This window comes from Frigidibacter sp. MR17.24 (assembly GCF_037095655.1).
In the GTDB taxonomy this organism is placed as follows: domain Bacteria; phylum Pseudomonadota; class Alphaproteobacteria; order Rhodobacterales; family Rhodobacteraceae; genus Frigidibacter.
The window spans coordinates 1-109,349 of record NZ_JBAWKE010000012.1 but is presented as its reverse complement, the minus strand read 5'-3'; the positions used below and the strand labels follow the sequence as shown (position 1 = coordinate 109,349).

General features: G+C 69.4%; 95 protein-coding genes and 5 pseudogenes. 49 read left to right on the top strand and 51 right to left on the bottom strand.

Annotated features, from left to right (window positions below):
- Window positions 1-83: 83 nt before the first annotated feature.
- Both V8J39_RS21845 and V8J39_RS21840 read left to right on the top strand, forming a co-directional pair.
- Window positions 84-275 (top strand): annotated as a pseudogene (locus V8J39_RS21845) (IS5/IS1182 family transposase); the annotation flags it as partial.
- A 406-nt stretch (window positions 276-681) separates the two neighbouring features.
- A complete protein-coding gene (locus V8J39_RS21840) occupies window positions 682-2,754 on the top strand; it encodes a methyl-accepting chemotaxis protein (protein ID WP_336463092.1) in 2,073 nt (690 codons plus the stop codon).
- A gap of 162 nt (window positions 2,755-2,916) precedes the next feature.
- Here the strand turns inward: V8J39_RS21840 and V8J39_RS21835 are convergent.
- From V8J39_RS21835 to V8J39_RS21815, 5 genes and pseudogenes are all read right to left on the bottom strand, one after another.
- A pseudogene (locus V8J39_RS21835) lies at window positions 2,917-3,473 on the bottom strand (hypothetical protein).
- A gap of 50 nt (window positions 3,474-3,523) precedes the next feature.
- Window positions 3,524-4,028, bottom strand: a pseudogene (locus V8J39_RS21830) (transposase); the annotation flags it as partial.
- Between the two features lie 239 nt (window positions 4,029-4,267).
- A complete protein-coding gene (locus tag V8J39_RS21825) occupies window positions 4,268-5,038 on the bottom strand; it encodes an HpcH/HpaI aldolase family protein (protein ID WP_336463091.1) in 771 nt (256 codons plus the stop codon).
- 22 nt (window positions 5,039-5,060) lie between these two features.
- A complete protein-coding gene (gene bktB, locus V8J39_RS21820) occupies window positions 5,061-6,248 on the bottom strand; it encodes a beta-ketothiolase BktB (RefSeq protein WP_336463090.1) in 1,188 nt (395 codons plus the stop codon).
- Window positions 6,249-6,252: 4 nt separating this feature from the next.
- On the bottom strand, window positions 6,253-7,176 hold the full coding sequence (locus V8J39_RS21815; RefSeq protein WP_336463089.1) for a DUF6282 family protein: 924 nt from the start codon (window positions 7,174-7,176) through the stop codon (window positions 6,253-6,255).
- A gap of 230 nt (window positions 7,177-7,406) precedes the next feature.
- On the opposite strand from V8J39_RS21815, the gene V8J39_RS21810 reads away from it, so the two are divergent.
- From V8J39_RS21810 to V8J39_RS21790, 5 genes are all read left to right on the top strand, one after another.
- Window positions 7,407-8,201, top strand: coding sequence for an IclR family transcriptional regulator (locus V8J39_RS21810; RefSeq protein WP_336463088.1), 795 nt, complete (start codon window positions 7,407-7,409; stop codon window positions 8,199-8,201).
- A gap of 269 nt (window positions 8,202-8,470) precedes the next feature.
- Entirely contained in the window at window positions 8,471-9,382 is a 912-nt protein-coding gene (locus tag V8J39_RS21805) for a hypothetical protein (RefSeq protein WP_336463087.1), read from the top strand.
- An 86-nt stretch (window positions 9,383-9,468) separates the two neighbouring features.
- Window positions 9,469-10,470 (top strand): TRAP transporter substrate-binding protein, encoded by a 1,002-nt coding sequence (locus V8J39_RS21800; RefSeq protein ID WP_336463086.1) that lies wholly within the window; start codon window positions 9,469-9,471, stop codon window positions 10,468-10,470.
- Window positions 10,471-10,591: 121 nt separating this feature from the next.
- Window positions 10,592-11,113 (top strand): TRAP transporter small permease, encoded by a 522-nt coding sequence (locus tag V8J39_RS21795; RefSeq protein ID WP_336463085.1) that lies wholly within the window; start codon window positions 10,592-10,594, stop codon window positions 11,111-11,113.
- Entirely contained in the window at window positions 11,113-12,384 is a 1,272-nt protein-coding gene (locus tag V8J39_RS21790) for a TRAP transporter large permease (RefSeq protein WP_336463084.1), read from the top strand. The genes V8J39_RS21795 and V8J39_RS21790 overlap by 1 nt, the downstream gene beginning before the upstream one ends.
- A 301-nt stretch (window positions 12,385-12,685) precedes the next feature.
- Here V8J39_RS21790 and V8J39_RS23595 read toward each other — a convergent pair.
- The 4 genes and pseudogenes from V8J39_RS23595 to V8J39_RS21770 form a co-directional block, all read right to left on the bottom strand.
- Window positions 12,686-12,955, bottom strand: a pseudogene (locus tag V8J39_RS23595) (transposase); the annotation flags it as partial.
- A gap of 167 nt (window positions 12,956-13,122) precedes the next feature.
- Window positions 13,123-13,788 carry a GntR family transcriptional regulator gene (locus tag V8J39_RS21780; RefSeq protein WP_336463083.1) on the bottom strand — a complete coding sequence of 222 codons (666 nt, stop codon included), beginning with the start codon at window positions 13,786-13,788 and terminating at the stop codon, window positions 13,123-13,125.
- A gap of 99 nt (window positions 13,789-13,887) precedes the next feature.
- Complete coding sequence (locus V8J39_RS21775; protein WP_336463082.1) at window positions 13,888-14,874, bottom strand: NADPH:quinone reductase; 987 nt, start codon at window positions 14,872-14,874, stop codon at window positions 13,888-13,890.
- Window positions 14,874-16,040 (bottom strand): M20 family metallopeptidase, encoded by a 1,167-nt coding sequence (locus V8J39_RS21770; RefSeq protein ID WP_336463081.1) that lies wholly within the window; start codon window positions 16,038-16,040, stop codon window positions 14,874-14,876. Before V8J39_RS21770 ends, V8J39_RS21775 begins: the two co-directional genes overlap by 1 nt.
- A gap of 173 nt (window positions 16,041-16,213) precedes the next feature.
- Here V8J39_RS21770 and V8J39_RS21765 point away from each other — a divergent pair, with 173 nt between their 5' ends.
- The 16 genes from V8J39_RS21765 to V8J39_RS21690 all read left to right on the top strand — a co-directional run bounded on the left by V8J39_RS21765 (window position 16,214) and on the right by V8J39_RS21690 (window position 37,793).
- Window positions 16,214-17,941 carry a M28 family peptidase gene (locus V8J39_RS21765; RefSeq protein WP_336463080.1) on the top strand — a complete coding sequence of 576 codons (1,728 nt, stop codon included), beginning with the start codon at window positions 16,214-16,216 and terminating at the stop codon, window positions 17,939-17,941.
- Window positions 17,942-18,003: 62 nt separating this feature from the next.
- A complete protein-coding gene (locus tag V8J39_RS21760) occupies window positions 18,004-19,614 on the top strand; it encodes an ABC transporter substrate-binding protein (RefSeq protein WP_336463079.1) in 1,611 nt (536 codons plus the stop codon).
- Window positions 19,615-19,645: 31 nt separating this feature from the next.
- Window positions 19,646-20,656, top strand: coding sequence for an ABC transporter permease (locus V8J39_RS21755; RefSeq protein ID WP_336463078.1), 1,011 nt, complete (start codon window positions 19,646-19,648; stop codon window positions 20,654-20,656).
- Between the two features lie 3 nt (window positions 20,657-20,659).
- Window positions 20,660-21,499: an ABC transporter permease gene (locus tag V8J39_RS21750; protein ID WP_336463077.1), complete on the top strand. Its 840-nt coding sequence runs from the start codon at window positions 20,660-20,662 to the stop codon at window positions 21,497-21,499.
- Window positions 21,499-22,338, top strand: coding sequence for an ABC transporter ATP-binding protein (locus V8J39_RS21745; RefSeq protein ID WP_336463076.1), 840 nt, complete (start codon window positions 21,499-21,501; stop codon window positions 22,336-22,338). Before V8J39_RS21750 ends, V8J39_RS21745 begins: the two co-directional genes overlap by 1 nt.
- Window positions 22,335-23,159: an ABC transporter ATP-binding protein gene (locus V8J39_RS21740; protein WP_336463075.1), complete on the top strand. Its 825-nt coding sequence runs from the start codon at window positions 22,335-22,337 to the stop codon at window positions 23,157-23,159. The genes V8J39_RS21745 and V8J39_RS21740 overlap by 4 nt, the downstream gene beginning before the upstream one ends.
- Window positions 23,160-23,209: 50 nt before the next feature.
- A complete protein-coding gene (locus V8J39_RS21735; protein ID WP_336463074.1) occupies window positions 23,210-25,018 on the top strand; it encodes a hydantoinase B/oxoprolinase family protein in 1,809 nt (602 codons plus the stop codon).
- Window positions 24,999-27,044, top strand: a complete 2,046-nt coding sequence (locus tag V8J39_RS21730; protein ID WP_336463094.1) for a hydantoinase/oxoprolinase family protein — start codon at window positions 24,999-25,001, stop codon at window positions 27,042-27,044. The genes V8J39_RS21735 and V8J39_RS21730 overlap by 20 nt, the downstream gene beginning before the upstream one ends.
- On the top strand, window positions 27,041-28,438 hold the full coding sequence (locus tag V8J39_RS21725; RefSeq protein ID WP_336463073.1) for a M20/M25/M40 family metallo-hydrolase: 1,398 nt from the start codon (window positions 27,041-27,043) through the stop codon (window positions 28,436-28,438). Before V8J39_RS21730 ends, V8J39_RS21725 begins: the two co-directional genes overlap by 4 nt.
- A 1,255-nt stretch (window positions 28,439-29,693) precedes the next feature.
- Window positions 29,694-31,124, top strand: a complete 1,431-nt coding sequence (locus V8J39_RS21720; RefSeq protein WP_336463072.1) for an amidohydrolase — start codon at window positions 29,694-29,696, stop codon at window positions 31,122-31,124.
- 92 nt (window positions 31,125-31,216) lie between these two features.
- Entirely contained in the window at window positions 31,217-32,818 is a 1,602-nt protein-coding gene (locus tag V8J39_RS21715) for an ABC transporter substrate-binding protein (RefSeq protein WP_336463071.1), read from the top strand.
- Window positions 32,815-33,897 carry an ABC transporter permease gene (locus tag V8J39_RS21710; RefSeq protein WP_336463070.1) on the top strand — a complete coding sequence of 361 codons (1,083 nt, stop codon included), beginning with the start codon at window positions 32,815-32,817 and terminating at the stop codon, window positions 33,895-33,897. The genes V8J39_RS21715 and V8J39_RS21710 overlap by 4 nt, the downstream gene beginning before the upstream one ends.
- A gap of 7 nt (window positions 33,898-33,904) precedes the next feature.
- Window positions 33,905-34,795 (top strand): ABC transporter permease, encoded by an 891-nt coding sequence (locus tag V8J39_RS21705; RefSeq protein WP_336463069.1) that lies wholly within the window; start codon window positions 33,905-33,907, stop codon window positions 34,793-34,795.
- A complete protein-coding gene (locus V8J39_RS21700; RefSeq protein ID WP_336463068.1) occupies window positions 34,788-35,645 on the top strand; it encodes an ABC transporter ATP-binding protein in 858 nt (285 codons plus the stop codon). The genes V8J39_RS21705 and V8J39_RS21700 overlap by 8 nt, the downstream gene beginning before the upstream one ends.
- Window positions 35,642-36,403, top strand: a complete 762-nt coding sequence (locus V8J39_RS21695; RefSeq protein WP_336463067.1) for an ABC transporter ATP-binding protein — start codon at window positions 35,642-35,644, stop codon at window positions 36,401-36,403. Before V8J39_RS21700 ends, V8J39_RS21695 begins: the two co-directional genes overlap by 4 nt.
- A gap of 22 nt (window positions 36,404-36,425) precedes the next feature.
- Window positions 36,426-37,793, top strand: a complete 1,368-nt coding sequence (locus tag V8J39_RS21690; RefSeq protein ID WP_336463066.1) for an MmgE/PrpD family protein — start codon at window positions 36,426-36,428, stop codon at window positions 37,791-37,793.
- On the opposite strand, the gene V8J39_RS21685 is transcribed toward V8J39_RS21690, so the two are convergent.
- From V8J39_RS21685 to V8J39_RS21665, 5 genes are all read right to left on the bottom strand, one after another.
- Entirely contained in the window at window positions 37,781-38,728 is a 948-nt protein-coding gene (locus V8J39_RS21685) for a LysR family transcriptional regulator (RefSeq protein WP_336463065.1), read from the bottom strand. The genes V8J39_RS21690 and V8J39_RS21685 overlap by 13 nt on opposite strands.
- 112 nt (window positions 38,729-38,840) lie before the next feature.
- Window positions 38,841-40,346, bottom strand: coding sequence for a serine hydrolase domain-containing protein (locus V8J39_RS21680; RefSeq protein ID WP_336463064.1), 1,506 nt, complete (start codon window positions 40,344-40,346; stop codon window positions 38,841-38,843).
- The gene (locus V8J39_RS21675; protein ID WP_336463063.1) at window positions 40,343-41,311 is read right to left on the bottom strand and encodes a serine hydrolase domain-containing protein; all 969 of its coding nucleotides are present in this window, start codon (window positions 41,309-41,311) and stop codon (window positions 40,343-40,345) included. Before V8J39_RS21675 ends, V8J39_RS21680 begins: the two co-directional genes overlap by 4 nt.
- A gap of 51 nt (window positions 41,312-41,362) precedes the next feature.
- Window positions 41,363-42,949: an ABC transporter substrate-binding protein gene (locus V8J39_RS21670; protein WP_336463062.1), complete on the bottom strand. Its 1,587-nt coding sequence runs from the start codon at window positions 42,947-42,949 to the stop codon at window positions 41,363-41,365.
- Between the two features lie 19 nt (window positions 42,950-42,968).
- Window positions 42,969-44,804: a S9 family peptidase gene (locus V8J39_RS21665; protein WP_336463061.1), complete on the bottom strand. Its 1,836-nt coding sequence runs from the start codon at window positions 44,802-44,804 to the stop codon at window positions 42,969-42,971.
- Between the two features lie 591 nt (window positions 44,805-45,395).
- On the opposite strand from V8J39_RS21665, the gene V8J39_RS21660 reads away from it, so the two are divergent.
- Window positions 45,396-45,611 (top strand): hypothetical protein, encoded by a 216-nt coding sequence (locus V8J39_RS21660; RefSeq protein WP_336463060.1) that lies wholly within the window; start codon window positions 45,396-45,398, stop codon window positions 45,609-45,611.
- 16 nt (window positions 45,612-45,627) lie between these two features.
- Here the strand turns inward: V8J39_RS21660 and V8J39_RS21655 are convergent, their stop codons facing one another.
- Window positions 45,628-46,188, bottom strand: coding sequence for a response regulator (locus V8J39_RS21655; protein ID WP_336463059.1), 561 nt, complete (start codon window positions 46,186-46,188; stop codon window positions 45,628-45,630).
- A gap of 247 nt (window positions 46,189-46,435) precedes the next feature.
- On the opposite strand from V8J39_RS21655, the gene V8J39_RS21650 reads away from it, so the two are divergent.
- The 8 genes from V8J39_RS21650 to V8J39_RS21615 all read left to right on the top strand — a co-directional run bounded on the left by V8J39_RS21650 (window position 46,436) and on the right by V8J39_RS21615 (window position 54,586).
- A complete protein-coding gene (locus tag V8J39_RS21650) occupies window positions 46,436-46,564 on the top strand; it encodes a hypothetical protein (protein WP_336463058.1) in 129 nt (42 codons plus the stop codon).
- Entirely contained in the window at window positions 46,528-48,528 is a 2,001-nt protein-coding gene (locus tag V8J39_RS21645) for a catalase (protein ID WP_336463093.1), read from the top strand. The genes V8J39_RS21650 and V8J39_RS21645 overlap by 37 nt, the downstream gene beginning before the upstream one ends.
- Before the next feature lie 63 nt (window positions 48,529-48,591).
- Entirely contained in the window at window positions 48,592-49,080 is a 489-nt protein-coding gene (locus tag V8J39_RS21640; protein ID WP_336463057.1) for an MgtC/SapB family protein, read from the top strand.
- Window positions 49,081-49,612: 532 nt separating this feature from the next.
- Window positions 49,613-50,386 (top strand): formate/nitrite transporter family protein, encoded by a 774-nt coding sequence (locus tag V8J39_RS21635; protein ID WP_336463056.1) that lies wholly within the window; start codon window positions 49,613-49,615, stop codon window positions 50,384-50,386.
- Window positions 50,387-50,465: 79 nt separating this feature from the next.
- The gene (locus V8J39_RS21630; protein ID WP_336463055.1) at window positions 50,466-52,091 is read left to right on the top strand and encodes an alpha-glucosidase; all 1,626 of its coding nucleotides are present in this window, start codon (window positions 50,466-50,468) and stop codon (window positions 52,089-52,091) included.
- Window positions 52,058-53,767 (top strand): alpha-amylase family glycosyl hydrolase, encoded by a 1,710-nt coding sequence (locus tag V8J39_RS21625; RefSeq protein WP_336463054.1) that lies wholly within the window; start codon window positions 52,058-52,060, stop codon window positions 53,765-53,767. The genes V8J39_RS21630 and V8J39_RS21625 overlap by 34 nt, the downstream gene beginning before the upstream one ends.
- 107 nt (window positions 53,768-53,874) lie before the next feature.
- Complete coding sequence (locus tag V8J39_RS21620; protein WP_336463053.1) at window positions 53,875-54,117, top strand: hypothetical protein; 243 nt, start codon at window positions 53,875-53,877, stop codon at window positions 54,115-54,117.
- Window positions 54,118-54,391: 274 nt separating this feature from the next.
- Window positions 54,392-54,586, top strand: coding sequence for a hypothetical protein (locus tag V8J39_RS21615; RefSeq protein WP_336463052.1), 195 nt, complete (start codon window positions 54,392-54,394; stop codon window positions 54,584-54,586).
- 39 nt (window positions 54,587-54,625) lie between these two features.
- Here the strand turns inward: V8J39_RS21615 and V8J39_RS21610 are convergent, their stop codons facing one another.
- The 3 genes from V8J39_RS21610 to V8J39_RS21600 all read right to left on the bottom strand — a co-directional run bounded on the left by V8J39_RS21610 (window position 54,626) and on the right by V8J39_RS21600 (window position 61,286).
- A complete protein-coding gene (locus V8J39_RS21610; protein WP_336463051.1) occupies window positions 54,626-58,465 on the bottom strand; it encodes a chemotaxis protein CheB in 3,840 nt (1,279 codons plus the stop codon).
- A 95-nt stretch (window positions 58,466-58,560) separates the two neighbouring features.
- A complete protein-coding gene (locus V8J39_RS21605) occupies window positions 58,561-60,858 on the bottom strand; it encodes a pyrroloquinoline quinone-dependent dehydrogenase (RefSeq protein ID WP_336463050.1) in 2,298 nt (765 codons plus the stop codon).
- Between the two features lie 17 nt (window positions 60,859-60,875).
- On the bottom strand, window positions 60,876-61,286 hold the full coding sequence (locus V8J39_RS21600; protein WP_336463049.1) for a glucose dehydrogenase: 411 nt from the start codon (window positions 61,284-61,286) through the stop codon (window positions 60,876-60,878).
- Window positions 61,287-61,524: 238 nt separating this feature from the next.
- On the opposite strand from V8J39_RS21600, the gene V8J39_RS21595 reads away from it, so the two are divergent.
- A complete protein-coding gene (locus tag V8J39_RS21595; RefSeq protein ID WP_336463048.1) occupies window positions 61,525-62,049 on the top strand; it encodes a sigma-70 family RNA polymerase sigma factor in 525 nt (174 codons plus the stop codon).
- Window positions 62,050-62,196: 147 nt separating this feature from the next.
- Here the strand turns inward: V8J39_RS21595 and V8J39_RS21590 are convergent, their stop codons facing one another.
- From V8J39_RS21590 to V8J39_RS21570, 5 genes are read right to left on the bottom strand one after another with little or no spacing between them, the layout of a single operon-like run.
- A complete protein-coding gene (locus tag V8J39_RS21590; RefSeq protein WP_336463047.1) occupies window positions 62,197-62,445 on the bottom strand; it encodes a helix-turn-helix domain-containing protein in 249 nt (82 codons plus the stop codon).
- Between the two features lie 22 nt (window positions 62,446-62,467).
- A complete protein-coding gene (locus V8J39_RS21585) occupies window positions 62,468-62,626 on the bottom strand; it encodes a hypothetical protein (RefSeq protein WP_336463046.1) in 159 nt (52 codons plus the stop codon).
- A 47-nt stretch (window positions 62,627-62,673) separates the two neighbouring features.
- Window positions 62,674-62,868: a hypothetical protein gene (locus tag V8J39_RS21580; RefSeq protein WP_336463045.1), complete on the bottom strand. Its 195-nt coding sequence runs from the start codon at window positions 62,866-62,868 to the stop codon at window positions 62,674-62,676.
- 3 nt (window positions 62,869-62,871) lie between these two features.
- Window positions 62,872-63,204 (bottom strand): hypothetical protein, encoded by a 333-nt coding sequence (locus V8J39_RS21575; RefSeq protein ID WP_336463044.1) that lies wholly within the window; start codon window positions 63,202-63,204, stop codon window positions 62,872-62,874.
- Complete coding sequence (locus V8J39_RS21570; RefSeq protein ID WP_336463043.1) at window positions 63,197-63,433, bottom strand: hypothetical protein; 237 nt, start codon at window positions 63,431-63,433, stop codon at window positions 63,197-63,199. Before V8J39_RS21570 ends, V8J39_RS21575 begins: the two co-directional genes overlap by 8 nt.
- A 120-nt stretch (window positions 63,434-63,553) precedes the next feature.
- On the opposite strand from V8J39_RS21570, the gene V8J39_RS21565 reads away from it, so the two are divergent.
- Window positions 63,554-64,135 carry a hypothetical protein gene (locus V8J39_RS21565; protein ID WP_336463042.1) on the top strand — a complete coding sequence of 194 codons (582 nt, stop codon included), beginning with the start codon at window positions 63,554-63,556 and terminating at the stop codon, window positions 64,133-64,135.
- On the top strand, window positions 64,132-65,172 hold the full coding sequence (locus V8J39_RS21560; protein ID WP_336463041.1) for a sodium:calcium antiporter: 1,041 nt from the start codon (window positions 64,132-64,134) through the stop codon (window positions 65,170-65,172). Before V8J39_RS21565 ends, V8J39_RS21560 begins: the two co-directional genes overlap by 4 nt.
- 4 nt (window positions 65,173-65,176) lie before the next feature.
- Here V8J39_RS21560 and V8J39_RS21555 read toward each other — a convergent pair whose 3' ends face one another.
- Window positions 65,177-65,530, bottom strand: a complete 354-nt coding sequence (locus tag V8J39_RS21555) for a hypothetical protein (RefSeq protein ID WP_336463040.1) — start codon at window positions 65,528-65,530, stop codon at window positions 65,177-65,179.
- Window positions 65,531-65,625: 95 nt separating this feature from the next.
- Here V8J39_RS21555 and V8J39_RS21550 point away from each other — a divergent pair, with 95 nt between their 5' ends.
- The 4 genes from V8J39_RS21550 to V8J39_RS21535 all read left to right on the top strand — a co-directional run bounded on the left by V8J39_RS21550 (window position 65,626) and on the right by V8J39_RS21535 (window position 67,651).
- Entirely contained in the window at window positions 65,626-65,814 is a 189-nt protein-coding gene (locus V8J39_RS21550) for a DUF3008 family protein (protein WP_336463039.1), read from the top strand.
- Window positions 65,815-65,974: 160 nt separating this feature from the next.
- Window positions 65,975-66,541: a hypothetical protein gene (locus V8J39_RS21545; RefSeq protein WP_336463038.1), complete on the top strand. Its 567-nt coding sequence runs from the start codon at window positions 65,975-65,977 to the stop codon at window positions 66,539-66,541.
- Complete coding sequence (locus V8J39_RS21540; protein ID WP_336463037.1) at window positions 66,538-66,945, top strand: phage holin family protein; 408 nt, start codon at window positions 66,538-66,540, stop codon at window positions 66,943-66,945. Before V8J39_RS21545 ends, V8J39_RS21540 begins: the two co-directional genes overlap by 4 nt.
- Window position 66,946: 1 nt before the next feature.
- Window positions 66,947-67,651 carry a DUF3618 domain-containing protein gene (locus tag V8J39_RS21535; protein ID WP_336463036.1) on the top strand — a complete coding sequence of 235 codons (705 nt, stop codon included), beginning with the start codon at window positions 66,947-66,949 and terminating at the stop codon, window positions 67,649-67,651.
- A gap of 256 nt (window positions 67,652-67,907) precedes the next feature.
- On the opposite strand, the gene V8J39_RS21530 is transcribed toward V8J39_RS21535, so the two are convergent.
- Window positions 67,908-69,077 (bottom strand): zinc-dependent alcohol dehydrogenase, encoded by a 1,170-nt coding sequence (locus tag V8J39_RS21530; RefSeq protein ID WP_336463035.1) that lies wholly within the window; start codon window positions 69,075-69,077, stop codon window positions 67,908-67,910.
- A 1-nt stretch (window position 69,078) separates the two neighbouring features.
- Entirely contained in the window at window positions 69,079-69,807 is a 729-nt protein-coding gene (locus V8J39_RS21525) for an SRPBCC family protein (protein WP_336463034.1), read from the bottom strand.
- Between the two features lie 161 nt (window positions 69,808-69,968).
- On the opposite strand from V8J39_RS21525, the gene V8J39_RS21520 reads away from it, so the two are divergent.
- Entirely contained in the window at window positions 69,969-70,595 is a 627-nt protein-coding gene (locus tag V8J39_RS21520; RefSeq protein WP_336463033.1) for a hypothetical protein, read from the top strand.
- Between the two features lie 104 nt (window positions 70,596-70,699).
- Window positions 70,700-71,569, top strand: a complete 870-nt coding sequence (locus V8J39_RS21515) for a DUF305 domain-containing protein (protein ID WP_336463032.1) — start codon at window positions 70,700-70,702, stop codon at window positions 71,567-71,569.
- 498 nt (window positions 71,570-72,067) lie between these two features.
- Here the strand turns inward: V8J39_RS21515 and V8J39_RS21510 are convergent, their stop codons facing one another.
- Genes V8J39_RS21510 through V8J39_RS21485 form a run of 6 tightly spaced genes read right to left on the bottom strand, consistent with a single transcriptional unit; the run spans window position 72,068 to window position 79,039 of the window.
- Window positions 72,068-73,657 carry a gamma-glutamyltransferase family protein gene (locus tag V8J39_RS21510; RefSeq protein WP_336463031.1) on the bottom strand — a complete coding sequence of 530 codons (1,590 nt, stop codon included), beginning with the start codon at window positions 73,655-73,657 and terminating at the stop codon, window positions 72,068-72,070.
- Window positions 73,650-74,618, bottom strand: a complete 969-nt coding sequence (locus tag V8J39_RS21505; RefSeq protein WP_336463030.1) for an ABC transporter ATP-binding protein — start codon at window positions 74,616-74,618, stop codon at window positions 73,650-73,652. The genes V8J39_RS21510 and V8J39_RS21505 overlap by 8 nt, the downstream gene beginning before the upstream one ends.
- Window positions 74,615-75,619 carry an ABC transporter ATP-binding protein gene (locus V8J39_RS21500; RefSeq protein ID WP_336463029.1) on the bottom strand — a complete coding sequence of 335 codons (1,005 nt, stop codon included), beginning with the start codon at window positions 75,617-75,619 and terminating at the stop codon, window positions 74,615-74,617. The genes V8J39_RS21505 and V8J39_RS21500 overlap by 4 nt, the downstream gene beginning before the upstream one ends.
- Window positions 75,616-76,479, bottom strand: a complete 864-nt coding sequence (locus V8J39_RS21495) for an ABC transporter permease (RefSeq protein ID WP_336463028.1) — start codon at window positions 76,477-76,479, stop codon at window positions 75,616-75,618. Before V8J39_RS21495 ends, V8J39_RS21500 begins: the two co-directional genes overlap by 4 nt.
- Window positions 76,476-77,426 carry an ABC transporter permease gene (locus V8J39_RS21490; protein ID WP_336463027.1) on the bottom strand — a complete coding sequence of 317 codons (951 nt, stop codon included), beginning with the start codon at window positions 77,424-77,426 and terminating at the stop codon, window positions 76,476-76,478. The genes V8J39_RS21495 and V8J39_RS21490 overlap by 4 nt, the downstream gene beginning before the upstream one ends.
- A complete protein-coding gene (locus V8J39_RS21485) occupies window positions 77,426-79,039 on the bottom strand; it encodes an ABC transporter substrate-binding protein (RefSeq protein WP_336463026.1) in 1,614 nt (537 codons plus the stop codon). Before V8J39_RS21485 ends, V8J39_RS21490 begins: the two co-directional genes overlap by 1 nt.
- A 131-nt stretch (window positions 79,040-79,170) precedes the next feature.
- On the opposite strand from V8J39_RS21485, the gene V8J39_RS21480 reads away from it, so the two are divergent.
- A complete protein-coding gene (locus V8J39_RS21480) occupies window positions 79,171-79,833 on the top strand; it encodes a GntR family transcriptional regulator (RefSeq protein WP_336463025.1) in 663 nt (220 codons plus the stop codon).
- Between the two features lie 21 nt (window positions 79,834-79,854).
- On the opposite strand, the gene V8J39_RS21475 is transcribed toward V8J39_RS21480, so the two are convergent.
- The 3 genes from V8J39_RS21475 to V8J39_RS21465 all read right to left on the bottom strand — a co-directional run bounded on the left by V8J39_RS21475 (window position 79,855) and on the right by V8J39_RS21465 (window position 83,780).
- Window positions 79,855-80,580, bottom strand: a complete 726-nt coding sequence (locus V8J39_RS21475; protein WP_336463024.1) for a sulfite exporter TauE/SafE family protein — start codon at window positions 80,578-80,580, stop codon at window positions 79,855-79,857.
- Window positions 80,580-82,070 (bottom strand): aldehyde dehydrogenase family protein, encoded by a 1,491-nt coding sequence (locus tag V8J39_RS21470; RefSeq protein ID WP_336463023.1) that lies wholly within the window; start codon window positions 82,068-82,070, stop codon window positions 80,580-80,582. Before V8J39_RS21470 ends, V8J39_RS21475 begins: the two co-directional genes overlap by 1 nt.
- Before the next feature lie 192 nt (window positions 82,071-82,262).
- The gene (locus tag V8J39_RS21465) at window positions 82,263-83,780 is read right to left on the bottom strand and encodes an aminotransferase-like domain-containing protein (protein ID WP_336463022.1); all 1,518 of its coding nucleotides are present in this window, start codon (window positions 83,778-83,780) and stop codon (window positions 82,263-82,265) included.
- A gap of 51 nt (window positions 83,781-83,831) precedes the next feature.
- Here V8J39_RS21465 and V8J39_RS21460 point away from each other — a divergent pair, with 51 nt between their 5' ends.
- From V8J39_RS21460 to V8J39_RS21445, 4 genes are all read left to right on the top strand, one after another.
- Window positions 83,832-84,215, top strand: coding sequence for a hypothetical protein (locus tag V8J39_RS21460; protein ID WP_336463021.1), 384 nt, complete (start codon window positions 83,832-83,834; stop codon window positions 84,213-84,215).
- 77 nt (window positions 84,216-84,292) lie between these two features.
- The gene (locus tag V8J39_RS21455; RefSeq protein WP_336463020.1) at window positions 84,293-84,934 is read left to right on the top strand and encodes a GntR family transcriptional regulator; all 642 of its coding nucleotides are present in this window, start codon (window positions 84,293-84,295) and stop codon (window positions 84,932-84,934) included.
- Window positions 84,935-85,029: 95 nt separating this feature from the next.
- Window positions 85,030-86,337 carry an LLM class flavin-dependent oxidoreductase gene (locus tag V8J39_RS21450; RefSeq protein WP_336463019.1) on the top strand — a complete coding sequence of 436 codons (1,308 nt, stop codon included), beginning with the start codon at window positions 85,030-85,032 and terminating at the stop codon, window positions 86,335-86,337.
- Between the two features lie 26 nt (window positions 86,338-86,363).
- Entirely contained in the window at window positions 86,364-87,152 is a 789-nt protein-coding gene (locus V8J39_RS21445; RefSeq protein ID WP_336463018.1) for a class II aldolase/adducin family protein, read from the top strand.
- A gap of 58 nt (window positions 87,153-87,210) precedes the next feature.
- Here the strand turns inward: V8J39_RS21445 and V8J39_RS21440 are convergent, their stop codons facing one another.
- Window positions 87,211-87,732: a flavin reductase gene (locus V8J39_RS21440; RefSeq protein WP_336463017.1), complete on the bottom strand. Its 522-nt coding sequence runs from the start codon at window positions 87,730-87,732 to the stop codon at window positions 87,211-87,213.
- Between the two features lie 128 nt (window positions 87,733-87,860).
- Here V8J39_RS21440 and V8J39_RS21435 point away from each other — a divergent pair, with 128 nt between their 5' ends.
- Complete coding sequence (locus tag V8J39_RS21435; protein ID WP_336463016.1) at window positions 87,861-89,351, top strand: 4-hydroxyphenylacetate 3-hydroxylase family protein; 1,491 nt, start codon at window positions 87,861-87,863, stop codon at window positions 89,349-89,351.
- A 2-nt stretch (window positions 89,352-89,353) separates the two neighbouring features.
- Complete coding sequence (locus V8J39_RS21430; protein WP_336463015.1) at window positions 89,354-90,574, top strand: M20/M25/M40 family metallo-hydrolase; 1,221 nt, start codon at window positions 89,354-89,356, stop codon at window positions 90,572-90,574.
- A gap of 72 nt (window positions 90,575-90,646) precedes the next feature.
- Here the strand turns inward: V8J39_RS21430 and V8J39_RS21425 are convergent, their stop codons facing one another.
- The 15 genes from V8J39_RS21425 to V8J39_RS21355 all read right to left on the bottom strand — a co-directional run bounded on the left by V8J39_RS21425 (window position 90,647) and on the right by V8J39_RS21355 (window position 106,730).
- Entirely contained in the window at window positions 90,647-91,291 is a 645-nt protein-coding gene (locus tag V8J39_RS21425; RefSeq protein ID WP_336463014.1) for a DUF1028 domain-containing protein, read from the bottom strand.
- 4 nt (window positions 91,292-91,295) lie between these two features.
- Entirely contained in the window at window positions 91,296-92,093 is a 798-nt protein-coding gene (locus tag V8J39_RS21420; RefSeq protein ID WP_336463013.1) for an ABC transporter permease, read from the bottom strand.
- The gene (locus tag V8J39_RS21415) at window positions 92,090-92,947 is read right to left on the bottom strand and encodes an ABC transporter permease (protein WP_336463012.1); all 858 of its coding nucleotides are present in this window, start codon (window positions 92,945-92,947) and stop codon (window positions 92,090-92,092) included. Before V8J39_RS21415 ends, V8J39_RS21420 begins: the two co-directional genes overlap by 4 nt.
- Window positions 92,944-93,930: an ABC transporter ATP-binding protein gene (locus V8J39_RS21410; RefSeq protein WP_336463011.1), complete on the bottom strand. Its 987-nt coding sequence runs from the start codon at window positions 93,928-93,930 to the stop codon at window positions 92,944-92,946. The genes V8J39_RS21415 and V8J39_RS21410 overlap by 4 nt, the downstream gene beginning before the upstream one ends.
- 112 nt (window positions 93,931-94,042) lie before the next feature.
- The gene (locus V8J39_RS21405; protein WP_336463010.1) at window positions 94,043-95,059 is read right to left on the bottom strand and encodes an extracellular solute-binding protein; all 1,017 of its coding nucleotides are present in this window, start codon (window positions 95,057-95,059) and stop codon (window positions 94,043-94,045) included.
- A 444-nt stretch (window positions 95,060-95,503) separates the two neighbouring features.
- A complete protein-coding gene (locus V8J39_RS21400) occupies window positions 95,504-97,210 on the bottom strand; it encodes a dihydroxy-acid dehydratase (RefSeq protein WP_336463009.1) in 1,707 nt (568 codons plus the stop codon).
- Between the two features lie 12 nt (window positions 97,211-97,222).
- Window positions 97,223-98,668 (bottom strand): NAD-dependent succinate-semialdehyde dehydrogenase, encoded by a 1,446-nt coding sequence (locus tag V8J39_RS21395; RefSeq protein WP_336463008.1) that lies wholly within the window; start codon window positions 98,666-98,668, stop codon window positions 97,223-97,225.
- A 13-nt stretch (window positions 98,669-98,681) separates the two neighbouring features.
- Window positions 98,682-99,224, bottom strand: a complete 543-nt coding sequence (locus V8J39_RS21390) for a TRAP transporter small permease (RefSeq protein WP_336463007.1) — start codon at window positions 99,222-99,224, stop codon at window positions 98,682-98,684.
- Window positions 99,225-99,226: 2 nt separating this feature from the next.
- The gene (locus V8J39_RS21385) at window positions 99,227-100,513 is read right to left on the bottom strand and encodes a TRAP transporter large permease (protein ID WP_336463006.1); all 1,287 of its coding nucleotides are present in this window, start codon (window positions 100,511-100,513) and stop codon (window positions 99,227-99,229) included.
- Between the two features lie 69 nt (window positions 100,514-100,582).
- Complete coding sequence (locus V8J39_RS21380; protein WP_336463005.1) at window positions 100,583-101,605, bottom strand: TRAP transporter substrate-binding protein; 1,023 nt, start codon at window positions 101,603-101,605, stop codon at window positions 100,583-100,585.
- A gap of 107 nt (window positions 101,606-101,712) precedes the next feature.
- Window positions 101,713-102,528, bottom strand: coding sequence for a sugar phosphate isomerase/epimerase family protein (locus tag V8J39_RS21375; RefSeq protein ID WP_336463004.1), 816 nt, complete (start codon window positions 102,526-102,528; stop codon window positions 101,713-101,715).
- A 64-nt stretch (window positions 102,529-102,592) separates the two neighbouring features.
- Complete coding sequence (locus tag V8J39_RS21370) at window positions 102,593-103,036, bottom strand: GlcG/HbpS family heme-binding protein (protein WP_336463003.1); 444 nt, start codon at window positions 103,034-103,036, stop codon at window positions 102,593-102,595.
- Window position 103,037: 1 nt separating this feature from the next.
- Window positions 103,038-103,931 carry an NAD(P)-dependent oxidoreductase gene (locus V8J39_RS21365; RefSeq protein ID WP_336463002.1) on the bottom strand — a complete coding sequence of 298 codons (894 nt, stop codon included), beginning with the start codon at window positions 103,929-103,931 and terminating at the stop codon, window positions 103,038-103,040.
- A gap of 82 nt (window positions 103,932-104,013) precedes the next feature.
- On the bottom strand, window positions 104,014-105,918 hold the full coding sequence (locus V8J39_RS21360) for a thiamine pyrophosphate-dependent enzyme (RefSeq protein ID WP_336463001.1): 1,905 nt from the start codon (window positions 105,916-105,918) through the stop codon (window positions 104,014-104,016).
- On the bottom strand, window positions 105,915-106,730 hold the full coding sequence (locus tag V8J39_RS21355) for an IclR family transcriptional regulator (RefSeq protein WP_336463000.1): 816 nt from the start codon (window positions 106,728-106,730) through the stop codon (window positions 105,915-105,917). Before V8J39_RS21355 ends, V8J39_RS21360 begins: the two co-directional genes overlap by 4 nt.
- A gap of 455 nt (window positions 106,731-107,185) precedes the next feature.
- Here V8J39_RS21355 and V8J39_RS21350 point away from each other — a divergent pair.
- A pseudogene (locus tag V8J39_RS21350) lies at window positions 107,186-109,349 on the top strand (hypothetical protein); the annotation flags it as partial.

The following is a 109,349-nucleotide window of genomic DNA, read 5'->3' as shown; positions in this document are numbered from 1 at the left end:
TTGCGACGCGCTACGACAGATGCCCGAAGGTCTTCCTCTCGGCCATCGCTCTCGCCGCAACCGTCCTCTTCTGGCTATGAGTCCTGAGCCTAGAGGAGCGCGTCCCGGCACGGCATCCGCTGCGCAGGATCCGGTCTGTCGTTACGAACGCGCTTCGTTCGCTGGATGGCGCGTTCGATCGACGTAATGTGAGGGAAGGCAGCCCCTCGATCGCCCCGGAACAGTTGATCTGGGCCAGCCTGCAGCAGATCCTCAACTCGATCCGGTCCGAGCGGCCGCATTAGCGCAACAACGCCCTCGTGATGAAGCAAACTCTAGTTTAGATCGATAGACGTTGCCGAGGGCAGGTCATCGGGGCGAACTGTTGCGGCACCTCCGCGCGCCTGACCCGAGCCAGCGATGCCTAGTCCGGTCCCGCTTGGCCACAAACCCGGCATGGCCCGGAAGGGATGAGAATGATAACGCCTCCCGCGACCAGGCGATCCGCGGACAGGAGATAGTGGCGATGCGCACCGCTTTAGCCAGCCGTAAAGCCTTATCCGTCTTTGTTGCAGGAGATGTCTCCGAACCGATGAAGGTGCGACGGTGTTTCCGAAATTCAGGCTGCGACACGGAAAGAGACCCTCACCCCACCCCGCGGACTGGTTCGCAGCCGTCGAACGGAACTACATCTGTTGCAAGTTGACCCTCGACCGGAAGATCGTCGAGGCCAACGACCAGTTCCTGGCCGCCGCAGGCTATTCCCGCGAGGAACTCAAGGGCATGGATTACATGCTGCTCGTGCGCCCTCAGGACCAGAAGGACGTCGACTATCAGAAGGTCTGGGCGGATCTGGCCAAGGGCCAGAGCACGCAATTCATTCGCCCGCGGCTCAACAAGGCCGGTGAGGAGCGGTGGTTCGATGTCAGCTACCTGCCGGTGCTGGAGGCCGGCGGCAAACCCCACCAGGTCCTGGTCGTCGCCAGCGACATCACGGCGATGCATCTGCGCCGACGCGACAACCGATCCAAGGTGGACGCGCTGTCGCGCACCATGGCTGTGATCGAATTCGACCTCAAGGGGACCATTCTGGCGGCCAACAGCCATTTCCTCGACGCCACCGGTTATCGCCTCGATGAAATCGTCGGCAAGCATCATCGAATGTTCATGCCGCCGGGCGAAGCGGATCGCCCGGACTACGCAAAGTTCTGGAATGACCTCGGCGCCGGCGCCTCTTTCAGCGGCCAGGTCCGGCGCAGGACCAAGTCTGGCGAGATCTGCTGGCTCGAGGCGACCTATGAAACGCTGCTCGACCCCGAGGGCTGTCCCTTCAAGGTTGTCAAATACGCTTTCGACATCACCGCCAACAAGAACCGCGAGGCCGAATGCGACGCGAAGCTCGCGTCGATCGAGATGGTCCAGGCGGTGATCGAGTTCGACGCGCAAGGCAAGATCCTGCGGGCCAACGACCGGTTCTGCCAGACAATGGGCTATTCCGAGGCCGAGATCCTGGGCAAGCAGCATGTGATGTTCGTCGACGAGGCCTACGCCAGAAGTCCGGATTACGCGAAATTCTGGGAGGATCTGCGCGCCGGGGTGCCGCAGGCCCGCGAGTTCAAGCGCATCGGCAAGAACGGCAGGGTGGTGTTCATCGAGGCCAGCTACAATCCGATCCGCGACGCCTCCGGACGTGTCGTGAAGGTCGTGAAGTTCGCGGTCGACACCACGATCTTCCAGACCGCCCTGACCGAGGTCGGTGCGGCGCTCGATCGGGTCTCGCAGGGCGATCTGCGGGCAGAGATCACGACGGATCTCGGGCCGCTGGAAAAGCTGCGCATCGCCTTCAACGGCACGATCAGCAAACTGCGCGACATCATCGGCTCCGTCGCGGCGAATGCCTCCGATCTGGGCCAGGAAGCCCAGGCGATCGCCGCCGGCAGCACCGAACTTTCGCGCCGCACCGAGATGCAGGCGGCCACCCTCGAACAGAGTGCGGCGGCGCTGGAGGAACTGAGCGGCTCGATCTCGGGCACCACCGAGCTCACGCATTCGGCGCGTGCCGAGATCGAGGAGACGGCCCGCGAGGCGAAGACCTCGGCCGAGATCGTGGACCAGACCGTGCAGGCAATGACTGCCATCGCCGAGGCGTCGCGGCAGATCTCGTCGATCGCCGGCGTGATCGACGACATCGCCTTCCAGACGAACCTTCTGGCACTGAACGCGGGGGTCGAGGCTGCGCGCGCGGGCGAGGCCGGTCGCGGCTTCGCGGTTGTCGCCTCCGAAGTCCGGGCCCTGGCACAGAACTCGGCCGGGGCGGCGCGTGAGATCAGCGGGCTTCTGGTCGCCTCGGAGAAGCGGGTGGCCGAAGGCGTGACGATGGTCAATCGCGCGGGCGGCGCGCTCCAGAACATCATGCAACGGGTCGACAGCGTGACCGGAAAGATGGAGGCGATCTCTTCCGCGGCGTCCGAACAGGCCAATGGCGTGAAGGAGATGAACAACGCCGTCGCGGATCTGGACCGTACCACTCAGCAGAATGCCGCCATGGCCGAAGAGACGAATGCCGCGATCCTCACGCTCAACCAGCGCGTCGAAGAGGTGTTGCAGGAGGTGGCGTTCTTCGACGGCGCGCAGGGTCAGCCGCAGCCGTCCCGCGACAATGCATCCATGTTCGTCCGCCAGACCGGGGCACAGGCGTTGCGCCTTGATCGGAAGCGGAGTGTCGAGGCATCCCTTGACCATGAGCGGGCTCGAGGGTCTCGGATAGCTAATTGAAAACGAATGCGTACCCGTCAGTAGTAAGTGGTTCACTCTGCGAGGTTCGCCTTGGCGCGCGCAGCGAGCCTCGCGCACGTCGCAACCAGCTACTCGACGTCGTTGACCGGCTGTATTGCGCTAATTGCCTGAGGGCAGATCTCCCCCTTTCCCGCTCTGTGTTCAGCCCACAGCGGTGATGTCGGTGGCGCCAAGTGTGTAGTGTCTGTTCATGCTAGCGATGCGGATCTGGATCTCTGCGGTGTGTCGATCCGGGGCAGGGGAGACGATGCGTTCGGCGCAGGGCCTGGGGCGATTCATTTGCGCCTCGACCCGAATTCGCACGTGGTGGCCGACCCACCGCTTCCGGTTCTTGATGCCACTGCTGTCTACCAGCAGGTTCAAGGGGGCTCAGGTGCGGCGGTAGAAGATCCGCACCGCAATCCGAGCCCAGCTGGCAAACCCTGCCGTGGCGGCAGGCCGAGCGATACCTTCAGCGTGAGGCAAGTTCAGATCGCTCGCGTCGGGAAAGCAGTCCCCCGAACTGTTTTCCGCTCCCCGCAGTCAGAGAAGGTCTCGGGATGACCAGGATTACCCGTCTTGGCTGCGAGCCAGGTCATCGTCGGTGCGTACCAGATCGAGAACGACCCGCGGCGGCGCAGAGCGGCATTGTCGTCGGACCGTGTCGTCGCGCGATGGCGAAGGAAGACTGCATCGGCATGGCCTAGGCTAACGCTCAAACCCCACGACCTGAATGCGCCTCAGCACTAAGTGCGACAATGCCCGACGGATGGTTCCACGGATGCACCTGGACATTGCGCAGGCAGAGGAAGCAAAGCCCAAAGCTCCTGCGCGCTCGCGTCAGGCCCACCGGCAGGTGCGCGATCGTCTCGGTCTCTTCGTCGCGCTTCGGGCTGTAGCGAAAGCGGGTCTCGCTGACGCCGAAGCCGCGACAGGATGGGACCATGTCCGCCATTGGTCGAAGGAATATGGTCAAATGCGATGCTGACCCCTCGTGTCGCCACAGCCTTCACGGCCACTTTGCGGCTTTGAGCCGGCTGCGCTACGTTTCCTCCAAGGTTTCCTTCAGCAGGTCGGCCTGCATGCTGAGATCCGCGAACATGCACTTCAGCCGGCGGTTCTCGTCCTAGAGCGCCTTCATCTGGCTCAACATCGAAGCGTCCATGCCGCAATACCTGGATCGCCACTTGTCAAAACTGGCCGTGCTGACCCCGTGCTCGCGGCACAGCTCGGGCACGGCCTCCGCCACTCTCGGTCGGACGCAGCACCGCCATGATCTGCGCCTCAGTGAAACGGCTCTTTTCTTCATCCAAGTCTCCGCGGCTTGCGACGCGAGAACCTTCTACGATCAAAGCCGCTGAAGCGCGGGCATGATTACCCGTCGCGCTGACGACTGGAGCACGAGCTGCGACAGCTCTTGCCAAGCAGCGGCCGTGGTGGCCAGCCCGTGCGGCGGCGGGGCGATGGCGGCTCGTCATCGCCCGGCCCAGGTCCGGTTGTACGGGCTGCGCCGTCACGCCGTCGTGGCAGAACCCGCGTGCGCCACGGCCGCAAGCCGCGCCGCCCCTTGCCGCAGCAGCGACTGATCCGACCCGCAGACGAAGACGGTAACCCCCTTGGCGTGCCACGGGGCGACCTGCTCGGCGGACCCGACGAACAGTCCGACAGCCTTTCCCGCCGCCGTCGCCGCCGCGATGATCCGCTCGATCTCTGCGTCCAGCGCGGCCGAGGGGAACGCTACGCCCATGGATTGCGACAGATCCGCGGGACCGATGAACAGCATGTCGACATCGGCGATCGCCGCGATCGCGTCCAGATGCTCCAGCGCCTCGACATCCTCGATCTGCACGACGGCGAGGCTGCGCGCATCGCTGGCGGTACGGTAGTCAGCGATGGTCATCCCGCCGTAATTGCCCGCCCGCGGCGAGGGCGAAAGGCCGCGCTTGCCACGGGCGAACCGCACCGCGTCGCACACGGCCTCTGCCGCGTCTGCACTGACGACATGCGGAACCATCACCCCGTCCAACCCGAGATCCAGAAGCGGGGCGATCCAGTCCGTGCCGCTGCCCCATCGCCGCGAGATCAGCGGCAGCCCCGCGGCCCTGCCGGCCAGTGCCAGGATGTCCATCTGACCGATGTCGATCGGCGCATGCTCCTGATCGATCACCACGAAGTCGAGGCTGGCATGGCCGAGGATCTCGACCACCTGCGGCGCGGGTGTCTTGAGAAAGCAGCCGACCAGCAGTTCGCCTGCCAGCACGCGCTGGCGCAGGGTCTTCGTCATGTCCGTTCTCCCCTTCAGACCGTCAGGCCATGGCCTCGATCACCAGGGCGATCCCCTGGCCGCCGCCGATGCACATCGTCACCAACCCATAGCGTCCACCCGTGCGCCGCAACTCGTACAATGCCTTGACGGCAAGGATGGCCCCGGTCGCGCCCAGCGGATGACCAAGGGCGATCGCGCCGCCGTTCGGGTTCACCCGCGCCGGGTCCAGCCCCAGCAACCGGTTGACCGCGATGGCCTGCGCCGCGAAGGCCTCGTTCGACTCCACGACATCGATCTGCCCGAGGGCGAGCCCCGCCCGCGCAAGCGCGAGCGGCACAGCCTCGACGGGCCCCAGCCCCATCACCTCTGGCGGAACCCCCGCGACGGCCCAGGACAGAAGTCGCCCGAGCGGGGTCGCGCCTCGTTCTTCGACCGCCTCCGCGCTGGCCAGCACCAGTGCCGCCGCACCGTCGTTGATCCCGCTGGCGTTGCCGGCGGTGACGGTCCCGTCCCGACGAAACACCGGGCGCAGCGCCGACAGCTGTTCGACGGTGGTGCCCGGGCGGGGATATTCGTCCTCGCTCACGAACTGCTCGCCCTGCCGGCTCTCGATCTTCACGGGCACGATCTGCTCGCGGAACCGCCCCTCGGCCAGCGCGCGCCCGGCACGGGCCTGGCTTTCCGCCGCGAACGCATCCTGGTCCTCCCGCTCGATCGCATGACGCTCGGCGACGGTCTCGGCCGTGATCCCCATTGCACCACACCCGAAAGGATCGGTCAGCGCCCCGGTCAGCCAGTCGACCAGCAGCGCGTCGCCCATTTTCCGGCCGGTGCGGACTTGCGGGGCGGTGAAGGGGGCGCGGCTCATCGACTCGGCCCCGAAGGCCAGAGACATGCGGCTTTCCCCGGCGCGGATCATCGTCGCGGCGGTCGCGATGGCCTGCGCGCCCGAGCCGCACAGGCGGTTGAGCGTCAACCCCTGCGAACTGGCCGGCAGCCCCGCGTCGATCGCCACCGCGCGCGCCAGATACATGTCGCGCGGGCAGGTGGGGATGACGTTGCCGGCCACGGCATTGTCGATATCCGCGGCGGCGACGCCCGCGCGCGCGATCGCCTCGGCCGCGGCGATCCTGCCCAGCACATCGGGACCGAACCCCGCCAGCGCCCCGCCGAAACTGCCGATCGGCGTCCGCGCCGCCCCGAGAATGTAGACGTCGGTCGTGCCCATCGCGTCAGTCCTCAAGGCCGATGACCGCTGCCGCGTTGCCCGCCACCATGGATCTGATCGCCGCGGCGCCATACCCGAGCCCGAGGCAGTCGCCGACCGCCTGCCGGAAGCCCTGCAGCGGTGTCAGCGTTCCGACCTGCCCGAGGTCCGAGCACAGGATCGTGCGTTCCGGCCCCACCAGGTCGATGAACGCCCCGAGTTCTTCCGTCGAGCGGTTCCGGAACTTCGACCCTTCAAGGAAGAAGGCCAGCGAATGCTCGACATAGGCCCCCATGTTCGCGATCTCGAGCGTGTCGTCGAACGTGGCGCCGACGATGTCCTCGGGATGGGTGAAGATCAGCCGCTCGACCCCGCGCCGCTTCGCCTCGGCGAAGACCACCTTGGTCTCCGAGACGTGGATGTGGCCGGATGCCAGCGCCAGCCCCGTCGAGGCGCAGACATCGAGGATGTCGAGAAGTTCGGGCCGCAGCCGCCCCTGTTCATCCGCCAGGGGGACGGCCGAGGCCGGTCTGATCTTCTGGGTGGATGCGGGATGCTGCCAGCCCGAGCTTTTTTCCCATTTCAGATGGTTCTCGGCCGCCAGCGTCGGCAGCCAGACGATCTTGCCCCCCATCGCCGCGGTATGTTCGACGGCATAGGGATTGAGACCGCCCACGACGTTGTTGAGCACGATCCCCGAGTAGACGCGGGTCGCAAGATCCGGATTGTGCGCCCTGATGAGTTCGGCGCAGGTCACGCCCGAATAGTCGTGGTCCTTGGTCACGACCGCCGCAAATCCCGCCTGCGACAGATCCCGTGCCAGATCGAGATGGTCGAGCGCGCGCGGCGCGATCGACGGGCCGGAGTGGACATGCGGATCGACCGCTCCCTGCAGGATCTCGGCGATCTGCGCCGGATCGGGGCGGTTCATCGTGTCGGCGGCTGTCATATCCTGTCCTCCCAGACGATCAGGGCGATCCCAGGACGGCTGCCGGATGGCGGGTCAGGGAAATCACCTCTTGTCCCGATCAGCGGAACCATGTTCTGATTATTTGTGACGCCCGGCGGGAGTCAAGCCACTCGTCGCGGGTTTCGGCCTCGCTCGCCGCGCTCGGCCGCGGTTGCACGAGGAATGCGAGCCGCTGTATGCGTCGATCACCATGAAGGAGGCGCGATCGAATGGCCGAAGACGACAGGAAGATCGCCGAAGGTCTGCAATCGGTAACCTTGACGATGCAGATCGTGGAACATGTCGCCCGCACGGGACGCGGCGTCGGGGTCACCAGCCTCGCCACGGCGCTCGGCACGTCCAAGAGCCGGATCCACCGCCACCTTCAGACGCTCGTGCAGCAGGGCTACGTGTTCCAGCACGAGGATTCGGAGCGCTACGAGATCGGTCATCGCCTGGTGTCGCTGGGGCAGGCCGTGCTTGAGAACACGGGCCTGATCCACGCGGCGCATGATCCGTTGCTGGAGCTGCGCGACCGGGTCGGGCGCTCGGCGGTCGCGGCGCAGATGACGCCGGACGGCATGCTGGTGATCGACACGGTGCCCGGCCCCTCGCTGATCGAGATCGGGGTGCGGGTCGGCTCGCTGCTGTCATTCCACGGCTCGGCCCAGGGCAAGGTCGCCAGTGCCTTCTCCTCCGACGCGTTCCGCCAGCGGGTGCTTTCGGGCAGGCTCACGGCCTTCACCGACGCGACGGTCACCGACCCGGTGCAGCTTGGCCGCGAGTTCACGGCCATTCGCGCGTCCGGCTGGGCGGTGGCCCCCAATCAGGCCGCCTTCGGACTGAACACCCTGGCCTGTCCGGTCATCGACGGCTCGGGCGCCGTTTGCGGCACCTGCGGCGTGGTCGAGTTGACCCAGGTGATGGGCGAGGTGCCTGATCCGGCGCATGTCGAGGCGGTCCTCGACACCGGCCGCAAGATCTCGATCCGCATGGGCTATTCGGGCATCTACCCGCCGGCCTGACCGGTCATCGCCATCCATCCCCGCATCGTCGACACGGGCCCGGAACACGGGCCCGCGATGTCACGCATGTCCGTGAAGCCCGTGTCGCGCCGCTTCACGGGAAGCGTCTTGACAGCTTGGGCGAGACGCCCGTATGTTCCGTTTGTAGAAACCGTGTGCCGCTGAACGGGACGAATATCGGCGGCGCGGTGGAGTGCACCGCAGGTCCTGCCGCGAGGAGGCGGGACGAGGAGGGCGAACGGCGCAGGCCGTTCGAGGGAGGTTCGACCATGTACGACAAGACAGACCCGCGCGCGGCGCTGGCAGCTGCGAAACCGGGCGACATGCTATCGCGCACTGGCCTCGTGGCCGAACCGCAGGCGGCCCAGTTTCAGGGCACCGCCCCGCAAATCGTCGATGATGCCGGCGAAAGCTGGCTCCATCGGGGCCACAACTTTCTGGTCGCCTACAGCCAGGCCGTGCCGGGCGGCCGTTTCGAACGGATCGGTCAAGTCGACGAATATGCCGTCCTGCTGCCGGAGGCGGGCGCGCGGATCACCTGGGAGGGCACCGTCGCCGAGGTCCCGGGCTTCTCGCTTGCCTTTGTCCCGCCCGGCGACAGCAGTGTCGAGATGCCCGGGGGGGGGACCCTTGTCCGCATCTTCTCCACGCGGAGTGCCGACCTCGCGGCCCTGTGCGGCAATGCCGGCGGCTACGCCGTGGCGCGCGACCACATCCCGCCGTTCGCACCCTGGCCCGACCCGCCGGAAGGCTGGAAGCTGCGCAGCTACTCGCTGGATGTCGCGCCCGAGCCGGGCCGGTTCGGACGCATCTTCCGCTGCACGACCTTGATGATCAACATTCTGGACCCGTTCGAGGGGCCGCGCGATCCGGCGAAGATGTCGCCCCACCATCACGACGATTTCGAGCAGGGATCGCTCGCGCTCAGCGGGGACTTCACCCATTATCTCCGGTGGAGCTGGACCAGCGACATGTCCGACTGGCGGCCCGATGCCGCGCTGGAGATGCCCGCGCCCTCGATGCTCGTGATCCCGCCGCCGGTGATCCACACGACGCGGGCGACGGGGCCCGGGAGCAACCTTCTGATCGACATTTTCGGACCCCCGCGTGAAGACTTCTCGGCCAAGGCGGGATGGGTGCTGAATGCGGAGGACTACCCCGTCCCCTCGCCGAAGGGTTGAGATCGGCGACCGGGAATGTCGGTGTGGCGTGACGGTCGGGGGGACCGGCGACACCGACCCACCTTGTTTTCTGGGAGGAGAACCCAATGACCATCAGCAGACGCCTTCTTCTGCAATCCGGCGCGGCCGCCGGCATCATGCTCGCGACGCCCTGGGTGGCGCGGGCTTCCGGGCGGACCCTGCGGTTCGCCCATGCCGCGAACGAGGTGCATCCGGGCCACAAGATGTCCACCAGCTTCGCCGAGGCTCTGGAAGAGCTGATGCCCGGCGCCTTCAACGTCCAGATCTTCCCCAACCGGCAGCTTGGCGATGACAAGCAGCTGCTCGAGGGGGCGGTCGCGGGAATGATGGACCTGGTCAGCGTCTCGGGGGTGCTGGTGCCGCTGGTGACCGGCCGTCAGGGCATGAATGCCTGGCAGATGCCGTTCCTGGTGCGCGACTACGACCATTTCGGCGAACTTGCCCTGGGCGAGATCGGACAGAAGATCCTCGACGATCTTGCGCCCGCGGGGCTGAAGGGGCTGGCGACCGCCGACACGGGGCAGCGGAACTTCCTGTCGACCAAGAGCACCGCCACCAATGTCGCGGCCTTCGCGGGCCTCAAGACCCGGATCGTCCCGGTGCCGCTTCACCAGCAGATCTGGGAAGCGATGGGCACCGCGCCTGTCGGCATGCCTTATGGCGAGGTCTACGGGGCGCTGGAAACCGGTGTCATCGATGCCGTCGAGATCAACGTCTCGTCCATGCTGGGTGAAAACCTCTGGGAGGTCGGCAAGCACTTCACGCTGACGGGCCACTATCCGTGGCACATGGCGACGCTGATGTCGCAACGCAGCTGGGACGCGCTCAACGACGAGGAGAAGGCCGCCGTCACCGAAGCCGGCCGCCGCTCGGTCACGGCAACCCTGGACTATGCCAAGACCCAGGACCTCGAAGGGCGCGAAACGCTCAAGGGCAAGGGCGTCGAGATCGTGCAGCTCGAGGATCTGACCGAGATGAAGGCACGGGTCGCGGCGCTGACCGAAACCTGGACGGAGAAGGACCCGCTCATTGCCGAGATGGTCCGTGCCGTGGCCCAGCAGGGCTGACCAGCCCGCTCCCTGACGTCGCCCCTGCAGATGAACCTCGGGGGCTTCCACGACCCATGAGGCACATCGAATGCAGTCCACTGGCCGAGTTCTCTCCGGTCTCGTCCGCGCCTATCTGAGCATGCTCCGCCTGCTGGCCGGGCTGAGCATGCTTCTGATCGTCGGCATCATGCTCGTGCAGGTCTTCTTCCGCTACGCGCTTGGCGGCAGCCTGATCTGGGCCGAGGAGCTGTGCCGCTACCTGCTGATCTGGCAGACCTTTCTCGTCCTCGGGCTGACCTATTCCCGGGGCGAGTTCGTCGCGCTCGATTTTCTGCCCGGCGCGCTGAATGCCCGGTGGCGCTGGATCCTGCGCGCGGTGATGGCGGTGCCGATCCTGGGCTTCCTCGGGGTGATGGCGTGGTATGGCTACGACTTCGCCTCGCGCTTCGATCGGCAGACGATCCCGGCGCTCGACTTCATCTGGACCGCCATCGCCGGCAAGACGCTCGGGCTGTCGATCCGCTGGGTCTACATTTCGGTGACCGTCGGGCTGGGCCTTCTGGGCATCCACGTCATCGCCGACCTTCTGACGACCTTCCGCGGCCAATGTCTCGACAACCGCGCCACACCGACCCGCGACGCCGTCGATCAGGGGGCATGATGACCAGCTTCTTTCTTCTTTTCGCGGGGTTTCTGGCCTCGGGCGTCCCGATCGCGCTTGCGCTGGGCATCGCGGGCACCGCCTATCTCTATGCCTCGGGCAACGGCATGATGGCGCTGATGCTGCCGCAACGGATGATCGCCGGCGTCGATCAGTTCGTGCTCCTGACCATCCCGCTCTTCCTTCTCGCCGGCGCACTGATGAACGTCGGCGGCGTGACCGACCGCATCGTCACCTTCGCGCGCGCGATGGTCGGCCACCGGAGAGGGGGGATGTCCTCGGTGTCGATCCTCTCCTCGGGCTTTTTCGCCGGCATCTCCGGCAGCGCCACGGCAGAGGCATCGGCGCTCGGCTCGATCCTGATCCCGTCCATGGCGCGCCAGGGGATGCCGCCGGCCTACGCGGCCGCCCTGATCGCGGTAAGCTCGATCATGGGACCGATCATCCCGCCCTCGATCACGATGATCATCTACGGCGTCCTGTCCGGCGCCTCGATCGGGCAATTGTTCCTGGCCGGCGTGCTGCCCGGCATCGCCATCGCCTGCGGCCTGCTGCTGTACGCAAGCTGGCGCGCGCGCCGAGACGGCTTTCCCGTGACCGACAGGATGTCCGCGCGCGAGCGGTTGGTGCAGACCCGGCGCACCCTGCCGGCGCTGATCCTTCCCGCGATCATCCTCGTGGGCATCAAGGCCGGCATCTTCACTCCGACAGAGGCCGCGGCGGTCGCGGTCGGTTACGCGCTGATCATCGGTCTTTTGTATCGCGACCTGACGCCGACCCGGATCTGGGAGGCGATGATCGCCACCGCCCTGGTCTCGAGCTCGATCATGTTCATCACCGCGATGGCCTCGATCGTGAGCTTCGTGTTCACGCTGGAACAGGTGCCGACCATGATCGCCGAGGGCATGCTGAGCATCACCGACAATCCATGGATGATCCTGCTGCTGCTCAACCTGTTCCTCCTGATCCTCGGCATGTTCCTCGAACCGATCTCGATCCTGATCCTCACCATGCCGATCCTGTTGAAATTCCAGGCGCTGATCGGCATGGACCCGGTGCAGTTCGGCATGGTCGTGGTTCTCAACACCGTGATCGGCATGGCGACACCGCCGGTGGGCATCCTGCTGTTCATCACCTCGGCGATTTCCGGGGAGCCGGTCACACGCGTCATCCGCGAGGCCGTGCCCCTGATCGCGATCTGTCTGGCCGTGCTTGCGCTGGTGGCACTGGTCCCGCAGCTTTCGCTGGCGATCCCGGGCCTGATGCAATGAACGCGACGGCCGCGCGCGGGCCCGGGAACGACCGGCACGGGCCTGCGCGTCGCGTTGGTGCGCTGATTGTCTGAATGCCGATCTGCTCCTTTCCCGTTCTGCGCTCAGGCCCATGGCAGTGATCTCGGCGTCGCCGAGGGTGTCGTATCGGTTCATAATGGCGATGCGCTCGCCGAGGGCCTTGAGCCTCGACCCGACTTCGGACGTGGTGGCCGACCGAACGTTTCCAGTTGGCTCGTCCCAAGCGCCGCGTTTCGTGCAGGGTGTCGTTTCCGGCGCGCACGGCCGGGCGATCCTCTTAGTCCGGCACGGGCCAGTCCAGCCCCGCCATCCCGATCAAGCTGGCAACCAGCCCGTTCGCCAGAGGCAGGCCGACCAACACCTTCAGCGTCAGGCAAGTCTGAATCGCGCCTTCGGAGAAGGTCTCAGCATGACCGCGTCCGCCCGTCGTGGCTGCGAGCCAAGTCATCGCCGGGTCGAACCGGATCAAGAGCGACCCGTGGCGGCGCAGAGCCGCATTGTCGTCTGACCAGTTCGTCGCGCGATAACGGGGCGAGGAAGGCTTCGGCATGGACCGAAGCTGAGACTCACATCCACAACGTGAATCCGTCTCACCAATAAGTGCAGCAACGCCAAGGCGGCCGTTCCGGAGAGCAGGTCACCGCCAGTAGACCAAGCGGATCGCATGGGTGTGGCGCAGGCTGCGGACAGTTCGATCGCCCAGGTGCCGCATCTGGATCAGAGCAGTTGTTCGAGCGCCGCACGCCCGGCGTTCTTGACGTAGACCGTCGTCGCCTGCGCGGCTTTTTCCGCATCGCGATCCGTGATCGCTTGCACGATCTCGGCGATCTCGCCCATGCTCTCTTCGATCCGTCCCGCCTTCGAAACCGACTTGACCCTCAGCGCGCTGATCCGCGCGCCAAGGTAATTCAGCAGATCGAGCGTGATCTCCAGCCCTGCGACGCGGCCCATGTGATTGCTCATCTCGACCATCAGCGTCACCAAAGGCAGGACGTCGTCGCATTTCGCCGCGGCCTGGATCCGCAGATGGATCGCCTTGAGGTCGGCGATGTCCTGATCCGTCGCGGCACGGGTGAAGGCCTCGGCGATCCGGCTTTCGAACACGGCCCGCATCTCATAGATCTCGCGCGCCTGTGCCAGCGTCAGGCGCGAGACGACGGGGCCGCGGCGCGGCTCGACATCGACCAGTCGTTCAGCTTCAAGTTGTCGGATCACCTCGCGCACCGAGGCCCGACTGATGCCGAGTGCTTCGCACAGCTCGCGCTCGATCAGCCGGGTGCCCGCCGCGATCTCGCCCGAGATGATGGCTTTGCGCAGGTTGTCGAAGGCCTGCTGGCGCACCAGGACGGGCGGGCCGACTGTGTTCAATGCCTTGATGCTCATGCCCTGTCCGCTCCGCGTCTTGCGCCCGTGGCTCGGGGCGTGACTTGCCGTGTCAAACCGTATCGGTGGAAATTTCGCAAGGTTTCCCTCTGGCGGCGGCTAGTCGAGGACAAAGATGATCTTGCCCTTTGCCGTCCCGCTTTCAAGCAGGCTGTGGCCTTCGGCAATCTCTGACAGGGGCAGCGCATGTCCGATCGACGGCTGCAGCCCGCCAGCCGCCAGCCGGGCGGAAACGATGGCCGCCGCGGCCCGGCTGGCCTCGGGGGACAGGAGCGTCGCCTGCACGAACTGCAACACGGCCCCCTTCAGCGCAAAGTCGTAATAGGGCAGAACCGGCGTGCGGTTCGAGGTGGCGGAATAGGCCGCGATGCGGCCGCCGATCGCGATGCAGGCGGCGTCGATCGCGACATTCGCGCCGAAATCCACATCGACGATCAGATCCGCACCATGGCCGCCGGTGATCCGCGCCACTTCGGCTGCGATGTCGCAGGCGTGCCGGTCGAGGATGTGGTGGGCACCAAGCGCCGTTAGGTCACCGGCGCGCGCCGGAGTGCCATGCGTGGCGATCACGCGCGCCCCGGACCAGACCGCGATGTCGACCGCCGCGCGGCCGACGGCGCCAAGCCCGCCGTGGATCAGGACCCAGCGATCGGCCACGGGTCCGCCCGACAGGACGGCGTGGGCGGCGGTGATCGCCGGAACGCCAAGCGCTGCGGCCTGTTCGAAACTGCAGGTCGCAGGCAGGGGAATGGTGAATTGGGCGGGGACAGAGACGTAATCGGCGGCTGTGCCCCCGATCCGGCCATGGCCCGCGCCGAAGACCATCACCCGCTGACCGATGGCGCGCCCGGTCACGTCGGGGCCGAGGCCCGCGATGTCCCCCGCGCCGTCGCTGTGCGGGATCTGGCCGCCGGCGCGCACCGCGCCGCCCAGCCAGCCGGAGCGGCGCTTGGTGTCATGCGGGTTCAGGCCCGAAGTGCGCAGGCGCACCAGAACCTCGCCGCGTTCGGGGCTTGGTCTGGGGCGATCTTCGGCCCGCAGCACATCCGCCGCGGCACCGAAGGTATGATAGACATGGGCGCGCATCACGCGTCGGGGCCCTCGGCAAGGCGCAGGATCGAAAGCGCCAGCGCCTGCGCGCGGGGCAGGAAGGTCGTCAGTTCCAGATATTCCTCGTCGCTGTGCGCGCGCCCGCCAACCGGGCCGGTGGCGCAGATCGTGGGGACCCCGAGCGCCGCGGTGATGCCGCTGTCGGCGCAAGAGCGGGTGAATTCGCCGGTCAGCGTCAGGCCGGCTTGCGCGGCGGCACCGGTGTAGAGCGCCAGCACCGTGTCCTGTTCCGGGGTCGTGACCACGGGCAGGAATTCCCCGATGATCTCGACCGTGCAGGTGGTGTCTTCGACACTGATTTCGGCTGCGACGGCCATGATCTTGGCGATCAGCCCGTCGCGGTCGGCGGGATTGCCATAGCGCAGGTCGATCTCGCAGGCCGCCACGGGGGCCACGGTGTTGACCGACAGCCCGCCCGAAACCAGTCCCACGTTCACCGACACGTCCGGATCCTTGGTGGTCAGCGCCGTCCAGGCCTCGATCTTGCGCGCAAGCGCAAGGATGGCGCTGCGGCCGTATTCATAATCGAGGCCGGCATGGGCGGCGCGGCCGGTGAAGGCCGCGCGGAAGAAGATGCCGCCGCGCCGGCCGGTGACGACATTGCCGCTGACCCGGCCCGGTTCGGCGTTGAACACGGCGCGGGCACCCCGCGCGGCGGCTTCGATGGCGGGGCGGCTGGCCGGGGTGCCGATCTCTTCGTCCCCGGTCACCAGCATGACGAGCGGCGGATGCGGCAGGCCGAGTTTCGCGAACGCAGTCATCACCAGCGCGTTCATCGCGAGGCCCGCCTTCATGTCGGCGACGCCGGGTCCGTAGGCGCGGCCATCCTTCACCGTATAGGGCCGGACCTTGGCTTCGCCCGTCTTGAACACGGTGTCGCGATGGCCCATCAGCAGCAGATGCGCGCCATTCGTCGTACCGGGCAGGCGGGCGGTGAAGGCGTCGCCGGCCGTGTCCAGCGCCTCGCGGCCGGTCTGGATGCCCTGTGCCGCGACAAAGCCCATGATCGCCTCGCCCACGGCATCGACGCCGGCCTTGTCGTAGGACCCGCTGTCGATATTGACGATGCGTTCCAGCAGGTCGATGGCTTCACCTTCATGCTCTGCCAGATAATTCATCATCCGCGCTTCATCTGCGTTCATTCCGATTTTCCCTGCTTGGCCGTGGTGTCCGCCCTGTCGATGCCATTCCGACAGAGCTTGACAGGGGCTTCAAGTGTTTGATGAGCTGTTAATCAGACTGTCTGACAAAAATACGGAGCCTGCCGTCGATGTCCCCGAAAGTTCCGGCAAGTGCTGAAAATATCCGCAAAGATGTGGAAGCCATCACCACCACGATCCCGTCGCGCGCCGCGGGGTCCGAAAACGGGCGGCGGATGGCCGAATACAGCCGCGACGCGCTGATCCGCGTCGGTGTGGCGGGGGCCGAGGTTCAGGACCTGCCCGCCATCGTCAGTTTCCCGGACCATGCCGATTTCATCGTGCGCGGGGCACAGGACCTGCGGGTGCAGGCCAACACCCTGGGCCACAGCCTGCAAACCCTGCCCGAGGGCATCGAGGGCGAACTGGTCTATGTCGGCTCGGGCGCCTTCGCCGATTACGAGGGCAAGGATGTTCGCGGCAAGATCATCCTGACCGAACTCTCCTATGCGCCTGCGCGCCATGAAAAGCAGCGGATCGCGGCGCTGATGGGGGCGGCAGGGGCGGTCATGATGAACTGGGGCCATCCGGAAAACGAGGCGGTGCCCTTCGGTTCGGTGAAGCCCGCCTGGGGCACGCCCACGCCCGACACGTTCCGCGATGAGATGCCGACGATCCCCTGCATCGGGATCTCGCGCGTGGCGGGGCTGAAGCTGAAGGACGATTGCGCGGCGGGCCCGGTGCAGGTCTGGTTCCGCACCCATGTCGAGAACGGCTGGCGCCCGGTGCAGATCACCGTGGGCGAGGTGAAGGCGCCCGAGGCAAGTCCCGAGTTCGAGGATTTCGTGCTGGTCGGCGGGCATCAGGACAGCTGGCCCGGCGCGCAGGCCACCGACAATGCCGCAGGCTCGGCCTGCACGATCGAGCTGGCGCGGATCGTGGCGGAAAGCCGCGCCGACCTGCGTCGCGGCGCGGTCTTCGGCTTCTGGACCGCGCATGAGACGGGGACCATGGCGGGGTCCGCGTGGTTCGCGGACCGGAACTGGGACCGGCTTCGGGAAAACGCCGTGGCCTATCTTCAGATCGACCAGCCCGCCTGCGTGAACACCCTGGGCCATTGGGCGACGGCGTCGAATGCCGAACTGCGCAAGTTCCACAGCCGGATCGAGGCGCAGCATCTGAAGGGCATCCCCGCGGTCTGGGAACGGGCGGTGAAGAACGGCGATTCCTCGTTCTTCGGGCTCGGGATCCCGATGTTCCACGGCGAAGGCACCATTTCCGAGGAAGAGATGGCGCGGACGGCGATGGCGAGCCTCGGCTGGTGGCACCATTCGGTGCATAACACGATGGACAAGCTCGACTGGGACTGGATGCAGGTCCATGTCGACATCTACGCCGCCTGGCTGATCGAACTTCTGACCGCTCCGGTGCTGCCCTTCAGCCATGTCGAGGTCGCGCGCCAGATCATCGAGCGGCTGGAACAGCTGGCCGCGCCCGGCGCTGCGGTGGGGCTGGACGGGGCGCTGAGCAAGGCGCGGCAGTTCGCGGCGGCGGCCGAACGGCTGGACGTGCTGGCCGATCGGGTCCGCGTAGGCTTCGACGCGGGGCAGGGCGACGAGGATGCGGCGCGGCTGGTCAACCGGGCGTTCAAGCGGCTGAGCCGCCTGCTGGTGCCGCTGCAGAGCACGGTCAAGGGCACCTATGGCCAGGACCCCTACGGCTACACGCCGCAGACCACGATGATCCCCTGTCTCTATGACATCCCGCACCTTGCCACCCTGCCCGAGGCAGAGGAGCGCTGGATGCTGGAGACCGCGCTGCGCCGCGCCCGCAACCGGGTTGCGGACACGATGACCGATTCCATCGCCCTGATCGACGATCTGCATCGTCAGATGGGGCGCTGACCAGACGGCGGATCAACCGCCGCAGATGACAGACCAAACCAACAACAGGGAAAGCTGGACTGATGACGAAGATCCTTTCGCAAAGCTTGCGCAACCGCCTGCTTGCCGGTGCCGCGAGCGTCGCCCTTGCCACTGCCGCCGTCTTCGGCGTGACCACCGGCGCGGCCAGCGCCACCGAAATGGTCTGGGCCGACACGCTGCCCTCGGGCCTGGATCCGCATGTCGTCTTCGACGTGCCGATGCAGATGTACATGCTCAATGTCTACGACAACCTGTATCGCTACCAAGGCAACCCGCCGGTGCTGGAGCCTTGGCTGGCCACCGGCCATGAGGTGTCGGACGACGGTTTGACCTGGAAGTTCAAGCTGCGCGAGGGCGTCAAATTCCACGACGGCTCGGATCTGACCGCCGAGGATGTGGTCTACAGCTTCCAGCGCGTTCTGGGCCTGAAGCGCGGCCCGGCCTCGGCCTTCCTGACCTATCTGAAGCCCGAGAACGTCACCGCGCCCGATCCGCTGACCGTGCAGTTCAAGCTCGACACGCCCTATGCGCCGTTCCTGTCGGCGATGCCGCTGGTGTCGATCCTGAATGCCGATGTGGTGAAATCGCACGAGGTGAATGGCGACTGGGGTTCGGCCTGGCTCTCGTCGAACGAGGCAGGCTCGGGCGCCTACACCTTCGACGCCGCGACTTACGTCCCGCAGGACACGGTGGATATGGCCCGCTTTGCCGACCACTTCCGCGGCTGGGCCGACAATGCAGCCCCGATCGACACGGTCCATGCGCGGTTCATCAAGGAAAACAGCACCCGCATCCTCGCCCTGCTGAACGGCGAAGTGCAGGCGACCGACAGCTATCTGCCCTCCGATCAGGTCGAGCGGGTGGAAAGCGCCGAGGGCACCCATGTCGCGACCGACGAGTCGATGCGCGTCATGGTGATCCGCATGAACAACGCCAAGCCGCCGTTCGACAACGCGAATTTCCGGCGCTGCCTGAGCTATGCGTTCAACTATGACGGCTTCATCGATGTCATCATGCAGGGCCATGCCAAGCGCAATCCCGGCCCGATCCCGGCCACGCTCTGGGGCTCGCCCGCCGATCTGAAGGGCTACACCTACGATCTGGACAAGGCCAAAGCCGCCTGCGATCTGGCGAAATCCGAAGGCGCGCCCATCGACCGCAAGGTGGAGATCCACACCCAGTCCGAGCTTGACCTGACGCTGCAGGCCGCGCAGGTGCTGCAGGCCGAAGCCATGGGTCTGGGCCTGAACATCGAGATCGTGCCGGACACCTGGGCGAACCTGACCGGGTCGATGGGGTCGAAGGACACCACGCCCGACATGTGGATCCATTGGGTGTCGACCTATTTCGTCGACCCGGAAAACTGGATCGGCCAGATGTACGACTCGCAGTTCCATGGCACCTGGAAGGCGTCGTCCTGGTACACGAATGCCAAGGTCGACGAGCTTCTGCGCAAGGCGCGCACCAGCACCGATCAGGCGGCGCGGCAGGCGGATTACGAAGACGCCAGCCGGATCGTCGTGGACGAGGCCGCCGACATCTGGATCTACAACACGATCCAGATGCGGGGCATGTCGGACAAGGTGAAGGGCTACAACTTCTCGCCCGTCGGCTCCGGGGCAGAGTTCCGCACCCTGTCGCTGACCGACTGAGCCGGCCCCTGAACAAAGCGAAGACGTTCCGATGATCCTGTTCCTGATCCGCAGGCTTTTGCTGGTCATCCCCGTTCTGCTGGGGCTGCTCCTGCTGACCTTCGTGATGATCCGCATGGTGCCGACCGATCCCGCGGCGGCCCTGGCCGGTGAAAACGCCACCGCCGCGCAGATCGCCGCGATCCGGACCGACCTTGGTCTGGACCGGCCGGTGGTCCTGCAGTTCCTGTCCTATCTGGGACAGGTGCTGCAGGGGGATTTCGGCGTCTCGCTTTATTCGAACCGCGCGATCGGGGCGGATATCCTGCAGCGCCTGCCGGCGACGCTGGAGCTGACGTTCGTCGCCCTGATCTTCGCGGCGGTCGGCGGCATCGCGATCGGTACTGCCGCGGCGGTCTGGCACAACAGCTGGTTCGACCACCTGATCCGTCTGGTGACGGTGGCCGGGCTGGCGATGGCCAGCTTCTGGCTGGCCATCATGCTGCAGTTCGTCTTTTCGATGGACCTTGGCTGGCTGCCCCTGCGTGGGCGGCTGCCGACGGGCATGACGCCGCCGATGGCGATCACCGGGCTTTATACAGTGGATTCGATCCTGACGCTGAACGGCACCACGCTCTGGGCCAGCCTGCGGCATCTGGCGCTGCCCGGCGCGACGCTGGCGTTCGGCGGGCTTGCGACGGTGGCGCGCTTCACCCGGTCGTCGCTGCTCGAGACATTGCAGAACGACTACATCACCTATGAACGCGCTGTGGGCTTTCCGCGCTGGCGGATCGTGCTGCCCTACGCGCTGCGCAATTCGCTGGTCTCGCCGCTCAACCAGATCGGCCTGCTGTTCGGCGGCTTCATCTCCGGCGCGGTGGTGGTCGAGGCGATCTTCGACTGGCCGGGCCTTGGCTCGTATCTCGTCGGCGCGATCCTGACCGCCGATTTCAACGCGACGCTCGCCGTGACGCTGGTCGTCGGCGTGATCTACGCGCTCGTCAATATCGCGGTCGATCTGGTGCAGGGCCTGATCGACCCGCGCATCGGCAAGGACCTGTAACCGATGCTCGTTCTGAAAAAGCTTCTTCGCGACATCCCGGCCGTTCTGGGCCTTGTCATCATCCTGACCGTGGCCCTGCTCGCGATCTTCGCCTGGCAGATCGCGCCGCATCCCGAACAGATCTACGGCACCAACATCCTGCGCCGCCTGCGCCCGCCGAGCGCGGATCACTGGATGGGCACCGACGCGCTGGGGCGCGACATCTTTTCGCGCGTGATCCTTGGCGCACGGTCGGCGCTGATCATCGCCCTGGGCGTCGTCGGCCTGTCGATGCTGATCGGCGTGCCGCTGGGCCTTTATGCGGGCTACAGCCGCGGCTTCGGGTCGAGCGCGGTGATGCGGCTGGCCGATCTGTTCCTGGCCGTGCCGCAGCTGATCCTTGCGCTGGCCGTCGCGCAGCTGCTGTCGCGGGGGCTGGAAAGCGCGATGATCGCGCTGTCGCTGACCTATTGGCCGTTCTTCACCCGCACCGCCTATTCCGAAACCCTGCGCATCCGGTCGTCGCTGTTCGTCGAGGCGCTGGAGGGGCTGGGCGCAAGCCCGCTGCGGATCGTGGCGCTGCATATCCTGCCCAACATCGCCGCCCCGCTGATCGTGCGCGCCACGATCGGGATGGGGTTCATGATCCTGACCGCCGCGACGCTCGGCTTCCTTGGCATCGGTGCCACGCCGCCCTCGCCGGAATGGGGGCTGATGGTCGCCGAAAGCCGCCAGTACCTGCCGCAAAGCTGGTGGTATGCGGCCTTCCCGGGCTTCGCGATCCTGCTCACGGTGCTGGGCTTCAACCTGCTTGGTGACGGTCTGCGCGATCTGGTCGATCCCAAGCTGCGGAGGTCGCGCTGATGGCTGGTCCCATTCTCGAAGTTCAGGACCTGCGGCTGTCGGTTCCGGGCGAACAGGGTCGGGTGGAGATCCTGAAGGGTGTCGATCTGTCCCTGAACCGGGGCGAGGTTCTGGGCGTGGCCGGGGAATCCGGTTGCGGCAAGTCGACCCTCATCAAGGCGATCCTCGGGATCAGCCCGCGCAGGTCGCGCATCGACACGGGGCGCATCCTGCTCGACGGGCAGGATCTGCTGACACCCGAGGGCGCGAAACTGCGCCGCAGCTTCGGCTTCATCCCGCAGGACCCCTGGCTGGCGATGAACCCCCTGTTCCGCATCGGCACCCAGATGATGGAGATCCTGCGCTGGAACGGCCTGCCCGGCGAGGAACCGCGCCCGATCCGCTGGCGCGACCGCGCCCGGTACCGCGCCCATCTGGTCAGCTTGCTGAAGGCGGTTCACCTGCCCGATCCCGAAGGCGCGCTCGATCGCTATCCGCATCAATTCTCGGGCGGGCAGCGCCAGCGCATCCTGATCGCCGCCGCCCTGGCCTCGCGCCCGCGGGTGCTGCTGGCGGATGAACCGACGACGGCGCTGGATGTGACCACGCAGTTGGAGATCCTGAAGCTTTTGCAGGATCTCGCAGAGGAATTCGACACGTCGATGCTGTTCGTCACCCATGACTTCGGCGTCATTTCGCAGCTGTGCGACCGGGTGACGGTGATGCTGGCCGGGCAGGTGGTCGAGACCGGCGAAACCCGCCAGATCATCGACGCCCCGCGCGAGGCCTATACGGCAAAGCTGATCGACGCCCATCCCGACCGCGGCGGGTTCTGCTTCTTCGAGGGGGCGCAGGCATGAGCAGGTTCATTCTCGAGACGCTGGATCTGGTGACGGAATTCACGGCGCCGAAGCGCCTCTTGCAAAAGCCGCGCCCCGGCGTGCGGGCGGTCGATGGCGTCAGCCTGCAGGTGCGCAAGGGCGAGGTGCTGGGGATCGTGGGCGAAAGCGGATCGGGCAAGTCGACGCTGGCGAAGACGATCCTCGGGCTGTACAGACCGACCTCCGGTTCGATCCTTGTCGATGGCGCGGAAACCCCGTGGCGCAGCCGCCGTCAGGTCCGCCGCGCGCGCGGCGCGATCCAGTATGTCCATCAGGATCCCGGCGCGGCGCTGGACCCGTGGTGGAGCATCGGGCGCACGCTGGACGAGGCGCTGGTGATCCACGGCAACCGTGACGGGGCCGAGCGCACCAGGCTCATCGACCGGATGCTGGAAGCGGTGGGGCTGACGCCGGCGTTCCGCAACCGCTATCCGCATGAGCTGTCGGGGGGTCAGCAGCGCCGGATCGGCATCGCGCGGACGCTGATCCTGAGACCGCGGATCGTCATTCTGGACGAGCCGACCTCGGGCCTCGACATGTCGGTGCAGAAGACGGTGCTGACGCTGGTCCATGGCATCCGGCAGGAATTCGATCTGACCTATCTGTTCGTCAGCCATGACCTGTCGGTGGTGCGCAACCTGTGCGACCGCGTGGCGATCATGCAGCGCGGCCGGGTGGTCGAAACCGGCGAGACGGCCGCGATCTTTGCCGACCCGCAGCACGATTACACCCGCACCCTGCTGGCCGCGGCGCCGACGCTGCAGTCGGGCCGGCTGAAGGGCGCGAAAGCGGCGGTCTGAACGCGGGCCGCAGGCGCCCGCGTGCGCGTTCCAAACCCTGGGGAGATGACGTGAGTATCGAGACGAAACCGCCGGTCGCCTCTTGCGATCCAGTCACGCTGGAAATCATCCGCGGCGCCATCGGGGCCGCGCAGACCGAGATGGAGGCGCTGATCGAGCGTACGGCGATTTCGGCCTTCATCCGCGAAAAGAAGGACTTCTACACCGCGCTCTTCGATGCCGATGGCGTCATGGCCGTCGGCTCGCTGGTGCCGATCTTCGGGGACATCACCGGCCCGGTGTTCAAGGTCTTCCCGAAGGACACGATGTGCGATGGCGACGTCTACTGGTACAACGACTGCTACGCCTCGCAAGGCGCGGTCTCGCATTCCAACGACCAGGTTCTTCTGGCCCCGGTCTTCCATGACGGCAGCTTGGTCGCCTTCGTGATGAGCTGGGCGCATTTCGCCGATATCGGCGGCCTGCATCCCGGTTCGATCAGCCCGCAGACGACCGAGATCTATCAGGAAGGGATCATCATCCCGCCGACCAAGCTGATCGACCGTGGCGTCACCAACGAGGCGACGCTGTCGATCTTCCACCGCAACTCGCGCTTCCCCGATCAGAGCGTGGGCGACATGAGCGCGCTTCTGGCCTCGGTGCGGCTGGGGGCGGTGCGGATGGACGAGATCTTCGGGCGCTTCGGTGCGCCGGTGGTCGGCGATGCGCTGGCGCAGCTGCTGGCCCGGACGCGGGCGCATGTGCGGACGAAGATGGCCGAGACCTTCGCTTATGGCACCCACAGCTTCACCGATGCGATCGACAGCGACGGGCATGGCGCGGACACGGTGAAACTGCGCCTGTCGCTGACGCGCGAAGCGGTGCCCGGCGGCGAGGATCGTTTCATCTTCGACGCCCGCGCCTCGGACGACCAGACCCGCGGTCCGGTGAACCTGCTGCTGAACCCGGCGGTGCCGGGAATGGCGCTTGGCATGTTCTACCTCGGCGACGGCAGCGGCCATGTCTGCAACGCGGGCGGACCCCAGTCGATGGACGAGGTGCTGTTGCGCCCCGGTTCGGTTCTGCAACCGCTCGAACCTGCCGCGCTCGGGATGCGCGGTCTGACGATGATGCGCTTCCTTGCCGCGATGAACGGGCTGGTGAATGTCGCGGGCGGCACGGCGCCCGCCGCGCATTCGGCCTATGTCGTGGCGATGCTGCGCGGGACGTTCACCAATGATCAGGGGCAGCCGGAACGCTTCCTGCTCGCCGATGGCCTGGGCGTGGGCTACGGCGCGCGCGACCATGCGGACGGGATCGACGCGGTCTATTTCGTGGCGCAGGAGAACTATCCGGTCGAATTCCTCGAAACCTCCTATCCCGTGCGGCTGAAGAGATACGCGATCGCCGAGGACAGCGGGGGGCCGGGGCGGCAGCGTGGCGGAACCGGCATCGTACGGGAATATGAGATCCTGGCCGACGAGGCGCGGCTGTCGATCCGCATCGACACGGTGAAGAATCCGCCCTGGGGCACGGCTGGCGGCATGAGCGGCGGCAGCGGGGCGGCCGTGGTCAATCCGGGAACCCCCGACGAGCGTCTGCTGCCGGGCCTGTCGGATGGCAACCTGCTGCGCAAGGGGGATCTCTTGCGCATCACCACCGGCGGCGGCGGCGGTTACGGCCATCCGTTCGACCGCGCCGAGGCGGATGTGCTGGAAGACGTGCTCGGCGGCTTCGTCAGCCGGGAGAGTGCCGCACGGGACTATGGCGTGATCCTGTCGGGCAACCGCGTCGACGCGGATGCCACCGCAACGCGCCGGGCGGATCGCCCTGCCACCAAGGCCTTCCACCGCAAGGATTATGTCGATGCCATCCTCTGACCAGTCGCTTGCCGTCGCCGTCGATATCGGCGGGACGTTCACCGATGTGGCGCTGATCGACCAGACCACCGGCCAAACCTGGCGGGCGAAGACGCCGAGCGTGCCCTCCGACCCCTCCATCGCCTTCATGAATGGCATCCGCCTTGCGCTGGAGCAGATCGGTGAAACGCCCGCGGCGCTCGACCGGGTGCTGCATGGCACGACCGTCGCGACCAACATGATCCTCGAACACAAGGGCGCGCGGACGGCGCTGGTGACGACCAAGGGCTTCCGCCACGTGCTGGCGATCGGTCGGCAGGACATTCCGCGCAAGGAGAACCTCTATACCTGGGTAAAGCCCGCCCGGCCTGTCCCGGCGTCGCGGATCGTCGAGGTGACCGAGCGGGTCGGCGCAGGCGGCGTGGTGCTGGAACCGCTCGACGAAGCCAGTGTTCGCGCGGCGGGCGAAGCCTTGCGTGACATGGAGGTCGAGGCGGTCGCGGTCTGTCTGATCCACGCCTTCGCGGCCCCCGCGCACGAGATCCGCGTGGCGGAGATCCTGCGCGAGATGCTGCCCGGTGTCGCCGTCACCGCGTCGTGCGAGGTTCAGCCGGTGGTGCGCGAATACGAACGCTCGCTGACGACGGTCCTGAACGCCTCGGTCATGCCCGGCGTCACGACCTACATCGGACGGCTGGAGGACCGGCTGGGCGCGGATGGCGTGACCGTGCCGCTGATGCTGATGCAGTCGAACGGCGGCGTGGCGAGTGCCGCGACGATCCGGCGGGCACCGGCGCTCACGGCGCTGTCGGGGCCCGCGGCAGGTGTCGTCGGCGCGAAAGCGGTCGCGGCGGCCTGCGGGATCACCGATCTGATCACGGTCGATATCGGCGGGACGAGCGCCGACATCTGCCTGATCAAGGACGGCCAGATCGGTCTGACGCAGACGGGTCATGTCGGGGACTGGCCGCTGTCGTTGCCGATGGTCGACATGGTCACGATCGGCGCGGGTGGCGGCTCCATCGCCTGCGTGTCGGACGGAACGCTGAGCGTCGGCCCGCAAAGCGCGGGGGCGCGGCCCGGTCCGGCAGCCTATGGCCATGGTGGCACGCAGGCGACGGTGACGGACGCCCACGTCGTGCTGGGACACCTGCCCAAACGCCTGCTGGGCGGGCGCATGGCGCTGGACCGCGATGCGGCGCTGGCGGTGGTGCAGGGCGGGGTGGCCGGACCGCTGCAGCTTGACCCGATAACGGCCGCGCGGGGCATTCTGGCGATTGCCGACAACCACATGGTCGGCGCGGTGCGCGTGATCTCGGTCGAGCGCGGCCATGATCCACGCGACTTCACGCTGGTGCCCTTCGGCGGCGCGGGGCCGTTGCACGGCTGCGCGCTTGCGGAGCTGCTGGGCATCCGGCAGGTGCTGATCCCGCCCGCGCCGGGGGTGTTGTGCGCCGACGGCCTGCTCTCGGCCGATCTGCGGGCCGAATTCAGCCGGACGCTGCCGAAGGCGGGCGCGCTGGCGGCCGTCGATACCGCCCCGCTAATCGATGAGCTGACCGGGCAGGCGGAAAGCTGGCTGGCTGCCGAAGCTGTCGCCGCCGACCGCCGTCAGGTACAGATCGTGGCGCTGTTGCGCTATCTGGGGCAGGGCGGCGAAATCGCGGTGCCCTGGGCCGGCGAAGCGGCTGCGACCGAGGCGGCCTTTGTCGCCGCCCACCGTGCCCTCTACGGCTTCTCGCTCTCGGTCCCGGTCGAGTTGGTGACGCTGCGCGCCGAAGCCGTGGGCCGCGCGCATCGCCCGGATGCCGCGCCGTTGACCGCAGGTGGCGAGATCTCGCCTTACGACCAGACCCCGGTCAGCTTCGCCTCTGGCGAGGTTCGGGTCCCGGTGATCGACCGCGCGAGCCTCGGGGCCGGTGCGGGCTTCGAAGGCCCCGCGATCCTGACCCAGCTCGACACCACCACCGTCGTCCCACCCGGCTGGCGCGGTGACATGCATGCCTCGGGCGCGCTGCTTCTGACGCGGATGGAGGACCACGAATGACCCATCGCCGTCACCCGGCGCTCGACCCGGTCTATGCCCATATCGCGGCGAACGAGGATGCCTTCGTCGAGCGGCTGGTGGACTATGTCCGCCGCCCCTCGATCAGCGCGCAGAACAAGGGCATCGCCGAGGTGGCGGCGCTGCTGGTGAGCATGCTGGAAACGCTGGGGATGGAGGCGGAAGCCATCGCGACCGAGGGCCATCCGATGGTGCTGGGCCGCCTGGGCACGGATCCGGAAAAGCCCAACGTTCTCTTTTATGGCCATTATGACGTGCAGCCGCCCGAGCCGCTCGAGGCCTGGCACAGTCCGCCGTTCGAGCCGACGATCCGCGATGGCCGCATCTACGCGCGCGGCGTCGGCGACAACAAGGGCCAGCATTTCGCTCAGCTGCTCGCGATCGAAAGCTGGCTCGCCGTTCACGGCGATCTGCCGATCAACCTCCTGTTCCTGCTTGAGGGCGAGGAAGAGGTCGGCAGCCCGCACATCGCGGATTTCGTCGGCACCCACGCCGAACGGCTGATGGCCGATCTGGTCGTCACCTCGGACGGGCCGATGCATATCTCGGGCCAACCGCTGATCGTCTTCGGCGTTCGCGGGATGGTCAGCTTCGATCTGGAGGTGACAACCGCCAGCCGTGATGCCCATTCGGGGAACTACGGTGGCGTGATGCCCAACGCGGTCTGGAAGCTTGTGCATCTCTTGTCGACGATGAAGACGCCGGAAGGTGAAATCATGATCGAGGGCCTGCATGACGCGATCATCCCGCCGACCGCCTTGGAACGGCAGGCGGCGGCGGACCTGCCTGCCGATGTCGCGGATGTCATGGCCGACATGGGCTTGCGCGAGCTCGACGCGCCGCGGGACCGCCCCTTCAACGACCGGCTGATGTTCCATCCGACGCTGACCATCAACGGTCTGCACGGCGGCTATTCCGGCCCAGGGTCGAAGGCTGTCCTCCCCAGCGCGGCCATCGCCAAATGCGACATTCGGCTGGTCGAAGCGATGACGCCCGAAGACGTGCTCGACAAGGTCGAAGCGCATGTCGCCCGCCACGCGCCCGATGTCCGTGTGGTCCGCCGCGCCGGCATGTTGCCGTCGAAGACCGCGATGGATCAGCCCTTCGCCGCAGCGCTGGTGGCGGCGGTGACGGATGCGCACGGCCGTCCGCCTCTCCTGTATCCGGCGCTTGGTGGCAGCTTGCCGGATTACGTCTTCACCAAGATCCTTGGCGTGCCTGCCTTCGTGGTGCCCTATGCCAATGCCGACGAGGCGAACCACGCCCCGAATGAGAACCTGAAGATCCACTGTTTTCATGACGGAATTCGTACCGGGGCAGCGATGATCGCGCGGCTGGGCGATCTTGCAGCCGGGCACGGCGCCCGGCGCGACTGATGCAGTCTCAGGACCCATAGAGCAGTTCGGCCCCTCGTGACCCGCGGTGCCGCGAGGAGGCGGGTATGGGCGAGCATCCTGTTCCGGCAGACAAAGACACAAACGGAGCGCCTTTTGCCCCTCGCCCCGAAGAGGCGCTTCCCGGGTGGCATCGTCTTCATCGATCGCAACGGCTTGAGGTGGCGGGGTGCGTCTTCGGAGGAGGGGCCACCAAGTTGAAGCGGACGGTCGCCCCGGTGGCGCCGCGCAAGCACCTGACAGCCTCGCCATTGTGCCCGGACCAATGGCGCCTCAATGGCGCGATAGGCGGACCAGTTCGTCGCGCTAGCGAGCGGGCTTCGGCTTGCTCATGCGGCTCGTGCAAGAGCATGGACTCCCGGTGTGAACCCGTCATGGCAGAGAGTTCTGCAACACCGCCGCTTCCCCCGTCGGTTAGGTGCGGATGTCGATAGGCGGTCGCGTGGCTATGGTCGCTGACGACATCGACGGCACTGAACGAGGCGCTGCGCACATCCCCTGACCACCCGGGCCTGCGGCCTCCGACTAAGTATTGTTTTCAAAGAAAAAGTAGCAGCCGGGCCGCGTGATCTCCGCTGTAATCGCGACAGCCTTCGCCCGGCCGGACCACGCAGCGGCCACTGCCCGGGGCGTCTGGTGCCCGGACCAGATGCGACGCTGCCGAAGCCCGCCACGCTCATGGGCCGGCGTCTGACCGGCGCGATCCTGACGGGGCAGACCCAAGTATGGACCGTCCAGCGCGGCCTTCAGAGCGCGAGGAGATCTAAGACCGCAGGACCAGACCGATCTCACCCTTGGCGGTGCCGAGCTACGCAGGCGAGGCGCTGGTGGTGACCTCCCGGTGCACGCCGTCGCTGGCGGTGGCCATCGGGTGTCTCGGCTGGGTCGGGGGCCGGCTTCGGGCGGGTGGGGGCCACGTGGGTCGGGCGAACCGGAGAGGCCCGAACCGAACGGAAGCTTCGATCCCCAAACCGATGATGGAGCCCCTCGCCCCCATGGAGAAGAGCGGCGATGCGGACCGGGGCGCGGCGCCACGCCGGGGCATCGCGCGGCGCCCCGTATTTGTGCAGCACCGCCCGCGGCAAGCCTTCCGCCCGGGCGGCGGCAGACTGATCACCGTGAAAGTCCCTGATGTGATTGTCTATTCCCTATCCGACTTGTTCTAGATCCGATTGTCATTGGACAGCGAACCGGATGCCGAACCACCGTTTGTGAAAGCAACGTGAAGGGCACCACGATGAAGAATTCGGATCCGATCTGGGAACATGTCGAGACGCACCGCGAGGACCTGATCGGTCTGTCGGACCGCGTCTGGGGGATGCCGGAGCTGCTGTATGGCGAATACCGCTCCTGCGCCGAGCATGCCGCCATGCTGAACGACAAGGGCTTCCGCGTCACGCAAGAGGTCGCGGGCATCCCGACCGCGGTGATGGGCGAGGCGGGCGAAGGCGGCCCGGTGATCGCGATCCTCGGCGAATATGATGCGTTGCCGGGGCTGAGCCAGGTTGCGGGCATCGCCGAGCCGATGCCTGCCGAGGCCGGTGGCGCGGGGCATGGCTGCGGCCACAACCTGCTGGGGTCGGCCGCCCTGCTGGCGGCCTGCGCGCTCAAGGACTGGCTGGCCGCGACCGGCACGCCCGGCCGCGTGCGCTATTACGGCTGCCCCGCCGAAGAGGGCGGCGCCGCCAAGGCCTTCATGGTGCGCGACGGGGCGTTCGACGATGTCGATGCCGCGATCACCTGGCACCCCGCGACCATGACCAAGGTCGACGAGGCGCAGAGCCTTGCCAACACCCGGATGGACTTCACCTTCACCGGCCGCGCGAGCCATGCCGCCGCCGCGCCGCACCTGGGCCGCTCGGCGCTGGATGCGGCCGAGCTGATGAACTCGGGCGTGAACTACCTGCGCGAACACGTGCCGCAGGAAAGCCGGATCCATTACGCCTATCTCGATGCGGGCGGCACCGCGCCGAACGTCGTGCAGGCGCGCACCAAGGTGCGCTACGCGATCCGCTCGACCTCGCTCGCCGGCATGCTCGCGCTGAACGAGCGGGTGAAGCTGGTGGCGCAGGGTGCCGCGATGATGACCGAAACCAAGGTCGACATCTCGATCATGTCGGCGGTCTCGAACATGCTGGGCAACACGCCGCTCGAAGAGGCGATGCAGAAGGCGATGGACGAGCTGGGCGGCGTCGATTTCGACGAGGCCGACCGCGCCTATGCCGCGAAGATCCAGGAGACGCTGACGGCCGAGGACATCGCCGCGACCTACCGCGCCAACGGCTACGAGATCCGCGAGAACGAGCCCCTGTGCGACTACGTCGTCCCGCGCGAGATGCAGGGCGTGAAGATGATGGGCTCGACCGACGTGGCGGACGTGTCGTGGAAGGTGCCGCTGGTGCAGGCGCGCGTGGCCACCGTGGCGATCGGCACGCCGGGCCACAGCTGGCAGATCACCGCGCAGGGCAAGGCGCCCGCGGCGCACAAGGGCATGACCTATGCCGCCAAGGTGATGGGCGTCGTCGGGCGGATGCTGCTGACCGACGAGACGCTGATGGCCCGCGCCAAGAAGGACCATGCCGACCGGCTGGCCCGCGAACCCTATGTCTGCCCGATCCCCACGGACGTGCAGCCCCCGCTCGTCCCGCGCCCCGTCGCGGCCGAGTGACCCCGGCGGCGGAACCGCCGCCGTGCCACGCATAACCACCGAAGGGCGGGGACAACCCGCCCCCCTCCTCCTCACCAACAGGGAAAACCCGAATGACCCTTCGCACCCGGCTTCTGGCCGGCGTGGCCTGCCTTGCCGCAGGTTCCGCCGCGCTCTCCGCCCAGGCCGCCACCCCCGACAACACGCTTGTCATGGCCTGGAACATCGACGCCATCTCGACCTTCGACCCCGCCCAGATCGGCGAGGTCGTGACATCCGAGCTGGTCAGCAACATCTGCGACTCGCTCGTCGAATTCGCGCAGGACGAGGAATCCCGCGTCGTGCCCGCCTTCGCCAAAAGCTGGGACGTCAGCGATGACAAGCTGACGCTGACCTTCCACCTGACCGAAGGCGCGACCTTCCCCTCGGGCAACCCGGTCACCGCCGCCGACACGGTCTGGTCGCTGAAGCGCGTGCTGTCGCTGGGCTTCGGCAATGCCGCGGCGCTGACCGAATACGGCTTCTCGACAGAGAACATGGACGAGCTGATCCTTGCCCCCGACGACAAGACGGTCGTGCTGAAGTTCGACAAGGTCTATCCGACGAACCTGCTTTTGCAGGCGATCGGCGCCTACCGGGTCGCGGCCACGCTCGACAGCAAGACGATCATGGCCAACGAGAAGGACGGCGATTTCGGCAATGCCTACCTGAACGCGCGCACCGAATGCGTCGGCCCCTACCGGCTGGTGCAATGGAACCAGGGCGAAGGCATCGTGCTGCAGGCCAACGAGGGCTATTACGGCGAGGCGCCCGCGATCCCGCGCATCCTGATCCGCCACGTCGCCGAAACCGGCACCCAGCGGCTGCTCGTCGAACAGGGTGACGTCGACATTGCCCGCGACCTGACGCCCGACGACCTGACCGAGCTTGCGGCCACGGACGGCATCTCGATCAAGTCGGCGCTGAAGCCGCAGCTGATCTTCCAGACGATGAACGTCCTGCGCCCGCCCTTCGACAATCCGAAGGTGCGCGAGGCGATGAAATACCTGGTCGACTACCAGGGCCTTGGCGACACGGTGATGCAGTACCTGGGCAAGCCCTGGAACAGCTTCGCGCAGTCGGGCGCCTGGGGCGCGCTGGAAGGCGCCGAGGGCCAGCCCTTCAGCCTCGATCTTGAAAAGGCCAAGGCGCTGCTGACCGAGGCGGGCTATCCCGACGGGTTCGAATCCACGCTGCTCATCGGGTCGCTGCCCTGGTCCTCGCCGCTGGGCCAGCACCTGCAGCAGAACGCCGCCAAGATCGGCGTCAAGCTGAACATCGAGCAGATGGCCAACGCCCAGCTCTTCGCCCGGGCGCGCGCCCGCGACTTCGACTCGATCATCATGGCCTGGCAGACCTCGATCCCCGATGCCCATGGCAACGCCTCGCGCCTGGTGATGAACCCCGACAATTCGGACGAGGCGAAGCTGACCCAGTATCCGTCCTGGCGGGCGGGCTATCAGGATCTTGCGCTGAACGAGAAGGTGCTGGCCGCCGCGACGGAAACCGATGACGAGAAGCGCCGCGCGATCTATCGCGACATGCAGGTCGAATGGATGAAGACCGGCGAGATGGCGGTGATGTTCCAAAGCTACAACGTGGCCGCGGTGCGTGACACGGTGAAGAACTGGACCTGGAACGGGTTCCGCACCTACTATTCGGAGGCAAGCAAATGACAGACGCCGCGACCCTGGTCGGTGCGACGCCTCGGCGGCGCAGACGTGGCCGCCGCAAGGGCGCCCTCTCGCCCAAGGTCGCGGCGGTGCTCGCGCGGGCGGGATCGGTGCTGGTCACCCTTCTCGGCCTCGCGGGGCTGACCTTCATGATCGGGCGGCTTCTGCCGCTCGATCCGGTGCTGGCGGTGCTGGGCGACAATGCCACGCCCGAGGCCTACCGGGCGATGACGATCCAGCTGGGCCTCGACAAGCCGCTGATCGTGCAGTTCGGCAACTACCTGCTGGATCTCGCCCGGCTCGATTTCGGCAATTCGCTGCTGTCGGGGCGCCCGGTGGTGGACGAGATCGCCCGCGTCTTCCCCGCCACGCTGGAACTCGCGACGGTCGCCATGGTGATCGGCACCGGGATCGGCGTGCCGCTGGGCGTGGTGGCGGCGGTCTACCGCAACAGCTGGATCGACCACACCGCCCGCATCCTGTCGCTGATCGGCTATTCGGCGCCGAACTTCTGGCTGGGGCTGATGGGGCTGGTGCTGTTCTACGCGACGCTGGGCTGGGTCGGGGGACCGGGGCGGCTCGACTTCATCTACGAATTCGACCTGACGCCCGTGACCGGCTTCTTCCTGCTCGACGCGCTGATGTCCGGCAATCTCGAGGTCTTCGGCAATGTCTTCAGCCACATCATCCTTCCCGCCTCGATCCTGGCACTGTCGTCGCTGGCCTATATCAGCCGCATGACCCGGTCGTTCATGATCGAGCAGCTGGAACAGGAATACGTCGTCACCGCCCGCGCCAAGGGCCTTGGCCTCTGGCGCATCGTCTGGCTGCACGTGTTCCGCAACGTGGCGGTGCAGGTGATCACGGTCGTCGCGCTGTCCTATGCCTTCCTGCTGGAAGGCGCGGTGCTGACCGAAACCGTCTTCGCCTGGCCGGGCTTCGGCCGTTACATGACCAATGCCCTTCTTTCGGCCGACATGAACTCGGTGGTCGGATGCACGCTGCTGATCGGGGTGATCTTCGTCGCCCTGAACCTGATCTGCGACATCCTCTACCGCATCCTCGACCCCCGCACGCGGTGAGGCTTCCATGACCGACATCACCCCGGCCGCCCTTGGCCCCCGCACCCCCGCCGAGGCGCGCCTGCAGCAACTGCGCATTACCGCGCTGAAACTGCGCCGCAACGCCTCGGCCATGATCGGGCTCGTCATCCTGCTGGTGATCTTCGCGGGCGCCATCTTCGCCCCGCTCTTCGCCACCCATGACATCTTCGCCCAGGACCTCGGCAACCGCCTGGCGCTGCCCTCGGCCGACCACTGGTTCGGCACCGACGAACTGGGCCGCGACATCTATTCGCGCCTGCTCTACGGCGGGCGGATCACGCTCTACATCGCCTGCCTCACCGCCGTCATCTCGGCCCCGATCGGGCTGGTGGTGGGCATGCTGTCGGGCTGGTACGGCGGCTGGCTCGACATGGTGCTGATGCGCGTGACCGAGATCTTCCTGGCCTTCCCCTCGCTGATCCTGGCGCTGGCCTTCGTCGCGGCGCTTGGCCCCAGCATCGAGAACGCGATCATCGCGATCTCGCTCACCGCCTGGCCGCCGATCGCGCGGCTGGCGCGGGCCGAGACGATGATGGTGCGCCGCTCGGACTACATCGCCGCCGTGCGGCTGCAGGGCGCAAGCTCGTGGCAGATCATGGTCGGACATATCGCGCCGATGTGCGTGCCCTCGGTCATCGCGCGGGTCACGCTGAACATGGCCTCGATCATCCTGTCGGCCGCGGGCCTCGGCTTCCTCGGCCTCGGCGCGCAGCCGCCGAGCCCCGAGTGGGGGGCGATGCTGTCCTCGGCCCGCCAGTTCATCCTGTCGAACGGTCATGTCGCGGCGGCGCCCGGCCTCGCGATCCTCATGACCTCCATCGCCTTCAACCTCGTGGGCGACGGCCTGCGCGACGTGCTGGATCCCCGCAATGACTGATCCCGTCCTTTCCGTCAGAAACCTCAACATCCACTTCCACGGCGCCACGCGCACCACCCACGCGGTGCGCGGTGTCAGCTTCGATCTCGGCCATGAAAAGCTGGGCATCGTCGGCGAAAGCGGGTCGGGCAAAAGCCAGACCGGCCGCGCGATCATGAAGCTCTCGGCGCCCTCGGCCCGCGTCACGGCCGATGCGCTGCGCTTCGGGGCGACCGACCTGATGGCCGCCTCCGAAAAGCAGATGCGCACCATCCGCGGCCGCGACATCGCGATGATCCTGCAGGACCCGAAATTCAGCCTCAATCCGCTGATGAAGGTCGGCAAGCAGATCGCCGAGGCCTACCGCATCCACCACAGGGTCAGCGCGGCCGAGGCGCGCCAGAAGGCGCTCGCCATGCTGGAAAGCGTCCACATCCGCAACCCCGAGCGGGTCTATGAGATCCTGCCGCACGAGGTGTCGGGCGGCATGGGCCAGCGGATCATGATCGCGATGATGCTGATCCCGGAACCCAAGCTGATCATCGCGGACGAGCCGACCTCGGCCCTCGACGTGACGGTGCGCCGGCAGGTGCTGGCGGTGCTCGACGAGCTTGTGGAGCGTACCGGGGCCAGCCTGATCTTCATCAGCCACGACCTGAACCTGGTGGCCGATTTCTGCGACCGGGTGCTGGTGATGTATGCGGGGCGCGTGCTGGAGGATCTGCCCGCCCGCGACCTCGGCCGCGCTCAGCACCCCTATACCCGCGCGCTTCTCGACAGCCTGCCCCGGCTCGACGATCCGCGGGCGGAACTGGCGGTGATGCAGCGCCAGGACAGCTGGCGCACCGCGCCGATCGGAGGCCAGGCATGAGCGACATCATCCTCGAGGCGCGCGACCTGACGATCGAATTCGGCGAGGGCGCGACCGCCGTCACCGCGGTCGACGGGGCCGCCTTCAAGATCCGCCGGGGGGAATCCTTCGGCCTGATCGGCGAGTCGGGCTGCGGCAAGTCCACGATCCTGCGCGCGGTCGCGGGTCTCAATCCCGAGTATGATGGCGATCTGCTGTTCGACGGGGTCGAGCTGCCAGACACCCGCCGGCGCGAACATTACCGCGCCATGCAGATGGTGTTCCAGGACCCCTACGGCTCGCTTCATCCGCGCAAGATGGTGCAGAGCGTGCTGGCCGAACCCGTCCGCCGGATGGGCCTTGGCGACGAACAGCGCCGCATCGACGAGGTGCTGCGAAACGTTGGCCTCGGCCCCGAATTCCGCTTCCGCTACCCGCACGAATGCTCGGGCGGCCAGCGCCAGCGCATCGCCATCGCCCGCGCGCTGATCGTGGAGCCCAAGATGCTGCTGCTGGACGAACCCACCTCGGCGCTCGACGTGTCGGTGCAGGCGGAAATCCTGAACCTGCTCGCGCGCCTGCGCCGCGAGCTGGGGCTGAGCTATCTGATGGTCAGCCACGACATCGCCGTCGTCGCCCACATGTGCGACCGCGTCGCCATCATGCGCCACGGCCGCATCCTTGAAGAGGTCGGCGCGCAGGACGTGCGCGCGGGCCGCGTGAGCGAGGACTACACCCGCGACTTCCTGGCCGCATCGGCCCCCGCCATCACCGCCTGACCCCCCTTTCCCCGAGGACTCCATGACTGTTCTGGCCCAGATCGCCGCCCGTGTGAGCGGCGCATGCCCCGTCACGCCCGACGACCGCCGCGCCGCGATCGACGCGATCATCGACACGCTCGCCTGCATGGTCGCAGGCCGCGACGACGGTGCCACCCAGGCCGTGCTGGCCGCCCGCACGCCGTCGCCCGGCGTCTGCGACGCCGCGACCGGGCAGCGCACCACCGTGGCCGAAGCTGCGCTGATCAACGGCGTCGCGGCCCATGCGCTCGACTTCGACGACAACTTCGGCCCCGGCATGAGCCATGCCTCCGCCGTCATGGTGCCGGCGCTGATCGCCGTGGGACAGCAGGCCGGTGCCACGGGCCGCGCGCTGGTCGACGCCTATCTCGCCGGGCTCGAGGCGCAGGCGCTGGCGGGGCAGGGGGTGCGGCCGCATCACTACACCGCCGGCTGGCACGGCACCTCGACCGTGGCGCCCATCGGCTCGGCGGCGGGGGCGGCGCTGATCGCCGGGCTCGATCCCGAGGGGATCGCCCAGGCGATGTCGCTTGCGACCTCGACGGCCTGCGGGCCGAAGGGGCAGTTCGGCACCTCGGCCAAGCCGTTCCACGCGGGCGTCGCCGCGCGCAACGCGGCCGAGGCCGCGCTGTTCGCCGGGGCGGGCCTGCGCGGTCGGGCCGACATCCTCGAACGGCCGCAGGGCTTCGGCGATCTTTTCGGTGCGGGCGTTCCGGCGGCCTGGGACATCGACCCCGCCGCGCCGCATGTCATCGGGGTCGAGGGGCTGTCGCCCAAGCTGCATCCCTGCTGCGGATCGACCCACAACGGCATCGACATGGTTCACGACCTGCGCCACGCCCATGGCTTCGGCCCCGAGGACGTGGAGAGCATCACCATCGCCGTCGCCCTCGCCAACTACCGCAACCTCGCCTATGGCGACCCGCAGGACGAGATGGAGGCGCGCTTCTCGATGCAGTACTGCATCGCGCGCGCGATGTATCAGGACGTGCTGTCGCTGCAGGATTTCACGCCCGAAGCGGTGACCGATCCGGTGATCCGTGCCTTCCTGCCGAAAGTCGAGATGGTGCTGCTGTCCGAAGAGGAACAGCAGGCCGCGCTGAAGGCGCCGCACCGGGCGACGATCGTGCTGAAGGACGGTCGCCGCTTCGAGGCGATGCGCGACTTCGCGCGCGGCACGATCCGCGACCCGCTGCACGCGGCGCAGAAGCGCGCGAAATTCGTCGATTGCCTTGGTGGCGGCGACGCCGCCGGCGCGATCTATGACCGGCTCTGCGCGATGGACGAGCTGCCCGACCTGTCGCTGATCGGCGCGGTGATCGCGCGCGGCGCGCGGGCGCTCGAGGACCGGGTGCTTCAGCCGGCGTGATGCAGCGCGCGGAGGCCGGCATCGCGCCCGGCCTCCGCCTCGGCCATGCCGGCGGCGGCCGCCCAGAACCGTTCGGTCACCGGGCGGCAGGACCGGCGATGGCGGAAAAGGCGGATTTCCAGGTCGAGCGCCCAGTCCGGCCCCGCCGCCGGCACCAGTTCGCCCGAGGCGAGGTCGTCGGCGGCCAGGGAATGCGGCACCCAGGCCACGCCGCAGCCGACCTTGGCCAGCGATTGCAGCCCCAGGCTCATCGCATTGGTCGCCGCGACGTTCAGCGCCATCGGCCGTTCGGCCAGCAGCGGCGCCAGCGCCTGGGCAAAGAACGACGACTGGCCGTAGCTGAGGAACCGCACCACGCCCCCTGTATCCAGCCGGTGCAGCGCCGAGCCGTCGCGATCGGGCGCCGAGACCGGAACCAGCCGGTCATGGCCCATGTGCAGCGTGTCATAGCCCGAACTGTCGAGCCCGTTGGCCACGGAGGGGTGGACATAGGTCAACAGCACGTCGGTCTCGCCATTGCGGAACTGGCGCAGCGTCTGCGCATAGGCCGCGCTCGACCCGTTGTTTTCCACCATCAGCGGGCCCAGCTCGGCCTCGGCATGGCGGCGCAGCTGCGGCAGGAAGGTCACGCGCAGTGTGTGCAGCGCGCCGATGCGGATCGAATTGCGCGCAGGCGTCGCAAAGGCGCGGATGCCCGCGCGCATGCCCTGGAAGGTGCTGACCAGCTCGCGCGCCTGCGGCACCATCGCCGCGCCCTCGGGCGTCAGCTCGATCGGGTAGGACGAGCGGTCGACCAGCGTCGCGCCGACCCAGTGTTCAAGCGTGCGGATGCGCTTGGACAGCGTCGACTGGGTGATGTTGCGCACCTCGGCCGCGCGCGAGAAATTCCGCGTGTCGTTCAGACACAGAAAATCCTCGAGAAGCTTGAGTTCCATCGGCGACCTCATTGCTGCAGCCTGCCGATATCAGCGCGATCGGGGGCCGGCGGTCAACCGCAGCCCGCTTCCTCTTTGGTCGTGAATTGTGCAACTGCCCAGGGTTTGGTCATCAGCCCGGGCCGGGGGCGGCATCCTGACCCAGCGGCGAATACTCCGCGACCCGGGCGCGTGCCAGCGACAGCTCGATCCGGTCGGCGGCCGTCCGGCGCAGGCAGATGCGCCGCCCCATCGCGCGAAACAGCCACCGGCCCCCGCCAAGCGGCTCCAGCGCGGATTGCCGCCGGTTGGGGCCGCGCCCCCAGGTCACCGCGCCGTCGCGCAGGGTGATCACGTGGCCGTCGCTGTGCCACACCCCCTCGGGGATCGCGTCCGCGCAGGGGCGAACCGGGCGCAGGCGACAGGCGAGATAGCCGATCTCGCCCACAAGGTCCGCGCCGTCCTGGCGCAGGCGGGTGACCGGCCGGCCCGGTCGGGCCGAGGCCCAGCCATCCGCGTCCGCGAACAGCGGTTCTTCGGCGTCGCGCAGCACGATCGAGGCGTCGCGGACCTCGGCCCAGAGGTTGCCCTCGCCGACATAAAGCCCGGGCGCGGCCCAGCCGGTCGCCGGGCGCATCGGTGCCTCAAGGCCCAGCGCGGCGCACAGGACACGCCGCGCCATGCCCTCGGCATCGGCATCGTCGCGGTTGCTCAGCACGACGACGCCCGCGCGCAGCTCGGGCGCCAGAAGGAAGGCCGCGCGATAGCCCGATTGCGACCCGCCATGCCCGATCAGCACCCGCCCTGCGACTGCGGTGCGCCGCAGGCCCAGCCCATAGTCGGTGGGACGGCCGTCGCGCAGCACCGCCGGGGCGGCCTGCAGGGCGAAGCTGTCGCGGGTCATCAGGTCGGCCAGCCAGCCCGACAGGTCGCGCGCGGACCCTGCCAGCGACCCTGCCGCCGACAGGTGCATGCCCTGCGCGCCATTCCGCCAGCCGGCCGGATCGGGCACATGCCCCGGCGCCAGCCCCGGCACCGGGTCGGACCAGAACTGCGCCGCGCGCATCCCCAGCCCCAGCCGCGCGGAAATCGCCGCGACGGCCGCGTCGAAGCGCATCCCGCGCGCCTCCAGCGCGGCCTCGGCCAGCCGGTAGCCGGCATTCGAATAGGCGACCTCGGTCCCCGGCTCGGCATTCAGCCGCGGCAGCGCCGCCGACCATCGCAAGAGGTCGTCCGCGCGCGTGACCTCGTCGGCCGACAGGCCCGCCAGCGTCAGCATCTCGCGCGTGTCGGGCAGCCCGCCCTGCATCGACAGCGCCTGGCGCACCGTCACCGCCCCCGGCACCGGATGCATGTCGAGCACCGCGCCGAGCGCCGTGTCGAGCGGCAGCAGACCGGACTCGATCAGCACATTGGCGAAGACATGCTTCGTCATCGAGGCCCAGCGCAGCACGCTGCCCGCCGACAGCGCCGCGCCGCCCGGCGCCTCGTGCCCCGCCGCCTGCGCGAAGGCCTCGCCCGCCGGTCCGAAGCCGAGGATCACGGCCCCCGGCCCCGCGCCGTCCCAGATCGCCAGCGCGCGCGCGGCCGCCTCCCGTGCCGCCTGCCAGTCCGGCGCGCGGTCGATGGCCCCGGTCATGCGGAGGCCGCGAAGATCGCGCGCAGCAGCCGGCCGAACCCGTGCTTGCTGATCGCGCGGCCCTTGATGTCGGTGTCGACCCGGTGGACGATCACCATGTCGCGCTCCGGCACGACGAGGCAGTAATGCCCGCCCGCGCCCACTGCCGCATAGCTGCCCCGCGGCGTCACGCAGCCCGGCGCGAAGACGCCGTCGCGTTCCAGCCACCACATGTAGCCATAGGCGCCGCGCGCCCCGGCATGGGAATAGGGCATCACGTTCTCGGCCGCCCATCCCTCGGGCAGGACCTGCACCCCGCCCCAGCGCCCCGCCTGCAGGAACAGCTGCCCGAACCGCGCCAGATCGCGCGAGGACATGCGGAACGGATAGGCGTCGTGCCGGCTTTCGGCGAAGCTTTCGGTCCAGGCGTCGGTGGCGAGGTCGAAATCCTCCATCCCCACCGGCGCGGCGATGCGCCGGGCGAAGGCCTCGGCCACCGACAGGCCGGTCGCCTGCACGAAGATCGTGCCCAGCGCGTTGAAATCCCAGTTGTTGTAGCACCAGAACGTGCCCGGCCCGTGCGAATGGCGCTTTTCCTTGATCGACTTCATCCAGGCGGTTTCATAGCCCGCCGGGTGATAGATCCCGGACCGCGCGGTCAGCAGGTCGTAGACCAGCGCCTTGCGCTCGACCTCTGACAGGCCCTCGACATCGTCGATCCCCAGATCCTCGAGCGTGGCGTCGAGCGCGATGGTGCCGGCCTCGACATCCTCGCCCATCATCGCGGCCAGGAACGACTTGCGGATCGAATGGCACAGGTACTTGTGCGCAATGTCGCCCCAGCTGTGCACGATCCGCCCGCCCTGCACGATCAGCAGGCAGTCGGTTTCCTGCGCGGCGCAGAGCGCGTCGACACGCGACATGTCCCAGTCGCAGGCGGCGGTGGCCCAGGGGGCGGCGGCGGCGGTGTCGGTCATGGTCAGCATCGGGGATCCTCGGAAGGGAAGGACGCGGCCCCGCGGGGCCGCGTTCGGTCATCACTTGGCGGCGGCGTCGTAATAGGTGCGGAAGCCGTTCCACGACCAGGTCGTCAGCGCATCGGTCACCGCCGCGGCCTCCGAGGTCTGCATGATGTAGGCCTGCGGGCCCTCCTGCATCACGTCGCGCTGCAGCTGGTGATACATCTCGGCCCGCTTGGCCGGATCGCGTTCGAAGAGGGCGGCATCGATGCGCGCGTTCATGTCCGCATCATAATAGCCCGACCGCCAGCTGGGATACTGGCCCAGGCCCGCCTCGGCGGTGTTGTCGGGGTTCGCGACGTGGCGCGAGGCCATGCCATGGGCATCGGGGACCGAGGTCTTGAAGCCCAGCATCGCCGCCTGGAAATCGCGCGCGCGGGTCTTGGCGAACAGCTGCGAATTGGCCATCCGCTCGATCTTGAAGGTGATGCCCACCTTCGACGCGGCCTCCTGGATCGTCTGGGCGATCGGGTCGGCATAGGGATGCGAGCCGAGGATCAGCGGCACGGTGAAGCCGTCGGGATAGCCCGCTTCGGTCAGCAGCGCCTTGGCCTTGTCGATGTCGAGGCGGAAGGGCTGGCCCTCGTCCTTGTCGAGCGCGCCGAAGGCGCCCAGCTGCACGAAGCTCGCGCGCGGCACGCCGATGCCCTTCATCACCGTGTTCTCCATCCCCTGGTAATCGATCAGGTAGCGCATCGCGAGGCGCACCTTCGGATTGTCGAAGGGCGGCATGGCGTTGTTCATCGCCATGTAGAAGAGCGAGGGCTTCAGCGCGCGCTCGACCCTGAGCCCCTCGGTGCCCTCGACGGCCGTCAGGTCGTCGGGATTGAGGTTGCGCGCGACGTCGATGTCGCCCTGTTCCAGCATCAGCCGCTGGGTGCCCGGTTCGGCCACGTGGCGGATCATCACGCGCGACAGCTTCGGCGCCGGCCCGTTGTAGTTCTCGGACGCCTCGAGCATCACCACCTCGCCCGCGTTCCACCGCGCCAGCGTGTAGGGGCCGACGCAGGCGGTGCGGTTGGCGAGATAGGCGTTGCCCATGTCGTCGCCCTTGGCATTCGCCTCGATCTCGGCGCGGTTGAGCATGACCGACACGCGGTTGGCCGCGACCGAGCCCATGACCAGGTTCAGCGGATAGGGCCGGTCGAGCGTCAGCACCACGGTGCTGTCGTCGGGCGCGGTGATGCGGTCGGCGGCATTGTCCTTGGTGAAGCCGAAATCGGTCAGCTGCGCGGCATTGCCATAGCCCAGGCCCAGCACCCGCTGCATGCCCCAGACCAGGTCACCCGCGCTGCCCGGCGTGCCGTCAGGATAGACGATGCCGTCCTTGAGGTGGAAGGTCACCGTCAGCCCGTCTTCGGACACGTCCCAGCTTTCGGCCAGCGAGGGCAGGAAATTCGCCTCGTCCTCGGGGTCGAAATCGACCAGCGCGTCGCAGGTGTTCATCAGGATCTCGTCGGTCACCACCTCGGCCACCTGCGCGGGGTCGAAGGTGCTGATCGCGTCGATGTTGTAGGCCATGACCAGCGCCGAGGCCGGCGTCTCGGCCAGGGCAAGCCCGGGGATCAGCGCGGCCAGCGGCAACGCGCAGAGGGTCTTTCTCATCTCACTCTCCTGTCGGTTCTTATAGATTGTCCTGCAGCCAGTCGGCGATCCTGCCGAAGACTGTCAGCCGGTTCGCCATCCGCACGAAGCCGTGGCCCTCGTGGTCGATGCGCAGCATCTCGACCGGGTGCCCGCGCCCGCGCAGCCGGGCGAAGACCTGTTCACCCTGTTCCATCGGCACGCGCGGATCGTCGGTCGCATGCACGATCAGCATCGGCGCCGTGACGCGGTCCAGCCGGTGGACGGGCGAGACCTCGGCCAGGAAGGCGGCATCGGTGACCGGGTCGCCGTATTCCGCGGCCCGCAGCGCCGCGCGCCAGGGGCCCGTCGTCTGCATCAGCGTGGTGAAATTGGCGACCCCGTAGATGTCGATGCCCGCGGCCCAGAGATCGGGCGCCTCGGTGACCGCGGCCAGCACCATGAACCCGCCATAGGACTGGCCCATGACCCCGATCCGGGTCGCGTCCACGTCGGGGCGCGCCGCGAAGGCGCGGCCCAGCGCGTTCAGGTCCGCGACGCTGTCCATGCGCCGTTCGACATCGTCGGCCTCGTGGAACGCACGGCCATAGCCGGTCGATCCGCGCACGTTCGGCGCGACAACCATGATGCCGGCCGAGGTGTAGTGATGGATGTCGGCGCGGAAGGTCGGGCGCCACTGCGCCTCGGGCCCGCCATGCACGATGAACAGCACCGGCCAGCCCGCGGCGGGTTGCGGGCCGGTCGGGGCATAGACGAAATGCGCGATCTCGCGCCCGTCGAAGCTGGGCAGGCGGGCCACCACCGGCGCGGGCCTGTCCGTCAGTTCGACCCCGGCTTTCGGTGCGTTCGACAGGTTGGCGAACCCCGCCCCGCCGGCATCGCAGCGCCAGATGTCGGCAGGGCGGTCCGCGCCCTCGATCGTCATCAGAAGCGCGCCGTCCGGCGCATAGCGCAGCGACTGCACGACACCGGGCGCCGGCAGATCGACCGGGCGCAGCGCGCCCCCTGCCAGATCACCGAGGCAGAGGCGCGAGAAGCCCTCGTCATTGGTCACCACCGCGAGGTCGGTCTGGTTGGGATGCAGCGCCCAGAGGTCGACATCCTGCCCCTCGACCGCGACGAGCGGCGTCACCGCTTCGGTCGCAAGGTCCAGCAGCTGCAGCGCGTGAAACTCCCGCCCGCGGTCGCAGACCAGGTGGATCGCCCCGCCATCCTTGCGGAATTTCGCCGAAACATAGCGCGTGCGCCCGGTCTCGGGCGCCAGATCGCGCAGCGTGCCGCTCGCCAGGTCGACAAGCCCGAGGCTCTGGCGATTGCTGCCGTTGAAGGAATCGCGCACCAGCAGCGCGGTGCCGTCGGGGCTGTAGGCAAGCGCCTCCTGAAAACCGCGGCCTTGCAGCAGGCAGCGCGTCTCGCCGGTGGCCACGACCATCTCGAACAGGTCCATGACGCGGGCGTCGCGGGGATTGGCGGCATAGGCGATCCGGGTGCCACAGGGCGACCAGCTGCCCCAGACATGCACCACGCCCGGCGCATGGGTCAGGGGCCGTGGCGTGCCCGACGCCTCGGGGACAAGCCAGAACTGATACCGTTCGTCCCCGCCGCAGTCGGTGGTGAACAGCAGGTCGCGGCCCTTGGGCGCGAAGGCGATCTGCACCACCCGTTCCGCCAGATCGGTGACCTTCCAGGCGCTGCCGCCCGCTGCCGCCCGCAGCCACAGCTGCGGCAGGCCCGAGGCGTTCTCGATGCTCGCGATCAGCGCCCCGTCGGGCGAGACCGCCTCGGACCGGGCCTCGCGCATCCGGATCAGGCCGTCCATCGGCAGGACCCGGAGATCGGCGGCGTGCGGGGAGGGGTTCGGAAGGCTGTGGTTCATCTGACGTCCGGCTTGCATCGGTTCCGGGGCGAAGCTTGGAAGCAACGGCGGACGGGGTCCAACGACTTTGGCGACCAGCCTATTCCGATATCGAATGGGTTCGGCCGTGCCGGCCCGCCCGTGGCGAAGCGCTCAGGCGCCGGGGGCCTGCAACGACGCCGCCAGTCAAGTCGCCTCGTCGATCAAGGGCCTGTCCACCATGGCGCGCCGGCCGAGGGCTGAAGGCGCCGAAAACCTGCCGCGGCGGGTCGGTGCCTGACGCCGGCATGGTAATCCCGAACGACGGGTCTGACGCAAGATCCCCCCGGGATCGACGAGGAACGCTGAAAATCCGCGCCCCCGACGACCTCTGCGGGGCCTTCCGGCGATGATGGAGTGGATACCGTCGCCGGGACGACGATGCCCTGTGTGCAGGTGCCGGCAGCGGCGCCCACTGGCGCCGGACGTCGATCGACAGCTCGCCAAGCGCCAATTCCGCATCGCGATCATGAACGGCTCTGCCGCCCCCGGCATTCGCGGTAGGATCGGGGGGCGGAAGCCGATAGGATGACGCCGCGTCCGCGCGGACGTGCAACCGGAGACCAGACGCCCATGGCGGATGACGACGCGAAAAAGCCCGATGAGAAAATGCCGGGCACCGGGCCTGCGGCCGTCGCGGGCGACGTGCCGGAGATGCCGGCCGCGCCCGAGCGGATGATCGAGCTGGCGCGCAGGCTTCAGGAACGGCTGGGCGAGCATCTGTCGGGCGCCACGCCGACGGCCATGACGCCGGGCGATCGCGGCACCAAGCCGCCCCGGCTGCACTAGGCCGCGATCGCGGTGCTCAGTTGAGAAGGCGGGTGCCGCGCCGCCGGTGCTCGGCCCGCAACAGCCGGGCAAGCCAGATCGCCACCGGTTCGGACCTGTCGCGCTCGGCGGCCAGACGGATCGCGCGCTCCAGCGTCGCCTCGACCAGCCGGTCGGCGGCGGTGCCGTCGCTCAACAGGCGCCGCGCCTCGGCGCGCAGCAATGGCAGCGCCGCCAGCGGATCGGAGGGGGAGGGCGGCAGCGGCCGCCCGGCCTGCCGCTCCAGGTCGCTCAGCAGGCGCTGCGCGGCCGTGGGCTTGGCAAACAGCGGGATCTCGCTGAACCGGATCGGCATCGCATCGCGTGCGCCGGTGTAGAACAGCAAGGGCACGCGGCGCGCCATCAGCCGCTCGGCCAGCGCGAACGAGGTGCCCTGCCGCAGCCGGATGTCGAGGATCGCGCCGCCGGCCTCGTCGGCCGCGGCCAGCGCATCGCCATGGGTGCGGAACGGGCCGATGATCTCGGCCCCGAGCCGCCCCAGTTCGGCGCTGAGGCCGGTGGCGAGGATGTAGTCGTCTTCCACCAGAAGGATCCGCACGTCCACCTCCCCTAAGGATTCTGCTTCCCCGAAGTCTAGGCCGCGCATGGGGGCGGGAGGAACCGCCAACACGCGCGGGCTTCGCAAATCGGGCCGGCGTGGCCGGCTGCCCCGGCCGCCCGTCAGGCAAGGCCCGCGAAAGGCTGCGCATTCGCACCCTCGCCGCATCGGCGGATTTCAGCCCGCCCGCCGCGGGAACATGCGCGGGCCACCCCTGTTCGAGGGGGCTCAAAAAAGGGAGCCACCGATGAGCGATGACGGCCACACCCCCGCAAGCGCGCACAGCCAGACCGGAACCGAGACGACGGACCATCCCGCCGAGACCGGCCGGGAGGAGAGCTGCACCAGCGCCCCGGGCGCGGCGGCGCGCGCCTGACGACGGCGCACGGCGCACCGATCGCCGACGACCAGAACAGCCTCAGGGCCGGGGCCCGCGGTCCGGTCCTGATGGAGGATTTCGCGCTGCGCGAGAAGCTGTTCCACTTCGACCACGAGCGCATCCCCGAACGTGTCGTCCATGCCCGCGGCTTCGGCGCGCACGGCTACCTCGAGGTGACCGAGGCGATCCCCGAGCTGACCTCGGCCGCGATCTTCCAGACGGCGGGCACGAAGGTCGAGGCCTTCGTGCGCTTCTCGACCGTCGCGGGCAACAAGGGGTCGGCCGACCTCGCCCGCGACGTGCGCGGCTTCGCGGTCAAGCTCTACACGCCCGAGGGCAACTGGGACATCGTCGGCAACAACATCCCCGTCTTCTTCATCCAGGACGCGATCAAGTTCCCCGACCTGATCCACGCCGCGAAAGAGGCGCCCGACCGCGGCTTTCCGCAGGCGCAGACCGCGCATGACAACTTCTGGGACTTCATCTCGCTGATGCCGGAAGCGATGCACATGGTGATGTGGATCATGTCCGACCGCGCGATCCCGCGGTCGTTCCGCTTCATGGAAGGCTTCGGCGTCCACAGCTTCCGCGTGGTGAACGCCGAGGGGAGATCGCATTACGTCAAGTTCCACTGGAAGCCGAAGCTGGGCCTGCAATCGGTGGTCTGGGACGAGGCGGTGCGGATCATGGGCGCCGATCCCGACTTTCACCGCCGCGACCTGTGGCAGGCGATCCGGACGGGCGCCTTCCCGGAACGGGAGCTGGGGGTGCAGGTCTTCGACGACGACTTCGCCGACTGCTTCGACTTCGACATCCTCGACGCGACGAGGATCATCCCCGAAGAGCTGGTGCCGGTGCGCCGGATCGGCCGCCTGGTGCTCGATCGCTGCGTCGACAATGCCTTCGCCGAGACGGAGCAGGTCGCCTTCTGTACCCAGAACATCGTCCCCGGCATCGACTTCACCAACGATCCGCTGCTGCAGGGGCGCAACTTCAGCTATCTCGACACGCAGGTGAAGCGCCTCGGCGGCCCGAACTTCACCCATATCCCGGTCAACGCCCCGCGCTGCCCGTTCCACCATTTCCAGCAGGACGGCCACATGGCGATGCGCGCGCCGAAGGGACGCGCCAACTACGAGCCGAACGGCTGGGCCGAGGGCGGGCCGCGCGCCGCCGCCGACGGCTTCCGCTCGCATCCCGAGCGCGTCGAGGGCGAGAAACGCCGCACCATCCGCCCCGAACGCTTCGCCGATCACTACAGCCAGGCGCGGCAGTTCTACGTCAGCCAGACCAAGGTGGAGCAGACCCACATCGTGGCTGCACTGGTCTTCGAACTGTCGAAGGTCGAGACGCCGGCGATCCGCACGCGGATGCTGGCGCACCTGCCCAACATCGACGCCGGTCTCGCGGAAAAGGTGGCCGACGGGCTGGGCATGGACCTGCCCCCGGCCGCCGTGCCCGCCCGCGCGCCCATCGACCTGCCGCCCTCGGACGCGCTGTCGATCCTGAAGAACGGGCCGGGCCGGTTCGAGGGGCGCAAGCTCGGCCTGCTGGTCAGCGACGGCGCACCGGCGGGGATGGTCGCGGCGGTGAACGAGGCGGGCGGGCTGGTCGAGGTCGTGGCGGCGCGGATCGGGGGCGTGACCCTTTCGGACGGCAGCCGCCTCGCGGCGGATCAGAAGATCGACGGCGCGCCCTCGGCGCTTTACGACGCGGTGGCGCTGGTCCTGTCCGACGAAGGCGCCGACAGCCTCTGCGCGATGCACCCGGCCCGGATCTTCTGCGCCGAGGCGGTGGCGCATCAGAAATTCGTCGCTCTGGCCGGCGGGGCGGGGCAACTCCTGAAAGCCGCGGGCCTTGGGGCAGACCTGCCGGGTGTCGTGACGCTCGATGCGCCGCAGGGCGCCGGCGATTTCATCGCCCGCTGCGGCGCGCTGCGGGCCTGGGCGCGCGGCGGCTGAGCCCGCGGCGGCCGGCAGGGAACGCGCGCCGGGCGGCGGCGTTTGGCAACGATGGATCTGGTCATGTCGGAGCTTTCGGTCTCGTTCGCGGCCACCCCGCCCGGGGTGGCGCTTCTGCGCATCGTGCTGGCCATCGTGCTGGGCGGCGCGATCGGGTTCGAGCGGGAGCTGCGCGACAAGGCGGCGGGCCTTCGGACCCATGTGCTGATCGCAGCGGCAAGCTGCCTGTTCGCACTCATCGCGCTCGAACTGATCGCGGCGGCCGACACGCGCGGCGGCGCGGCGGACGAACGCATCGACATCCTGCGCCTGATCGAGGCGGTGACGGCGGGCGTCGCCTTCCTGGCCGCCGGCTCGATCATCACCGCGGGCGGGCGGGTGCGGGGGCTGACCACCGGGGCGGGCATGTGGATGGCCGGGGCGGTGGGGCTTGCCTGCGGCGTCGGGCTCGCGGGCCTCGGCGCGATCGCCGCCGTGACGACGATCGTGGTGCTGTGGGCCTTCAAGCTGGTCGCCGACCGGCTCGAGGCGGGGGACCGGCATGACGGGTGAGCCGCGCCTTCATCCCCGCCCGGCGCGGGAACATCCGCCGGGCCTGCCTGTTCGGGGCACTTCCCCTGACAGCGAGGCACACCGTGACCACAGGCCCCGACAAGACCCCGCCCCGACCGGGTCCCCGACACCATTCCGAGCCGCCCGCGGGCCAGGCCGCCGGGCAGCCGCCCGGGCCCGCGGCGGCCAAGACCGATCCCGGTCGCAGCGGTTGGCGCGTCAAGCGCGCGGATGCGGACGGGCCGCTGACCCCCGAGGAGAAGGTGCTTGATGAACAGGACAGGGCAAGACGACGACGCGAACGGCGGCAGGCCCGATGAGCGGCCCGATGAGCGGACCCCCGACCCCGCGTCGGCGGCCCCGGCGCCCGGGATCCGGCAGGACCAGCCCGGCGACGGGCTCGAGGAGCTGGAGACGCGCCTGCCCTCGACCTCGGCCGCCGTGCACGAGGTCATCCGCCGCGACGGCGACAAGGAGCTGAACCGCGAGGCGATGGCGNCTGGAGACGCGCCTGCCCTCGACCTCGGCCGCCGTGCACGAGGTCATCCGCCGCGACGGCGACAAGGAGCTGAACCGCGAGGCGATGGCGCTTCTGTGGTCGGCCGTCGCGGGCGGGATCACGATGAGCACCTCGTTCATGGCCCGCGGCATCCTGCGCGCGAACCTGCCCGAGACCGACTTCGGCTTCCTGTTCGAGGCGATGGGCTACACGGCGGGCTTCCTCTTCGTCATCGCCGCGAACCAGCAGCTTTTCACCGAGAACACGGTGACGGCGGTGCTGCCGTTCATGACCCGCCCCGACCGGCGCAACCTGGTGCGGCTGCTGCGGCTTTGGGGCGTGGTCCTTGCCGGCAACACGCTGGGCAGCCTGATCGCCGCGGCGGTCTTCGCCTTCATGCCGGTCTTCCCGCCCGACGTGGGCGAGGCCTTCGTCGAGATCGGCCACCACCTTGTCGAGAAGCCCGCGCTGCAGATGCTGGGCGGGGGCATCATCTCGGGCTGGCTGATCGCGACGATGGTCTGGGCGATCTATGCCACCAGCCAGGCCAAGCTCGCGATCATCTTCCTGGCCACCTATCTCATCGCGATCGGCGACTTCCCCCATGTCATCGTCGGCACGGTCGAGGTCCTGTACCTGGTCTTCCTGGGCGAGCTGTCGCTGGCCGGGGCGATCCTGCGCTTCTGGCTGCCGGTGCTGGCGGGCAACGTCATCGGCGGCACGCTGATCTTCGCGCTGATCAGCCATGCGCAGGTGCGCGCAGATCACGACAGCGGCACGGTCGAGGACGCGACGGCGGGGCACTGAGCCGACATCCGCCGCCGCCGGGAACATTCGGCCCCCTGCGCCATTCAGCCCCCCGGACACGGCAAGGCACAGGAACCCCATGGCATTCGAACCCGCCCCCGACGACTGGTGGAAGGGCGCGGTGATCTACCAGATCTACCCGCGCAGCTATCTCGACACGACCGGCAACGGCATCGGCGACCTTCGGGGCATCGCCGAACGGCTTGATCACGTGGCCTCGCTCGGCGTGGACGCGATCTGGATCTCGCCGTTCGTGAAATCGCCGATGAAGGACTTCGGCTACGACGTCGCGGACTATCTCGCCGTCGATCCGCTGTTCGGCGACCTGCAGGATTTTCGCGATCTGCTCGCGGGTGCGCATGACCGCGGCCTGAAGGTCATCATGGACCAGGTGCTGTCGCATACCTCGGACCAGCACGCCTGGTTCCTGGAAAGCCGCGAGGGGCGGGGAAACGCCAGGGCCGACTGGTACGTCTGGGCCGACCCCAAGCCAGACGGCGGCCCGCCCAACAACTGGCTGTCGGTCTTCGGCGGCTCGTCCTGGCAGTGGGAGCCGCGGCGCAGCCAGTACTACCTGCACAACTTCCTGCGCGAGCAGCCCGACCTGAACTATCACTGCCCCGCGGTGCAGCAGGCGGTGCTGGACACCTGCCGCTTCTGGCTCGACATGGGGGTCGACGGCTTCCGGCTCGACGTCTGCACCTTCTACGTCCACGACGCCGAGCTGCGCGACAATCCCCCGAACCCCTCGATCCCCGAGGGCGAGGCCTTCGAGTTCAATCCCTATTCGCGCCAGCTTCACATCCACGACATCGTCCGCCCCGAGACGGTGAGCTTCCTCGAACGGCTCCGGGCGCTTTGCGACGGCTACGGCGGTCGCGCGCTTCTGGGCGAACTGAACCAGTCCGAGGCGGTGCGCGTGCACCGCGAATACACCGCCGTGAAGCGGTTGCAGCTGGCCTATGGCTACTGGCTTCTGGGCGCGCACCACGTCCCGCCGGGCCTTCTGCGCGACGTCGCGCGCGACCTTGGCCATGACGAGGATGCCGGCTGGCCGGCCTGGGCGCTCGACAATCACGACTTCACCCGCGCGATCACCCGGCTCGGGTCCGAAGAGACGCCCGATGCCGTCACCGTGCTGATGGCGGCGCTTGCCTGCCTGCGCGGGGCCTTCTGTCTCTACCAGGGGGCGGAACTGGGCCTGCCGCAGGCCGAGCTGCCGCAGGACCGCGTCGTCGATCCCTATGGCCGCGAATTCTGGCCGGCCTACAAGGGCCGCGACGGGGCACGCACGCCGATGCCCTGGACCGGCGACGCCCCCTCGGGCGGCTTCTCGCAGGTCGAGCCATGGCTGCCGGTGCCGCAGGCGCATCTTGCGCTTTCGGTCGCGGGGCAGGACGCGCTGCCGGGCTCGACCCTGAACCGGCTGCGCCGCTTCCTGCACTGGCGGCGCGACCAGCCCGCGCTGCGCCAGGGCGGCATGGAGTTCGTCGCGACCTCGGCGGCGATCCTCGGCTTCCGCCGCGCCCTGGGCGACGAGGTGCTGACCTGCGCCTTCAACCTGTCCGGGGCCGAACAGGTGCTGAGCCTGCCCGAGGCCGAGACGGGGCCGGAGATGACCGGCCACGGCTTCGGCGGCATCCGCCGCGGCGACGAGATCCACCTGCCGGCATGGGGGGCGTTCTTCGCCCGCGCCGCGCCATGACCGGCGCGCCGATGGCCCGGCCGGGGCCTTACGAGCCCTTGGCCGACGGCTTTGCCGCCGACTGGTGGCGGGGCGCGGCGATCTATCAGGTCTACATCCGCAGCTTCCGCGACGCGAACGGCGACGGGATCGGCGATCTGGGCGGCGTGCTCGCAGGGCTCGACCACATCGCCGGGCTCGGGGTCGACGCGGTCTGGCTCTCGCCGTTCTACAAGTCGCCGCAGAAGGATTTCGGCTACGACATCTCGGATTTCCGCCTCGTCGATCCGACCGCCGGCAGCATGGAGGATTTCATGCGCCTGCGCGACGCGGTGCATGACCGCGGCCTGAAGCTGCTTCTCGACTTCATCCCCTGCCACACCTCGGACGACCATCCCTGGTTCGCCGAAAGCCGCGAGGGGCGCGACACGCCCAAGGCCGACTGGTACGTCTGGGCCGATCGCGCCCGCGACGGCGGCCCGCCCAACAACTGGCTGTCGTCCTTCGGCGGACCCGCCTGGACATGGGAGCCGCGGCGGTCGCAATACTATTACCATCCGTTCCTCGCCTCGCAGCCGGCGCTGAACCTGCACAACCCGGCCGTTCTCGACCAGCTGATCGCCGAGATGAGCTATTGGAGCGATCTCGGCGTCGACGGCTTCCGCATCGACGCGGTGCAGTGCCTGGCGTGGGACCGCGACCTGCGCTCGAACCCGCCCGTGGGGCGCGGGGGCTCGAACGCGCTGATCGGCGGCGGGCCGACCAATCCCTTCGCCGCGCAGCTGCATTATTTCGACCGCGCCGCCGAGGGCACGCGCGCGATCCTCGAACGCTTCCGTGCCTTCGCCGATGCCAATGACATCGTCCTGATCGGCGAGCTGGCCGACATCGACACTTCGCAGGCCGCGGCCGAGTTCACCGAGCAGGGCCGCGCGCTGCACGCGGTCTACGATTTCGGGCTGATCAACTGCCACCCCGAGGTCGACTCGATCACCGCCCAGCTCGAACGGCGCGAGCGGCTTCTGGGCAACGGCTGGTTTCTCAACGTCTTCACCAACCACGACACGATCCGCGCGGTCAGCAATCTCACCCGTTTCGCGGGCGAGGGCCTGCGCGAAGCGGCGGCGAAGATGCTTCTGTTCACCCAGATGACGCTCAAGGGCGGCTGCATCCTCTATCAGGGTGACGAGCTGGGCCTGCCGCATCCGCATCTGGACTACGACCAGATCGTCGATCCCTGGGCCAAGGCCTTCTGGCCGACCTTCGAGGGGCGCGACGGCGCGCGCACGCCGTTTCCGTGGAATGACCGGCAAAAGCACTGCGGCTTCGGCAAGGCCACGCCCTGGCTGCCGGTGATGGACACGCACGCGGCGCTCTGCGTGCGCCGCCAGTCGGCGGACCCCGGCAGCGTGCTGTCCTTCACCCGCGACTTCCTGACCTGGCGCCGGGACGAGCCGGTGCTGCGCCTGGGCGAAGAACGCATGGCCCGGGGCGAGCGTGCGCCGATCATCTCCTGGACCCGCGCCTATCAGGGCCAGGAGCGGCGCATCGTCGTCAATTTCTCCGAGGATGCCGCCTTCATGCCCGTGTCCGGCCGCTGGCGGATGCTGTCCGCCCCCGGCTGCGCCACGCAGCGCGAGGCGCATGGCATCGCCCTGGGCCCGCTCGCCTTCGCCATCCTCGCCCCGGATGCCTAGCCGCAGCGCCGCTCCTGCCCGGACCTTGCGCGGAGGGCCCGCCCGGCCGGCGGCGGGCCATGGCGGTCGCCGCGCCGGTCGGGGCAGGTCCGGAAGGGAGGCTGTCCATGACCGATGACGACACGGCGGGTGACGACCGGGCGGCGCTGTGCTGGCTTGGCGCGCACTTTCTGGCCGGGATCCTTCTGGGGACGGCCTTCCTGGCGGTGATGATCGGCCTTGGCGCCGATGCGGCGGGCTGGGCGCGGCCCGTTTTCGATCACCCCGGGCTCCTTGCGGCGGTCTGGGCCGGCTGGGTCGGTCCCGTCGCGGTCGCCTTCGTCGCCACCGCGCTGGCGCTTGCGGACTGACGGATACGGCCGGCCCTCGGGACCGGCCGCGCCGGGAACATTCCGCGCCCGCGCCTGTTCGACGCTGCGGAGGCCCCCAGGCCTCCAGTTCCTGCAGTCCCCTGCGACGGGTGGCCGGTCCGGCATGTGCCGGGCCGGCCGATGGCGCATCCGACCCCGACCGGCAGGGCGGCGGCGGCATGGTTCCGAACTGATCCGGTTGCCCCGCCCGCGCGTAGACCTTTCAGGGAGACAGCGCCGGCGCACCGCGCTGTCGCGAGGACGGAGCAAGCGCATGCCGGAAGACGACAAGCAGGAAAAGGCCCTGCCGCCCACGTCCAGCCAGCCCGACAAGGACACGGCCCAGATGCCCGACCCGCCGCAGCGGCTGGTGGATCTGGCACGGGATCTTGAGGAACGGCTGCAGCGCCGCCGTCCGCGCCCAAAGGCCGACGGTGTCACCGAACGCCGCCCCCGCTGGCTGCACTGACCTGCTTCGGGCCTGCTCCGGGCCTGCTCAGCCTCCCGCTCACCCCGCGGCGGGCACCGGGAAGACAAGCGTGTAGATCACGCCCTCGTCGGCGAACTCGAGGCTGCTGTTGCCGTCGAGATCCCAGGCGACCCCCGTCTCGAGCAGCGCCGAGCCGAAGCCGCGGGCGTCGGGGGGCACGGGGCGCGGGCCGCCGGTCTCGCGCCAGCGCAGGCGCAGCAGATCCTCGCCCTCGCGCGCCCAGTCCACCGCGACCTTGCCGCCCGAACACGACCATGCCCCGTATTTCAGGGCGTTGGTCGCCAGCTCGTGCAGCGCGAGCGCCAGCGTCAGCACCGCGTCCGGCGCGAGCGTGACGGGCTCGCCCGTGCACGACAGCCGGCCCTCGCCCGGGCGCAGCGCGCCCGCCGTCATCTCGATCAGCTCTGCCAGGTCGGTGCCGGTCCAGCTTGACCGCGTCAGCGTGTCGAGACCCGCGGCCAGCGCCGACAGCCGCTGCTCGAACGCGCGACCGAAGCTTTCAAGGTCGGTGCTGCCGCGGCGGGTCTGCGCGGCGATCGACTGGATCACCGCCAGAAGGTTCTTCACCCGGTGATTCAGCTCGCCCACCAGCATCCGCTGGCGCGCCTCCCAGCGGCGCAGCTCGGTCACGTCGCGCACAAGGCCCGTGCCATGGGCCGCCGTGCCCTCGTCGCCGCTCTGGAACATGCCGGTCGCGTGCACGATCCGCCCCGCGGCCGGACCGGCGACGGGCTGGAACTCGACCTCGAAGGCGCGGCCCTCGCGCAGGCTGGCGGCGATCTCGTCCTCGATCGCCGCCCGGTCCTCGGCCGACAGGCGGGTCATCCAGTCGTCGATCCGGCCCTCGCCCGCCGCCAGGCCGATGATCTGGCGGGCGCGCGCGTCCCACTCGGCCTGGCCGGTCGCATAGTCCCAGCTGCCCCACCCCAGGCGCGAGGCCCGCGTCGCCATCGCCAGCGCGTCGCGGGTCGCGCGCAGCTCCTCCTCGTGGCGCTTGCGCGCGGTCAGGTCGCTTGCCGCGCCGAACCATTCGGCGATCTCGCCATCCGCGTTCAGGATCGGCACCGCCCGCGACAGCGTCCAGCCGATGCCGCCGTCCTTGTCGATCACCCGGTGCTCAAGCTCGAACACCCGTTTCTCGCGCAGCGCGTGCAGGATGGCCTGGTCGACCTGGGGCCGGTCCTCGGGATGGATATAGCGCGCCAGCCAGCCGGCGTCGGGCGTGGGGCAGTCGGCCAGGAAGCCGTCGCCGCTCAGCTCCAGCATCTCGCTCCAGTCCGCCGACATCCGGTAGATCACCTGCGCCGTCGCCCGGGCAAGCGCATTGGCCCGCGCCTCGCTCTCGCGCAGCCGCGTCAGCGCCTCGCGCCCCGAGGTGACGTCGACGAAGGTCAGCACCACGCCGTTGATGTGGTCGTCGATCGTGCGGTAGGGGCGCAGCCGCATCTGCAGCCAGCGCCCGTCGGTGGTGGGCAGCTCGCGCTCGATCGGTTGCAGGTCGGCCAGCACCTGCGCCACGTCCTCGGGCAGGCTCGACCAGGTCAGGCGGTGGTTGAAGTCGGTGATCCGCCGGCCGGTGTCGCCCTCGGTGACGTTGAACAGCTCCTTCACCCGCAGCGTCACCATCCGGATCTTCAGGTCGGTGTCGAGAAACAGCGTGCCGATGTCCGAGGCCGCGATGACGTTCTCGAGGTCGCTGTGCGCGCTGCGGATCGAGGTCAGGTTGTCCTCCAGCTCGCGGTTGAGCGCCTCAAGCTCGACATTGGTCGATTGCAGCTCCTCGCGCGAGGCTTCCAGCTCTTCGGCAGTCGAGCGGTATTCCTCGTTGACCGACTGCAGCTCCTCGTTGGCGATGCGCAGGTTCTCCAGCGTCACCTCGTATTCGCCGCCCGCCGTCACCGCCCGCGCCTCGGCGCTTTCCAGCTCGGCGCGCAGGCGGCGGATCTCGGTTCCGGCGGGCTGGTCGGGCACCTCGGCGAGATTGCCGGCCAGCACCGGTCCCCCGTCGAGGAACAGGATCAGCACCGCGGGCTGGCCCTCGGGCCCGGCCGTCGGCGCGACATGCAGCGCGACCGACCGCGCGCCGGCATCGAAGGCGACCGGCACCGGCGCCGTCAGCGTGGGCTCGCCCCGGTCCACCGCGCGCCGGATCGCGGCGCGCAGGTCCAGCCGCAGCTCGGGCCGCACGAGGCTGGCGATGTTGTTGTTCAGCGGTCCCGCCGAGGGCAGCAGGTAGCGCCCCGCCAGCGGCGACAGGTTCTGCACCGACAGGTCCTGCGCGACGAGGACGCTGGGTGGGGCGAACTGTTCCAGCGCGGCGGCATGGGTTTCGGAAAATCCGCGCGCCTGCCCCTCGCGGGTCCGGGTGCGGGTGCTGTCGATCGCCCGCGGCCACTCGCCCTGCGGGCTTGCGTTGCGGGCCGGGAAATGCCGCACGGCGCGGGTGCGCAGCCGGTAGATCCGCGCGCTGCGCTCGACCGGCAGGAAATCGTCCGACAGCAGGTCGGGGTTCTCGGCGAGCCCCAGGAACAGGTAGCCGTTGCGGCGCAGGCCATAGGCGAAGGTGCCCAGCGCGTCGCGCTGCACCCCGCGATTGAGGTAGATCAGCAGGTTGCGGCACGACACCAGGTCGAGGCGCATGAACGGCGGATCGCGCATCAGGCTGTGGCGGGCGAAAAGCACGCAGTCGCGCAGCACCTTGCGGACGCGGTAGCCCTCGCCGTCGCGCTCGAAGAACCGCTGCAGCCGCCGCTCGCCGACATCGGCGGCGATGCCCGCGCCATAGCGGCCCTCGCGCCCGAACACGAGCGCGGTCTCGTCGACATCGGTCGCGAAGATCTGCACCGGCAGGCTCAGCCCGCGCGTCTCCATCGCCTCGAGCAGCAGCATGGCAAGGCTGTAGGCCTCTTCGCCCGTGGCGCAGCCGACGACCCAGGCCCGGATGCCGCCCTCGTCCGCCGCCTCGAGGATCTGCGCCACCGCCTCGGCCGACAGCTGGTCCCAGGCCTGGGGGTCGCGGAAGAACGAGGTGACCGAGATCAGCAGTTCCGAGAACAACTCCTGCGCCTCGTCGGCGTTCGAGCGCAGACGCTGGGCATAGTCGGGCAGGCTGGCGCTGCGGGTGATCTGCATCCGGCGCGCGATGCGCCGGCGCACGGTCGCATCCTTGTAGCCCAGGAAGTCGTGGCCGGTGCGGTCGCGCACCAGCGTCAGGATCTCGCGATAGACCGGCTCGGCGATCTCGGGCGCGGTCTCGCGCAGGCTGTGCTTGGTCGCGGCGATCTCGGCGATGCGCCGGGCCAGCGTCGCGATCGGGCCGACGACATCCGTTCCGCCGCCCTGGATCACCGCGCGGGGCATCATCGGGAATTCGGCCTCGGCCGGCTCCTGCGCCAGGATCACGCCGCCTGCCTCCTTCACCGCCCGCGCGCCGGCGGCGCCGTCCGAGCCGCCGCCCGACAGCAGCACCGCCATGCCGTCGCCGCGGCCCTTGGCGATCGATCTGAAAAATCGATTGATCGGCTCTCTTCGACCGCGTGGTTCGATGAATTCGCGGGTGGTGACCGCGTCGCCCTCGATCACCAGCTCGCTGTCGGGCGGGATCACGAAGACGGTGTCGGGGCGCAGTTCGGGCGTGTCGTCGACCTGCACCACCGGCATGCCGGTGACTTCGGACAGGATCTGGTGCAGCTGGCTTGGCCGGTCGGGGGGCAGGTGGATAATGACGACATAGGCCAGCCCGAGGTTCGGCGGCAGCTGCGAGAACAGCGCGCGCAGCGCCGTCACCCCGCCGGCCGAGGCGCCGATCGCGCAGACGGGCACAGTCGCCGGGCCGGGTTTGGGGCGGGTGTCTGTCATGGCCTGCGTTCGGCTCCTCGCGCGTCGGTCCTGCACCATAGGGAGGCCCGGCCGCGATGTCACGGCCGGGCCCGGGACGCTGCGGTCCCTCGACCTCAGGGAAGCTTGTAGGCGACCAGGTAGTCGCCGGTCGGCGTCTCCATGAAGTGGTGGCCAGTGGCCGCGATCAGCACGTATTGCTGACCGTCGACCTCGTAGGTGATCGGGTTGGCCTGTCCGCCGGCGGGCAGCACGTCGGACCACAGGGTCTCGCCGGTCTCGATGTCGATGGCGCGGAACAGGTCGTCGGTCGCGGCGCCGATGAAGATCAGCCCCGACCCGGTCAGCACCGAGCCGCCGTTGTTGGGCGTGCCGATCTTGATCGGCAGGTAGGACGGGATGCCGAAGGGGCCGTTGCGGCGCGCCGTGCCCAGGGGTTCGTCCCACAGCGTCTCGCCGGTGGCGAGGTCGATCGCGCGGATGCCGCCATAGGGCGGCGCGGTGCAGGGCATGCCGGTGACGTCGTTGCGCCAGCCCGCGTTGACCTCGATCGCATAGGGCGCGCCGGCCTGCGGGTCGCCCGCGCCCTCGGCGTTGCTGCCGCCGTCGCCGCCGCTGACCTGCTCGGTGATCGGGCGCAGGTTGCGCGCGTCGGCCTCCTCGCGCGGGATCAGCCGGTTGTGGTTCGGCACGTCGTTGTAGTTCGCCACGATCACGCCGCGTTCGACATCGACCGCGACCGAACCCCAGTCCGATCCGCCGTTGTAGCCCGGATACTGGATCCAGTGCCGGTCCGTCGAGGGCGGGGTATAGAAGCCCTCGTAGTTCGCCCGGCGGAACTGGATCCGGCACCAGAGCTGGTCAAGCGCGGTGAAGCCCCACATGTCGCTTTCCCTGAGCGGGTCCTTGCGCAGCGTGTGCCATTCCGACACCGGCTGGGTCGGCGAGATGAAGTCGGGCTCGACGCTGCCGCCGGTCGGGGCCTCGATCTCGCCCACCGGGGTCAGCGGCTCCCCGGTGCGGCGGTCGAGGATGTAGAGATCGCCCTGCTTCGAGGGCAGCAGCACCGCCGGCACGGGCGCACCATCGGCGCCGGGATAGTCGATCAGCGTCGCCTGGCTGCCGAGGTCGTAGTCCCAGACGTCGTGATGCACGGTCTGGAAGTGCCACACCGGCTCGCCCGTGGTCACGTCGAGCGCGACGAGAGAGGTCGCCCATTCGTTCTCGCTCTCGATCCGGTTCGAGCCGTAGTAGTCGACCGAGGAATTGCCCAGCGGCAGGTAGACCTGGCCCAATTCCTCGTCGCCGGTGGCGGTGGTCCACATGTTGGGCGTGCCGCGGGTGTAGGTCTCGCCCTCGGCCGGGCCGTCGGCATTCTCGGGATTGTCCATGTCCCAGGCCCACAGGAAGGCGCCCGTCACCGCGTCGAAGCCGCGGATCACGCCCGAGGGCGCATCCTCGGCCTGGCCGTCCTTGACCTGCGCGCCGGTGACGACGATGCCGCGCACGATGGCGGGGGGCGCGGTCACCGCGTACCAGCCGGGCACCCGCTCGCCGATGTCGGTCCACAGGTCGACCATGCCGTTCTCGCCGAAATCCTCGCAAGGGACCCCGGTCGCTTCGTCGACGGCCAGCAGCTTGGCGTCGATCGTGCCCTCGATGATCCGGGTCTTGCAGATGTCGTCCTCGGCCAGCTCGGGCGCGGTGTAGACCGAGACCCCGCGGCACGAGGCGGAATATGGGATCGCCTCGTCCGGCACGCCGGTGTCATAGCGCCAGTTCTCCTCGCCGGTGGCGGCGTCGATCGAGATCAGCATGTTCTTGGCCGAACACATCACGAGGCTGTCGCCGACCTTGAGCGGGGTGGTTTCGGCCGCGTATTTCCCCTTGGCCGCGGCCGAGGGCATGTCGCCGGTGCGGAAGACGAAGGCGCGTTCCAGCCGGCCGACGTTGTCGGGCGTGATCTGCGCCAGCGGCGAGTAGCGCCGGGCATTCGGGCCGCCGCCCCAATAGGGCCAGTCCGCGCCGACCTCGCGCGGCGGGCGGGGATCACGCCCGGCCGGGACCGCGGCAGGCGGGCCCTGTTCCTGTGCGCCGCGCGTCTCGGCCGGCGGCGCCGCGGGTGTCGCGCCGCCGGCGTCCGTGCCGCCATCTGTCTGTGCCGCTGCGCCGGTCGCGTCGGGCTCGGCCCGGCTGCTGTCGGGCGCGGGCTCGCTGCGCACGCCGGGGGCGAGACGCTCGGGGACGGTTGGTTGCGGCGCCTCCGGCGGGGCGGGCTGCGCCTGCTGCGGGGGGGCGTCCTGCGGTGGCGGGGTGGTCCCGGTGTCCTGCTGCGCGGTGGCGAGGCCCGGATGGCCAAGGCAGAGGATCAGGGCGGCCGGGCCGCGCAAGCTGTGGGTGAGACGCTGGGTCATGATGTCTCCTTTCCGGCTCAGGACCCGTCGGGCCGGGGCCGTGGACGGCTGTGAAGGGCGGGGATCAGGATCAGCAGGACGACGAGGATCACCGTCGGCGCGACAAGGCGCGGCACCTGCGCCCACCAGTCGGTGCCCACCTCCCAGAAGGCCCAGGCCAGGGTGAAGAGCCAGGTCACCAGATAGACCCGCAGCGCGCGCGCATCCTGCATCCACAAGAGCGCGGCGGTCAGCCCGAGGCCGAGCCCGGCGATGGCGTAATACCAGCTGCCACCCAGCCCGATGAGCCAGATCCCCCCCGCAAGCAGCGCGAGGCCGATCAGCCCGAGGATGACCGAGACGATGCGGGCGGCGACCGTCCAGCCGCCGGTCCTGCCACCGGCCCGCTTCGGTGGTGCCGCGCCTGCGGCGGATGTGGCGAATGTCATGGAACCTCCTTCCCCGATCGCGTGGCGAATGCCGGATCAGGGCCCGTGAACAGCGGCCCGGTCCTTTTGTTCCCGGGACTTCCCCGCCGAATTCCCCGCCGAATTCGTCGCCGACTTCGCAGCCGGCGCGGCGTTCCTCGGCGGCGTCGCGGCGCCCCGGCCGGGGGCCCGCACCGGAACATATCCGGCGCCGCTGCGTTTCCGTTCATCGGACAATTCCGATCTGATTGGGGGAAGCATGACGAGGCCGGAGAACGCGGCGGACCGCCGCGAGATCATCGTGCAGCACGACATCCTCGAGCTGCTGCCGGTGCTGCGCCGACGTGCATGGCGTCTCACGCGACAATGGGACGCCGCCGACGACCTCGTGCAGAGCACGCTGCTGCGGGCCATCGAGAACATCGAGAAATTCGAGCCCGGCACCAATTTGCGGGCCTGGCTGTCGATCATCATGCGCAACATCTTCTACAACGAGATCCGCCTGCGCCGTCGCGAGGCGCCGGGCCGGGCGGATTGCGTGTCCGTCTCGTCGCGCGCCAGCGTGGCGCCGTCGCAGGAATGGGTGCTGCGCGCCGACGAGGCGATGCGCGCGGTGGGCCGCCTGCCCGAACCCTTCCGCGAGATGTTCCGGCTGGTCGTGATCCAGGGCGAAAGCTACGAGGCCAGCGCGCGGATCTGCGATTGCGCCATGGGCACGGTCAAAAGCCGCGTCAACCGGGCGCGGCAGATGATCATGGACGAAATCGCCGACCGCTCGATCTGACCGCTCGCCCTGACAGCCCCGCGCGGCCCTTGTCGTCGCGGGCGGCGGTCGCGCTCTGGTCGGTCGCTCCGCCGCCTCTGCGGTCTTCTCCCCTCGCCGACCAGCCGCATCGACGGGCGGGCACGGGGGCCGCGACCCGGTGCCGCCTCAGGGCAGGAGTGCCGCCGGGTCGGTGCCGAGCGCCCGGGCGAGGCGGGCGCGCTGCGCGGGATCGGGCAGCAGCAGGCCGCTCTCGATCGCCGCGACCTCGCGCGGGGTCAGGCCGGCGCGCCCGGCCAGCCCCTCGGACGAGAGACCGCGCCGCTCGCGCCAGGCGGCGACCGGATGCAGGCCCTCGCCGATCCGGCGCGCGACGAAGCGGTGGTCGCGCTGCAGTCTTTCGGTGATCTCGGTCATCGCGGTCTCCTGCCGATCGGGTTCAGGTGTCGAGACGTTCGCCCGCCTCGTTCGCGGGGCTGCCCTCGGGGGCGGTGTCGGGCTCGCGCAGCGTGGCGAGCAACAGCAGCACCACCAGCACGAGGCCGCCCGCGATCAGTGCCGTCGCGGTGCCGCGGGTTTTCCAGTTCGACTTGGCCATGGTGTCGCCTTTCCGCCGGGGGCGTTCGCGGGGCGGTCCCGGCCGCGTCAGGGGCGGGGGTCGCCGACGGGTTGGGTCGGGCTCTCGCGACGCTGCTCTTCGTTCTGGACCCGCCCGTGCGAGATCACGTTGCCGATGAAGAACAGCGCGACGGTGACGAAGAGGATCGCCACGACGGTGATCCCAGCCCGGGCTTTGCGACGCGCATCGGGGCGGTCGCGCGGCATGTCCTTGCGGGCCATCGGTCAGCCGGTCTCGGCGCCGCCGAAGCTCGCGTCGCAACGCGGGCAGGTCAGCAGGTCGCGCCGGCAGGTCAGCAGCGCGACCTCGCCCTCCTCGATCCAGCACCTCGGGCAATCGAGCCGCCGCTCGCTCAGCCGGATCCGGTAGGCCGGAAGCCGGTCGGCGCGGATCGTCTGCGCCCCGGCCTCGACGTCGATCTCGCGCAGGCGGGCGCGCAGGGTGGCCTGCTCGGCGCGCAGCGCGCGTTCGCGGGTCACCGCCTCGTCGGCCCGGCGCTGCGCATCGGCCGCGAGCGCGTCGAGCAGCGCGGCAGGGGCAAGGGCGGGGTCAGTCATCGCCGGACCGGTCGCGGGGATGGCGGTTCTCGGGGTGGTCGGTGCGCTGCTGGCTCTTGGTCCAGCGCCCGTCCCGCCCGCCGGCATGGGTGTCGCCCAGCGTCTCGTCGCGGTTCGACAGCGGCGCGTTTTCGGGGATGTCCTCGACATCCACGCGGCTCGCGGCACCCGAGGCGTCGTTCTTGCCCTTCGCGCCGCGCCCGAACTGCTTTCCGGAGGCATGTGCCATTGGTCTCTCCTGTGGTGGCGGGCCGGCCGCGGCCGGTCACGGGGGCATTGAACAGGCGCCGGCGCGCGATGTTCCCGGCCGGCGCGGGAACATTCGCGACCGGCGCCGGTTCGAGGGCGCATGACGCTTGCCACGCTCGACGGTCTCGACCACAGGCCCACGGTCCTGACGCCCGCCTTCCCGCGAGAGGGCCATGCCGTCGGCGGCACTCGCCGCGAGCGGCCGGGCGCGGACCGGTTCCGGGCGCCGCCGATGCAGCGCCCCGCTCTACGCCAGCGCGGCCCCGAGGCGCCCGCGCCGGTGCGCGACGGCCGTGGTCTGCCGCGCCGGACCGTCCCGGGGGCGCGTGCCCGAGGTGCCGAATGTGGGCTTGCCGAAGGCGGGGGCGGCGCACCGGGTCCGACGCGCGGGGTGCGATGCGGCGAGGCGTGCCGCCTGTGCCGGTTATCTCCCGCGATCGGCGGCATCGTCCGCGTGGGTTTGCGCTGGCAGGGCCACGCGATCGCGCCGGATGGCGGGCTGCTGCCCGACGTCTGCGGCACGGCCGGGACCGGCCATTGCTGCCCAGGCAGGGCGCTGACCCTGACCGCGATGACCAGGGCGATGCGCGGCGCCGGGCTGGGGCCGGACTGGCCTCTGCCGGTTTCGGTGCCGGCACGTCCGCGGTGGCCGGTGCTGCTGTTGGGGATCCGGCGGCGATGATGGGCGGACTGCCGCTCTGGGCCCTCGCCGGGCTGTTCGTCCTGTCGGCGGCGGTGATCGCGTTCGCGGGCACGCGGCTTGCGCATGTGGCCGACGCGCTGGCCGACCGGACCGGGCTGGGCGAGATCGTCGCGGGCGCGCTGTTCGTCGGGGCCGCGACCTCGCTGCCCGGGGCGGTGACCTCGGTCACCACGGCGCTGCAGGGACAGGCGGGGATCGCGATCGGCAACGCGCTGGGCGGGCTGACCGCGCAGACGGCGTTTCTGGCCGTGGCCGACATCTGCTATCGCCGCGCCAACCTTGAACATGCCGCGGCGAGCCCCGCGGGGCTGGGGCAGGGGGTGCTGCTGATCGCGCTTCTGACGCTGCCGCTTCTGGCCACGAGCGAGCCGGGCTGGGCCGTCCGGGGCATCCACCCGGTCTCGGTCGCGATCGTGCTTGGCTATCTTGCGGGCCTCAGGCTGCTGGCCGCGATCCGGGCCGAGCCGATGTGGACCCCGGTCGCGACGCCCGACACCCGGCCCGAGCTGTCGCCGCCCAACGGTGCGCCCGGCGATTCGCCCGACAGTGCGCAGGATGGGCGGGCGCTATGGCTGCGGTTCGGGGTGCTGGCGGGGCTGACGGCGGTTGCGGGCTTCGTCATCGGCGAGGTCGGCACCGCGCTGGTCGAGCGCGGCGGTCTGCGCGCCAGCGTCGTCGGCACGCTGTTCTCGGCCGTCGCGAATTCGCTGCCCGAGCTGGTGACGGCGGTGGCCGCCGTGCGCATCGGCGCGGTGAGCCTCGCGGTCGGCGACGTGATCGGCGGCAACGCCTTCGAGGTCATGTTCCTCAGCCTTGCCGATGCTGTCACCCCCGGCTCGATCTATGCCGCGTTCACGTCGACGGACCGCTCGACCGGGCAGGTCGCGATCCTGATGGTCACGGTGCTGATGCTGGGCATGATCCGGCGCGAGCGGCGCGGCATCGCCGGGATCGGCTTTGAAAGCGCGATGGTGCTCGGGCTGTATGCACTCTCGGTGGTCTTGGTGCTGGCCTGAAGCGTCAGTCCTCGTCTGCTCTGTCCCGGTCCCCGTCGGACGGGTCCGGGGCAAGCGGGTCCGGGGCAAGCCGGTTCAGGCCGAAATCCTCGGGCGTGAGGGTCGGGTCGCGGCGGCGCGCGGCGCGGAAATCGCGCCAGCGCTCGAATTCCGACACGCCCCAGTGGTCGCGCAGGATCCAGACGTCGAACGAGCCGTCGACGAAGACCGCGTCGAGACCGGCGGTGCGGCGCAGCCAGTCCGACACGCGCGCTACCGCGCCCCCCCGCGCCGTGAGCGAGCCCCAGCCGAAATGGCGCAGCTCGCGCGTCAGGCGCCGAAGCTCGGTGTCGGTGATGCTCGGGTCCGGTCCTGTCATCTGTCTCTCCCTGTCTGTCGGCGCTGCGTGTCCGAGGCGCCGGGAACATCCCGGCCGCCCGGATGTTCCGGCGTCCGGCAACACGGGAGGATGACATGCCGGCGAAATCGAAGGCGCAGCAGAAGGCGGCGGGGGCCGCGCTGGCGGCGAAGCGCGGCGAGACGGCGAAGGCCGATCTCAAGGGCCCGGCGCGCGAGATGGAGCGCTCGATGTCCGAGCGCGAGCTGCGCGAACTGGCCGCGACCCCGCGCAAGGGCAAGCCCGAACACGACCGCGGCGATTGAGGCCCGCGCCGGGGCCTGCGGGAACATCCGGGCCGCTGGTCTGTTCGAAGGCCTCGCAGCAGGAACGGAGGACCGCATGCGCAACATCATCTACATCGTCGGCCTGGTGGTCGTCGTCCTGTTCGCTATCAACCTGATCACCTGAGAACGGGAGAGAGCCATGTCACGTGCTGGCGAGACGATGGACGACATCGGGGCCGAGGTCCGGCGGGAGGCCCGGCAGGCTGCCGGGCGGTTTGCCCGCGGCGCCCGCGATGCCGCGGAGACGGCGGCGGACGAGGTCAGGGGCGGCGCGCGGCGCGGCGGGCAGCGGATGCTGGGCGGCCTTGCCGCAGAGATCGCCGACCTCGCGCGCGCGCTTGATGCCGCGGGGGCCGAGCTGCGCCCGGGCTCGCCGCAGCAGTCGGTCGCCGACGGGCTGTCGCGCCGGCTCGACCGCACGGCCGAGCGGATCGAGGGCCGCCCCGTCGACCGGCTGGTCGAGGATGCGGGGCGCTTCGCGGCCAGCAGCCCGCTGCTGTTTCTTGGCGGGGCGGCGCTGGCGGGCTTCGCGGCCAGCCGCATCGCGCGCCTTGCGGCCGAGCGGCCCGAGGATGGCGGGCCGCTGGGGGCCACCGGGTCCGGTGCCACCGGCCCGGACGCGGCCGATCCCCCGGCAAGTCCCGACGACCTTCCCGGCGGCGCGCAGCCCTATGCGCCGCCCTATGCCCCGGAGGACGAGCCATGACCGGACCCGCCCCGGAACGCGGTCACCCGCTGCGCGACACGGGCGGGCTGATCGGGCTGGCGCTGGGGCAGCTTGGCACGCTGATGCGCGGCGAGCTGGACCTGCTGCGCTCGGAGATCGACCGGGCGTTGCGCCAGATCGCGGTGGCGCTCGGCTGCCTTGCGGCGGCGCTGGTGGTGCTGATCGTGGCGCTGAACACGCTGGCGGCGGCGATCGTCGCGGGCCTTGCGCAGCTGGGGCTCGCGCCCGGCTGGGCGGCGCTGATCATCGGCGGCGCGCTGGCGCTGATCGCGCTGGCGATGGCGGGCAAGGGCTGGCGCGACCTGCGGCTGGTGTCGCTGGCGCCGACGCGCAGCCTGCGCTCGCTCGGCGCCGATGTCGAAACCCTGAAGGAGGAGCCGTGAGATGAGAGATCCGAACCAAATCGAGGCGGAACTGGCCGAGGAGCGCGCGGCGCTTGGCGGCACGCTGCACGAGCTGCGCGAGACGCTGGATCTTGGCAACCTCGGGCGGCGGGTGACCGACCGGCTGGCGCTTGGCGGCGAGGATGCGCTGCAGGCGGCGATGGCGCAGGCGCGCCGCAACCCGCTGGCGGTGGGGCTGACGGGGGCGGGGCTGTGCCTGCTTCTGGCCGGGGCGCTCCGCGGCGGGGCCGGGCAGGGCGGCGGGCCGCGCGCCCCCGGCGGCCCGGGTTATGCCAGCGAGGCAGAGGCCTTCCGCGGCCATCCCCGTGCCGCGGAGCGCGACTGGACCGCGCGGGCGCGGCATCTGGCCGACGAGGGCGCGGCGCTGCCGGGCGAGCATCCGTTCGTCGCCGGCGCGCTGGCCTTCGCGCTCGGGGCGCTGGCGGCACGGGTGCTGCCGCAGTCGCGGCTCGAGGCCGAGATGCTGGAGGACGAGGCCGAGCGGCTGCGCGGCATGGGGCAGGCCGCCGCCGACGAGGCCGGGGCGGCCGCGCGCGACGCGGGTCGGGCGGCGGCGCGGATGGGCGAGGCCGCGGTGGACGAGCTGGGCGAGATCGGCGCCTCGGCCGGCGAGGCCGCGCGCGACCGCGCCAGGGCCGCCGTCCGGCGGGTCGGCGAGGCCGGCACCCCGGACGAGGATCCCTGACGGGGTCCCATCACGGTCGTGGCGCGCGTCTCCAAAGGCCGCGCGGCACCCGGCGCGGGCGCGGGGACCCGGTCCCGCGCAAGCCCAGTCCCGTGCAAGCCCAGCCCCGTGCACACCCTGTCCCTGCCTGCGCACCCGGGACGATCGGGTCGGCGTCGTCCCGGGCGCGTCACGCCTTCGCAGATGGCGCGGCACAGCGGGCGGGGCGGCCGGCCCCGCGGCCCGTGGCGATGACCGCCCGCGTGCCCGGTCCGCCCTAGGGTCGCAGCACGACCTTGGTCCACTGGTCCTGGTTGTCGCTGAACCCCGCGTAGCCGCGCGGCGCCTCTTCGAGGCTCAGGCGGTGGCTGATGAGGAAGGTGGTGTCGATCTCGCCCTCGCCGATCCGGCGCAGCAGGTCTTCGGAACAGGCCTGCACATGGGTCTGGCCGGTGCGCAGCTGCAGGCCCTTCTCCATCAGCGCGCCCAGCGGGAAGGTGTCGGCAAAGCCGCCGTAGACCCCGGGCACCGAGACCCGCCCCCCCTTGCGCACCGCCATCAGCGCCATGCGCAGCGCATGGGCGCGGTCGGCGCCCACGCCCACCTTCTGCTTGACCGTGTCGAGCAGGTTGTCGGGCGAGAAGCCGTGGCTTTCCATGCCCACCGCGTCGATCACCGCGTCGGGGCCGAGGCCGCCCGACATCTCCATCAGCGCCTCGAGCACATGGGTCTGGCGGTAGTCGATCACCTCGGCCCCGAGCCCGCGCGCGAGCGCGAGGCGGTTCGGGTGATGGTCGATCGCGACGACTTTCTCCGCGCCCATCAGCCGCGCCGACTGCACCGCGAACAGCCCGACCGGCCCGCAGCCCCAGACCGCCACCGTGTCGCCCGGGCCGATGTCGGCATTGGCCGCCGCCATCCAGCCGGTGGGCAGGATGTCGGACAGGAACAGCACCTGTTCGTCCGCGAGCCCCTCTGGGATCACGATCGGGCCCACGTCCGAGAAGGGCACCCGCACGTATTGGGCCTGCCCCCCGGGATAGCCGCCGGTCATGTGGGAATAGCCGAACAGCCCGCTCACCGCGTGGCCGTAGAGCAGTTCCGAGGCCTCCTGCGTCTCGACCGGGTTCGAGTTGTCGCAGGCCGAGAACTGGCCGAGCTGGCAGAACAGGCAGGCGCCGCAGGAGATGGTGAAGGGCACCACCACCCGCTGGCCGGGGGTGAGGGTCGAGCCGGGGCCCGTCTCGACGACGCGGCCCATGAACTCGTGCCCAAGGATGTCGCCCGGCTTCATCCCCGGGATCACCCCGTCGTAAAGATGCAGGTCGGACCCGCAGATCGCGGTGGCGGTGACCTCGATGATCGCGTCGCGCGGGTTGACGATCTGGGGATCGGGGACGGTGTCGACGCGGACGTCGCGGGTGCTGTGCCAGGTGAGGGCGCGCATGTCAGGCCTCCCGTGCCGCGGGGCTGCGGCGGTTCGAATTGGTGGCGATCTCGCCGGTTTCGATCAGCATCTTCAGCCGCTTGAGTTCCTGCCGGCCCTGGACCCCGGGCGAGCGGCCGAAGGCCCTGGCGATCCAGTGGCCGGCAAGGCCGCCGGGCGGGCGATAGGCGACATGCGCCTCGATCACGGTGCCGCGCGCGGCGGGCGCGTCGCGAAGCATCACTTTTCCCTCGGCCTCGACTTCGGATGCATCGGTCGAGACCCAGGCGATGGCGCGGCCCTCCTCCTCGCGGCAGATGCGCGCGACGACGCGGGCGTGGCCGAAGGGCGTGGCAAGGGTCCAGCCCAGCGTGCCGTCGGGCCGGTGTTCGGGATCGCGCAGCGTCTCCATGAAATCGGGCCAGCGGTCGGTGTCGCGCAACCGGTCCCAGACCGCCTGCCGCGGGGCGGCGATGGTCACGCTGCGGCCCTCGACCACCCGGTCGCCGAAGCGGGCCCGGCGGGCGGCGCGGCCGGGGGCACTGTCGGGCGGGCGATGCGCCTCGCGCGGCAGGAGAAGCGCGAGGCCCGCCACCGCCGCCGCGATGCCGATCGCGGGCAGGCAGTCGCGCAGCAGGTCGCGCGTCCGGGGGCGGTGCCCGTCTCGGTGCCCGTTTCGGGTCCTATCTCGGGTCCTGTCTCGGGGCCCGTCGTCGAAGGTGTCGTCGGGACGGGTGTCTCGGGGGCGCATGGCCATCCTCCCTGTAGGTGCGGCCCCCTGAACAGGGCGGGCCGGTCATTGTTCCGCCGCCGGTGCCCGGTGTCGCAGGCCCGGTGTCGCAGGGAGGCGGGAACCTCCTGCCCTCCCGTCTGTTCGCGGGCTGAGGCGTTTCGGACAGCAGGGGGACCGGCGTGGACTGGATCGAGACACATGCGGCGCTGCTGCAGGCGGCCTTCAGCGCGGTGACGGCGCTGGTCTGGATCGTCTACCTGCACGGCTTCCTGACCAGCATGGGCCGGCACCGGCGGTCCGAGATCCTCGTCACCTCGGGGGCGGGGCGCGATCTTGCCGCGCGCTGCTTCGTGGCGAACCTCGGGCTCGAGCCGATCTACGTGCTCGACATCCAGATCGAGGTCTCGCAGGGCGCGCTGGTCTGGACGATGGAAGTGACCGACGGCGACGCGGCCGAGGCGACGACCGAGGCGCTGGTGACGGCGCAGGGCCCGCTCGCGAGCGGCGCGCATCGCGACATCGGCAGTTTCGGCACGCTGATCCGGCGCGCGCTTGCCGGCGCGCGGGCACGGGCGGGCGAGCCGCTGCAGCTGTCGCTGCTGGTCATCGCGGCCACGCCGGGCCAGGCCGTGCTGGCCGCCGCGCGGCGGGATTACGAACTGTCGGACCCCGCCGATCCCGAGGCGCGCATCACCGCCCGGGCGACCGGCGCGCACCAGATCCGGGGCCGGCGCCACCAGCGCGGGCTGCGCCAACGGCTCGAGGCCAGCCTCGGGCGCGGTCACGGTCCCGCCCCGCCTGCCTGAGCGCGGCCGGCCCGAGCCATGCCTGCCAGACGCCCGCCGGCCAGACTGCCGCCGGCCAGACGCCGGCCCGCCGATCCGACACCCTTCGCGACAGGAGACCGTCCATGTCCTACCTCCGCTTCTCGCTCATGATCCTGGCATCGACGCTTGTGATGTTCGGGCTGATGTATCTCAACACCTACGCGGTCGAGCACGTGTTCTTCAGCGAGACCCGCGCCTGGATGGCGCTGGTCATGGGCGCGGCCATGGCGCCGGTCATGCTGGGCTTCATGTGGGGCATGTACCGGGGCCGGGGGGCGAAGCTCGCCGTCCTCGGCGTCGCGGCGCTGGTCTTCGCGGGCGCGCTCTGGCTCGTGCGCAGCCAGGCGACGGTCGATGGCACCAGCTACATGCGCGCGATGATCCCGCACCATTCGATCGCGATCATGACCTCGGAGCGGGCGGGGATCACCGACCCGCGGGTGCGCAAGCTGGCCGACGGCATCATCGAGGCGCAGGAGCGCGAGATCGCCGAGATGCGCTATCTGCTTGCCGATATCGCGCGCGGCGGCCGGGTGGAGGCGATCTATCACGACCCCGCGCCGCGGCCGGGGACCGTGGCCGAGGCGCTCGCCGCCGCGCGGCTGGCCGGGCTGGACCCGGCGCAGATGACCGAGGACGAGATCGCCCGCGTCGTCGCCGCGCCCCGGTGCCGGTTCCGGCAGACGGCGGCGGCGCCGGCGATCCTCGCGGTCGGGGCCGAGGGGGCGGGGCTGCTCGTGAACGGCGTTCTGGTGCGGCTGGCCCCGGAGAGTGAGCCCGAGAGCCCGACCGAGGGCATGACCGAAGGCGCGACGGCCTGGGTCGCCGAGGGGCTGCGCGTCGAGGTGACGCCCGAGGCCGACCCCGGTCCGCGCGCCAATGCCGAGATGGTCTTCGCGCTGACCGACGGTCCGCGCATCGGCTACCGCGGCTTCTGGGCCTGCGACGGCTGAGCGCCCGCCGTCGCGACCTTGGCCCGGGATGCGCCCTGAGCGGCGCCGATGGGCTTGGCAGCGCGCCCGTGGCGGTTTCCGGGCGGATCGGCAGAGGGAGGGCGACGCATCGACAGGGCGTTTCGGTCGGACGCCTTGGGCCAGCGTCGCGGCCCTTCTCATGAACAGGTACCCGGATCGCCGGATCATCCCGCCGTCATGCCCGGCGGCGATGGCACCCAAGGCGCGTGGCCATGTCGTGGGAACGGTCCGGTCGCCGGTACCGCCGTTCGGACCGCCCTGTCGACTGTCGGTTCCCAAGGGGCGCGGGCGACATGCGGGCCGGCCGTGTCAGACGGGTGAGCGCCCCCGTCGGCCCCGACGGCCGCCGAGGGGAAATCTAAACCCGATCCGCCGCCCGCCGTCCGCGAGGACGCGGCGGGGGCGAGGCCGGTCGAGATCCGCGATGCGGCGCCGGACCGCCGGGCGGCGCCGCGTCGGTGACCGGTCGGCGCGCGGTCAGAACCCCAGCGCCATCCCGTCCTTGCGGCTGTCCGATCCGCCGCGCAGCACGCCCGCCGCGCGGTCGATGGCGATCGCCTGCGACCCTCCGATCGGGCTCGTGGCGATGCGCAGGACGTGACCGCGCGCGGCCAGGTCCTGCCGCACCTCTTCGGGGATGCCGGGCTCAAGCTCGAGCACGCCGTCGAAGGCGAAGCTGCGGGCCTCGTCCATCGCCGCCTGCAGGTCCATGCCGCGGTCGAAGACGTTCGAGAGGAACTGGGCATGGCCCGAGGCCTGATACTGCCCGCCCATCACCCCGAAGGGCATCGCCACCTGGCCATCCTTCATCACCATGCCCGGGATGATGGTGTGCATCGGCCGCTTCATCGGGCCGATCGCGTTCGGATGGCCCTCGATCAGGCGGAACTGCGCGCCGCGCGAGTGGAAGAGCACGCCCGACACCGGGTCGAGCCGGGTCGAGCCGAAGGCATGGAAGATCGAGTTGATGAACGAGATCGCGTTGCCATCCTCGTCGACGCAGGCGAGGTAGATCGTGTCCTTGTGCTCGGGCTCGTCCCAGAGCGCCGGCGGCAGGGCGCGGTCCATGCGGATGCGCGCGCGCAGTGCCCCGATCACTTCGTCCGACAGAAGCCGCTCGGTCAGGTCGGGGCAGCCGGCCGGATCGCCGATCAGGGCGTCACGGTGGAAATAGCCAAGCTTGCCCGCTTCGGCATGCAGGTGAAGCCGGTCGGCGAGCGGCACGTCTGGGCCCAGGTCGAAGCCCTCGAGGATCTTCAGGATCACCAGCGCCGCCAGCCCCTGACCGTTCGGTGGGCATTCGTAGATGTCGTGGCCGGCGTAGCTGGCATGGATCGGATCGGTCCAGAACGCCGCCCCGGCCCCGGCGGCGAAATCCTCGGCGGTGTGCAGGCCGCCAAGGCCCGAGAGGTGACCGGCCATCGCCGCCCCGGTCGCGCCGGCGTAGAAGGCGTCGGCGCCGCCGGCGGCGATCTCGCGCAGGCGCGCGGCGAGCAGAGGCTGGCGGATCACCTCGCCCGGCGCGGGTGCGCGGCCGCCGGGCAGGAAGACTGCCGCGGCATGGGCGTCCTGCCCGACGAGGCCCGCGTGGTTGGCCCAGTCCTGCGCCACGCGTGGCGTGACCGGGAAGCCGGCCTCGGCATAGCCGATCGCGCGCTCGAAGATCCGCGCGAGGGGCAGGGTGCCGAGGTCGCGGTGCAGCAGGCACCAGGCGGAGACGGCGCCGGGGACGGTGACGGCATGGGGCGAGGTCTGCGGGATCGCGTCGCCAAGGCCCGCGGCCTTAAGCGCGGCGACGCTGGCCGCCGCCGGCGCCCGGCCCGAGCCGTTGAGGGCGCGGACGCCGCCCGAGGCGGGCGCGTAAAGCGCGAAGCAGTCGCCGCCGATCCCGGTCATCAGCGGGTCGACCACGCATTGCACCGCGACCGCGGCCAGCGCCGCATCGACCGCCTTGCCGCCAAGCACGAGGATCTCGAGCCCCGCCGCGGTCGCCAGCGGATGCGAGGTGGCGATCATCGCCTTGCTGCCCAGCGTTTCCGGGCGGCGGGCGGAGAAGAAGTCAAACATGCGCGGGCTCTTTGGTCAGGGGATGGAGACAGGCCGCGGCGCGGCTGTCGTCGAGGCGCAGAAGCGCGGGATCGGTGTCGCGGCAATCGGGCCGGGCGACGGGGCAGCGGCCGGCGAAGCGGCAGCCGGGGGGAAGATCGATGGGGCTCGGGATCTCGCCGGGCAGCGGGTCGCTCAGCGGGGCGAAGAAGGCGGGGGCCGCGCCGCGCAACGCGCGGGCATAGGGATGCGCGGGGGTGTCGAGGACCGCGCGGGTGGGTCCGGTCTCGACCACGCGGCCGAGGTACATGATCGCGATCTCGTCGCACAGATAGCTCGCGACGCCGAGGTCGTGGGTGATGAAGACCAGCGTCAGGCCCATCTCGGCCCGCAGGCGGCGCAGCAGGTTCAGAAGCTGCGCCTGGCTTGAGACGTCGAGGCCCGAGACCGCCTCGTCCGCGACCAGCACCTGCGGCTCGGAGGCGAGCGCGCGGGCGATCGCGACCCGGCGCACCTGGCCCCCCGACATCTCGGACGGGTAGCGCGCCGCGACCTCGGCCGGCAGGCCCACGCGGGCCAGAAGCGCGCGCACGCGGGCCGGGACCTCGGATCGCGCGCAGATGCCGAAATGCAGCAGCGCCTCGCCGATCAGCGCCTCGACCGTCATCCGCGGATCGAGGCTGCCGCGCGCGTCCTGATAGACCATCGCCACGCGGCGCGCGAACTCGGGTCCCTCGGCGCGGACCTCTGCGATCGGCCGTCCGCGGTAGAGCGCGCGGCCCTCGGTCGGCGGCTCGAGGCCAAGGAGCACGCGCAGGAGCGTCGACTTGCCCGAGCCGCTCTCGCCCACCAGCGCGAGGCTCGCGCCTTGGCGGATGGTCAGGCGCACGCCGTCGAGCGCCTTCAGCCCGACGCGCTGGCGCCTGCGGCGGATCTGGTAGGTCTTCTCGACCTCGCGCAGCTCAAAGAGGGTGTCGCTCATGCGGGGTCTCCGGGGTTCCAGCAGGCGATCTCGCGCCCGTCGAGCGTCGCGAGCGGCGGGCGCTCGGCGGCGCAGCGCGGCGCGGCCCGGGGGCAGCGGGTGGCGAAGCGGCAGCCGGCGGGCATCCGGTCATAGGCCGGCACGCCGCCGTCGAGGGGCGCAAGCTCGTCGGTGCCGATCTCGACCACGCAGGATTTCAGCGCTTGGGTATAGGGATGCAGCGGGCGTTCCAGCACGGTGCGGGTCGCGCCCGCCTCCATCACCTGGCCTGCATAGAGCACGACGATGCGGTCGCAGGACTGGCTGGCAAGCGCGAGGTCGTGCAGCACGAAGATGCAGCTTGCGCCCCGCGCGCGGGTCTGGTCGAGGATCAGCCGGATGATCTGGGCCTGGATCGTCACGTCCAGCGCCGAGGTCGGTTCGTCGGCGAGCAGAAGCTCGGGGTTGCAGGCGAGCGCGATGGCGACCATCACCCGCTGCTGCATCCCGCCCGAAAGCTGGTGCGGATAGGCCGAGAGGCGTGCGGCGGCGTCGTTGATGCCGACGCCCTCCAGAAGCGCGACCGCGCGGGTGCGCGCCTCGGCCCGGCCCAGCCCCAGCTTGCGGCGCAGGACCGAGACCAGCTGGCTGCCGACCGTGTAGCAGGGATTGAGCGCCGCGCCGGCATCCTGGAACACCATCGACATCCGCCGGCCGCGCAGCCCGGCCCAGTCGCGTTCGCGCAGGGCGAGAAGGTCGGGCAGGTCGTCGAAGCGCAGCCGGCCCTCGACGCGGGCCTCGCGCGCGGACATCAGGCCCATCAGCGCGACGGCGATCGTCGACTTGCCCGCGCCGCTTTCGCCGACCAGCGCCAGCGTCTCGCCCCGGCCGAGGCGCAGCGACACCTCGTCGAGGATCTTGCGGGACCCGCGCCAGAGGCTGAGGCCCGAAACCTCAAGCAGCGCCGCGGGCTCGGGCTCGGGCATGGGCGCGGGCATCGGCCGGGTCATCGGGGCGGTCATCGGCCGGTCCTCAGCTTGGGGTCGAATTCCTCGCGGATGCCGTCGCCGACGATGGCCAGCGCGATCAGCAGCGTCGCGAGCGCGATCCCCGGCATGCCCGACATCCAGGCCGCGAAGCTGACGAAGCCGCGCCCCTCGGAGATCATCAGGCCCCAGTCGGGCGTGGGCGGCGTCACGCCGATGCCCAGGAAGGACAGCGACGAGGACACGAGGATCGCCTCGGAGATGCGGATGGTGATCTGGACGCAGAGCGGGAAGATGACGTTGGGCAGGATGTGGCGGCGGATGACGGCAAGCCGCGGGATCGCCATCAGCCCGGCCGCCTCGACGAACAGCTGCACCTTCACCTGCAGCACGTCCGCGCGCACGGTCCGGGCGAAGGGGCCGATCAGCGACAGCCCGACGGCGAGGATCACCTTGTCGACGCCCTGTCCGAGGATGGCGATGAAGGCCACCGCCAGGATGAGCGAGGGCAGCGCGAGGATCGAGTCGATCAGCCGCAGCATCACCCACTCGACCCAGCCCGCGCTGAGTCCCGCGACCAGCCCCAGCACCAGCCCGCCGGCGGCGCCGATCAGGACCGAGCTGAGGCCGATCAGCAGCGCGTAGCGCGCGCCGTGGATCACGCGCGACAGGATGTCCATGCCGTAACTGTCGGTGCCCATCGGATGCGCGGCCGAGGGCGGTTGCATCATCGCGTCGATCGATTGCAGCGTCGGCGGGTAGGGGGCGATCTGCGGCGCGAAGATCGCGCAGGCCACGAAGCCCAGCGCGACGAGGCTGGCGAGGGTGAAGAACGGCCGGCGGCGCATCATGCCGGCGCGGCGCGGCGCGGTGGGGGCGGTGTCGGTCGCGGTCATGAACGCGGTCTCAGCCTGGGATCGAGAAGGGGATAGGACAGGTCCACCAGCAGGTTGACCAGGATGAAGAGGGTCGCGGTCAGCATGACGCCGGCCTGCACCAGCCCGTATTCGCGCCCCAGCACCGCGCCGGTCAGCATCTGGCCAAGGCCGGGCAGCGAGAACACCGTTTCGGTCAGCACCGCGCCCTGCAGGATGCCGCCCAGCTGCAGCCCGACGATCGTCACCAGCGGCATCAGGATGTTGCGCACCCCGTGCACCCAGATCACGCGCCACTCGGGCTCGCCACGGGCGCGGGCGGCGGCGATGTAGGGCTGTTCCAGCACCTCGACCATGGTGGCACGGGTCATCCGCACGATCATGCCGATGAAATAGGTCGAGAGCGTCAGCGACGGCAGCACCATGTGGTAGAGCCCGCCCCAGGGATCCTGCCAGGGCGCGACGAAGCCCATGACCGGGAAGGCGCCGAGCTTCACCGCCAGGAACCAGATCAGCAGGATGCCGAGGAAGAACGACGGGAAGGCCGTGCCGGTCAGCGCGAAGACCGCGGCGGCGACATCCCAGGCGCTGTCCTTCTTGACCGCCGACAGCACGCCCAGCGGCACCCCCACCCCCAGCGCGAGCAGGATCGCGAAGAAGGTCAGGGTCAGCGTGACCGGCAGCGCCTCGGTGACGATGAAGGTGAAGATGTCGGTGCGCGAGGCATAGGTCTGCCCCCAGTCGCCCGAAACGAAGTCGCCGAGCCAGGTGACGTATTGCTCGGGCACCGGCCGGTCGAGGCCCAGCTGGCGGGTCAGGTCGTCATAGGTGTCCTGCGAATATTCGGACCCCAGCATCAGCGTGACCGGATCGCCCGGCGCCAGTTTCAGCAGGCTGAAACTGGCCACCGAGACGATCAGCAGCACCACCGCCGTCTGCAGGACCTTCGCCGTCAGCTGGGCAAGCATCAGGCCAGGCTCACCGTGTGCAGGTTCATCAGGTCGCAGGGCACGTATTCGAAGCCCTCGACCTTCTTCGACAGCACCTTGTAGATCGGCAGGTGGCACATCATCGCGATCGGCGCCTCGTCCATCAGCAGGTCCTCGGCCTCGTGGTACATCGCCGCGCGCTTCTCGACGTCAAGCTCGACCGAGGCCTGGGCGCAAAGCTCGTCGAACTTGGTGCTGACCCAGCCCCAGTAGTTCCACGACCCGTCCGAGCGGAATTCGGGATAGAGCGTCTCCTCGGGGTCGAGGTCGGCGACCCAGTCGAAGTCGAGCATCTCGAAGTTGCCCTCCTTCATGCGCTGGACCCAGGCGGCGGGTTCGATCAGTTCCAGCTTCACGGTGATGCCGATCTCGGCCAGCATCGGCGCGACGGTCTGCGCCACGCGGGTGCCGATCGCGTTGCGCTCGGTCATCAGGTAGGTGACCTCGATCGGGTCCTGGTTGGCGGCCTTGGCGCGGAATTCCTTGGCCTTCTCGAGGTCGAAGAAGTGACCCCGGCCCGAGGTCGCGATGTCGGGATCGAAATAGCCCGACATCGGCGGCGAGATCGGGGTGTAGGCTTCCTGCGCGAGGCCGAAGTAGGCCTGCTTGATCACCGTGTCGCGGTTGATGGCGAAGGCCACGGCGCGGCGCAGGTTCACGTCGTCGAACGGGGCCTTGCGGGTGTTCATGCCGACATAGGTGTAGTTGCCCTCGATCTCGCCGTAGAGCGTGACGGAGGGGATGTTCTTGACCTGCTGCACCAGCTGCATCGGACAGTCGTTCATGCCGTGGATCTGGCCCGAGACCAGCGCCGCGACCGCGGTCGACGCCTCGTCGACGAACATGAACGAGACCTTCTCGACCTTGGGCAGGCCGGGCTCGAAGTAGTCGGGGTTGGCCTCGAGCTCGATCGCGTCGTTCTCTTTCCACGAGACGAACTTGAACGGGCCGGTGCCGACCGGGTTGCGGCCGTAGTCGGCGCCGTATTTCTCGACCGCCGCCGGGCTGACGATCGTACCCGCGCGGCCGGTCGAGCCGTTCAGCGCCACCGGCAGGAAGGCGTAGGGCTTTTCGAAATGCAGCTTCACGGTCAGCGGGTCGACGATCTCGACCTCGTTCAGCAGCGCGAGCTTCCAGGCATGCGGCGAGGCGGGCGTGCCGGTCTTCACCCGCATCAACGAGAATTTCACCGCCTCGGCGTCGCAGGGCGTGCCGTCGTGGAATTTGACGTTCGGGCGCAGCTTGAAGACGTGGGTGACCTCGTCCTCGAGATCCCAGGTCTCGGCCAGGTCGGGCTCGAAGGTCACGGTCTCGCCGTTGTAGACGATCTTCAGAAGGCCGTTGTGGATGTTGTTGATCACCTGCACGGCTGAGAGGAAGAAGGTGAAATGCGGGTCGAGCGTGTCGATGTGCTTGAGCGCCGCGATCTTCAGGTGGCCCGCCTGCTGGGCCTTCGCCTCGCCGGGCAGAAGCCCGCCGCCCGCCGCCAGAAGGCCCGCGGCCCCGAAGCCCTTGAGCAGGCTGCGCCGTCCCAGCTGCGCCGCGAGGCGCGACGCGAGGATTGCCTTGTGATCGATCATGCCGTTCGCCATTCCCTGTGTCCCATGTTGCTTCGGTGCCGGGCCGTGCGGATGATCCCGCTGGGCCGGTGACGTGAGAATGATCGCGCGATATGTATACATTTTAACGGCGAGATGGACGGAGGCGCGGGCAGAGGTGAAGAATGAGTAAAAAGTCGGCAGAAATCCTGTACGCTGCCATCATCGACCGCATCCTGTGTGGCGAGATCCGGTCCGGAGACGTGCTGAGCGAGGTGGCGCTGGCCGCCGAATCCGGCCTGTCGCGCACGCCCGTGCGCGAGGCGCTTCAGCGTCTGCGGCGCGAGAACGTGCTGATGCCGGGGCCCCGCCGCACCCTGCTGGTCCGCCGCATGCGCCGCGACGAGGTGCGCGGCCTGTTCGAGGCGCTCGGCGAGGTCGAGGGGGCCTGCGCCCGGCTGGCGAGCGAGCGGATGGACGCGGCCGCGATCGAGGCGCTGTCGCGGATCGTGGACGAGGCCGACGCCGCGCCCGAGGCGTTCAACGAGATCAACATCCGCTTCCATGCCGCGATCCATGCCGGGGCGCAGAACCCGGTGCTGCGCGATGTGCTTGTCGATCTGCAGCTGAGGTCGCTGCCGCTGCGCGCGGTGCAGTTCCGGCTCAAGCACGACCGCGTGGCGACGTCCCAGGCCGAGCACCGCGCGATCCTGGCCGCGATCTCGGCACGCGACGGCGCGCGGGCGCAGGCCCTCATGGCCGAGCACATGGCCGCGACGCTGGCCGTGATCCTGCAGGTGACGCCCGACGACGCGGCTCAGCCGGCGGAGGGAGCGGCCGGGGCGTGACCGTGGGCCGGGGCGGGCCGCTCAGAGAAAGGCGGCGAGGCCCTTGAGGCCGGTGGCCAGCGCGGTGAGGGCAAGCAAGGCGATGGCGGCGGTGCGATAGCCGCCCTCGCCGAGGCGCAGGAAGGCGCGGCCGCCCGCCCAGGTGCCTGCCAGCAGCGCGGGAAAGGCCGTGAGCGCGAGCAGGCCGGTCTCGGTGTCCAGCCGGCCGGCAAGGTAGAGGCCGGGCAGCGCCATCAGCGAGGTCAGGAAGAAGAACACCATGAGCGAGGCGCGGATGTTCGCTGCCGGCACGGCCCGCCCGAGGAAATAGGCGATGGCCGGCGGGCCCGGCATGGCCGCGAGGCCGGAGAAGATGCCCGACAGCAGCCCCGCGCCGATCGCGGGGCCACGACCGGCCGGCAGCCTGACCCTGGCCAGCAGCGCCAGCAGCCCCACGACGACGATCGCGGACAGGACCATGCGCATCGCGTCGGGCGACAGCCGGGTCAGGGCCACGATCCCGACGGGGGTGCCGAGCAGCGCCCCCGCCGACATCAGCGCCAGCGCCCTGCGGTCGATCAGGGCCCGCATCGTCACCAGGTCGCGCAGGCCGACGAGGCATTGAAGCAGGATGGCGATGGCCACGGCACGGGCGGGGCTGACCACGAAGCTCATCGCCGGGACGGCGGCAAGCGCGAAGCCGAAGCCGGTCAGCCCCCGCAGCACGGCCGCCGCGAAGACGGCGAGGCTGATGATCCCGGCCAGCATCATGCGTCGAAGGACATCACGATGGTCTTCTTGCGGGTGAAATGCTCGACCATCGCCTCGAGCGAGGCCTCCTTGCCAAGGCCCGAACGCCCGAAGCCGCCGTAGGACACGTTGGGCTGGATGGTCAGGTTCTGGTTCACCTGGACATAGCCGGCCTCGAGCCGGGCGGTGGCGTCGAGCGCGGTGGCGATGCTGGTCGTCCAGATCGTCGCGGCCAGGCCATAGCGGCTGTCGTTGGCGCGCGCGATCACCTCGTCGTAGTCGGTCCATGTCTGGATCACGGCGACGGGGCCGAAGATCTCGTCTGTGACGCAGGGATGATCCTCGGGCAGGCCCGTGATCAGGGTCGGCTGCATGAACAGGCCGCCGCAAAGCGCGGGATCCTCGGGCATCGTCGCGCAGCGGATGACCGTCGCGCCCTCGGTGCCCTCGGCCAGGGCGACGAAGCGGTCGATCGTTGCCTTCTGGCGCGCCGAGATGATGGTGCCGATGTCTGTCGCCTCGTCCAGGGGATCGCCGATGACGAGCGTGTCGAGCGCTGCGGTGATCCGTTCGATGAACGTATCATAAAGCGAGGCATGAACATAGATCCGGCTTGCCGCGGTGCAGCTTTGGCCCTGGCGCGTGAAGCGCATGCCGGCGTTGGCGCCGGGCACGGTCCGCTCGAGGTTCGCGTCGGCGCAGACGATCATCGGGGACTTGCCGCCAAGTTCCAGGCTGACGGGCACGATGCGCCGTGCCCCGGCGGCGTAGACGGTCTCGCCCGCCGCCTCCGAACCGGTGAAGGTGATCTTGGCGACGTCGGGATGGGCGGTCAGGGCCGCGCCGCACTTGGCCCCGGTGCCGCAGACGACGTTCAGCACGCCCTCGGGCAGGAAGCCCGCGACGATCTCGGCCGCCATCAGCGTGGCGAAGGGCGCCTCTTCGGAGGCCTTCACCACCACGGTGTTCCCGGCCACGAGCGCCGGCGCGATCTTGAGCATCATCAGCACCAGCGGCACGTTCCAGGGCAGGATCGCGGCAACGACGCCCAGCGGCTCGCGCGTGGTCATGGTCAGCATGCGCGGGTTGTAGGGCACCGTCTCGCCCTTCAGTTCGGACCCGAGGCCGCCGTAGAATTCCAGCAGGTCGGCGGCCACGGTCAGCTCGCCCCGGCATTCGGTCCGCAGCGCCTTGCCGGTTTCCAGTGCCAGAAGACGCGCGACGGTCTCGGCATCCGCCCCGAGCGCGCGACCGGCGGCCGCGACGCGTTTGCCGCGCTCGCGCGCGGGCAGGGCGGCCCAGCCGCGGAAGGCGGCGCGGGCGGCCGCGACGGCGGCGGCGGTTTCGGCGCCATCCGCCGCGGCCGCGTGGCCGAGCACGGCGCCGGTCGCGGGATTCAGGACCGCGAGCGTGCGGGCCGCGGGCACACGCGCGCCGCCGATCAGGTTGATGCCGCTATAGGCCGCGATGGCCGCGTCGGGTGTCGGGGAGATCTTGGTGTGTTCCATCATGGCCCCAGCTACCGCGCCCTCCGCCCGCCGGTCTTGGGCCAGCGGCGCCGTTCGTCTTGGTCCAGCGCTTGGCATGTCTCCTGTTGGGGGCGCGCGCGAACTCTGCCCCTTCCGCGCCCCGAGACCTGCGGCACCGGTGCAGCCCGCGACCGTCAGGGCCCGGCGGTCCGGCCTGCCGCCGGGGTCGGGTCAGCCCGCCTGGTCCGCGGCCCTGGCAAGACGCCGCAGCCCTTCGGACACCCTGTCTTCGTCGATGTAGGATATCCCGAGCCGCAGGAAGCGTCCCGCCTGCGCGACGGGCACGAAGGGGTCGCCGTCCTCGGCCAGCACGCCAAGGCGCCGCGCGGCGACATGCAGCGCTCGCGCATCCAGCCCCGGCGGGCATTCCAGCCAGACCGAGGACCCCCCGCTGCCGGGCGCACGCAGGAAATCGGGCAGGTAGCGGTCGCATCCGGCAGCCACCCGATCGAAGCGCCGGGCCAGCGCCGCCCGCAGCTGGCGCAGGAGCGCGAGGTAGTGGCCCTCGGCCAGGAAGATCGCCGCGGTGCGCTGGTTGTTCAGCGGCGCGGAGCGGTGGATCAGCCGGCGCAGCCAGCGCGCCTCTGCGATCAGGGCGGCATCGGCGACCATGAAGCCGATGCGCACGCCCGGGGCCAGCACCTTGGACAGGGTGCCGAGATAGACGACACGGCCACCGGTATCCATCGACTTGAGCGTGGTCTGGTCTGCGGCGAACGAGGTCTCGCCCTCGTAATCGTCCTCGATCAGGATGGTGCCGTCGCGCGTGGCCCGGTCGATGACCGCGCGGCGGCGGGCCGGCGACATCGTGATCATGGTCGGACAGTGATGCGCGGGGGTGAGGATTGCCACGTCCAGCGGGTCGGGGTGATCGAACCGGGCCCCGGATCCGTCGATGGCCATGTCGACCATCCGCGCGCCCTCGGCTGCGAAGATGTTGCGGCTGTCGGGGTAGCCGGGGGTTTCGACGCCGACGCGGGTGTCCGCGCGGGCCAAAAGCCGGGCAAGCAGGAAAAAGCCCTCCTGCGAGCCGAGGGTGATCAGGATCTCGTCCTCGCGGGCGTAGATGCCGCGCTTCGGCAGGATCTGGGTCCGGATCTGTTCGATCAGCTGCGGGTCGTCCTCGACCGCGCGGTCGGCGGTCCACCAGTCGATGGCGGACCGGCCCAGCGCATCGCGCGAACAGGCCCGCCAGGTGTTGAGGGGAAACAGGCGCGGGTCGACCTGCCCGTAGACGAAGGGAAAGGGATAGTCCTGCCAGTTCGAGGGCTTGTGGATGTGGCGCAGGGCCGAGGGCCGCTGTTTCAGCCGCGCCTGCCAGTCGATGGCCGACGGGCGTCCCGATGCGGGCCCCGGCGCAGGTCCTGACGAGGTCACCGCCGCGAGGCTTCGCGGGGGCACGGGGACGGCCGCAGCGCTGGCGTCGGGGGTGGCGTCGGGTTCGGCCGCGATGCCGGCCATCACGAAATGCCCGCGCCGCGGGATGCTGTGCAGGTAGCCGCGCGCGGCCAGCTCGTCATAGACGGCGGTGACGGTGTTGCGCGCGATGCCAAGCCGCCCGGCCAGCTGCCGCGACGGCGGCAGCCTTTGGCCCGGGGTCAACTGGCCCGCGTGGATCGCGTCGATGACCGACCGGCGCAGCTGGGCCTGGATCGTGTCACCGGAATGTCTGTCTAGCTCGAGCCGCATCTCATCACCCGGGGCGTCGGGCACATCTGCCGAACCGCCGCGGATCGGTCAATGAGCGGCTCGACCAACGGGGCCGGTTTCGGCGGGCCGTCCGCACCGGCCGCTATGCGGTGCCGCGCGACGGCCGCGTCCGGGCGCGACGACGGCCTGTTGCTGCATCGCGGGACTGTTCGGGGCTTTGCCCGGGTCGGCCCGCGCAGGGGCAAAGCCCGTTTGACGCTCGCGACGACGAGGGCGGTGCGCGGGCAGGTCAGCGCTCGAGTGTCCGCAAAACCTGCGGACAGCCCTGTGGTGATGCGCCTGCGCCGGGCGGCCGGCACGGTGCCGGGAATGGCCGGCGATGCGGGATTCTCCGTCGGCTCGGTCGACTTGGTCCTTGTGTTGAGACGGGCCTCGGCCCGGCGCGGGCGATGGCTGGCGACGTTCGTCTCTTGACACACCTTCCCGCGGATGCATTCTGCATACAGGATTTCGGATGAGGTTCGTCACGTATGCAGATCTCCGCAGGAGGCATGAAGCCAGCCCGGCGCGGCCCGGCGCTCGCAGAGCAGATCTATGTCAGCCTTCGCGAGGCGATCATCACCGGTGATATCGCGGCGGGTACCCGGCTGCGCGAGGTCGAGCTGGCCGAACTGGTCGGTGCCAGCCGCACGCCGCTGCGCGAGGCGCTGTCGCGGCTGGCTGGCGACGGTCTGCTGACGCCGCTCGAGAAGGGTGGGGTCGAAGTCGTCGACATCGAGAGCGAGCGCGACGACATCCACGCGATCCGCGTGGGCCTGGACTGCACCGCGGTGCGGCTGGCGGCCGAGCGCGTCACCGAGGAAGAGCTTGGGACGCTGTGGGCGCTGGTGCGCGAGCGCGAGGAGATGGACGTCAGCGACACGGAAGGCCGGTCGCGCAACAACAGGGAGCTGCACGATCTGATCCGGCGGGCGTCGCGCAATCCCCGGCTGGTCACGATGATCGAGCAGTACCAGGAATTCTTCCTGAGTGCCGAGACCCTTGGCCGCCTGACGGCCGAGGAAAGCCAGCGTCTGGCGTCCGAGCACCGGGAGATCGTCGCGGCAATGGCCGCGCGGAACCCGGACGCGGCCGCCAAGGCGCTGCGCGACCATATCGAGAGGGCGTACAAGAGCCTCAGGTCCAGCGGCTGAGGCTTTCTCCCACAGTCTAACGATCCCTCACGCGGCCCGCCGGGACCGCGACCGGGACAGTGCGCCTGCCGGCTGGCGGGCGAGAGAAGGTTGCCATGACCACGACGCGCAAGATGCATCTCGTTGCCTACCTGCGCACGAATTCCACCGCCAGCTATGCGGGCGGCTGGCGCCATCCGTCGGCGCCGCTGGCGGATGTCTGGTCGCCCGAGCGGTACCAGTCGCTCGCGCGGCTTCTGGAGACGGCGCGCTTCGATGCGGGGTTCTTCGCTGACAACCTCGCGCTGCCGGATCTCTACAAGGGCAGGATCGACGACTACATCGGTCGCGGCGGGCAGGCGAGCCTTCTGGACCCGATGATCGCCCTGCCGATCATGGCCGCCGCGACATCGCATCTGGGGCTTGGCGCGACGCTCTCGACGACCTTCAACGACCCCTACCACCTTGCCCGCAGCCTGGGCTCGCTCGACCTGATCAGCGGCGGCCGGGCAGCCTGGAACGTCGTGACCTCGACCATGGATGCCGAGGCGCGCAACTTCGGCATGGCGGCGATGCCCGACAAGGGCAGCCGCTACGAACGGGCGGATGACGTGCTCGAGGCCTGCACGAAGCTTTGGGACAGCTGGGAGCCCGGGGCCCTGGTGATGGACCGCGAGAGCGGCGTCTTTGCCGACCCGTCCCGCATCCACGCCGCCAACCACCGCGGCCCGCATGTCGCGACGGCGGGACCGCTGGGGATCCCGCGCAGCCCGCAGGGCCGGCCGGTGCTGATGCAGGCGGGGGCCTCGGACCGCGGTCGCGCCTTCGCGGCGCGATGGGCCGAGCTGGTCTTCGCCTCGCCCGCGACGAAGGAGGCGGGCATCGGCTTCCGCGCCGACCTGCACGAGCGGCTGCGCGCCGCCGGCCGCGGGCCGGACAGCTGCAAGGTGCTGACCTCGATGTCGATCGTGCTGGGCGAGACCGAGCAGATCGCCCGCGATCGCGCCGCCTACCTCGAAGCGCTGGTCGATCCCGAGCTGGTCCTGGCCTCGAACTCGTCGCTCATGGGCGTCGATCTGCACGAGACCCTGAAGCAGCCGGCGCCGGCGGAGGTGGGAAACCAGGGGGTGCAGGGCACGCTCGACCGGATGACGGCGACGGCCGCCGCGCGCAAAACCAGCTTCGCCGAGACCGTCCGCCGCCCGCGCGACCTGTTCGTGGGCACGCCCGGCCAGATCGCGGACACGATGGAGGACTGGTTCACCAGCGGCGCCTGCGACGGGTTCGTGCTGCCGCCGACCGTCTATCCCGGCACCTTCGAGGACGCGGCGCGCCTTCTGGTGCCGGAATTGCAGAAACGCGGGCTGTTCCGGCGTGACTACGCCGGGCGGACCCTTCGGGACAACCTGCGGAACCCGGGCTGACGCCCTCCGCGACAAGGAGACGACACATGGAAGACCTCGATCAATCCGGCACGATGCTCAAGGATCCCACGCCGCCGGACTACGTCTGCGACACCGAGTGGAAGGCCCGCGTCGATCTGGCTGCCTGCTATCGCCTGCTGGCGCATTTCGGCATGGCCGACACGATCTACGGCCATGCGACCGCGCGGGTGCCCGGCAGCCCGAACGAGTTCCTGATCAACCCCTACGGCATGATGTTCGAAGAGGTCACGGCCTCGTCGCTGGTCAAGGTCGACCATTCGGGCCTGCCGGTCGACGGCGTGACATCGGTCAACGCGGCCGGCTTCGTCATCCACTCGGCCATCCATGACGCCCGGCCCGAGGTCGATTGCGTGATCCACACGCACACCCGTGCCGGCGTCGCGCTGTCCTGCCTGGCCGAGGGGCTTTTGCCGATCAACCAGTTCGCGCTCGAGTTCTCGGAGAAGGTCCGCTACCACGATTACGAGGGGATCGCGCTGGACCTCGACGAACAGAAGCGGCTGGTGGCCGATCTTGGCGACAGCCACACGTTGGTGCTGCGCAACCACGGCATGCTGTCCTGTGCGCACACGATCCCGGGCGCCTTCTACCTGTTCTACTACATGGAGCAGGCGGCGAAGGTTCAGATGGATGTCATGGCCTCGAACGGCAGGATCGTCACCCCGTCGGAAGCGGTGCAGAAGCACACGGCCAGCCAGTATGCCTCGGCATTCGATCCGGTGCGCACCGGCGTGCGGGGCTGGCCGGCGATGCTGCGGCTGCTTGATCGCCGCAACCCGGGTTACGACCAGTGATCAAGACAGAAGGAGCGCCCCGGACGGGCGCCCCTTTCTTCGTTGCCCGCGGTCCCTGTCAGGCCGCGGTCCGCGCGAGCGCGCGGTAGGAGCGGCCGAAGTACAGCAGCGCGTCGCGTTGGGCCATGCCGTGGATCGCCTGCACCTCGACATAGAAGACGTCGTGGCTGCCAACGCGGGCAATGTCGGAGATCCGCCCCTCGAGGCTCATCGCGGCGCCCTTCAGCACGGGTGACCCGGTGAGGCCGGCGACCCATTCCGCATGGTCGAACCGCTCGTCGTGCGCGATGCCGCGCTGACCCGAGAACAGATCGCCAAGCTGGCGCGACTGGGGGCAGAGCGTGTTCACGCACAGCACGCCGTTTTCGCGCAGGATCGGGTTCTGGCGGCTCGCGCCGTTCATGCACACGAGCAGCGTGGGCGGCGTGTCGGAGACCGAGCAGACGGCCGAGGCGGTGAACCCCGCGCGGCCGGCCGCGCCGTCGGAGGTGATGACATGGACCGCCGCCGCGATGCGCGACATCGCCTCGCGGAATTGCAACTGGTCAATGTTCGGGCGGGTGGCGTCAATTTTTGCCATCAAAGGCTCCGTTTCCATCGGAAAAATCCTGGACGCGTCATTCTGACTTGAGTTCTGCATACAGAATGCAGATAGATGGCATAGAGGTCAATGATGACCGCCGAGAAAACGACATCCGAGGGGCCGCCATGGGGCTTATGAACCGCGCAGAGTATCTTGAGAGCCTGAATGACGGGCGGCAGGTCTGGGTCAGCGGGCGCAAGGTCGACAACGTCGCCACCGATCCGGCGCTGGCACCGATGGTGCGCGCGATCGCCAAGATCTACGAAATGCAGCGCGACCCGGCGTTCGAGCACTTGCTGACCTTCGATCTGCCCGACGGCGGCAAGGGCTCGCGCTTCTACAAGATCCCGGAGACGCCCGAGGACCTGATGCTGCGCCGCAAGATGACCTCGGCGATCCTGTCCCACGTGTCGCCGACGATGGACCGCTTCGGCGACGAGACGGTGACCCCGCTCTTCGTGATGGTCGACCGCAAGGACATCTGCGACAGCTTCGATCCCCGCTATGCCGCCAATGCCGCGCGCTGGCTGGACAAGCTCGCGCGTGAGAACCTGTTCATGACCTCGGGCAACACCGACCCGAAGGGAGACCGCTCGCTGCAGCCGTTCGAGCAGGAGGACCCCGACCTCTACCTGCGCGTGGTGGAAGAGCGTGCCGATGGCATCGTGATCTCCGGCGCCAAGTTCGAGACCGGCGCGCCCTATGCCAACGTGGCGCTGGTCAAGCCCACCGTCGGCAACTGGATCCAGGAGAATGCCGACTATGCCGTCAGCGCCATCGTGCCGCTGAACTCGGCCGGGGTGCGGATGCATTGCCGGATGCCGCTGACGGCGAACGGCGCCGAGAATGCCAACGACTACGATCACCCGCTGTCGGGCAGCTTCGACGAACTCGACACGCTGATGGTCTTCGATCATGTCTTCGTGCCGTGGGAGAACGTGCTGTTCTGCCGCAAGCCGAAGATGGCCGCGATGATGCGCGCCGAATTCTCGCGCTGGGCGGCGCAGGGCTATCTCGTGCGCTGCCTGTCCAAGGCCGAGCTGCTGGTGGGCGCGGCGCTGCTGGTGGCCGAGCATACCGGGACGATCAAGATCCCGCCGGTCCGCTCGAAGATCGCGCAGCTGATGATGCACAAGCAGGCGATCGAGGCGTTCGTCATCGCCTCCGAGGCCTCGTGCAAGCCCTCGCCGGGCGGTTTCACGATGCCCGACCAGCCGATCCAGAATGCCGGCCGCATCTTCTGCTCGCAAAGCTATCACCAGATGGTGCAGCTGCTGCGCGAGATCATCGGCGGCCAGCCGGTCATGCTGCCCGACGAGGCCATGCTGATCGCGCCGGACACGCGCGGCGATATCGAGAAGTACTTCGCGGGGGCCGGCTTCGACGCCCGGACCCGGATCCAGGCGATGCACCTCGCGCGTGAACTGACCGCCTCGGCCTATGCCGGTCGCACGCAGTCCTACCAGCTCTTCGCCGAGACGCCGGTCTTCGCGCAGGAGAACGCGCTGTTTGCAAGCTATGACACGAAGGCCGCGCTGGAGACGGCGCGCAAGTGGGCGGGCATCCGGGACGAGCCCGCGGCGCCTGCCCGGCGCATGGCGATGGCGGGGCGTTGAGCATGGCAGATCTCGTGCTGGGCACCCATGTGGCCGACGGCGGCACGGCCCCGTCCGGGGCGCTGCTCGCGGCCATCGAGACGCGCCGCGGTCAGGCGATGACGCTGCTGGAGACGCTCGTCAACATGCCGTCGGGCAGCTACGGGGCCGCCGATGTCGACGCGGTCGGCGACCGGGTCGTGGCGGCGTGGGAAGAGCTTGGCTTTTCGGATGCGCCGCTGCCGGTCGAGGGCCGGGGCCGTCTGCGCCGGCTGTCGCGCAGCTTCCCGCACGGGCAGGGCGGCCGCGTCCTGATTCTTGGTCATCTCGACACCGTCTGGGCGGCCGAGGACAGCGCCGGCTGGACCTATGCCGACGACGGCGCGATCGCGACCGGTCCCGGCGTCGGTGACATGAAGGGCGGGCTGTCGATGGCCTGGCTGTCCGTGGCCGCGATGCTGGATTCCGGGTCGGCCTGCCCGTCGGAAATCGCCGTGCTGCTGGTCCCGGACGAAGAGATCGGATCGCCGGGGTCCCGCGCCATCATCGAGACCGAGGCGCTGGCATCGCGCGCCGTGCTGGTGCTCGAGCCGTCGCGGCCCGGCGGCGAGATCGTCGTCGGCCGGGGGGCCGTCGGCGCGATGGTCCTCAGGGCGCGCGGCCGCACCGCGCATGTGGCCGTGAACCCGACCGAGGGGATTTCCGCGCTCGTGCCGCTCGCGGGACTGGTCGGGCCGATCTCGGCGCTCGCCGGGCCGGGCGGGGCACAGGCCTCGATCGGCATCCTGCGCTCGGGCGCGGCGCGCCAGGTGGTGCCCGAGCTTGCGGAGATGCATGTCGATCTGCGCGCGCCGACCCAGGAGGGCGCCCTGTCGCTGGAAAGCGACATCCGCAAGCTGGTGGCGGATGTCGCGGCCGCCGCGCCGGGCGTGAGCATTTCGATCGAGGGTGGGGTGACGCGCCCGGCCTTCCCGGTGGCCGTGGGCGAGGCGCTGTGCAACCTCTACCTCGCCAATGCGGCCGCGTGGGGCAAGGACATCGGGCGGGTGACGACCCGCGGCGGATCTGACGGCAGCTTCGGCGCCGCGCTCGGCGTCCCGACGCTGGATGGCCTTGGGCCCATCTGCTTCGACACCTGTTCGCGGCGCGAACGCATCATCCTCGCGTCGATGGACGAACGCGCGGCGCTTTACGCCCAGCTGATGATCACGCTGGCCGAGCATCCGGATCTGGCGCTGGCCTGATCCCGCCGCGACAGAACGCAAAACGCCCGGCGCGCCGCGAGGCCGCCGGGCGTTCGTCTTTGTCGCGCGCGCTCAGAACGGCGCCAGAGCGCGCCTTTCGTACGCCTCGACGTCGGGTTCGTACCGGGACCAGAGCGCGTCGAGCGCGGCGATCGGCGTGTCGCTCAGATCCACCCGCAGGTCGGCCCGGGGGAAACGCTGGCCCGACATGATCTTCATCGCGGCCGAGAGCACCTGCTTCACCTCGCCGCCCGCCCGATTGCCGGCCTTCAGCGCGGCCAGCAGGCGGTGGGCGATCGGGGTCGTCGATGCCGTCGTCACCGGCGCGCAGAACGCCTCGACCATCGCGGTCGCGATGGTGTCGTTGGCCAGGATGTTGCCGATGGCCACGCATCCGGACCCCGTGGCGCAGGAGACCGCACCCGCGACCCGCGCGCCAGAGCGCCAGGCGGCGCCCTGCGACGTCAGGGCCGCAAGCTGGCGGACCTCGTGGTATTCGCGGGTCATCATCTCGTCCAGCGCGGCGTCGGGGCTGGTGCCTGCCTCGAGCGCGGCAAGCGTGTCCATCCCCAGTCGCGGATCGGTCCAGTACTGGCTGAGCGCCGCGCCGGCATTGCCGACGAACAGGCAGCGCGCGCCGACCGCGGGACTCGAGGTCGCGATGATGCCGCCAAGCATCCCGGTGTCGGGGCAGATGCCGATGAGGGAGTAGGTCATGGTCTCACTTTCCGGCCAGTACCTTGTCGAACCCGGCGAAGCGCTGCAGCAGCAGGACCAGCACGATGGATTGGACGATCAGGATGGTGGCCATCGCCGACACGGTGGGGTCGTTGAAATCGCGGATGTAGCCGTAGCCCTGCACCGACAGCACGGTCGTGCGCATGTCGGTCAGGAAGACCACGGTCGAGAAGTTGTCGATCGCCTCGACGAAGACGAAGATCCCGCCGGCCAGCAGCCCCGATCGCAGCTGGGGAAGCGTGATCAGGAAGAAGGTGCGCAGCCGACCCGCCCCGAGGTTGCGCGAGGCTTCCTCGAGCGACAGGTCGAGCCCCTCGAGCGTCGCCACCAGCGCACGGATCGCGAAGGGCAGGGTGATGATCACCAGCGCGATCGAGATCTTCCAGAAACCCGTGTAAAGCCCGGCCCAGCTGAAGAAGTTCAGAAGCGCCACGCCGATCACGACGCCGGGCACGGCCAGCGGTGACAGCGCCAGCGCGCTGAGCAGCTTGCGGCCCGGGAACTGGCGCCGCACGATGGCGAGCGAGGCTGGCAGGGCGACGGCCAGGGTCAGCGGCGTGACCAGCGCGGTCACCGCAAGGCTGTTGGCAAGCGCGCCGCGGAACTGGTCGTTGTGGAAGAAGTTCACGAACCACTTCAGCGTCACGGCCTGCGGCGGGAAGGAAATCCGGCTTGTGGGGCTGAACGACGAGTAGACGATGACCACCGTGGGCGCGATCAGGAACAGCAGCACCACCGCGGCCGACAGCGGCACCGCGCGGGAATAGGGGCGATTGCTCATCGGCGGGTGCCTCCGAAACGGCGCGACAGCCTGCCTCGGATCAGGTTCAACAAGGCGATCGGGATCAGCGCGAAGATGAGGAAGATCATTGCCATCGCGGCCGCGGTCGGCATGTCGAAGCTGCTTTGGATCCTGTCGTAGATCAGGTTGGCGAACATCTGCACCCGGCCGCCGCCCAGCAGCAGCGGGAACAGGAACGAGCTGATCGCCAGCGTGAAGGCCAAGAGCGAGGCACTGACGAGCCCGGGAACCGACAGCGGCAGGGTCACGGTACGGAACGCCTCCCACCGGCTGGCACCGTGGCTGCGGGCGGCTTCCTCCAGCGTGGCGGGAATGTTCTTGATCGCGCCGAGCAGCGTGAGCACGAAGAATGGCAGGATGAAGTGCACGATCGAGATCACGACCCCGAACTGGTTGTTGATCAGCCGCACACGCTCGAACCCCATCGCCTGGATCAGCCCGTTGACCGGCCCGGTGGTGCCCAGCACCAGCATCCAGGCATAGGCGCGGGTGATGCCGCCGGACAGGAAGGTCACGATCAGGGTGAAGAAGATCGCGTTGCGCAGCACGTCGGAGGGCGAGCGCGCCATCAGATAGGCCAGCGGGTAGCCCGCGAGGATGGTCAGCGCGGTGATTTCCAGCGACAGCACCAGCGTGTCCAGCAGCGCCTGGCGCGCCAGCGGCGACGCGAAGGTGTCGGCATAGTTGCCAAGGTGACGCGGCCCCTCGAACATCGCGGTGCCGGGGATCTGGTGCAGAAGGCTCACATCGGCAAAGCGCAGCAGCGCCAGGAAGAAGACCGCCATCACCGCGACCAGCGGCCAGATCAGCCAGAGGACGGGTGTCTGCCTCATGCCGCCCGCTCCAGCACAGTGATGCTGTCGGGCGCGGCCTGCAGGGTCACGGCGTCGCCAGTGGCGCGCGTCGCGCGGCCGGGGGCGCGCTGCTCCGAGACCTTCACCATCTGCCCGTCGGACAGGGTCACCTCGTAGAGCACGCGCCCTCCGAGGTTCGTCGCATAGGCGATCCTGCCCGGCACGCCGACACCGTCGACGAAGGTGAACGCCTCGGCCCGGACGGCGATCCTGCAGGGACCGGGGGTGCCCCTGCCCACCGGCAGACGGCTGCCGCCGAGGGTGACGCCGTCGCCGTCGCAGTCTGCGTCCAAGATGTTCTCGACCCCCATGAACTCGGCCACGAAGGCGGTGCGCGGATGGTCGTACAGCTCTGCGGGCGGGGAAAGCTGCTCGATGCGGCCCTGGTTCACCACCGCGATGCGGTCGGCCAGGATCATCGCCTCCTGCTGGTCGTGGGTCACGATGACCGTCGCGAGCCCCAGGGTTTCCTGAAGCTTGCGCAGTTCGATCTGCATCGCCTCGCGCAGGTTCTGGTCGAGCGCGCCGAAGGGTTCGTCGAGCAGCAGCAGGTCCGGTTCCGTCGCGACGGCTCGGGCCAAGGCCGTGCGCTGCTGCTGTCCGCCCGAAAGTTCCGACGGGTAGCGATGCGCGAAGGCGTCCAGGCGGACAAGCTTCAGCGCGTTTGCGACCCGCGTCTCGATCTCGGCTTTCGCCATCTTGCGGATCTTCAGGCCGTAGCCCACGTTCTCCGCCACCGTCATGTGCGGAAACAGCGCATAGGACTGGAAGACCATCGCCGCGTTGCGCTTCTCCGGCGGCAGGTTGGTGATGTCCCGATCATGCAGGACGATCGAGCCGCCGTCGGGCTCGGCAAAGCCCGCGATCATCCGCAGGATCGTGGTCTTGCCGCAGCCCGAAGGCCCCAGCAGCGCGAGGATGCCGCCCGGCGCAAGGTCGAGCGACACGCCCCGCACGGCCATCATGTCACCGTAGGACTTTGTCAGATCGGAAATGCGCAAGGCGGGCGACCGCTCTTGCGCCTTGGCGGGCGTAGGTGAAGTCATGTCCAAGAAGACCGGTCCCTGATCAGGCTCACTGGGACACGGTCATCAGGAACTTCTCGTTCCAACCGTTGAAATCGGCGTTCACCTTGTCTTCGTCGTAGGTGATCGTGTCCTCGGGGTGCGGATACTGACCCGCGAGCTTTTCCGGAACCGACGCGGTGGCATTCACCGGCATGTTCTGGTTCTTCTCGGCGATGATCTGCTGCGACGACTGGCTGGTCATGAAGTCGATGAACTGCGCGGCCATGTCTTCCTTGCCGTTCTTCACGATGGTCATCACGTCGTACATCATCGCCGCCGGCTTCGGCGAGATCATGGTCACGTCGACGCCCTGGTCACGCACGGTCTTGGCGCCCGACGGGGGCGCGACCAGCACCTTCACCTCGCCATTGGCCAGCGCCTGGCGGGCCTGCGCATCCGAGGTGTACCAGAAGGCCACGTTCGGCTCGAGCGCCTCGAGCTTCTTGATCCCGGGGTCGACGTCGTCGATCGATCCGCCGGCCAGCTCGGAGGCGATCAGCACGATGCGGCCCTGGTAGGTCGACGGCGCGGGGACCGCGAGCGCGTTGTCGAACTCGGGCTTCCAGAGGTCTTCCCACGAGGTGATCTCGCCATCCACCAGGTCGGGCCGGTAGACGATCCCCAGCGGGTAGGCATAGGCCGCGACCCAGCCCTCGTTGTAGGAGCCGTCGATCATCTCGCCGGTGTGGCTCAGCTTGTCGACCGGGATCTTGGCGAACAGGCCGTCATCCTTGACCGCGCGGCTGGCGACCGAAGAGGTCGTGAACCAGACGTCGACGCCCGGGTTGGCACGCTGCGCCTGAAGCTTGGCCAGCGACTCGCCCGAGCTGGACTGCGCGATCATCTGCACGTCGATGCCGGTCTCGGCGGTGAACTGCTCCGCGATCTGCTCGACGGCAAGCTGCCACGTCGTGCCCCAGATCATGACGGTGATGCTTTTGTCCTGCGCGAAGGCGGGCGTGGCCGCGAGGCCGAGGAGGGCGGACGCAGCCAGAACCGCGCGCCGGGAGAGGGGGAAGGACATGACGGGCTCCAAAGTTCAGAATACTGCATACAGAGCGCAGAGTGAGAGGCAGCCTGTCAACCGCGTGCGGGCGTTTGACGCTGTGTGACCCGCCGAAATCGGGATTGCCATGGAGGTTTGTTCAAATCTTAGGCTTCACGCGTATGTGCCGCCGGGTGCCGCACCGCTTTCGCGGTCCGCGCCAGCCCGCGTCTTGCGCTGCGCACGGCGCGACCGGGGAGGTGACGCGGTGCATCGGCCAGTGCTGACCGCCGCGTGGCAAAACGTGTGGCGCGCGGGTCCCGGACCCGGCGCGACTGTTCCGCCGGTGACGGGTGCGGGGCCTTCGGAGATGCCAGCTGCCGGGCAGCGCGCCAGGGGCGGGGCGGTCTCGCCCCCCCCCCCCCGCTTCACCGCCCGGGTCGTGGTGGCCGGCGCACCGATCGGCGCGCCGGCGGAACAGGGCTAGGTGCCGTCGCCGACCAGGAAGCCGAAATCGCAGCCGGCTTCTGCCTGAAGGATTTCGTCGGCGTAAAGCCGGGCATAACCGCGCGTCGGCACGGAGCGGACCGGCTGCTGTTCGGCGCGCCGCCTGTCGAGCTCGGCTTCCGACACCAGAAGCTCGAGCCGCCGCTCCGAGACGCTCAGCCGGATCCGGTCGCCGTTGCGCACCAGCCCGATGGGACCGCCCGAGGCCGCGTCGGGCGAGACATGCAGCACGATCGTGCCATAGGCTGTCCCGCTCATCCGCGCGTCCGAGATGCGGATCATGTCGGACAGGCCGGCCTGAGCTAGCTTCTTCGGGATCGGCAGATAGCCTGCCTCGGGCATCGCCGCATCGCTGGTGGGTCCGGCGTTCTGCAAAAGCAGGATGTCGTCGGCGGTCACGTCCAGGTCCGGATCGTCGATCCGCGCGGCGAGATCGGCGAGCGAGGTGAAGACCACCACCCGGGCCTCGGTCTCGAACAGCTTCGGATCCGCGGCCGAGCGCTTGAGAATGGCGCCCTTGGGCGCGAGGTTTCCGAACAGCGCGACAAGGCCCCCGCTGTCGCGCAGCGGCGTCGCGGCCGGATGGATCACGGACCGGTCGACCCAGTCGTCCGCAGCCTCGATCCGGTCGCCGATGGTCTCGCCGGTCACTGTCTTCGCATCGAGATGCAGCAGGTGACGCAGCTCGCGCATCACCGCCGGGATGCCGCCGGCGTAATGCAGATCCTCCATGTAGAAGGCCCCGGTGGGCTTCAGGTCGACCAGCACCGGGGTGCGGTCCGAAATCTCGTTCAGCCGCTGCAGGTCGAGGTTCAGCCCGCAGCGCCCGGCGATCGCCGCCAGGTGCAGCACGGCATTGGTCGAGCCGCCAAGCGCCAGCAGCACCGTCACGGCGTTTTCCAGCGCCTCCTGCGTCAGGATGCTGCGCGGCGTGCGGCCCGATCCGATCAGGCTGACCGCAAGGCGCCCGGTCTCTTCGGCCATGCGCAGCCGGTCAGCCGAGACGGCGGGGATCGCGGCGCCGTAGGCCGGCATCATGCCCATCGCCTCGGTCAGGCTCGCCATGGTCGAGGCGGTGCCCATCACCGCGCAGGTGCCCGCGGTCGAGGCAAGCTTCTGCTCGATCACGTCGATCTCCTGATCGTCGATCTTGCCCGAGCGGTACTGCTGCCAGAACCGGCGGCAGTCGGTGCAGGCGCCCAGCCGGTGCTCCTTGTGCCGGCCGGTCGACATCGGCCCCGCCACCAGTTGCACCGCCGGCAGGTTGGCCGACATCGCCCCCATCAGCTGCGCGGGCACCGTCTTGTCGCAGCCGCCCAGCAGCACCACCGAATCCATCGGCTGGGCGCGGATCATCTCCTCGACATCCATCGACATCAGGTTGCGGAACTTGAGCGAGGTCGGCGAGACGAAGACCTCGCCCAGCGAGATCGTCGGGAAGTCGACCGGCAAAGCCCCTGCGGCCAGAACGCCGCGCTTCACCGCCTCGATCATCTCGGGGAAGTGGCGGTGGCAGTTGTTGAAGCCCGACCCCGATTGCGCGATGCCGACGATGGGCCGGTCGAGCATCTCGCGGCTGTAGCCCATCGAACTGGCGAAAGAGCGCCGCAGGTATTTCGAAAAGGCGGCGTCGCCGTAGTTGGTCAGGCCGCGGGCGATGCCTTTTGCCTTGCTGTCCGTCATGTCTGTTCCCCGTCAGGCGCTGCGATATTTCACGTATTTCGGTTCAAGATAGTCGAGGATGCCGATCCGCCCCCCCTCGCGGCCCATGCCGCTGTCCTTGACGCCGCCGAAGGGCGCCTCGGCGGTGGCAAGAAGCAGGTCGTTCACGCCGACCATCCCCGCCTCGAGCGCGTCGACCGCGCGGTCCGCGGTGGCCATCGAGCGGGTGAAGACATAGGCCGCCAGCCCGAACGGCAGGGCGTTGGCGCGGCCGATCACCTCGGCCTCGTCGCGGAAGGTCTGGATCGGGGCGACCGGGCCGAAAGGTTCCTCGGACAGGATGCGGGCGTGATCGGGTACCCGGCCCAGCACCGTCGGCTCGACGAAATAGCCGCGATTCCGACCCGCGGGCACGCCACCGCCGGCAAGCACCTCTGCCCCTTTTTCGCGCGCGTCCGCGATCAGGTCGAGGATGCGCCTGCGGCCGCGGGCGTTGGCCATCGGTCCGACCTCGGTCCCCGGCTCATGGCCGTGGCCGATGCGCAGCGCGCGCGCGGTGTCGGCCATGGCGGCGGCAAAGGGGGCATAGACATCCTCGTGCACGAAGAAGCGCGAGGGAGAGATGCAGACCTGGCCCGCGTTGCGGAACTTGGTGCGTGCGCAGGCGGCGCCGGCGGCGGCCGCGTCGGCATCGGCGAAGACCAGCACCGGGGCATGGCCGCCAAGCTCCATCGTCACCTTCTTCAGTCCGCGTGCGGCCTGTTCGGCCAGCAGCCGCCCGACCGGCACCGAGCCGGTGACCGACACCTTGCGGATCACCGGCGAGGCGACGAGATGCGAGGAAATCGTGGCCGGATCGCCGGTCACCACCGCAAGAACGCCCTCGGGCAGTCCCGCCTCGGCAGCGGACTCGGCGATCAGGAACATCGCGGTGGGGGCCTCTTCCGAAGGCTTCACCACGATCGGGCAGCCGGCGGCGAGCGCCGCCGCGACCTTGCGCGCGGGCAGCAGCGCGGGAAAGTTCCAGGCGGTGAAGGCCGCGACGGGGCCCACGGGCTCGTACCGCACGTCGAGGATCACGCCGGGTTCGCGTCCGCGCAGGCTGTGGCCGAAGATCCGCCGTGCCTCATCCGCCTGCCAGTCGAATTGCTCGGCCGCGGCCAGCCATTCGCCGCGCGCCTCGGCTAGGGGCTTGCCGGTCTCGGCGCTGATCGCCTGCGCGGCCGCGTCGGCGCGCGCTACCATCCGGCGGGCCGTCTCGCGCAGGATGGCGCTGCGGCTCCAGCCCGGGGTCGCGCGCCAGGGGCCGGCGACCTCGGCGAGGCTTGCCAGGACCCGGTCGAGGTCCGCGCTCTCGGCCCGGGCGATGCGGCCGAGGCTGTCCTCGGTCGCGGGATCGATCACCTCGAGCGTGCCGCCCGCGGCCGCGGGCTGCCAGTGGCCGGCGATGAACAGGCCGTATCGGTCGTAATGGGTCATGGGAGCTTCCGCTTCAGAGGTGGGTGCCGACGGCGGGCTTGGTCAGCGGCCGCTCGGCGGATCCGGCCGTGCCACTTCGGGCGAGCGTGCAGCCGGCGCGCACAAGGCCGGCGAGGCTGTAGCAGGCCATAAACACCCCCGTGACCGGGATCGCGCCGTAGTAGAGGCGCATGTCGATCTGCATGAACGAGGTCAGCTCGTTGCTGTCCAGCGTGAACCGGCCGCCGACGATCACCAGCATCAGCGCGAAGGCCAGCATCAGCGCCTGCACCACGATCTCGGCCAGGCGGCCGAAGGCGGGGAAGGCGCCGGTCACGATCTCGACCTTGAACAGCGCGCCCTCGCGCCAGAGCGCGACGGTGCCGAGCAGTGTCATCCAGACCGTGGCCAGCTCGACGATCTCGTCATAGGCCGCGAAGGGGATCTCGGTCGTGCGGGCGATGACGCGTGCCATCAGCAGCACGAACAGCACGACGAGGGCGAGGATCACGCCAAGCCGGGTCAGGCGGGCGACGGCGGCATCGGCGATCGAGATGAGGCGCGTGATGGTGTGCATGATCAGAACCCGAAGAGTGCGGGGACCCACATGACGAGGCCCGGGAAGAAGGTGATGAGCAACAGCACGGTCAGCAGGGCGATCAGGTAGATCCAGATCTCCTTGATGATCTCGAACAGGTCGACCTCGGCCACCTGCGACACGGTGTAGAGGCATAGCCCCACCGGCGGCGTGATCAGGCCGATCATCAGGTTCAGCACCACGATCACCCCGAAATGGACCGGATCGACCCCGATCTGGGTGACGACGGGCAAGAGCATCGGCATGCAGATCACCATGATCGCGATGCCCTCGATGAACATGCCCAGAAGCAGCAGCACCAGATTGATCATCAGCAGGATCACGACCGGGTTCTCGCTGACACCCAGCATCGCCTCGACGATGGCGTTGGGGATCTGCTGCTGCACCAGCACCCAGGAGAAGGGCGCGGCCGCGGCCATGATGAACAGCACCTGCACCGACTGCCGCCCCGAGGCCCAGAGCACCTCGGGCAGGTCCGAGATCTTCAGCTCGCGGTAGACGACGATGCCGATGAAGGCGGCATAGGCGGCGGCGATCACCGCGGCCTCGGTCGGCGTGACCCAGCCCAGAAGCAGGCCGCCGACGACGAAGACCGGCATGATCAGCGCGGGCAGCGCGTTCAGGATCGTGCGGGTGCCCTCGGCCAGGCTCGGGCGGTGTTCCAGCCGCGGCAGGCCCTTGGACCGGGCCGTCAGGGCGATGACGACCATCATCGAGACGCCCATCAGGATGCCGGGCAGGATCCCCGCCAGGAACAGCGCGCCGACCGAGACATTGGCAAGGCTGCCGTAGATCACGAAGGGGATCGAGGGCGGCACCACCGGCCCGATGGTGGACGAGGCGGCGGTGATCGCCGCGGCATAGCCGGGGCGGTAGCCCGCGTTGCGCATGGCGCGCACCTCGACCACGCCAAGCCCGGCGCAATCGGCCACGGCCGAGCCCGACATGCCGGCAAAGAGGATCGAGCCCACGACGTTGACATGGCTCAGCCCGCCGCGCACCCGGCCCACGAAGACCTCGGCGGTGCTGAAGATGCGGTTGGTCATGCCGCCGGTGTTCATCAGGTTGCCGGCCAGGATGAAGAACGGGATCGCCAGCAGCGAGAACGAGGTCATCCCGGTGTAGAACCGCTGGATGAAGATGCCGAGAAGGTCGGGCCCGGCGGCCCACCACATGGTTCCGGCGGCCATCAGCCCGAGCGCGATCGCGATCGGCGTGCCGATCAGGATCAGCGACACGAGCGATGACATGATGACGAAGACGCTCATCTGCGGCTCCCTGTCTGGGGTGGAGGGGCTGGCGCGGGCCCGGCGGCCGGGTCCCGCGCCGGGGTCGGGTCAGGCCGAGCGGGCGCTGTCGACGAAGCCCATCCAGGTCGTCCAGGTGTCCTCGCCGATGCGCTCGCGCATCTGGGCCCAGGCGGGTTCCATCCTGTCGCGGAACGGCTGCGGATCGGGCCGGGTGATCTGCACGCCCGCATCGGCCATCTTCGACAGCATCTCCTCCTCGCCGTCGCGCACGGCCTGCTGCGCCCAGGCGCCGGCCTTGGCGGCCTCTTCCGAGATCACCGCCTGCACGTCGGGCGACAGGCCCTTCCAGACCCGCGGCGAGCCCACCAGCATGAACGAGGTATAGATGTGGCGGGTGGTGGCGATGTGCTTCTGCACTTCGAAGAACTTGTTGGCGTAGTCGACCGAGACCGGGTTGTCCTGGCCATCGACCACGCCGCTCGACAGCGCGAGGTACAGCTCGTCGAAGGGGATGGTCTGGGTGTTGGCGCCGAGCGCGTCGAAGGTGGCCTTGATCGACAGTTCGGGCGGCACGCGCAGCTTCAGCCCGGCCACGTCCTCGGGCGTCTCGATCGGGCGGCGGCTGTTGGACAGGGCGCGGAAGCCGTATTCGAAATTCGCGATCCACTGCAGCTTGTTGCGGTCGAAGAATTCCATCAGCCAAGGCTTCGCGGTGCCGCCAAGCACGCGGTGCACGTGATCGTAGCTGTCGAACTGGTAGGGGATCTGGATCACGCTGGCGGTGCGGTCCTGCGCCTCGATGTTCGGCGGATTGAACATCACGAGGTCGAGCGCGCCCATCTGCGCCTGCTTGACCATGTCGGGCGGCGAGCCGAGCGCGGCATTGGGGAAGATCGCGATCTCGACCTCGCCGCCGGTGCGCTCCGCGATGGCCTTGGCCATCTGCTCGACCGCCTGGAAGGTCGGATGGGTGGAGCCCAGCTGGTGGCCGAGCTTGAGCTTGACGCCCGCCGCGCGCGCGACATGCGGGCCAAGTCCGAAGCTGCCGGCCAGCGTGGCGATGCCCGCCGATTGCAGCAGGCCACGGCGAGAGATGGTGAAGTTGGTCATGTCGTCCTCCCTGTCGTTTCGGTTGCCTGGTCCCGGGTCGGGCCAGGGCGGTTGGCGGGCCCCGCACCGCCTCCTCCGCGGTGCCCGGCCCGGTCGGTCCGCGGGCCTCAGCCGGCGGCGATCGTGTCTTGCGCTAGCGCCTCGATGCGGCGGATGTCGCGCAGGCCGTCGGCGAGCACCGCGTCGATCCCGCGGGCATCCTCGGCGAACCAGTGACTTTCATGCTCGATCGACACCGGGCCGGCATAGCCGGCGGCCAGCGCCGCGCGCAGCATGGCCGGCAGATCGATCTCGCCCGCCCCGATCGGGACGAAGCGGAAGGTCTCGGGCGTGCCGGTCACGTCCTTGAGGTGCAGGTGCACCATGTGCGGGGCGAGCCGGCGCGCGGCCTCGGTCACATCGTCGCCCATCGGCTTCAGGTGCGACGGGTCGAAGTTGATCTTCAGCCCCGGCGCGGCCGCGATCGCGTCGAGCGCCGTGGCGGTGGTGCCGATCTCGCGCCCGACGATCGGCTCGAGCGCGAAGGTCAGGCCGCGCCGCGCGGCGGCCTCGACGCCCGCGGCCAGCGCGTCGTGCAGCGCGGGCAGGGTCGTGTCCTCGCCCGGGATCACATGCACGAGCCCGATGCCCAGATCGACCGCGCGGTCCATCATCGCCTCGGTCCACAGCCGCGCCGCGTCGCGCCGGTCGGCCCCGGCGGCGCCGAAGTCGCGGTGATGGATGCACAGCGCAGAATAGGGCCCCATCGCGGCCAGCCGGTCGAGCTCGCGCGCCGCCATGCCGACCGAGACATGGGCCGGGCCCCAGGGCAGGGTCTCGCCGTTCAGCTCGACCGCGTCGTAGCCGTGATCGCGGATCCGGCGGACGGCGTCGAAGACCGACAGATCCGACAGGAAACCGGTATGGAACGAGGTGGTCAGCATCGGCGGATCTCCGGTTGGGGAAGGGCGGCGGGCATGCCGCCGCCCGGTCGGGCGGTGACGACGGTCAGGCGAAAAGCTTCAGCGCCTCGGTCCCGATCTCGGTGTCGCCGGTCCAGTGGCCGCCCGAGCAGCCGATGGCGCCCGCGACCTGACCGTCGATCACGATCGGCTGGCCGCCGCCGAAGGTCATCAGCCGGTGCACGGCCGGCGGCGCGCCGATGCGCAGCGGCTCGTCGTTTTGCATGATCTCCTGCCACTTGTGGGTGGCGATATGCGACACCGCCGCCGTGTAGGCCTTGTCGATCGCGATCTGGGCCGAGGCCGGGTTGGCGGCATCCATCCGCGAGAAGGCGATCAGGAAGCCGCCGTCGTCGACCACCGCGACCGAGACCGTCTTGCCGATCTTGGTGGCATGGGCCATGGCGCGGGCGATCAGCTCTTCGGCGGCGGCCTTAGTCACGACCGGTTTCGTGCGCGACAGCGCGGGCATCTTCATGTCCTCGGGCATGTCAGGCGCTCCGCTTCGCGGGCTGGGCGGCGGGGGCATAGGTGTCGGCCGAATAGTCGATCCGCTCCTGCATGGCGGCCTTCATGATCTGGCTCGACAGTGCCGTCAGCGGCAGTTCGATCCCCTGGTCGCGGGCCACGAGGACCGAGTTGAACAGGTCCTTGTCGAACATCCGGAACAGGTCCTCGGTCCCGGCCAGCGGGTGGTTGTGCAGCAGGCGGTCGTAGTTGCCCCACATCTGCGCGACCCAGCTGTCGGCGGTGGTGTCGGTGGCGAACTTGGCCAGCACCTGCTCGTCGAGGCCGAGCGAGCGCGCCAGCCGCATCGACTCGATCGCCGCCATCCAGTTGCCGAAGGTCATCATCTGGATCGACAGCTTCGCGCCCGCGCCGGAACCGCGCGGACCCATGTGCTGGGTGATGCGCGAGATCGCGTCGAAATAGTCGCGATTGGCCTCGATGTCGGCCGGGTCGCCCCCGCACATGATCGCCAGATCGCCCTTGCGCGCCCGCAGATCGCCGCCCGAGACCTGGGCGTCGACCAGCTTCAGTCCGCGCTTGTCGGTCTCCTCGCCAATTGCCCGGATCGTCTCGGGCAGCACGGTCGAGTGCACGATGAAGGTGGTGCCGGGGCGCGCCACGTCCAGAAGCCCGCCCTCCGAGCGGAAGAGCGCGTTCAGCTGTCGGTCGTTGACCACCGCGACACCGATCGTGTCGCACTCCTCGCAAAGCTGCGCGTTCGACTCGGCGAAGCGCGCGCCGCCGGCCAGGCACTCGGCCGCCTGCTCCTTGCGCAGGTCGCGCACCAGCACCCCGACGCCCTCGCGCAGCAGCGACAGCACCATCGGCGTGCCGATGTTGCCCACGCCCACGAAGCCCACGGTTCTCTTGGTCATCTCGTTTCCTCCTCCGGCGGGTCCTCTGCCCGCGCGTTGTCGTCAGGGACGGCGCCGCCGCCCCGGTTCCCGGCCGGCCGCGTCAGAGCGACTGGCGCATCCAGCGGCCCTGGACCTCCTCGACCCAGTTGCCAACGTTCCACGATCCCCAGCTGCCCATGCCCGCCTTCGGGTTTTCGCCGCTGTAGACCCGCACATGCAGCACGCTGAGACCGGCATGCGCATGGCCCTGCGCCAGCGCGCGTTCCAGCCCCTCGGGCCCGTCCGTCACGCTGATCGCGAGCACGCCCTCGACCGCGCCGGCCATCCGGGCGTAGTCGACCGCCACCCCGTCATTGGTGCGGAAGTCGCGGCCGTACTGGGCCATCTGCAGGCTGCTGATCGCGGCCATGCGGCGGTTGTCGAAGATCACCACCATGCCGCGCAGCCGATGCTCGACCGCGTCGATCAGCACCTGCGGGTTCATCATGAACGAGCCGTCGCCGGTGAAGGCGATCACGTATTCGGGCCGGTCGGCCAGCGCCGAGGCGAGGATGCCGCTCGACGCGAAGCCCATGTAGCTGGCGCCGGTCTCGGTGAAGGTCTCGCCCGACCGGGCATCGGCCACGACTTGGAAGCCGTTGGCCTGCACGTCGCCGGCGTCGAAGTATTTCACCGCGCCCACCCGGCGGGCGAAACGGTCGACGATGCCGATCGCGGCGGGCTGGGCCAGCACGGGGCGGCCCCAGACCGCGTCCATGACCGGCGGCAGCGCCAGGCGCTCGGCCCGGAAGGCGCGCCACTCGGCCTTCTTCGCCGCGCAGGCGGCCAGCCACTCGGCCTTGCCCGGCACGGCGCGCTGGGCGGCCAGCGCCGCCGTCAGCCGCCGCATCAGCGCGCCCAGATCGCCGATGAGCGAGGTGGTGCGGTTGTAGTGCAGCGCGTCCGTCCGGTCCCCGTTCAGGTTCACGACCTGCTGAACCCTCGGATAGCCGGTTCCCGAACAGTCCGACTGGCACACGGCGCGCGAGCCCGCGACGATCAGCAGCTCGGCCCCTTCCATCGCGAAATTGCCGCTGAGCGAGCCCTTCGAGCCGCCGACATGCATGTTCTGCGGATCGTCGTCGGCGATCACGCCGGTCGAGCCCGGCGACAGCACGACCGCCGCCCCCGCCGCGCGCGCCAGGGCCCGCAGCTCGGCATCGAAGCCGCGGGTGCCGCCGCCGGCCTTGATCGTCACCTTCGCCGCCCCCGCGATCAGCGCCGCCGCGGCGGTGAAGCTTGCGTCGTCGTCGGGTGACAGCGCGTCGAAGCGCGGGCGCTCGGGGAAGGCGTCGATGTTGAAGACCGCGCGCGCGGGCTGGGTGTTGATCGGCAGGTGCAGGTAGAAGGGGCCCGCCTTGACCGGATCATGGACCCGCTGCACGCCCTTGCGCATCGCGTCGCGCAGCGCCTCGGGCGTGTGCAGAAGGTAGCTCTGCCCCATCAGCGCACTCATCCGGGCGTAGAGATCCTGCTCGGGCTTCGGCACCTGCTGCATGTTGTAGCCTTCGCCGAAGGTCGTCTCGTCGCCATAGACATGCCAGACGCCGACCCCGTTCGACGCGGCGGCGAGCGAGCCCGCCATCGCCTGCAGCGCGCCCGGCCCGATCGAGGTCACCAGCGCCGGCGTCTCGCCGTACTGCCAGGCCAGCGCGGTCGCGGCATGGGCCATCTCGACCTCGTTGCGGAAGTTGAAGGTCCGCGTGACGCCGGCGGCGTCGTAGATCCGCAGCACCTCGCCGAGGTCGGTCGAGCCGTGGCCGAAGATCGCCAGGTACTTGCGCGTGCCCTGCTTCAGCAACGCCAGCACCAGCGCCTCGGACAGGCTCAGTTCCAGCCGCTCGGGCAACAGGCCCTTGGCGCGGGCCTCGGCCAGGCCGCCGGCCTCGGCGATGGCTGCGGCGCGCGTCTCGATCCCGGAGGTGCCGCCGTCGAGCAGGCCGGGGGGAAACTCTCTCACGTTCATGGCTCGCGGTCCTCGGGCATGTCGATCGATGTCAGGGACAGGCTGCGCGCCGCTGCCGTCACTTCGCGGCGGACCAGCGCGAGGTGGTCCTCGGTGGCGCGGTTGATCGGGGTCGAGACGCTGATCGCCGCGATGGTCCGGCCCGAGGGATCGCGGACGGCGGCCCCGAGGCAGACGACATAAAGCTGGAATTCCTCGCGATCCTCGGAGATGCCGCAGGCGCGGACCCGGGCGAGTTCCTCGATCAGGCGATCGACATCGGTGCAGGTGTGGGCGGTGAAGGCCGTCAGGCCGTGCAGCGCGGTGATCCTGCGCACCTCTTCGTCGCCCATCCCGGACAGCAGCACCTTGCCGGTGGCCGTGGCATGCATCGCCCGCGACTTGCCGAGCGATCCGCCATCGACCCGCAGCGCGTGGCGCGCCTGGCGCTTGATCAGGGTGATCATCTCGTCGCGGTCGAAGACGGCCAGGTGCACGGCCTCCTCGGTGACGCGGTTCAGCTCTTCCAGCACCGGTCGGGCGCGGCCCGGCAGCTCGGCCTTGACGTTCACCGCATCGGCCAGCAGCACCAGCTGCGAGCCGAGCATGTAGCGCCCGCGGGCCGTGCCGGGACGGATGTAGTTGCGTGCCATCAGCGTCTTGATCAGGTGATGGCAGGTCGAGGCGTTCAGCGACAGCTCGTCCGAGATCTCCGACAGTGTCACTTCACCGCGCCGGCGCGCCATCACCTCGAGAATGTTGAGCGCCCTGTCGACCGACTGGATCGGCCTCTCGGCCGGAGCGGTCCTGCTCTCTGGCGAAATCTGGTCCATTGGTGCCTCCCTGACGCCGACCCTGCGTGCGATCGGGGAGAACGGGCAAACCTATTTTCATATTGCGGCATCGATTTCACAGTGTGAAATAGAGAGGGCTTCCGGACCCGGTCGGCGGTGGCCGGGTGCCTCCGTGCCGTGCCGATCGGCCCGGGCGCCGCGAATCAGGCCACGTCCGCGCGGCATCGGACGGTTGCCGTCAGCCTGCCCGCCTGCTCCGGCACCTTGTATCCGCGCCGCCTCTTGCCAACCCTTTTGACGGGTGCGTCCGGTCAGCGCACGTGGCGCAGTCGTCGGCGTGACGCGTCCGCGCCGACCACTCGCCCCAGTGCCGCTCTCGCCGGCGCCGCCGTGCCGTTTACCGTCTTCCGAAGACGGCCAGCCCCATTCACGTTTCGCAAAGGCTGCGCGGCTAGGGTCCGAAGACGGGGGAATACAAGCCGCAGGAGGCGCGGTTGGAAAACGTGACCAACATGAGCGGGCTGAACGCAAAGCGGTTCAGCGCAGACGACCTGGATATCGCCGAAGCCGCATCGATCGGGGTGTCGAGCGCCGAGGCGGCCGACCTGACCGCCGCAGCCACGACCGCGGGCGCGCAGCCCCAGGCCGGGGCGGAGCTTCTCGATCCCGTGCTGCGCGATGTCGCGCTGAACGGCGCGGCGGCCGTTCCGCTCGATGCGGATACGGATCTTCTGCGCGCGGCGAGTGCCGAGCTGAAGGCCCTGTCGGTCGACGGCAGCGGTGCCGCGCCCGTCGGTGTCGCCCCCCTGGATGCGCCTGCCGACACGGCGGATGTCGCTGCGCCGACCCTTCGCGGGCCCGCGCGCGCGGCGTCTGCCGCGGGTCTGCCGGCCGCCGATGGCGGGCGGACAGCCGCCAGCCCGTCGATCGAGGCCGCGACGGATCCGGCCGATGTCGCACCCACCGATGATGCCGGTCCCGGCAGCTTGCCCGCCGACGCCTTGCCGACGACGGCCGATGGCCCGTCCGCCGGCCCGGCAGAGGTCGTCGCGGCGCCGGCTCCGGAACAGGGAACCGTCTCCGACGGAACCGCTCCCCCGACCGATCTCGACCTCGCACCTGCCCCGGTCCCGCCGGTCGAGGCGCCGCCCCTGCAGGTCTCGGATCCGGCACTGACCGAATTGCTGGAAGGCGTGACCATCGACTTCCCGCCCGGCGGGCCGACGGCGCCCGCGGAGATTGATCTGGCCGGGCCGGGCCTGCCACCCGGCGGCTCCCCCCCCGTCATCTCCACGCCTGCCGAGGATCCGGTGACACTCGCCCCTGTGGACGACGTCGTCGGCGCGATCGAGGACACGCTTGGCGAGGACCCGGGCCCGACGACCGAACCCGTCGATACCGACATCGACGTCGAGCTTGGTCCGATCGACATCGAGATCCCGCTCGATCCGGCGGAAGACCTCGTCGGCGACATCGACCTCGTCGTCGGCGGCCCCGGGGGAGAGGATGTCGATCCGTCCGATACGGATATTGCGGTGGATCTCGGTCCGATCGAGGCCGAGATTCCGCTCGATGCGGCGGAGGACCTCGTCGGCGACATCGACCTCGTCGTCGGAGGCCCCGGGGGAGAGGACATTGATCCGTCCGATACGGATATTGTGGTGGATCTCGGTCCGATCGAGGCCGAGATTCCGCTCGACGCGGCTGAAGATCTGGTTGGTGATATCGATCTCGTCCTCGGTGGTCCCGGGGTAGAGGACGTCGATCCATCCGATACGGATATTGCGGTGGAGCTAGGCCCGATCGAGGCCGAAGTCCCTCTCGACGTGGCAGAAGAGCTGGTTGGCGACATCGACCTCGTTCTCGGCGGGTCCGGGGGAGAGGATGTGGATCCATCCGATATCGATATTGCGGTGGATCTCGGCCCGATCGAGGCCGAGGTTCCGCTCGATGCTGTTGAAGCCGTCGTCGGCGACATCGACATCGGCATCGGCGGAATGCCGGACGACGACTCGCCGGCGGATACCGACCTGGCCGTCGACCTCGGCCCGGTGGATGCCGACGTTTCGCTCGACGCGGCGGAGGCGCTGATCGGCGACGTCGATCTGGCGATCGGCGGCTCGGGCGGCGGTGATCTCGACCCGAGCGACACGGATCTTGCGCTGGATCTCGGTCCCGTGGAGGCCGAAGTGCCGCTCGACCTCGCGGAAGGCCTGCTCGGCGATGTCGACCTCGGGCTGGGCACCCCTGTCGGCGACGACGCGCCGGCGGATACCGACCTGGCCGTCGACCTCGGCCCGGTGGATGCCGACGTTTCGCTCGACGCGGCGGAGGCGCTGATCGGCGACGTCGATCTGGCGATCGGCGGCTCGGGCGGCGGTGATCTCGACCCGAGCGACACGGATCTCCCGCTGGATCTCGGTCCCGTCGAGGCCGACGTGCCGCTCGACCTCGCGGAAGGCCTGCTCGGCGATGTCGACCTCGGGCTGGGCACCCCTGTCGGCGACGACGCGCCGGCGGATACCGACCTGGCCGTCGACCTCGGCCCGGTGGATGCCGATGTCCCGCTCGACGCGGCGGAGGCGCTGATCGGCGACGTCGATCTGGCGATCGGCGGCTCGGGCGGCGGTGATCTCGACCCGAGCGACACGGATCTCC

Coding starts and splice junctions, on each gene's coding strand:
- V8J39_RS21825 (WP_336463091.1), bottom strand. CDS start 5,038: ATGACGAAGACCCTGCGCCAGCGCGTGCTGGCAGGCGAACTGCTGGTC.
- bktB (WP_336463090.1), bottom strand. CDS start 6,248: ATGGGCACGACCGACGTCTACATTCTCGGGGCGGCGCGGACGCCGATC.
- V8J39_RS21815 (WP_336463089.1), bottom strand. CDS start 7,176: ATGACAGCCGCCGACACGATGAACCGCCCCGATCCGGCGCAGATCGCC.
- V8J39_RS21810 (WP_336463088.1), top strand. CDS start 7,407: ATGGCCGAAGACGACAGGAAGATCGCCGAAGGTCTGCAATCGGTAACC.
- V8J39_RS21805 (WP_336463087.1), top strand. CDS start 8,471: ATGTACGACAAGACAGACCCGCGCGCGGCGCTGGCAGCTGCGAAACCG.
- V8J39_RS21800 (WP_336463086.1), top strand. CDS start 9,469: ATGACCATCAGCAGACGCCTTCTTCTGCAATCCGGCGCGGCCGCCGGC.
- V8J39_RS21795 (WP_336463085.1), top strand. CDS start 10,592: ATGCTCCGCCTGCTGGCCGGGCTGAGCATGCTTCTGATCGTCGGCATC.
- V8J39_RS21790 (WP_336463084.1), top strand. CDS start 11,113: ATGACCAGCTTCTTTCTTCTTTTCGCGGGGTTTCTGGCCTCGGGCGTC.
- V8J39_RS21780 (WP_336463083.1), bottom strand. CDS start 13,788: ATGAGCATCAAGGCATTGAACACAGTCGGCCCGCCCGTCCTGGTGCGC.
- V8J39_RS21775 (WP_336463082.1), bottom strand. CDS start 14,874: ATGCGCGCCCATGTCTATCATACCTTCGGTGCCGCGGCGGATGTGCTG.
- V8J39_RS21770 (WP_336463081.1), bottom strand. CDS start 16,040: ATGAACGCAGATGAAGCGCGGATGATGAATTATCTGGCAGAGCATGAA.
- V8J39_RS21760 (WP_336463079.1), top strand. CDS start 18,004: ATGACGAAGATCCTTTCGCAAAGCTTGCGCAACCGCCTGCTTGCCGGT.
- V8J39_RS21755 (WP_336463078.1), top strand. CDS start 19,646: ATGATCCTGTTCCTGATCCGCAGGCTTTTGCTGGTCATCCCCGTTCTG.
- V8J39_RS21750 (WP_336463077.1), top strand. CDS start 20,660: ATGCTCGTTCTGAAAAAGCTTCTTCGCGACATCCCGGCCGTTCTGGGC.
- V8J39_RS21745 (WP_336463076.1), top strand. CDS start 21,499: ATGGCTGGTCCCATTCTCGAAGTTCAGGACCTGCGGCTGTCGGTTCCG.
- V8J39_RS21740 (WP_336463075.1), top strand. CDS start 22,335: ATGAGCAGGTTCATTCTCGAGACGCTGGATCTGGTGACGGAATTCACG.
- V8J39_RS21730 (WP_336463094.1), top strand. CDS start 24,999: ATGTCGATGCCATCCTCTGACCAGTCGCTTGCCGTCGCCGTCGATATC.
- V8J39_RS21725 (WP_336463073.1), top strand. CDS start 27,041: ATGACCCATCGCCGTCACCCGGCGCTCGACCCGGTCTATGCCCATATC.
- V8J39_RS21720 (WP_336463072.1), top strand. CDS start 29,694: ATGAAGAATTCGGATCCGATCTGGGAACATGTCGAGACGCACCGCGAG.
- V8J39_RS21715 (WP_336463071.1), top strand. CDS start 31,217: ATGACCCTTCGCACCCGGCTTCTGGCCGGCGTGGCCTGCCTTGCCGCA.
- V8J39_RS21710 (WP_336463070.1), top strand. CDS start 32,815: ATGACAGACGCCGCGACCCTGGTCGGTGCGACGCCTCGGCGGCGCAGA.
- V8J39_RS21705 (WP_336463069.1), top strand. CDS start 33,905: ATGACCGACATCACCCCGGCCGCCCTTGGCCCCCGCACCCCCGCCGAG.
- V8J39_RS21700 (WP_336463068.1), top strand. CDS start 34,788: ATGACTGATCCCGTCCTTTCCGTCAGAAACCTCAACATCCACTTCCAC.
- V8J39_RS21695 (WP_336463067.1), top strand. CDS start 35,642: ATGAGCGACATCATCCTCGAGGCGCGCGACCTGACGATCGAATTCGGC.
- V8J39_RS21690 (WP_336463066.1), top strand. CDS start 36,426: ATGACTGTTCTGGCCCAGATCGCCGCCCGTGTGAGCGGCGCATGCCCC.
- V8J39_RS21685 (WP_336463065.1), bottom strand. CDS start 38,728: ATGGAACTCAAGCTTCTCGAGGATTTTCTGTGTCTGAACGACACGCGG.
- V8J39_RS21680 (WP_336463064.1), bottom strand. CDS start 40,346: ATGACCGGGGCCATCGACCGCGCGCCGGACTGGCAGGCGGCACGGGAG.
- V8J39_RS21675 (WP_336463063.1), bottom strand. CDS start 41,311: ATGCTGACCATGACCGACACCGCCGCCGCCGCCCCCTGGGCCACCGCC.
- V8J39_RS21670 (WP_336463062.1), bottom strand. CDS start 42,949: ATGAGAAAGACCCTCTGCGCGTTGCCGCTGGCCGCGCTGATCCCCGGG.
- V8J39_RS21665 (WP_336463061.1), bottom strand. CDS start 44,804: ATGAACCACAGCCTTCCGAACCCCTCCCCGCACGCCGCCGATCTCCGG.
- V8J39_RS21660 (WP_336463060.1), top strand. CDS start 45,396: ATGGCGGATGACGACGCGAAAAAGCCCGATGAGAAAATGCCGGGCACC.
- V8J39_RS21650 (WP_336463058.1), top strand. CDS start 46,436: ATGAGCGATGACGGCCACACCCCCGCAAGCGCGCACAGCCAGACCGGA.
- V8J39_RS21640 (WP_336463057.1), top strand. CDS start 48,592: ATGTCGGAGCTTTCGGTCTCGTTCGCGGCCACCCCGCCCGGGGTGGCG.
- V8J39_RS21630 (WP_336463055.1), top strand. CDS start 50,466: ATGGCATTCGAACCCGCCCCCGACGACTGGTGGAAGGGCGCGGTGATC.
- V8J39_RS21625 (WP_336463054.1), top strand. CDS start 52,058: ATGGGGGGCGTTCTTCGCCCGCGCCGCGCCATGACCGGCGCGCCGATG.
- V8J39_RS21620 (WP_336463053.1), top strand. CDS start 53,875: ATGACCGATGACGACACGGCGGGTGACGACCGGGCGGCGCTGTGCTGG.
- V8J39_RS21615 (WP_336463052.1), top strand. CDS start 54,392: ATGCCGGAAGACGACAAGCAGGAAAAGGCCCTGCCGCCCACGTCCAGC.
- V8J39_RS21610 (WP_336463051.1), bottom strand. CDS start 58,465: ATGACAGACACCCGCCCCAAACCCGGCCCGGCGACTGTGCCCGTCTGC.
- V8J39_RS21605 (WP_336463050.1), bottom strand. CDS start 60,858: ATGACCCAGCGTCTCACCCACAGCTTGCGCGGCCCGGCCGCCCTGATC.
- V8J39_RS21600 (WP_336463049.1), bottom strand. CDS start 61,286: ATGACATTCGCCACATCCGCCGCAGGCGCGGCACCACCGAAGCGGGCC.
- V8J39_RS21595 (WP_336463048.1), top strand. CDS start 61,525: ATGACGAGGCCGGAGAACGCGGCGGACCGCCGCGAGATCATCGTGCAG.
- V8J39_RS21590 (WP_336463047.1), bottom strand. CDS start 62,445: ATGACCGAGATCACCGAAAGACTGCAGCGCGACCACCGCTTCGTCGCG.
- V8J39_RS21585 (WP_336463046.1), bottom strand. CDS start 62,626: ATGGCCAAGTCGAACTGGAAAACCCGCGGCACCGCGACGGCACTGATC.
- V8J39_RS21580 (WP_336463045.1), bottom strand. CDS start 62,868: ATGGCCCGCAAGGACATGCCGCGCGACCGCCCCGATGCGCGTCGCAAA.
- V8J39_RS21575 (WP_336463044.1), bottom strand. CDS start 63,204: ATGACTGACCCCGCCCTTGCCCCTGCCGCGCTGCTCGACGCGCTCGCG.
- V8J39_RS21570 (WP_336463043.1), bottom strand. CDS start 63,433: ATGGCACATGCCTCCGGAAAGCAGTTCGGGCGCGGCGCGAAGGGCAAG.
- V8J39_RS21565 (WP_336463042.1), top strand. CDS start 63,554: ATGACGCTTGCCACGCTCGACGGTCTCGACCACAGGCCCACGGTCCTG.
- V8J39_RS21560 (WP_336463041.1), top strand. CDS start 64,132: ATGATGGGCGGACTGCCGCTCTGGGCCCTCGCCGGGCTGTTCGTCCTG.
- V8J39_RS21555 (WP_336463040.1), bottom strand. CDS start 65,530: ATGACAGGACCGGACCCGAGCATCACCGACACCGAGCTTCGGCGCCTG.
- V8J39_RS21550 (WP_336463039.1), top strand. CDS start 65,626: ATGCCGGCGAAATCGAAGGCGCAGCAGAAGGCGGCGGGGGCCGCGCTG.
- V8J39_RS21545 (WP_336463038.1), top strand. CDS start 65,975: ATGTCACGTGCTGGCGAGACGATGGACGACATCGGGGCCGAGGTCCGG.
- V8J39_RS21540 (WP_336463037.1), top strand. CDS start 66,538: ATGACCGGACCCGCCCCGGAACGCGGTCACCCGCTGCGCGACACGGGC.
- V8J39_RS21535 (WP_336463036.1), top strand. CDS start 66,947: ATGAGAGATCCGAACCAAATCGAGGCGGAACTGGCCGAGGAGCGCGCG.
- V8J39_RS21530 (WP_336463035.1), bottom strand. CDS start 69,077: ATGCGCGCCCTCACCTGGCACAGCACCCGCGACGTCCGCGTCGACACC.
- V8J39_RS21525 (WP_336463034.1), bottom strand. CDS start 69,807: ATGCGCCCCCGAGACACCCGTCCCGACGACACCTTCGACGACGGGCCC.
- V8J39_RS21515 (WP_336463032.1), top strand. CDS start 70,700: ATGTCCTACCTCCGCTTCTCGCTCATGATCCTGGCATCGACGCTTGTG.
- V8J39_RS21510 (WP_336463031.1), bottom strand. CDS start 73,657: ATGTTTGACTTCTTCTCCGCCCGCCGCCCGGAAACGCTGGGCAGCAAG.
- V8J39_RS21505 (WP_336463030.1), bottom strand. CDS start 74,618: ATGAGCGACACCCTCTTTGAGCTGCGCGAGGTCGAGAAGACCTACCAG.
- V8J39_RS21500 (WP_336463029.1), bottom strand. CDS start 75,619: ATGACCGCCCCGATGACCCGGCCGATGCCCGCGCCCATGCCCGAGCCC.
- V8J39_RS21495 (WP_336463028.1), bottom strand. CDS start 76,479: ATGACCGCGACCGACACCGCCCCCACCGCGCCGCGCCGCGCCGGCATG.
- V8J39_RS21490 (WP_336463027.1), bottom strand. CDS start 77,426: ATGCTTGCCCAGCTGACGGCGAAGGTCCTGCAGACGGCGGTGGTGCTG.
- V8J39_RS21485 (WP_336463026.1), bottom strand. CDS start 79,039: ATGGCGAACGGCATGATCGATCACAAGGCAATCCTCGCGTCGCGCCTC.
- V8J39_RS21480 (WP_336463025.1), top strand. CDS start 79,171: ATGAGTAAAAAGTCGGCAGAAATCCTGTACGCTGCCATCATCGACCGC.
- V8J39_RS21475 (WP_336463024.1), bottom strand. CDS start 80,580: ATGCTGGCCGGGATCATCAGCCTCGCCGTCTTCGCGGCGGCCGTGCTG.
- V8J39_RS21470 (WP_336463023.1), bottom strand. CDS start 82,070: ATGGAACACACCAAGATCTCCCCGACACCCGACGCGGCCATCGCGGCC.
- V8J39_RS21465 (WP_336463022.1), bottom strand. CDS start 83,780: ATGCGGCTCGAGCTAGACAGACATTCCGGTGACACGATCCAGGCCCAG.
- V8J39_RS21460 (WP_336463021.1), top strand. CDS start 83,832: ATGAGCGGCTCGACCAACGGGGCCGGTTTCGGCGGGCCGTCCGCACCG.
- V8J39_RS21455 (WP_336463020.1), top strand. CDS start 84,293: ATGAAGCCAGCCCGGCGCGGCCCGGCGCTCGCAGAGCAGATCTATGTC.
- V8J39_RS21450 (WP_336463019.1), top strand. CDS start 85,030: ATGACCACGACGCGCAAGATGCATCTCGTTGCCTACCTGCGCACGAAT.
- V8J39_RS21445 (WP_336463018.1), top strand. CDS start 86,364: ATGGAAGACCTCGATCAATCCGGCACGATGCTCAAGGATCCCACGCCG.
- V8J39_RS21440 (WP_336463017.1), bottom strand. CDS start 87,732: ATGGCAAAAATTGACGCCACCCGCCCGAACATTGACCAGTTGCAATTC.
- V8J39_RS21435 (WP_336463016.1), top strand. CDS start 87,861: ATGGGGCTTATGAACCGCGCAGAGTATCTTGAGAGCCTGAATGACGGG.
- V8J39_RS21430 (WP_336463015.1), top strand. CDS start 89,354: ATGGCAGATCTCGTGCTGGGCACCCATGTGGCCGACGGCGGCACGGCC.
- V8J39_RS21425 (WP_336463014.1), bottom strand. CDS start 91,291: ATGACCTACTCCCTCATCGGCATCTGCCCCGACACCGGGATGCTTGGC.
- V8J39_RS21420 (WP_336463013.1), bottom strand. CDS start 92,093: ATGAGCAATCGCCCCTATTCCCGCGCGGTGCCGCTGTCGGCCGCGGTG.
- V8J39_RS21415 (WP_336463012.1), bottom strand. CDS start 92,947: ATGAGGCAGACACCCGTCCTCTGGCTGATCTGGCCGCTGGTCGCGGTG.
- V8J39_RS21410 (WP_336463011.1), bottom strand. CDS start 93,930: ATGGCCGTGCGGGGCGTGTCGCTCGACCTTGCGCCGGGCGGCATCCTC.
- V8J39_RS21405 (WP_336463010.1), bottom strand. CDS start 95,059: ATGTCCTTCCCCCTCTCCCGGCGCGCGGTTCTGGCTGCGTCCGCCCTC.
- V8J39_RS21400 (WP_336463009.1), bottom strand. CDS start 97,210: ATGACGGACAGCAAGGCAAAAGGCATCGCCCGCGGCCTGACCAACTAC.
- V8J39_RS21395 (WP_336463008.1), bottom strand. CDS start 98,668: ATGACCCATTACGACCGATACGGCCTGTTCATCGCCGGCCACTGGCAG.
- V8J39_RS21390 (WP_336463007.1), bottom strand. CDS start 99,224: ATGCACACCATCACGCGCCTCATCTCGATCGCCGATGCCGCCGTCGCC.
- V8J39_RS21385 (WP_336463006.1), bottom strand. CDS start 100,513: ATGAGCGTCTTCGTCATCATGTCATCGCTCGTGTCGCTGATCCTGATC.
- V8J39_RS21380 (WP_336463005.1), bottom strand. CDS start 101,605: ATGACCAACTTCACCATCTCTCGCCGTGGCCTGCTGCAATCGGCGGGC.
- V8J39_RS21375 (WP_336463004.1), bottom strand. CDS start 102,528: ATGCTGACCACCTCGTTCCATACCGGTTTCCTGTCGGATCTGTCGGTC.
- V8J39_RS21370 (WP_336463003.1), bottom strand. CDS start 103,036: ATGCCCGAGGACATGAAGATGCCCGCGCTGTCGCGCACGAAACCGGTC.
- V8J39_RS21365 (WP_336463002.1), bottom strand. CDS start 103,931: ATGACCAAGAGAACCGTGGGCTTCGTGGGCGTGGGCAACATCGGCACG.
- V8J39_RS21360 (WP_336463001.1), bottom strand. CDS start 105,918: ATGAACGTGAGAGAGTTTCCCCCCGGCCTGCTCGACGGCGGCACCTCC.
- V8J39_RS21355 (WP_336463000.1), bottom strand. CDS start 106,730: ATGGACCAGATTTCGCCAGAGAGCAGGACCGCTCCGGCCGAGAGGCCG.